This window comes from Gelidibacter salicanalis, from assembly GCF_016469035.1.
GTDB lineage: Bacteria > Bacteroidota > Bacteroidia > Flavobacteriales > Flavobacteriaceae > Gelidibacter > Gelidibacter salicanalis_A.
In genome coordinates, this window is the sequence record NZ_JAEHJZ010000047.1 from 1 (window position 1) to 115,343 (window position 115,343).

The following is a 115,343-nucleotide window of genomic DNA, read 5'->3' on the forward strand; positions in this document are numbered from 1 at the left end:
ATCTGGTTCGAGAACTTAAAAATGAAACCTTATTTTTGAAACCAATTTCACTTAGAGTGATTGGGCAAATTTAATTTAGAATAACCACTGTTTATCAGTCAGTTACAATCAAGTCTTTGTTCTTTTCCCGATAGTTATCGGGACTATAAGCGCAGCGATCTTAATTCTTTATCGGACAATAATCCAAAAAATAATTATAATGAATCCCTTTTAGGAATTGCAAAAAAAATGCTTACGAACTATGACCAATGTCATATAGCATTGTCCTTGTTTTACTGAATGAAATTATTATTTTTGTTAAAATATATAGTTGTGTAATCAAATGACAAAAAAAGCAACCAACAAAGGCATCTACATTGCCACTACAGAACCTAATATAGGTAAATCCATTATCTCACTCGGCTTGATGCAGTCCTTACTCGGAAAAGCTGCCAAAGTAGGCTATTTCAGGCCTATCATAGACAACTTTACCCCAGGAGAAATTGATAACCATATCAATACTGTCTCAACATATTTTAATTTGGACATCAAGTTTGAAGACGCTTATGCCTTTACAAGAAGTCAGGTGATCAAGAAAATAAATGAGAACAAAGACGATGAGGTTATCGGAAAGATTATTGAAAAATACAAAGCTCTTGAAGACCGATTTGATTTTGTCTTGGTAGAAGGGTCCAGTTTTATTGGCGAAGGCTCTATTATGGAGTTTGACATGAACGTTTTAATTGCTAAAAACTTGGGTGTCCCAGCCATGATTATTGGTGGTGGCGTAGGCAAGACTTTAGACGAATTGGTAGGTAACTTACAAATGGCTTTTGATTCTTTTAGAGATAAAGGTGTTGAAGTATTGGCTGTTATTGCCAATAAAATAGAACCTAAAAACTTAACGCTGGTTACTACAGAGTTGGAAAAATATTTGCCTAAAGAGGTTATTGTTAACGCAATTCCGTTAAATGACAGTCTGGCAAACCCGTCTATTAAAGAAATTGTGGATACCTTAGATGCAAAGGTCCTTTTTGGTGAAGAATTCATTAATAATCAAGCGGGTAATTTTAGTGTGGGGGCAATGCAACTACGCAATTACCTTATTCATCTAAAAGAAAACGCTTTAGTGATTACACCGGGCGATAGGGCTGATATTATTTTGGGTGCGCTGCAAGCAAACATCTCGCACAATTATCCATCTATATCTGGTATTGTATTGACTGGCGGATTAATGCCGGAAGAACCTATACTCAAACTCATTGAAGGACTTTCAGAGGTGGTGCCGATTATTTTGGTAGAAGGAGGAACGTTCTCAGTCACCAATCGTCTTGGCAATATCAAATCGCAGATTTACGCTGAAAACACTGAGAAAATAAGAACTTCCATCAAGGAGTTTGAAAAGTACGTTACCGTAGAGCCACTGATAGAGCGCCTCATTACATTTAAAACAAACGGGCTCACGCCTAGAATGTTTCAGTACAATTTATTTCAAAGAGCAAAAACAAACAAAAAACATATTGTTTTACCGGAAGGGGAGGACGAGCGTATTTTAAGAGCCACAAAAAGACTTGTTGACCTTGATGTCGTGACTATAACCCTGCTGGGCGATAGAAAACAGATAGACGAAAAAATCACCACACTCGATATTGGATTGGATTTACACAAGGTGAACATTATTAACCCGATTGAATCTGAATATTTTGAATCGTATGCAGAAACCTTATTTGAACTGCGTAAACATAAGAATGTCAATCTACCAATGGCTAAAGATTTAATGGAAGACGTCTCCTATTTTGGCACTATGATGGTATACAAAGGGGATGCAGACGGGATGGTTTCTGGCGCTGCGCACACCACGCAACACACCATTCTTCCCGCGCTTCAATTTATTAAAACAAAACCTGAAGCACCTATTGTATCTTCTGTATTTTTCATGTGTTTGGACGATCGTGTTTCAGTGTATGGCGATTGTGCCATTAATCCTAACCCAACCGCAATTCAGTTGGCTGACATTGCCATTTCTTCTGCAGCCACCAGTACGATCTTTGGAATCGATCCAAAAATTGCAATGCTTTCTTATTCTTCTGGTACTTCAGGGGTAGGAGCAGATGTAGAACGTGTGCGTGAAGCCACTAAAATTGTAAAGGATAAAAGGCCTGACCTAAAAGTTGAAGGCCCAATTCAATATGATGCCGCGGTAGACGCTAAGGTGGGTAAATTAAAACTCCCAGATTCTGAAGTCGCAGGTCAAGCCAATGTGTTTATTTTTCCCGATCTTAACACCGGAAACAACACTTATAAAGCAGTGCAACGTGAAACAAAAGCCTTAGCCATCGGCCCTATAATTCAAGGTTTGAATAAACCAGTTAACGATTTAAGCCGGGGTTGTACTGTTGACGATATTTATAATACGGTAATTGTTACTGCAATTCAGGCACAAGGCATTTAAAAATATAATATAATGAAAATATTAATAATCAATTCAGGAAGTTCTTCTATCAAATTTCAACTAATTGAGATGCCTTCCGAAACTTTAATATGTAGCGGACTAGTAGAGCGGATTGGCTATGATGATGCTATTATAAACTATAAAACCAAAGGCGATAGCCTTAATCAGACTCACAATATCAAGACACATAGGGAAGGACTGAATAAAATTGTAGAATTATTACTTGATGCTGAAAAAGGAGTTATTGCGAACACTAACGAAATCAATATAGTTGGCCATCGGGTTGTACACGGCGGAAATTCATTTTCAAATACCACATTAATCACTTCCGAAGTTAAAGAGAAAATTCAAGAATACGCTGCTTTGGCTCCTTTGCATAATCCTGGTAATCTTGAAGGCATCTTTGTTTCTGAAGAAATTTTTCCAATGGCCAAGCAAGTCGCTATTTTCGATACGGCTTTTCACCAAACCATTCCGGAAAAGGTTAAAAAATATGCCATTCCCAATGAGCTTTATGAAAACCACGGCATCCAGGTGTATGGTTTTCACGGCACGAGTCACCAATATGTGTCTAATAAGGCCATTGCATATCTGGGTTTAGAAACTTCTAAAATCATCACCATCCATTTGGGTAATGGATGTAGTATGACTGCCGTTAAAGACGGCAAAAGCATAGACACAAGCTTAGGGTTTACACCGTCCAATGGTTTGGTAATGGGCTCGCGAAGTGGCGATATTGATCATGCCATTATCTTCCATTTGGTAAATAATTTAAAATATACACTGAATGAAGTCAAAACACTACTCACCAATAAAAGTGGTATGTTGGGACTTACGGGGCATATGGACCTGAGAGACATTGTGGAAGAAGCTGAAAATGGTAATGCCGAATGCCAACTCGCTTTAGCAATAAGCACCTACCGCATTAAAAAATATATTGGTGCTTATATAGCAGCGATGAACGGAGTAGACGCCATTGTTTTTACCGCTGGAATTGGAGAAAACTCACCTACTATTCGAAAACTGTCGTGTGAAGATTTGGAAGTATTTGGGATTGATTTAGACGACGCTAAGAACAAATCAGGATCAAGAGACCTAAGAGAAATCAACACTGCCAAATCTAAAGTGAAATTATTGGTCATCCCGACCAATGAAGAACTAGAGATTGCAAAACAAGCGTATGAGTTGGTGAATTAATTTTTTCCACCGTACTGTATATAAAAGGGTAGTATCAGTAATGGTACTACTTTTTTTATTTAGCATTAATTCATAACTAAGCTATCATCATTATAAATTGATATCTTTAATCAACACATAACCTTTTAAAAGGAAATGGCCAATGAATCTTGAAGCACATTATTCTAAACTTTATAAAACATCCATTGATAAGATTGCTTCAGAGAGGTATGAGATTGATCATATGATCCATTCTGATCAAGACAATAGGTTTGGATTGTCGCTGGTTATAAGACCCTCATACGCGGTCAAAAATGAGATACAGAAATTCCTCAACAAACTTAAAAGCGTTGCACCAGATCAGTATTACTATCCCGATTCAGACCTCCATATTACGGTGATCTCCATAATTTCTTGTTACGACGGATTTGATATGGCAATGATTAATGTGCCCGCCTATAGTAATCTAATAAAACAAAGTCTTCAGAAGACGCCAGAGATAAGTATAAGTTGTAGAGGCATTACGGCATCACCATCCTGCATCATGGTTCAAGGATTTCTCAATGATGCAAGTTTGAACAATTTACGAGACAACCTTAGAGCGGCCTTTAAAAACTCAGATCTGCAACAAAGTATGGATGAAAGATATGTTATACACACAGCCCACGCTACCGTATTTCGGTTTAGCCAACCTTTACAAGAAACAAAGAAGTTCCTGAAAATGGTAGAAAAGTATAGCGATTACAATTTTGGAACATTTAAAGTAAACGCACTTGAACTGGTACATAACGATTGGTACCACCGGGAGAAATTGTCAACAAAATTGCATGAATTTGACTTGGACAGCAGTGCTACAAATTCAAAACAGGGGTAACGTTAAAGTGATTTCATGAGATATTATAAAATATAATTCAAAGACACTGAGCGAGACTGGGGCACTTAACTAATTAGTAATTAAGTCATTTCTGCCAGTATTTTTTCAGGACCAAAAAACATATCATTTAATCCTTATTTTTTTTACTTTTTATTTATAATGTTTTAATAGAAATTGTATATTTGCCGACCGTAAGACAAATGAAATATATTTTTATTGTCGTACCATTTCAGAACATTAGTTCTTGAATGGGCTCGTAGCTCAGTTGGATAGAGCACCTCCCTTCTAAGGAGGCGGTCATAGGTTCGAATCCTATCGGGCTCACTTAACTCAAAACTTCCATCAGCCAACAGGCTGGTGGATTTTTTTGTTTAAGATTCCTGTTGCAATTTGTCATTCCTACCTAAGGAGGAATTGCATAACGATAAGCCTCGGTAAGACTTCGGGTATGTGATGTCTCATTGAATTCGACATGACAAACTGTTTCATTGATCCTTCCGTCGATTTTGTAAGTTCTATTTTCATTCCTGTTGCAATCTGTCATTCCTACCTAAGGAGGAATCGCATAACAATAAGCCTCGGTAAGACTTCGGGTATGTGATGTCTCATTGAATTCGACATGACAAACTGTTTCATTGATCCTTCCGTCGATTTTGTAAGTTCTATTTTCATTCCTGTTGCAATTTGTCATCCCGACCTAAGGGGAAATCGCATAACGATAAGCCTCGGTAAGACTGCGGGTATGTGATGTCTCATTGAATTCGACATGACAAACTGTTTCATTGATCCTTCCGTCGATTTTGTAAGTTCTATTTTCATTCCTGTTGCAATTTGTCATTCCTACCTAAGGAGGAATCGCATAACAATAAGCCTCGTTAAGACTGCGGGTATGTGATGTCTCATTGAATTCGACATGACAAACTGTTTTATTGATCCTCCCGGGATCAAGATCAACTATGCCCTGTTATTCCTGTTGCAATTTGTCATTCCGACCTAAGGAAGGAATCGCATAACGATAAGCCTCGTTAAGACTTCGGGTATGCGATGTCTCATTGAATTCGACATGACAAACTGTTTCATTGATCCTTCCGTCGATTTTGTAAGTTCTATTTTCATTCCTGTTGCAATCTGTCATTCCTACCTAAGGAGGAATCGCATAACAATAAGCCTCGGTACGACTGCGGGTATGCGATGTCTCATTGAATTCGACATGACAAACTGTTTCATTGATCCTCCCGGGATCAAGACCAACTATGCCTCTGTCATTCCTGTTGCAATTTGTCATTCCGACCTAAGGAGGAATCGCATAACGATAAGCCTCGTTAAGACTTCGGGTATGTGATGTCTCATTGAATTCGACATGACAAACTGTTTCATTGATCCTTCCGTCGATTTTGTAAGTTCTATTTTCATTCCTGTTGCAATCTGTCATTCCGACCTAAGGAGGAATCGCATAACGATAAGCCTCGGTACGACTGCGGGTATGTGATGTCTCATTGAATTCGACATGACAAACTGTTTTATTGATCCTTCCGTCGATTTTGTAAGTTCTATTTTCATTCCTGTTGCAATCTGTCATTCCTACCTAAGGAGGAATCGCATAACGATAAGCCTCGGTAAGACTTCGGGTATGTGATGTCTCATTGAATTCGACATGACAAACTGTTTCATTGATCCTTCCGGGATCAAGACCAACTATGCCTCTGTCATACCTGTTGCAATTTGTCATTCCGACCTAAGGAGGAATCGCATAACAATAAGCCTCGTTAAGACTTCGGGTATGTGATGTCTCATTGAATTCGACATGACAAACTGTTTCATTGATCCTTCCGGGATCAAGATCAACTATGCCCTGTCATACCTGTGGCAATTTGTCATTCCGACCTAAGGGGGAATCGCATAACAATAGGCCTTGGTCAGACTTCGGGTATGTGATGTCTCATTGAATTCGACATGACAAACTGTTTCATTGATCCTTCCGTCGATTTTGTAAGTTCTATTTTCATTCCTGTTGCAATTTGTCATTCCGACCTAAGGAGGAATCGCATAACAATAAGCCTCGGTAAGACTGCGGGTATGTGATGTCTCATTGAATTCGACATGACAAACTGTTTATTGATACTTCCGTCATGATTTTGGAAGAATTCCACGTTCCTGACACCTTAACCGCTTGGTTTTCAAGAATTTTTTGTTTTTAAAGAGATTATTATATACAAATTAATCTTCACAACAAATTATCATAAAATATCATCTCTATATTTCATTTGATGAGTAGTTATTGACACTCAACTCTTATGACTCTTAACATGAGTTGTATACGGAGTTTCGGAAATTTAAATTCTTTTAACACTGGCAATTGTAAAAAGAATCTCTAATTTTGCAAATTAATATTTTTAGAAAAGGTTGCCTATTTACGTAGGCATTAAAAGGGAATCTGGTGAGAATCCAGAACTGTCCCGCAGCTGTAAGCTTTTTGTTGAAGCCCAATTATGGTCACTTTCTTTTGAGATGGGAAGGCCGGGTGGATGAAGCAAGTCAGAACACCTGCCATTTCTTATAATTCTTTAAGGCTCTCGGGGATTGGAGCTTGGATTAGTGAAACAAACACGGCTTATACATAGCTGTTTGTCTTCCTTGTTCTTCCTCGTGTGCATAAAATGATCATGAGGAACTGTTTAAATTTCATTTGTATTCTATTTTTCGGCCTGGCGTGCTGCCCTCCTGTTCTTTTTGCCCAAGAGCGGGATACTTTGGTGCCTATTGAATTAAAGGAAGTACTCTTAAGTCACGACAAAAATCGGCACGAAGCACACCATTCGCCAGCTCCGGTACAATCGGTCTCAGGAGAAAAACTCAAAAAACTCAACAGTTTATCAGTTGCCGATGCCCTAAGATATTTTAGTGGCATTCAACTCAAGGATTATGGCGGTATTGGCGGCATAAAAACGGTTAATGTCCGAAGTATGGGCTCGCAACATACCGGCGTTTTTTATGATGGCATTCAGTTAGGAAATACCCAAAACGGCCAAGTGGATCTGGGCAAATTCTCTCTAGAAAATATGGAACAAGTTAGCCTCTATCAAGGCCAACGCACAGATATGGATCAATCTGCAAAATCATATGCTTCAGCCAATACTATTTATCTCAAAACCAAAACACCTAAATTCACCAAAGGTCAAAAGTATCAGTTAGCAGCCGGGTTCCGCACAGGATCTTTCGGACTGGTCAATCCTTCATTGAGCCTCAACTATAAACTTAGCGAATCGGTTTCTACCCGTTTGAGCACAGAGCTGGTGAACGCACATGGCAAGTATAAATTTCAATATTCCAATGGCGTTTATGACACCATTGCCCACAGAAACAATGCTGACATCACCTCCTATCGTCTGGAAGCTTCGCTACATGGCCAACATCAAAAAGACACTTGGAATCTGAAGTATTACCATTATGATTCTGAAAGAGGACTGCCAGGGGCGATAGTGGCCAATCGGTTTAAGCGTCCGCAACGCTTGTGGGACAGAACAAATTTTTTGCAGGCCGATTATAAACATCAATTTGGACGCAATTATGCGCTTACCATTCGGGGTAAATACGCTGACAATTATTCCAGGTATTTAGATCCTGAAATTGTAACGACAACCGGATTTCTTGACAATACCTACGAACAGCAGGAATATTACCTCTCTTTGGTTAATACCTACAACATCAAGCCGTTCTGGACCTTGAGTGTTGCGACGGATTTTCAGCACAATGTGATGCAGGCCAATTTGTACCGCTTTGCCTATCCAAAAAGAAGTTCTCTACTAAATGCCTTAGCGACGAATTTGAATTTTGAAAAATTTAATCTTCAGGCGAGCCTATTAAGTACCAGCGTCTTTGAATCTGTAAAATATTACGAGGCAGCCGATGATTTCCAGGAGTATTCGCCGTCTCTCCTTATTAATTTTCAACCGTTTGTTTCCCCTGGCTTCAGGGTGCGCGCATTTTATAAGACCATTTTTAGGATGCCCACCTTCAACGATCTGTATTACACTTTTGTGGGCAATACGTTTTTGGATCCCGAATATTCTGAACAGATTAATTTAGGATTTTCCTGGCAGAAAAACCTTGGAACTACGGTTTTCAACATCAGCAGCGACCTCTATAAAATTTGGATTACCGATAAAATAGTGGCAGTTCCGGGTACGAATCTGTTTAGATGGACCATGTTCAATCTGGGGGAAGTAGAAACAAAGGGGATAGAAACGAAACTTACCAACTCCGGAAAGCTCGAGTCTAACATTAATTACACCGCTGTCCTCAACTATACGTTCCAGGAATCTGTAGATGTCACCCCCGGAGGCAGTAGCTATGGACAGCAAATCCCTTATACACCCAAGCATAGTGGCGGTTTAAGCGTGATGGTCGATTATAAAGAATTCGGTTTCAACTATAGTTTTATTTATACAGGAGAACGCTATAGCCAAAAAGCCAACATTGCCTCCAACTATCTACAACCGTGGTACACGCATGATCTGTCAATTCATTACGCCATCCCAATGCTATTGAAAAACCCATTAAAAATTGGACTGGAAGTAAACAATCTACTAGACCAGCAATATGCCGTGATAAAAAATTTCCCAATGCCCGGAAGGTCCTTTCGGTTAAGTCTTAATTATGAATTTTAATCTAAAAAAATGATGAAAAAACTGTGTTTATTAGTGATGATTTTCTTCACTGCGTATGCTTGCCAAACCGATGATCCGGTGGCAGATGATGGTATTCAAAATCCTGGAGAAGGTGGCATTGATCAACCCTCCGGTGCTGTTGATGGCTTCTATTTATTGAACGAAGGCAACATGTCCATGAATAAAGCATCGCTTGATTATATGGATTATGAGACAGGAACCTACAAGAGAAATGTATTTAGCCAAGCCAATCCAAACTTGGTAGGAGGACTAGGAGATGTCGGAAATGCAATGGGCATCTATGGCTCAAAATTATATGTCGTGGTGAATGCCTCCAACAAAATAGAAGTGCTTAATGCCAATACCGGCGTCCGCATCAAACAAATAGACTTAGCAAATGGTAGGTACGTCACCTTTTATAATGGAAAAGTGTATGTGAGTAGTTATTTAGGCACCATTGGAGATCCCAACGCGCCTAAAGGCATTGTGGCGGAAATTGACACCACGAGTTTGAACATAACGCGGCGGGTAGAAGTAGGGAGACAGCCTGAAGAACTAGTGGCTTACAATGACAAAATTTACGTGGCCAACTCTGGAGGTTACAGTCCGCCAGATTATGAATCTACCATTTCCGTGATTGACATTCCTAGCTTTACTGAAAGCAAACGTATAGAGGTGGCGGTAAACCTTCACCGCTTAAAAATAGATAGCGACGGGGATTTATATGTGACTTCTAGGGGCGATTATTATGAGATTCCGTCAAAGCTATTTGTGATCGACACCAAAACTGAAAAAGTCAAACAAAGTTTCGATGTCGGGGTGACCGATCTTACGATACATAATGATATTGCATATATGTACAGTACAGAGTTCAGTTATATTTCAGGCGATTATGATATTTCTTACCGAATGCTGGATACTCAAACAGAAACCTTTTTGGAAACCACGTTTATTTCTGACGCACACAAAGCGCTTATTGAAATGCCTTATGGTATAGCGGTTCATCCTGAAACAGGAGATGTGTTGATTACCGACGCCAAAGATTACGTGACGCCAGGAACACTTTATTGCTTTACTCCTGAAGGAGTATTGAAATGGTCGGTTGAAACAGGCGATATTCCCGCACATATGGCTTTTAAATTCAAATAATCTAAACTATAAATAATGAAAACAAATTACAACAAACTACTGGTGGCTTTTTTTGGAATAGCTTTTTTAATGACGTCCTGTTCTAACGATGACGATAATGGAATTTTAGCACCTGAAGTGGCTATGGCCATCCAAGAGCAAGTGCTTCAATATTACGTTGGGGACACTTCAACCTTCTCCGCAAGCAATCAAAATAATTCAGTGTATACGGAAACCTGGTCTTTGGGCGATAGTATTGTATCCAATACGGACACCTATACTTTTGAACCGAAAAACTCAGGAACTTATAGCCTTTCTTATGCTGCCGCTAATGCAGCAGGGACGTTTAACTATGAATATACGATAAAGGTTACTCCGAAATTAAGACCAATAACAGCCGCTAGTAAGGCTTTCGTAACTGATCTTTTAGACTATACACCAGCCCCAGGTCAGTTTATCAATAAAAAGCCAGGAAATCTAGAAAGTGCTGAAGGCATTATTGGAGGCCGTGGCTTAGTTAGTTTAGGAGGCTGGGGAGGTTCTGTAACGTATGCTTTTGATCATACGGTGCTTAATCATGAAGATAAAAATGACCTAATTGTCTATGGCAACGCCATGCCTACATTCTCTGAGCCAGGTGTTATTTATGTCATGCAAGATGATAATGCGAACGGATTGCCAGATGATATCTGGTACGAAATTAAAGGAAGCGGGCATGCTTTAGAAGGTATAGACCGCGCTTACAACATCACCTACTTTAGACCTGCAACGGCTGAAGACGACGTGCCATGGGAAGATAGCAAAGGGAACACTGGTGTTATCGCAAAAAATGCATTTCATAAACAAGCTTATTATCCAGAATGGATTACAGAAGACTCTTATACAATTGCTGGCACTTTGTTGTCCGATAGCAATATTGATATGAGTAATCCTTCTTACATCACCAGTAAATCATTTGAATACGGTTATGCAGACAATACTAGCGGTGGCGATCAAATAGATTTAGCTGATGCCATAGATGAAGAGGGTAACACCGTTAACTTAAGTGGGGTTGACTTTATCAAAATTCAGACAGGAGTGCAGGCCAATATGGGCTGGTTGGGCGAATTGTCTACTGAAGTAACTGGTATTGCTGATTTAAATATGATTGACTAATAATTACATAACTAAAAAAAAACAACATGAGACTTAATTTTACTTTTTTTAAACAACTATTCCTTCTCGCCTTTGCAGTGACCATAGTAGGCTGTAGTAATGATGATGCTATTCTTATCAATCCACCATCGGTAGAGGGTTCCCAACAACTGCAAGATACCATCACCATGGGGGAGAGCTTTTTACTGAGCCCAAAATTCAGTAATGCTGAAAATTCAATTTTTGAATGGATTGTAGATGGAGAAATAGTTGGCAACGATTCTACCTATGTTTTCATACCTCAAACCCGCGGAACGCATCAAGTGAGCGTACAGGCAAAAAATGAAGGAGGAGAAGCATCTCTGACTTACGACATCCACACTTGGGGGGCTTTTGAGAACGGTTTTTATTTGATTAACGAAGGCTGGTTCGGTCACGGCACCGGTACGGTTGGGTTTTATCGCTATGATACCCAAAAGATGGAAGACAGTGTGTTTGTAAAGACAAACCCCACTAAAGATTTATATCCGTTAAATTCAACCTTACAATTTGGAACAGTCTATAATGAAAAATTATATTTAGTGAGCAAGGCAGGAGGGCCAGTTGTGGTTTCAGATGCCTATTCATTAGTAGAAGAACAACGGATTCCATCCAATTCCGGAAACAATTGGCGCGCATTTGTAGGCGTTTCAGAGACGCAAGGTTTGTTGAGTTCCAGTAATGGCATTCACAAGGTCAATCTTGAAACCCTCGTAGTTGAAGGTGCTATACCTGGAATTTCAGGACAGATAGGAGATATGGTAAAAGTAGGAGAATATATTTTTGTATTATCTCAGCGGGAAGGTGTTATTATTTTAAATGCTGCCACCTATGAAGTTGAGAAACGTATTCCTGAAATGACTTTAGGTTTTGCAAAAACTGAAGACAACAATATTTGGGTAGCAGGTGGTACGACATTGGTTAAAATTAATCCTAGTACTTTAGAAACTGAAGCGATTGAACTCGGATTTAAAGCAAACAGTAGCTGGGGAGCTTGGCATCCTGGTTCTATAACCGCCAGTGCCAACACTGTTTTTATTGCTAAAAACGGATCTTTCGGAGGTGGAAATGAAATTTATAGCTATACAAATGACATCGCTTCATTGCAAAATCCATTTATCAAACTTCCGGAGGCAGAGGTGCTTTACGGTGCTGGACTTGCATTTAATCCTGATTCAGGCCAATTGGTTGTGCGGACAGTTCGCGATGGGTGGGGAGAAAACTTCAGTTATAACAAACTTCATTTTTACAATACGGCTTCTGGCGCTCTAGAAAACACCATAGGCTATGAGGGGTATTACTTTCCAGCATCTCCCGTGTTTCATTAATATCTAATATTAATCTAGGAGATCCTTTCTCCATATTTAATTATAAAGGCTCCAATGTAAACATTGGAGCCTTCTTTGTCTGCGTAATCCTTGCTTACCTTGCTTAGTTAAATACTATAATTGCTCCTAATATTTAGGATTATATAGGATACTATTCTCTAATAGCAAAAGTGTTTTATGTTTTATAGCGACTCACCAACAATACTTGGCAACACTGAAATAAAAGCGTCATGTACAACTTGTGGATCAGAAATATGACCTTTTTTCTGTTGGCTGGCTGCCAATAGATAGCCCTGTCTTGCTGCTTCTAAACGTTGGTTTGGAGTACCATGGTGACCTGGACTCGTAAAACCACAATCGCCAATATTATAAAATGACAACAGCACATCTTCAACTCTCTTCCAATTATAGGTACCACCACGTTTATGAGTTAAATAATAACCTGTAAGAAAATCCGCTTCTAACTCTGTCATACGCGTAGATTCTGGAGTTCCAATAAATGCTGGTACTGGGTAGTTCCATTTGCCATAATTTTGAAATTGTATTTGGTGTCCCCATTCATGTGCCAGTATACCGGACCAAACTACTTTTGGATCTAAACCAGTTTCTGACAACATAGATACAATGCCATCACCTATAACTATGAAACCACTAAAAGTTGCAAATCCATCTGCAGCGTAGAAAGGATTTTCTGGGATTTGGTCACTGGTTGTATTAAAGTGTTCTGCAATACTTATAAAATAATCAATCACCTCAGGCGAAGCATTAGAGTAATTTTCGTACACATAACGTATAAACGCTAAATCCTCTAAGGTGGAAGTATGTTGTCCTCTAACACTGATCAGATCAGGCATGTCCCAAAATTTTTCCAGACTTCTAACTCTATTCTGTACGTAATGGGTATACTCTCCATTAGCACCAAAGGTATCAGCATTTTTGTTTTCATTTAAGGCAGCAATTTGATTGATAACAAAATAATCTTCCAATATCACTCCAATGGCATCAGGATTACCATCCCAACTAGATATAAATCCATTAATAAGGGCATTATTGTAATATGAGGAAACTTCTCTAAATGGAGTATTGCCACACTCGCTCGGTTCAACTGCTTTAATAATTTTGTAGGAGAATTCATGTGCTTTAATTCCAGAAATATCCCATTGTATATTACCAGCAATGTTTTCCGGTAAAGCTGTTCTAGAATTCACTGTCATTTGGTCATTCATATCAACTGAAGCAGGATCTGCATTAGAAACCGCTTCATCTTTACTACAGGACGCTAAGGTGAGTCCTAATGTCAAAGCCACTAGAACATGTTTTGTAGTCATTTTTTTCATAATTATGATTTTATTTTAAATTAGTATCGTCAATTTAATAAAAATTAGACATTAATTTTAAGAATAATTCCATGAAATTAGGTTTATAATGAATATTTAACTTTTCTGGCTCTGCTTTTCCATATTTAGTCTTTATTTTTGAGGTACTTCCTTAACTCTTTTTTTTGAATTTATAGCAATGTTTTGTCCTATGGGAGCAAGACTTAATTATAAATAGGTTAAGGCCATTATCATCAATAGCAGCTGTAGACAAAAAATGCCCACTTCAAAAACCCTTGGGATTCTGAAAGTAGGCATTGACACCACTAAAGTTTGTAACTGTATCGAGTTGACTTTGTTTGCTTATCTAGCTTTACTCCGGTTTATCCATTGAAGCATCACGAGCCAACGGCACATCATCCGGTAATTCACCAATAAACTTGTCAAGGCTAAACAGAGATTCATTGGTTGCTTGATCTCCACCAGCAATTTTAAGTTTATCCAATAACTCCATTACTAATTTTTCCTCTTCTATTTGTTCTTTAACAAACCATTGTGCAAAATTGTAGGTTGCCCAATCACGTTGCTCATGCGCTAAATTTACAATTTCATAAATGGCAGTTGTATTATCAACCTCATGTTGAAAAGTCTTTTCAAAACAATCTTTTAAACTGGAAGGATTTGCTGGTGGTGCTTTAATAGCCGTAATCTTAACCGTGCCGCCACGCTCCAAGATATACTGCATCACTTTCATCATATGGTCGCGCTCTTCTGCCACGTGTCTAAAAAAGAAATTGGCAATTCCTCCGTACCCTTGGGCATCTGCCCAACAACCGTAACTCAGGAAAACCTGCGCTGCTTCAGCTTCTTTGGTAACTTGAGCATTTAAGATGTTTTGTATCTCTTTTGATAATCTGTTAGTATCCATAAATTCTAAATTTTATTGAACACTAAAATTACGTGTATAAATGCAAACTGTTTATCTCATTTACTAAAATAAAGTGTGAGAACGGTTATTTAGATGAAAAAACTCATTTCCAATAGCGCTATTATTTTATTGGATTGCACTATTGTTCTGTCTTTTTGTTTAGTAATTTTATCATTAAATTAAACAGAATAATTTATTAATTTAAAATATAGATCATTATGAGCAACGACAATTTATATAACGAAGACGCCAAAAAGAAAATTAAAGACATGGTTGAGGACATAGACTTTACCATGATGGCGACCAATTTAAAACAAGCCCCACTGCATATGGTCCCCATGAGCACGAAAAAAGTGGATGATCAGGGTAATATTTGGTTTTTAAGCAATAAAAACAGCACACACAATCAAAATATTATGAATGACGCGAACCTCCATCTCATTTATGCGAATAAAAGTGATATGCAGTTTTTAAATGTTTATGGGATGGCAACAATTACCACAGATCGATCAATGATTGATGAGTTGTACGGTAGTGGAGATGATGCCTGGTTTGAAGGTAAGGATGATCCAAACATTACGGCAATTTCTGTAAAACCTACAGAGGCCTTTTATTGGGATCCTAAAAACAACAAGTTGATTACTTTGATTAAAATGGGCGTTGGCGCTATCACCGGAAATCAACCTGACACAATGGATATTGGAAAATTGAAACCATAATCAAAACATATAAAAACACATCAACTCTTACATCATTCGGGTTGTTGTATTATTTTTATTGGTATAAAGGATTAGTACATCTTATTTGAAACTCATTAAATTCACCCAAAAAGGCATTTATTGCATCCCAGGAAAATTTTATTTAGATCCGTGGTTGCCGGTAGACTATGCCATAATCTCTCATGGTCATGCCGATCATGCACGGAGGGGCATGAAGCACTATTTGTGTCAAACAGATTCCAAAGCTATATTAAAGCATCGGTTGGGAGCTGATATTCAGGTTGAATCTTTAAATTATAATGAACCTAAACTAATCAATGGGGTGCAGGTGAGTTTTTTTCCTGCCGGCCATGTCATAGGATCCGCACAGATCAGATTGGAATATAAAGGTTTTGTAGTTGTTTTTACGGGCGATTATAAAGTTAAGAATGACTATTTGACTGTTCCGTTTGAGCCGATAAAATGTCATGAATTTATCACCGAAAGCACCTTTGGACTTCCCATTTACAATTGGTTAAGTGAAGCACAATTGCAGCAACAAATGCACGATTGGGTGCAAAAAAATCAAGCTCATAATAGAACGAGTGTGTTTTTGGGCTATTCTTTAGGTAAAGCGCAACGCATCATGAAACTTATGGAAGGGGTGGATAAAATGTACGTGCATTCCGCCATCCACAATTTAAATATCGCTATTCAAGGCTCAGGGATTTCACTGCCAGAAACAGAGTTATTAAGTTATGACTTTAAGAAAGAAGACGTTCAGAACAAAATCGTAATCCTTCCTCCGGGATTGTTGGGTTCAAAACTTATTAAGAAAATTCCAAATGCGGCAACGGCTATTTGTTCCGGATGGATGCAAATTCGCGGGAATAGAAGATGGCAAGCTGTAGATGCAGGATTTGCCGTAAGTGACCATGCCGATTGGAACGGACTTCTATCGGCAGTCAAAGCCACCGAAGCTGAAAAAGTATATGTGACTCACGGAAGTCAAGCGACGTTCTCTAAATATTTAAATGAAATAGGCATCCCCTCTGCGGAAGTGAAAACAGAATATGGAACAGAGGAAGAGGAGAAAGACGTTGTGTCAGAAAAAATAATCAGCCCATGAAACATTTTTCTGATCTTATTAGTGCTATTGAAATCACCAATAAAACGAACTCAAAAATAGATGCTTTAGTGGATTATCTGAAGATTGCTCCTGAAAAGGATAAACTTTGGCTAATTACGTTATTTACTGGTAAAAGACCACCACGACCTGTTAAAACTACGCTTATGCGCCAATGGTGCTTGGAGATTACAGGACTTCCTGAATGGTTATTTTTAGAAAGTTATAGTAATGTGGGCGATTTGGGTGAAACAATTGCATTAATGTTGCCAGACCCAGTCTATCATATCGATAAATCATTGAGTGATTGGATGACCGAACTGATTGCTTTAAAACCTAAATCAGATGCTGATAAGAAACAATATGTACTTCAGGCATGGTCAGGTTTACATATGCAGGAACGCTTAATTTTCAACAAACTTATTGGGGGTAGTTTCAGGATTGGAGTTTCCAAGAAAACGCTTGTAAACGCACTTGCCAAATATTCAGGAATTGATGCCAATCGACTTATGCATAGTATTATTGGTAATTGGGATATAAATAATATCAGTTTTGAAGATTTGCTGAATGGTGAACATATTAATTATGATAATTCTAAGCCGTATCCGTTTTGTTTGGCATATGCCTTAGAGAAAGAATTACCAAAATTGGGACAGCCGGAAGAATGGCAAGTAGAATATAAATGGGATGGTATTAGAGGCCAAATTGTAAAACGTAACGGCGAGATTTTCATTTGGTCTAGAGGTGAAGAATTAGTAACCAGTCAGTTCCCTGAACTCGTTGCCATTATGGAAAGCTTTAAGGAAGATTTTGTCATTGATGGTGAAATATTGGCGCTTAAGGATAATGCAGTGCTGCTTTTTAATGATTTACAAAAACGCCTTAACCGAAAAAATGTCAGCAAAAAAATGCTGGAAGACATTCCCGTCGGGTTTTATGTCTATGACCTTTTGGAATGGAATGGCAAAGATATTCGGACTAAACCTTTAAGCTACCGTCGTCAATTGTTGGAGCAGCTTTTGGATAGAGGCAAAGCACATGACACCCTTGTAATTTCAGAAATTATAGAGTTTCAAGATTGGAATGACCTTGACGGCATTCGCAATAAGGCTAGAGAATTCAATAGCGAAGGCTTGATGTTGAAGCAGAAAAACTCGCCTTACCATACCGGACGTAAAAAAGGGGATTGGTGGAAATGGAAAGTTGATCCGCTAACCATAGACGCCGTCATGATTTACGCCCAAAAGGGGAGTGGCAGGCGCAGTAGCAAATACACTGATTATACCTTTGCAGTAAAAAAGGACGACGGTTTGGTCACAGTAGCGAAAGCCTATTCTGGATTGACCGATAAAGAAATTACTGAAATTTCACGATTCGTTAATAAAAATGCCATTGAGAAATTTGGCCCAGTGCGTACCGTAAAACCCGAACTAGTTTTCGAAATTGCCTTTGAAGGGATTGCGTTAAGCAATCGTCATAAATCTGGTGTCGCTTTAAGATTTCCTCGGATATTGAGATGGCGTCGCGACAAATCTGTTGATGACATTGATACCATTGAACAAGTCAAACTTCTAATCACAAATCCAAATTGAAAAACGTTCAGGACTCAAAAGGCTACCAAATTATTGCGGATTGGATGCATGAAAAAGGGCAGAAGCCATTCGATTTTCAATTGCAAACTTGGAACCACTATTACAATGGGTATAGCGCCATGGTGGTTGCGCCAACTGGTTTCGGGAAAACGTTTTCCGTTTTTTTAGCTGTTGTTATTGACTATCTTAATCAACCAGAAGCATACAAAAAGGGCATGAAATTGCTTTGGATAAGTCCGTTGCGATCTTTAGCGAAAGATTTAGCAAAAGCGATGGCGATTGCTGTGGAAGAAATTGGTTTAGATTGGGAAGTAGAAGTGAGAAATGGCGATACACCACAAAAGGACCGCCGTCGACAAGAACGGCTTATGCCAGATGTCTTGTTAACCACTCCAGAAACACTTCACATTTTATTTTCCCAAAAAAATAACTCCCGATTTTTCAAAACCCTAAATTGTGTTGCGGTAGATGAGTGGCACGAGTTATTAGGTTCTAAACGTGGCGTACTTACAGAGTTAGCGGTTTCTAGATTACTGACCTTATCACCAAAATTGCAGATGTATGGGATTACGGCTACCATAGGTAATTTAGACGAAGCTCAAGCCGTGTTGATACCGTATAAACATATCAAAACCAAACGCATTGTAGCCAAGGAGAAAAAGAAAATTGAAATTGTTTCCGTGTTGCCAGATGAGATTGAAGTCTTGCCGTGGGCAGGACATATGGGGGTTAAAATGGCTACCAAAATAATTCCCATTATTTACGCCAATAATACCACGCTTATTTTTACCAATACCCGGAACCAATCGGAGATTTGGTACCAACAAATTTTAAAAATTGAACCGGATCTGGCGGGTCAAATTGCCATTCACCATGGCTCCATAGACGCTGAACTTCGTAATTGGATTGAAGACGCCATTTCTGACGGTCTTTTAAGAGCCGTTGTGTGTACGTCATCTTTAGATTTGGGCGTGGATTTTAAACCTGTGGATTGCGTTATTCAAATTGGGTCCCCAAAAGGGATTGCCAGATTTATGCAACGGGCCGGACGTAGTGGGCACTCGCCTTACGAAACGTCTAAGATTTATTTTGTGCCAACACATTCTTTAGAACTCATTGAAGCTGCTGCTTTAAAACAAGCGGTAAAAGATAAGCGTATAGAAGCCAGAGAACCAATGGTACTGACCTTTGATGTGCTCATACAATATATGGTATCATTAGCGGTGGGCGAAGGTTTTAATGAGAACGAATTATTTACCGCAATTCGGAAAGTGCACGCGTTTCATTATATGACTGAAGAGGACTGGCATTGGGCGCTGCATTTTATCACCGAAGGTGGCAATACTTTAAAATCTTATGAAGAATATCATAAAGTCATCATTGATGATGATGGCTTGTACAAAGTAAAAAGCCGACGGATAGCCATGTTGCACCGTATGAATATTGGTGCCATCGTCAGCGATGCCATGTTAAAAGTAAAGTATTTTTCTGGCGGTTATATTGGGATGGTGGAAGAGTATTTTATCTCAAAATTAAAACCCAATGATCATTTTATTTTAGCCGGAAGGGTTTTAGAAATTGTCACGATTAAAGATATGACGGTTTTAGTAAAACGTAGCAAGCGGAAATCGGCAGTTACACCCAGTTGGCTTGGCGGTCGGTTGCCATTGTCATCTTATTTGAGCCATTATTTACGCGAAAAGCTGTCAGAATCCTTACATCCCAGAACCACTGAGAAAGAGCTTAAATTTTTATACCCGCTCATTTCCCAACAGGAAAAGCATTCCCATATTCCTAAAAAAGATGAATTTTTAATCGAATTAATTGAGACTAAAGATGGACATCATGTGTTTATGTATCCATTTGAAGGGCGTTTGGTTCATGAAGTTATGGCTGCTTTAATCGCATATCGTTTGAGTTTAATTAAACCGCTGACCTTCACTATTGCCATGAACGATTATGGATTTGAATTGTTGAGCGATCAATCCATTCCTATTGATGAACACACTATCAAATCAATTCTATCAAAAGAAAATTTAATGGAAGATGTGATTGGTAGTATCAATGCGTCTGAAATGGCATCTCGAAAATTTCGGGACATCGCGGTTATTTCTGGCTTGGTTGTACAAAGTCAGCCAGGAAATCGTAAAAACAATAAAAGTTTACAATCATCTTCTGGACTTATTTTTAGAGTGTTGGAAGATCATGAACCTCAAAATTTATTATTACGGCAAGCCTATACCGAAGTATTTAATCAACAGTTGGAGGAAGTCCGTTTAAAAGAAGCTTTTGAACGCATTTCTAAAAGCAAACTTATTCTTAAATTTGCAAAATCATTCACACCTTTAAGTTTCCCTATAAAAGTGGATAGTTTACGCCAATCGCTCACCAGTGAAGATCTGGATGCACGTATCAGGCGTATTCGGGACGAGGTGATGAGGCAAACCCAACTATGACACTAATTACCAAAGAGATTACTGTTCAAAATAAAATTTTAACACTTACCAATCAGCGCGCACTGTATTGGAAAGCGGAAACCACTTTAATAGTGTCAGACCTACATATTGGTAAAACAGCACATTTTAGAAAGGCAGGGATTGCCATTCCGTCCGCAGTGCTGGATACGGACTTGAACCGTTTGCAACAGTTGATTGATCAGTTTAAAGTCAACACTATTTTGGTGGTGGGTGATCTATTTCATGCGGAAAATAATACTGATCTTGATCAATTTCAAACCTTCATACAACATAATAATGCCATAACTTTTGAACTCATTAAAGGCAATCACGACCGATTAAAAGATAGTTTTTACGACGCCATGGGTATTGTCGTTTATAAAACCCATAAAGATATTGAAGGACTAAAGTTTGTACATGATGAACAACATTGTGATGCTGCTACGTTTTGTGTGTCCGGACACACACATCCGGGTGTCACCATCAAAGGCCGAGGAAAGGTGTTTATAAAACTTCCTTGTTTTGAAGTCTCTGAACAACGTCTAATTCTTCCTGCGTTCAGCGAATTTACGGGATTGAATACCAAACGTACTGTGGAAGCAGCCGTTTGTTATGGTTTTACGGCAAAATCACTATTTGAGCTATAAATTCTATGTAATGCGCACATAACGAGTTAAAATTTAAACTACATTTAATCCTTAAAATTTACAAAGATGAAAAATATACTCAGAGCGCTTCTTGCAGGTTGGGGAGCAAAAAAAGTTGGTGGTGGCAAATGCGGATGTATTGGTACCGTGGTAGTGTTTATTATTATATATGTTCTACTCGGACCAGTCTTTAATTTATTTTAAGGCTAAGTATCTTAAAAAACATTTCGACAACTCTTTATATAATCAGCTGAATTGCCAATAATGTGGAAACACATGACTAGGGTAATTCAGCTCGATTCATTTTAAAGCACCTTGGTACAGCTTATTACAATTTTTTCATTGTCCAGATTGGTAGTGAAAAAAAGATATTGACTACCACCATCTTTAATTTTAAAGGTTTTACGAAGATTTTGAACCGTTTCTGGAAAGTTTCTTGTGGTAATATTTGCCTTTTCAATTGACAGGGCTTTAACTTGTTTTTTATTATAGGGCACAACTTTAAGTATTTCAAAAATCCTTCCCGGAAATTCCTCCAAAGTCTCACTAGTATATAAATGAGAGTGTTGCTGCAATTTTTTAACAGCAAATGCCGTGGTTAAAGAATTGAAACCTCCCGATTTAAGAATGGCCGAATTAGGTTCATAAAGATAGGCCAGTGGAGCACTATACTGAGCTACCACATTAGACTCCTCATTCATCAAAAAATTAAACTGTTCTGAATGCTGTGCTTTTAAATTTGTGGTTTTAATTTCAATGTCGCCATCAAAACTGTATTCTAAAATCCACAGTAATTCTTTTACCTCATTTTTAACGGCAATAATATGAATAGTCTTCACAAACTCTAACTCATTTAATCCCATCGTAAGATCTAATAATGGCGCCGTTTTGATCATGATATTTTTTGAATGCGACCAAAGTGCATTTAAATGTTCCGGGATATTTGGTAAACAATCTTTTAAAAAGAACACTTTCCCTTTACTGTCATGACGTCTTGATGGATCAACGTAAATCCAATCATATGTAATACTAGAGTTTTCAAGGTGTGTTAATCCGTCACTTGCTATACATTCAATATTTGTGATGTTGAGGGTTTTAAAATTATAGCGGACAACTGCACTTAAGATGGCATTCCATTCGCAGTGCGTCACGTGTTTAAACTGTTTCGAAAAGAAATACGCATCAATACCAAACCCACCTGTGAGATCAATCAGCGTGTTTCCTTCAATTAATGAGGCTTTATATTCCGCAGTTGTTTCAGAAGACGTCTGTTCAATATTTAATTTATTGGGATAGTAAATTCCGGGTTGTAGAAACCAGTGGGGTAGTTTTTTTTCGCATTTATTTTTTGCTTCTATCTGTTCTACTACCTCTTGTACAGACACATCCTGAAAAGGAACACCTTTTAAAATCAACGCAGTGGCAGCAATTTTAAGATGCGTGTTGATAAACTCTTGCACATGAGGCTCTAGAATAGCTGCATTCATTACTATCGGTTTATCGCGAAATTATTAAAAAGAAACTAGAGGTCCTTGGTTAAATGTTTTACAATTTTATATTCTGACAGAAACTCCTTTGAAATAACTTTAAGCGTGGTATACACTGGAACAGCCAATATCATTCCTGGAATACTAAATAATAACCCACCACAAATAATGACAATAAATACTTCTAAAGGATGAGAACGCACACTGTGACTAAAAATTATTGGTTGGGAAATGAGATTATCAATAAGCTGTGCAATACCAACTCCTATCATGACTTTTACAAGTAGCGGTAATAAATCTGATGAAAAATCGGCGCCTAAATTATTAGAAACCACTACTAAAATCATAACCACCCCGCCAAGAAGAGGCCCTAAATACGGTACAATGTTAAGGAACGCACAAATAATTGCGATGGCAAGTGCGTTTTTAACGTCTATATATATTAATAATAATAGATAGAAAATGGCTATGATTGTCGTTTGAACCATAAGACCAATAAAATATCGAGACAATAATTCCTTCACCTTATCTAAAACTCTTATAAAGCGACGTTCTTTTCCCTCTTCAGCAAATACGGCCACGGCATTGGAAATCATGCGTTCATCTTTCAATAGAAAGAATGAGATAAACAAGACGGAAAATAGGCCAACAATAAAAGAGGTGATGTTGTTTACAAATATATCAACAAAACTCTCCACGATTTCAGAATCAAAATCTCTTACATAGTCAGTGCGCTTAATGGCCTCAATGATGTTTATTTTGTCAACACCAAGATATTCGCTCGCCTGAATGTTCAATTCATTCAAATCTGTTTTGACCATCTCAAAATCAATTTCTGAAATGCTTTTACTTTGTTCTAATATAATTGGAACAAAAATCCACAAAATCAAAGCGAATAGACCTCCTATTAATAATAGCGTTATAATGGACGAGAGGGTTTTCCCAAGTCGTAGTCTATTCTTAAGAAAATAAACGACCGGTCTAAAAATAAGTGAAATAACGCCAGCTATAAATAAATAGAGAATGAGCGATTGAATCTGATAAAGAAAATAAATGAGTACTATAATGCCAAATACGATGGCTAGGGTTTTTAAAAGTCCTTTAGAGATGATGTTCGATTTCATGTTTTAAATATAACCCAAATATAGGTTGCGGTTGATATAAAATTTAACGGTTTTCAAAATATTTTGTATGCTATGTGCATAATCTCTATTCACCCTTCAGTTGCTTTGTAATCTCATACAGGGCTATGCTGGTTGCTTGTGTAACATTCATACTACTATTTTGTCCGAACATTTCAATATGAATAATAGCATCTGCCAGCTTTAAGCAGGCGTCAGAAATTCCAAAATTTTCATCCCCAATAAGTAAGGCAATAGGCTGATTGACTCCAAATTTAAAACTGTTAAGTGACCTACTGGTCTCGGTTATTTCTAGTGCCACAATTTGGTACCCTGATGTTTTGAGAGCTTTTAAAAGTGTAGACGCATTCTGGTGCATTTCATAGGGTACATACTTTTCAGTAGCGCGGGACGTTTTTGTCATTTTCCTTCCTAAGGGAATTGGGCTTCCACAGAAAAGGATTTTTTCTAACCCAAACGCATCAGCAGTTCTAAACAAACTTCCAATATTGGCTACGTTCGTCACGTTTTCACAAACTAATGTAATAGGAAACACTTTCTGGGTGAATTTGGAGGTATAATGGGTGAGTTGCATAGGGATTGATGATTGGTGATTGTTGATTGGTGATTGATGAATATTTGAAAAAGGATAGATTGTTGATTAAAATCAGTTATGGCATTATCTAAAAGACAGTTGCATTAGTTTTCAAAAACATATTTCAAAATGTTGGCACCCATTTTCAAAGCTTTTTCTCTTACCTCAATAGGGTCATTATGGACTTCTTCGTCTTCCCAGCCATTACCCAAATCACTTTCATAGGTAAATAATAATACCAACCTTTCATTTTCAAAAATCCCAAAAGCTTGCGGTCGTTTACCATCATGTTCATGAATTTTTGGAAGCCCTTCAGGGAAATTAAATACGGAACTAAAAATGGGATGTGTTTTTGGCAACTCCATCAATTCTTTATTTGGGAATACTTTTTTAAGCTCTTTAACAATGTAAGGTTCCATACCATAGTTGTCGTCAATATGTAAAAATCCGCCAGAAAGGAGATAGTTTCTAAGATTTTCAGTGTCATTTTCACTAAAAAACACATTACCATGACCTGTCATATGAATCCATGGAAATTGATAAATATCTGGACTGTCAGGCTCCACTGTTTGTGGATTAGGATTGATTTTTGTATTAATATTTGCATTACAATATGCAATCAAGTTTGGTAATGCAGTTGGATTTGCATACCAATCTCCACCTCCTTTATATTTTAAAACGGCAATGTCTTGCGCAAATAGTGGATTTGCAACACAGACACTAAAGATCAAACAAACCAAAATTTGTTTCGATAAGGTCACGCTAAATGTCATAGTCCAAAAATAGAAATAAAAACAATCAAAAGGTTATAAGTGTTTAATTAAAAGGAATAAACGCAGACATATAAAATCAGTTTGTATACAACAACAAGGAGTGATAACAGAGCATATTATCAAGAAATATAAATTTAAAATAAAATTAATAATCTACTATTAATAAAACGATTACACCTTCTTACTTACATTAATGGTTCATTTGAAAAAACAATGCTATGACAGGCTACCACGGCTGCTGTTTCTGTGCGCAAACGTGTACTTCCTAACATGACCGGTTCAAAACCTAAGGCTTTAGCCAGTGAAATCTCTTTAGTACTGAAATCGCCTTCCGGACCAATTAAAATAAGAACATCTTTCTGTAATTCTAAACTTGCCTTTAGAGATTTTCGATCGGTTTCTTCACAATGTGCAATAAATTTTTTCCCGTTAAATACTGTGGACACAAATTCATTAAACGGGATAGCCTCCTCAAGTGTTGGCAAATAATAATGCAGCGATTGCTTCATGGCCGATTGTAGAATTTTTTCGAATCGGTCATTCTTGATCACCTTGCGCTCACTGTGATCGCAAATAATGGGCGTGACGGTATCAATTCCAATTTCTGTAGCTTTTTCCAAAAACCATTCATAACGGTCGTTCATCTTAGTAGGGGCTACAGCCAAATGAATCTTATAGTCCCGCGGCGGCGAAAACGATTTGGAAAGAATAGTTGCCTGACAGTTTTTTATATCTGCAATGGTAATTTCAGCAATAAACAGCCAACCTTTTCCATTGGTGATTTGAAGTTTGTCGCCACCACTTTGACGAAGTACTTTTACAATATGTCTGCTTTCCTCTTTAGAAAAGGAGATCTGGGTTGTTTCTTCAGTAAGTATCGGGTTGTAAAAAAGCTGCATATTCTATTCTGCTAATATTTTAAATTTTGAGACGTGATGACGCCATCACATTTTGAGCTGCAAAATCACCTTCCAAATACTTTAAATACCCCACAATAGCAATCATGGCTGCGTTGTCTGTGGTAAATTCAAATTTAGGCACATAGGTAGTCCAACCAAATTTAGCTTCTCCGTTTTTCAACGCTTCCCTAATGCCAGTATTGGCAGACACTCCGCCACCAATTGCAATATGGGTGATGCCTGTTTGTTTGGTTGCCAGTTTCAGTTTATCAATCAGAATACCAATAATGGTATATTGAATGGAGGCACAAATATCATTTAAACGCTCCTCAATAAAATTGGGATTCGCCTTGACTTCTTTTTGAATAAAATACAGAATGGCTGTTTTTAATCCTGAAAAACTAAAATTGAGTCCGTCAACTCTGGGTTTCGTAAATTTAAAAGCTTTAGGGTTACCCAATTTTGCGCGTCGGTCAATTTCTGGTCCGGCAGGATAGCCCAATCCTAATATTTTTCCGCTTTTGTCAAAGGCTTCACCAACCGCATCATCAATGGTTTCGCCAATAACGTCCATATCAAAATAAGAATTCACTTGCACAATTTGGGTATGTCCGCCAGAGATGGTCATCGCCAAAAAGGGAAAAGGTGGTTTTTCAAATCCTTCTTCATCAATAAAATGCGCCAAAATATGCGCTTGCATATGATTGACATCAATCAAGGGGATGTGGAGTCCATAAGCCAACGATTTTGCAAACGAGGTACCCACCAATAGAGATCCCATGAGTCCCGGACCACGTGTAAAGGCAATGGCACTCAGTTGGCTTTTATCAACATTAGCCCTGCTTAAGGCCTGATCTACAACTGGTACAATGTTTTGCTGATGGGCTCGAGATGCCAGTTCTGGCACCACACCACCGTACGCTTCATGAATACTTTGACCCGCCACAACATTGCTCAGGATTTTGCCGTTAAGCATTACAGAAGCCGCCGTGTCATCACAGGAAGACTCAATAGCAAGAATATAAATATTTTGTGTAGGCATTAGTAAGAATTAGGCACAATAATTGTTAATTTTGACTCCAAAGTTATAACTTTTAAAACGTATCAAAAAACTTTTAAAAATAGCATCTAAAATTGTAGCAATAATCGTATTGCTATTCATCATTATGGTGCTGATTCTCTCTATTCCACCAGTTCAAACCTATCTCGGTAAAAAGGTCACACAACGCATCAATAACACTTACGGAACGCACATTTATATCAATAAAGTAGCGCTACAATTAAACGGCGATGTGGAACTTAAGGGTGTTTATATTGAAGATTATAAAAAAGACACCCTTATTGGCATTGATGAGTTGAATACTTCAATTAGAAGCTATAAAAATCTTATCAATGGTAAATTGGCTTTTGGAGATGTTGACATCCAGGGGCTCACCTTCAATGTCCGAACGTATTTGGGGGAAGCGGAAACAAATTTAGATGTATTTGTAAAACGGTTTGTTGAGGATAATCCGACTAAGAAAAGCGACTTTTTACTGTCGTCCAGTGATGTGTCGATTTATAGCAGTGTCTTCAGAATGATCAATGACAATAAGGAAACTCCTAAACTTTTAGAGTTTAACAATCTCAACCTTAACGCTACCAATTTCCTAATCAATGGGAGCAACGTGAGTGCCCGAATCAATACTCTAACTTTTAGGGATAGTAGAGGATTGACCATTCAAAATATGGTGACTGATTTTGAATACACTTTGGAGTATATGACCTTTGCAAATCTGTCCATAAAAACGCCCAACTCGTATTTAAACGGTGAATTGACCTTTAAGTATAACAGAGAAGATTTTATTGATTTTACCAATAAAGTTGAAGTTATTGCAAGTTTTAAGGATTCTGACGTCATGCTTAATGAGTTGAATACCTTTTACAATGAATTTAGTATTAAAGATCATGCCACTTTTAGTGTTAATTTAACGGGAACGTTGAATGATTTAGACATGAATAACCTCCGACTCAATACCAGCAGTCAGACCAAGATTTATGGTGATATCAATTTTAAGAACTTGTTCAATAGTGAGAATAACACATTTGCCATGGCCGGCGATTTTAGTAATCTCTCATCAAATTATTACGATTTAAAATCCTTAATGCCCAATGTTTTGGGAGCTTCCGTCCCTAGTGTGTTTTCAAAATTGGGAAGTTTTACGATTTACGGAAAAACTGAAATTACGGCTACAGACATTTATGCCGATTTAAAAATAAATACGGCACTTGGGCATATTGATGCGAATTTGGATTTATTGCGTTTTAATGATATTGACAATGCCAGTTATAAAGGGAATATTATTGTCGAAAATTTTGATGTAGGAGAGCTTTTAAATGATCCAAACATTGCAGAAACTAGTTTTGACCTCGATGTTGATGGGAAGGGTTTTACACTCGAGAATTTAAGAACCAACGTAAAAGGTCAGGTGTTCAGTATCAATTACAACAACTATAACTATCAAAACATTGATGTTTCAGGACAATTGGGAAACAAGGTATTCAACGGGAATTTGGTCTCCCACGATGAAAACTTTAAATTCAGATTTAGCGGTTTAGCAGACATGTCTAAGAATGTCCGCTCTATGGATTTTACGGCAAATGTGGAATATGCCAATTTAAAAGCCCTGAACTTTGCAAAAAAGGATAGCATGTCAGTATTTATGGGCAACATCTTTATGGATATGGACGGTTCCACAATTGACGATGCTTATGGCAAGTTGACCTTTCAAAACACGACCTATATAAATGAACAGGATTATTACTATTTTGAAGATTTTGAGATCACCTCCCGTTTTGATGGTGAAGAACGCATCATAGAAATCAATTCTCCTGATATTGTTCAAGGGACTGTCAGCGGTATTTTTAAATTTAAAGATATTGGTAAACTGGTTGAAAATTCAATTGGTAGCATCTACACAAACTATGTACCGCATAAAATTTTGACGGAGCAGTATTTAGATTTCAATTTTACCATTTACAACAAAATTGTGGAAGTTTTTTATCATGATTTAGAGCTCGGAAAAAACACCTTCCTGAAAGGACGTATTGAAAGCGATGAAAGGGGATTCGATTTATCATTCAATTCGCCCCAAATCAAATTGCTCGATTATTTTGCTAATGATATTCAGGTGACCATAGACAATAGCAATCCACTTTTCAACACCTTTATAGAAGTAGACTCCATCAACACCAACTTTTATAATATCTCCAAATTCAGTTTGATTAATGTGACAGTTAGGGATACCCTGTTTATCAAATCTGAATTTAGTGGCGGCAAGAGAAATAAAGACCAATTCAATTTAAGTTTGTTCTATACCATTGATGAGGAGAACAAATCTGTTGTTGGTTTTAAAAAATCTGATATTGTTATCAAAGACAATAAGTGGTTTATTAACGAAGACAAAGATCAACTAAACAAAGTCGCTTTTGATAGAGGGTTTCAAGAGTTTAATATCTCTGACGTGCTATTTAGTCATGAAGATGAAGAAATTCAAATAGCAGGAGCGTTTAGGGATTCGACGTATAAAGATCTTAAAATGAGCTTTAAGGATGTATATTTAGATAAGATTACACCAACGCTAGATAGCCTGTCATTTGGTGGTATTCTCAATGGTAATTTAGATGTGCTTCAACAAAACGGGGTATATGTCCCAAATTCAAATGTGACCATTGACAACTTTAAATTTAATGAGTACTTATTGGGCGATTTAAAGGCTGATATTGTGGGCAATCAGTCGCTCACCAATTATGAAGTCGATTTGTTTTTACGCAATGACAACCTAAAATCATTGGACGCTACAGGAAACATTGACGTTAGTGCCAACAATTCTAATATTGATCTGGACATTGACTTTGACGAATTCGATTTAGAGCCGCTAAACGTTTTTGGCGCTGATGTCATTAATAATATTAGAGGACTGGCGTCAGGGAACGTAAAAGTAACCGGAGATTTGAAAAAACCACAAATTGAAGGTAAGTTAGTATTGGACAATGCAGGCATGGCTATTCCATATTTAAATGTGGATTACGCCTTTGACTTTGATACGGAAGTCACTTTAAAAGAACAGCGTTTTATATTAAATGACGTGGTGCTTACAGATTCAGAATTCTTTTCTAAAGCCACCTTAAACGGTTACATGTCTCACCAAAATTTTTCTGATTGGAAGCTCGGATTGAACATTGACACCAACCGATTATTGGTCCTAAATACTGATGATGCTGAAGATGCCCTATACTACGGCACCGCATTTATGAATGGTACGGCCAGCATTTTCGGGCCAACGGATCAGTTGGTAATTACCGTTGACGGAAGTACTTCAGAAGGCACGGTATTTAAAATTCCGTTAAATGATGTTGAAAGTTTTGGAGACAACTCTTATATAAAATTTTTAAGTCCAGAAGAGAAGGCCGCACGCTTAAGAGGTGAGGTTATTACAGAAACACAAGTAAAAGGTCTAGAGTTGAAGTTTGACTTAGACGTGAATCAAAATGCAGACATTGAGATTGTAATTGATAGAAACTCAGGAAGTACCATTCAGGGCAATGGAGAAGGCAACCTCTTGTTTGAAATCAATACCAACGGGAAATTTAAAATGTGGGGTGATTTTTCGGTATTTAAAGGGATTTACAACTTCTCCTATGGGGGTCTGATTCAAAAAGACTTGGTTGTTGAGCCAGGCGGCAGCATAATTTGGGAAGGTGACGCCTTAAAAGCTCAAATCAATCTTAAAGCAATTTATAAAACCGAGGCCAATCCGTCAATTTTATTGGATAACCCCATCAATCGAAGTATTCCTGTAAATGTAGAAATCAGTTTAACGGGACAGTTGGAGCAGCCAACACCAGATTTTGCGGTAACCTTTCCAAACGCAAGTTCTACTGTAAAATCAGAATTGGAATACCGCCTCGAAACTAAAGAAAGCAGAGAGAATCAAGCACTATTTTTATTGGCAACAGGATCATTTGCCAGTGAGATCAGTTTAGGTCAGCAAGCGTATGGCACCATTGCAGACCGTGTGAACAGCCTCTTTAACGGCTTACTGTCCAGTGACGATGACAAGCTCAAATTCGGTGTGAATTTTCAGGCAGGAGAACAAACACCAGATTATAAAACAGATGACCGCTTAGGGCTGACCTTAAGTACCAAAATTAGCGATCGGGTACTTTTTAACGGTAAAGTAGGAGTGCCAATTGGCGGGGTCAATGAAACAGTAATTGCGGGAGATGCTGAAATAGAACTCTTATTGAACGAAGACGGAACCTTGTCTGCAAAATTTTTCAACAGAGAAAATAACATTCGGAATTTTGGCGAAGAAATTGGTTACACCCAAGGAGTGGGATTATCTTATAACGTAGAATTTGATACTTTTAGAGAGTTGTTAAGAATCATATTCGAAGGTAAGAACAGAAAGAAAGAGGCCGTTGTGGATGAGAAAAAAATAGTCGCCAGAGAAGATGAACCGCTTTCTGAATTCATTAAAATGAAAGCTCAAAAAGACGAAGAGGAGAATTGATGCCCGTTTTTTTTAAACAATTGTTATATAGTTATTAACGAAAACGTTTGAATTTTAATTTACTGCTTAAAATATGATAAATCCTACCATATTTATAATATATGTTTAGTAGTTTTACTTTTCTAACAAAAATATAAATGTCAAAAAGCATAAAAAAAATAGGGGTTATGACTTCTGGAGGTGATTCTCCAGGAATGAATGCAGCCATTCGTTCCGTTGTCAGAACCTGCGCTTATCATAATGTAGAATGTGTAGGGATCTATCGTGGCTATGAAGGTATGATGGAAGGAGATTTCAAACCTATGGATGCCCGTAGTGTAAAAGATATTATCAATAAGGGTGGAACGGTTTTAAAATCGGCACGTTCAAAAGAATTTAGAACACCTGAAGGGCGTAAAATTGCACATCAAAAACTTATGGATGTCAACATAGAGGCTTTGGTAGTTATTGGTGGAGATGGGACCTTTAATGGCGGATTGGTCTTTAATAAAGAATTTGACTTTCCAATTATTGGAATCCCAGGCACTATAGATAATGATATTTTTGGAACCACACATACCCTTGGTTTTGACACTGCTTTAAATACCGTGGTAGAGTGTATTGACAAAATTAGAGATACAGCAAGTTCACATAACCGCTTATTTTTTGTAGAGGTTATGGGGCGCGACGTTGGCCATATTGCATTAAACGCTGGTGTGGGCGCTGGTGCCGAAGAGATTTTGATTCCTGAAGAAAACCTAGGTCTTGAACGTCTTTTAGAGTCCTTACAACGCAGTAAACGCTCGGGAAAATCTTCCAGTATTGTAGTGGTGGCCGAAGGCGATAAGATTGGCAAAAACGTGTTTGAACTGAAAGACTATGTAGAAACCAATTTAGACGAATATGACGTTAGAGTTTCTGTGTTGGGCCACATGCAACGCGGCGGACCTCCATCTTGTTTTGACAGGGTATTGGCGAGTAGAATGGGTGTAAAAGCTGTAGAAAGTTTATTGGAAGGCAAGTCTAATTATATGGTGGGCCTTATCAACAACAAAATGACCTTGACACCTTTAGAACAGGCTGTTAAAGGTAAAACGCAAATAGACAGGGAATTGTTGCGCGTGTCTGAGATCATGTCCACGTAATAATCCTTAAAAATAAGAGTAAAGCGCATCAGAAGACACAATATGCACTACTCAAACATAAATAATAATAGTAATAAAAATAGAAAGAAGATGTCAAATTTAAAATTAGGAATTAACGGTTTTGGTAGAATTGGAAGAATCGTTTTTAGAGCAACATTAAACAAACCGAATGTAGATATCGTAGCAATTAACGATTTGTTAGAAGTAGAACATTTAGCATATTTATTAAAATACGATTCTGTACACGGTAGATTTGACGGTGAAATTGAAGTCAAAGACGGACATTTGGTAGTGGATGGAAAAACCATTCGTGTGACTGCAGAAAGAGATCCACGTAACCTTAAATGGGATGAAGTAGGAGCAGACGTTGTTGCAGATTGTACAGGAATTTTCACTACAATGGAATCTGCACATTACCATATTGAAGCAGGTGCTAAAAAAGTAGTCATTTCTGCACCTAGTAAAGATGCTCCAATGTTTGTTATGGGTGTTAACCATAAAGACGTTAAAACATCTGACATGATTGTCTCTAACGCATCATGTACAACCAACTGCTTAGCGCCAATGGCTAAAATAATGGATGATAATTTTGGTATTGAAGAAGCTTTAATGACCACAGTACACGCCACAACAGCAACGCAATTGACGGTTGATGGTCCATCTCAAAAAGATTACAGAGGTGGTAGAAGTGCGTTAATGAACATTATTCCTGCATCTACCGGTGCAGCCAAAGCTGTTGGTAAAGTAATCCCTAAATTAGACGGAAAATTGACTGGGATGGCATTCCGTGTTCCAACGGCCGATGTATCTGTAGTAGATTTAACGGTAAGAACAGTTAAAGAAACATCCTTAGAAGAAATCAAAAAAGCATTTAAAGATGCTTCTGAAGGCGACATGAAAGGTGTGGTTGGATATACTGAAGAATTGGTAGTGTCTCAAGATTTTGTCGGAGAAACAAATACATGTGTCTTTGATGCTGATGCTTCAATTGAATTGAACTCGAGATTCTTTAAAATTGTGGGATGGTATGACAATGAATTTGCATATTCTACAAAATTAGTTGAATTAGCACAACACATCCACTCAATATAAGTAACTCCATAAAATCCGTATAAGTTTTTGCTTTTTAAGTATCGCTTAACTTATACGGATTTTTTTATTCCATATACACATGAGATTAATAGTTGACAGCGGTTCTACAAAATGCGATTGGATTTCAGTAGACAATAATGGCAAACAACTTCAAGAAAAAATACGCACTAGCGGTTTAAATCCTGAAATTCTTAAGGAAAAGAAACTTTATAAGATTATCCGTAAGAGTGAAGAATTGATGAAGAACAAAGAAGATGTTACCCATATATTCTTCTATGGTGCAGGTTGTGGTACTGAAAATCCGAAATTACTTTTAAAACGTGTTTTGGAAGATATATTCGTCAATGCAGAAGTTGAAGTTACAGAAGACACCATGGCTGCTGTAAGAGCAACGCTTAATGATGATGATGAGGCTGCAATTGTCTGTATTTTGGGTACAGGTTCCAACTGTAGTTATTATAATGGTACAGATTTAGAGCAACGCGTTCAATCATTGGGATATACCTTAATGGATGATGCGTCAGGTAATTATTTTGGGAAGCAAATGGTACGTGATTATTATTTTAAGCACATGCCAGAAACCATTAGAGTTTCTTTTGCTGACAAACATAATATGGATGCTGATTATATCAAATACAACCTTTATAAACAGCCTAGCCCTAATGCATATCTAGCAAATTTTGCTGAATTCATGTTCTTGAATATTGATTCTACCTATATCCAGGATATGATTAAGGATGGCATCCGTCTGTTTGCAAAAAATATGATTTTTCAATATAAGGATGAAGTAGAAAAGGTGCCAGTACATTTTGCCGGCTCTATTGCGTTTTTTGCGAAACATCAAATCAAAGAGGTGGCAGAAGAAATGGGGTTTACAGCAGGAAACTTTATACGCCGGCCTATTGAAGGTTTGGTCGCCTACCATACAAAAAAATTGAGCTAAAACTTCAGTTTTTCTCTAATTTTACTAAAAAAGCAGTGTTCTTATTAAAGAGCACTGCTTTTTTTTTGTGGTTTGGACAACAATCCCATTAACCAACGTAAACGGAATGTCTTTATTTTACTGCAATCATACTGATCTCAACATTCACAAACTTTGGAAGGTTGGCTACTTCAACAGTTTCTCTGGCCGGCGCTGTTTCTGCGTCAAAATAGGTGCCATACACCTCGTTAATCTGTCCGAAGTTATTCATATCACTAATAAAAATTGACGCCTTAATAACGTTTTCAAACGTCATGTCGGCCGCCGTTAAAACAGCTTTAAGATTCTCCATCACTTGCTTTGTTTCGGCAACAATAGTATCCAAGACCAATTCGTTCGTCTTAGGATCAAATGCAATTTGACCTGAGGTATACAGTGTGTTTCCTGTTAAAATTGCTTGGTTATAAGGCCCTATAGGTGCAGGTGCATTAGGAGTGTTGATAATTTTTTTCATAATTGATAGCTTTTACTTACTAATTAGAGTGTTATAAAATTAAACTATAACCGTTGATCCGGTTCACGTTGTTTGTCGTATTTGATGTCTTTTAATAAACTCGATTTGATACCAATAAAGAAGTTCCAAGAACTACGCTCGCTAAATGGAATCCAACTAAAATTCATGCGCCAGCTCATCAAATCACGCTCAAACCGCAATTGTGTATACGTAAATCCTTGGTTTTTAAAATCGTATCCTGAAGACACGCCAACCGTCCATCGTGGCGAGAGATCAATATCTCCGGAGAACATCAAAGAATTTGAAGATATTTCACTTTGTCGTGCACTATTGGAGTAATTGACAGCATAGGCAATACGCAAACTCCACGGGATTGTGAAATTATAAAACTCAGAATCGACTTCTTTTTCCTTGTCACGATCTTCATCGCCCAATCGGTCATCAGCAAAGTTTTGGGGTTTTCCAAATAAGTCATCGGCACGACCACCACTTCTTACTGATTCATCAATGGCGCGTTGGTCAGGCTCTTTTTTTCCTGAAAAACTATCGCTGCTCAAACTGTAGCTTAAGTTCATACTTGCTGAAGTCAATCGGAATAAGCTTCCACCATTGGCAATATTATATTTGTCTACACGTCGGTTATTATTATCGAGCGCGTACGGATCTAAAGTCATCCCAAAATTGACACTCATTTGATTATCGAACAATTGGGTACCTCCTGAAACCCTCACCGGACTCCATTGTAAAGAGTCGCCCGCAAAATTATAAGAGGTTGAAAAATTAAGGTTATTCAATAAAATGATTTTTTTAGGTTCTGTTTTGGTCGAGTCTCTGTCTCTTACTTTAGCTTCAAAATTGTTCCCTAAACTCAGTCCTAAAGAACTGGAAAAGTTTTTATTTGGAGACCCGTATAGCGACTCTTCAAACCTGCTGTATTCTGCCCGCGTTAAATCGCCGTTAGCAGTGATATAATCAAAAGAATCATAATATTCATCAAATGCAGGGTTAATATTGTAACTGATAGAAGGCCTCATGATATGTCTAATAGCCTTAATCTTAGTGTCTTTTCCTTTCTTTTCAAGATTGAACATTCCATAAATAGTAGTACCCACACTAGTACTAAAATTATAGGTTCTAAAACTGTCAAAACCAGTGAGATCTTGGGTTAAAATTGTGTTTTCTCCTTCATCATAATATTTACGCACTGTATTCAGGGTCCAATTCTCTTCAAAATTGGTACTAGCACTCACACTAAAATATTTAAAGACCTTAAAATTTGTGGAAATGGGGATGCTTTGTTGCACGCCAACTCTGGCATCATCAAACATTTCCTTTTTAAAAAAAAGAGAATCTGTGGTGCTGATCCTATTTTGAGCATTGACGTTATATTGAAAATTGATATTATCAATAATCCCTTTTTTAGTGCCCACTTTTGGTGCAAATGGAAAAATCCTACTCACACTTCCCTGAAAGGTAGGCAAGGTCATGTCTATTTGCTGGGTCCTTGTGTTTTGTGAATGGGTAGCGGTAACGCTCATATTAACTTGTGGCTCCCCAGTAAATGACTTGGCATAGGACACAGAAGAGGATAAGGTGTTGTTCAAGAAATTGGACGCGTTAATCTGATTAACCGACTCTTGGTAATACTTACTGCTCCCTAAGTTGACGGAAGCCGAGAAACGCGAACTCGGATTCGCTTTTGAATCTTGAGAGTGAGACCATCTAAGGTTGTATATCGATGATTTTGAATAATCAGGAAAACCGCGTTCGCTATTGATTAAGTTCTCATACCTAAATCCAAAATTTCCTCTAAATTTATAACGTACGGCGTAACTACTCTCTGTACGTAGCCCATAACTACCGTTGGTGTAATAATCAGCATACACCGCTAAATCCACATAGTCACTAATTGCAAAATAGTAACCTCCATTTTGCAGGTTGTAACCACGCCTGCTATCCTGACCAAAAGTAGGGAAGAGGATCCCGGAAGTCTGCTTTTTTGTCAACGGAAAATAGGCAAACGGCAAGCCTATGGGGGTTGGCACATTATAGATGTACATATTGGTCAACCCTGTAACCACTTTTTTATTGGGCACAATTTTGGCCTTCCGCATTAAAAAATAAAACTCCGGATCTTCTTTATTCTCAGACGTGGTAAATTTTCCACGATTTATAAAATATACTGAATCATTCTCCTTTTTGGTGATATCGGCAATGATGTAACCCCCACTTTGCTCTGTTCTCGAATTAAAAATAAGGGCTTTTTTGGTTTCTGTATTAAAAATTATGGAATCCGGTTCCACTAAATTGGCACCTTGTTTAAAAGTAGGCGCCTGAGAATACACTCCAGCTGAATCTTTTAAACGTCCAGCATATACCAAGTTTTTATTATGATCAATCACAATAATACCGGACTTAATCTCCATATCCTGATAGTTTACTTCAGCTTGATCATATAAGGTAGTTTGCTTAAACTTTTGATTGAGGGAGACATAGCCTAATGCCTTATAATTAACTACATCAGTCAAAAATTCTTTCTTTTTAGGAAGGGTGTCTTGTAGTATGCTATCGGTTTCCTTAAGATTGGCGGTAGGCTTCAATAAACTATCCACATCAATAGTTACCCGCATAGAATCATTTTCTGTTTTTGGTAATATCGGTGTTTGCTTTTTAGGAATTTCTTGAGCGAACCCCAAAGTATTAACAAACACTGTAAAACTCAGAAAAAAAAGAATATGAAAGCTATTTGTATGCAATGCTTTTAAGTGTATTTTTGTAAAAGTATGGCTCGGTTTTTGAAAAGTCAAAATTACATATATTTTTTTGTGATTAATTATTATTCATTTAAAATTTGAAATTAAAATAAACCGAGTTTTTTATTCGTTTAAACCTTTATGAGAACGCACCTACATTACATTTTCGTATTACAGCTATTTTTATTCTCCAGTTTTATATCGTCTGCCCATGCCTTTCAGAAAAATAAAGGCAAATTTGTGGTAGTTTTAGATGCAGGCCATGGGGGCACGGACCCTGGTAATACTGGAAATGGTTATAAAGAAAAAGATATTGCACTTAATATTGTCCTTACTGTTGGTAAGGCATTAGAAAAACACCCTAACATTAAAGTTATTTACACCCGTACCACGGATGTATTTGTGCCTTTAAGGGGGCGTGCTAAAATAGCAAATGACGCCGATGCTGATTTATTTGTGTCTGTACATTGCAACGCACACAACTCAAGTGCTCATGGTACTGAGACCTTTGTTTTGGGTTTGCACGCCAACCAGCGCAACTTTGAAGTAGCCAAAAAGGAGAATGAGGTTATCTTTTTGGAGGAAGACTATAAATCACATTATGACGGGTTTGACCCCAATGCTCCAGAATCCTTTATTGGTTTGACCTTGATGCAGGAAGATTATTTGGACCAGAGTACCCAATTGGCACGATTGGTTCAGGATAACTTTACGAATAATTTGAAACGCACGGATCGAGGCGTAAAACAAGCTGGGTTTTGGGTGTTGCACAACACTTATATGCCGAGTATTTTAGTAGAAACGGGGTTTTTAACTTACAAGCCTGAAGGCGCTTACTTAAATTCTTCTAAAGGGCAAAATGAAATGTCCCTATCTATCTACAAAGGGGTTATGGATTACAAAATGATCCTTGACAGAAATGTTGGGCAAAACGTCTATAAGGATATCACGGACGTTGAAAGTATTAAAGAGGCTGTAACCGAAGAAATCAAACCTGATGAGACGTCAGCAGAGGTTTATGCAAACACGGTTTTTAAAGTCCAATTAGCAGCAAGCTCCAATAAAATAGAGCCAAAGTCTTTTAATTTTAAAGGCTTACAAAATATTTCAAGAGAAAAGGAGGGCAAATTATTTAAATATTACTATGGTTACTCTTCTGATTTTAATGAAGTTAAAAAACTCGCGGAAGTTGCAAAAGCCCAAGGATATCCTTCCTCATTTATTGTTGCCTACCAAAATGGCAAACGTATAGAGCTCTCTCAGGTTCTAAAATCTCCCTCAAATTAAAAAGATTCTTAATATATTTATACCTAATTTTGTGCAACTAAATCTCAAAGACTTTGAAAATAACAAGAGAAGTTAAAACTGCTATACTCGTAATACTAGGGATTCTCCTAATGATTTTTACGATCAATTACTTAAACGGCATCAACATCTTAAAGAAGCACAATCGTTATTATACACAGTTTGATTATAACGCCTTGAGTTCCTCTTCTTTAGTGACTATTAAAGGTAATAAAATAGGTAAAATTGAAGCAATCACATATGACGATAAAACGGGTAAAACCATTGTAGCTATTGTCATTACTGAGGATGTTAAGTTTTCAAAAAACAGTAAGATCCGGATGTATGAAACAGGCCTTATGGGCGGGAATGCCTTGGCAATTGTGCCAATGCCCGGACCAGAACTTGCAGAGGATGGCGATTTTATAGAATCAGAAATAGAAGAAGGACTTATCACCAGTTTAACCAAAAACTTTTCGGGAATCAGCAGCAATTTAGGGGTGACCTTACAAACCGCCGATTCTCTTATGTCCAACTTTAATAAGCTGATTATTAATGAGAATGAAGATGGTCTAAAAGCAGCCATTGCTGAATTGAACAGAACCATCGTTTCATTTCGAAGCGTATCTACGGCCATGAGTGCTTTGGTTGTTAAAAACGATGCATCCTTGACTTCAGCTATTGATAATTTTGATACAGTTTCTGGGAATCTTGCAGAAATTACTACAGAATTTAAACAAGTTGAAATCTCCAAAACCTTCGCAAGTCTCGATCAAACCCTTCAAGAAGTTAACGACTTATTGGCAAGTGTAAAAGATGGGAAAGGATCTCTTGGCAAAATGCTTAACGATGACCAACTTTATGTGAATCTTGAGTCTGCGTCCCTACAATTAGAACAATTATTACAAGACTTTAAGTTGAACCCGAAACGTTATGTGCATTTTTCTGTTTTCGGCAAGAAACCAAAGCGTTTTGACGCAGAAGGCAACATTATTGAAGATGAGAAGACACAACCAGAAGAGATTCGTATAGAATTAGAAAACAACTAACCAACTCCTGATGAATTACATTCCAAATATCCTTTTTGCCGTAGCACTGATTATAGGCATTGGTTATTTTGCAAAAAATGTAAAAAAGCTAATCCGTAATATTAAATTAGGTCACGATGTAGATGTGAGTGATAATATCTCGCAGCGATGGAAAAATATGGCAATGATCGCTTTAGGTCAGAGCAAAATGGTAAAACGACCAATCGCGGGCTTTCTACACATCATTGTCTATGTAGGTTTTATCATCATTAATATTGAAGTTTTAGAAATTATCATTGACGGTTTGGCGGGTACACATCGTATCTTTTCTTCCATAGGTCCACTTTATGGCGTACTTATTGGCGCTTTTGAGGTATTGGCACTTTTAGTCTTTGTTTCTGTAATCGTTTTTTGGATACGACGTAATATTGTAAAAATTAAAAGGTTTTGGGCTAAAGAAATGACAAGTTGGCCAAAAAATGATGCCAACTATATCCTCTATATTGAGATGGTGCTCATGCTATTGTTTTTAGTTATGAATGCCACAGATTTGCAATTCCAAGCCATGAACAATGGCAACGTCATCAGTCAGTTTATAGCTCCGTTGTTTAGCGGACTTTCAGAAAACGCGATTCATATTGTAGAGCGTACCGCTTGGTGGTTACATATTTTGGGTATTTTAGGATTCTTGAATTACCTATATTTCTCTAAACATTTACATATTCTTTTAGCATTCCCAAACACCTATTACGGAAAGGTAAAGCCGAAAGGAGAATTGGATAATTTAGAATCTGTGACCAATGAGGTCAAAATGATGATGGATCCGAATATTGATCCTTTTGCTGCACAACCAGAAAGTACAGAGGCGCCTGCAAAATTTGGAGCTAGTGATGTTCAGGATTTGAATTGGGTACAATTACTTAACGCCTATACCTGTACGGAATGTGGCCGCTGTACAAGTGAGTGTCCTGCAAACCAAACTGGAAAAAAACTGTCGCCTCGTAAAATCATGATGGACACGAGAGACCGTCTTGAAGAAGTGGGGAAAAACATTGATGCCAACAACGGAACCTTTAAAGAAGATGGCAAACAGCTATTGGACAATTATATCACACGAGAGGAGCTTTGGGCGTGTACCACATGTAATGCTTGTGTAGAAGCCTGTCCGGTAAGTATTGATCCGTTATCCATTATTATGGAAATGCGACGCTATTTGGTCATGGAGCAATCTGCAGCACCAATGGAATTGAATACTATGATGACCAATGTTGAAAATAATGGAGCACCATGGCCTTATAATCAAATGGACCGATTGAACTGGAAAAATGAAGCCTAAATTCCTGTGTAAATAGGAAATCGAAGATTCAACAAAGGCAATCCAATTATGGAGGTTAGCAGCATATAAGTTTAAAACCTAAACTCAAAAACTAACAAACTTATTAAAATGAGCAACACATTGAAAGTGCCAACAATGGCAGAATATATGGCCGAAGGGAAGCAACCAGAAGTACTCTTTTGGGTAGGTTGCATGGGGAGTTTTGATGATAGAGCAAAGAAAGTCACCAAAGCTTTTGTCAAATTGCTACATAAATCCAACGTTAATTTTGCAGTCCTGGGAACAGAAGAAAGTTGTACGGGAGACCCCGCAAAACGTGCCGGGAATGAATTTCTTTTTCAAATGCAGGCAGTGACCAATATTGAAGTGCTTAATGCTTATGAAATTAAGAAAATCGTTACGGCCTGTCCGCATTGTTTCAATACCCTAAAAAATGAATATCCAGGACTTGGTGGTAATTATGAAGTTATGCATCATACGCAGTTCCTAAAATCACTTTTAGATGAAGGGCGCCTGACCATTGAAGGCGGTCAATTTAAAGGTAAACGCATCACCTTTCATGACCCTTGTTATTTGGGTCGTGGCAATGATATCTATGAAGCGCCAAGAGAGTTGATCAGGAAGTTGGATGCTGAGTTGGTAGAAATGAAAAGCTGCAAATCCCGCGGATTATGTTGTGGTGCCGGCGGAGCTCAAATGTTTAAAGACGCAGAACCAGGTACTAAAGAAGTGAATGTTGCACGTACCGAACAAGCTATAGACGTCAAACCAGAAATTATTGCCGCAGGTTGCCCATTTTGTAATACCATGATGACTGATGGCGTAAAAGCCAAGGATAAAGAATCTGAAATTGCGGTTATGGATATTGCAGAGTTAATTGCAAATGCACAAGATCTATAATGACCCACGAGATATTTCTATTAAACATTTCAGGACAGGATAAACCTGGTTTAACATCAGGTTTAACTAATGTTTTAGCACACTATGGCGCTAAAGTTTTAGATATCGGACAAGCCAATATACACGACACGTTATCATTGGGCTTTTTGTTTGAAATTGAGTCAGGCCCTAAATCAGCAGCAGTATTAAAAGATCTATTATTTAAAGCTTATGAGCTAGGAGTTAAGGCCAAATTTACACCAATTTCATCTGAAAATTATGAAAAGTGGGTTGGCAATCAAGGCAAAGATCGGTACATCATTACCATCTTAGGAGAAAAATTAACTGCAGAGCAGATTTCTAAAGTCACTGAAGTTATTTCAGATAAAAACTTAAACATTGATTCTATAAAAAGACTTACCGGTCGTTTATCCCTAACTAAAAAAGAGGATTATCCAAGAGCCTCCATACAATTATCCATTAGAGGTAAAATTGATGATAAACGTGAATTTACAAAAAAATTCATGCAAATTTCGCATGATTTAGATGTAGACATCGCGTTTCAAGAAGATAATATTTATAGACGAAACAGAAGGTTAGTATGTTTTGATATGGATTCTACCTTAATTCAGGCTGAAGTGATTGATAAATTAGCTGAATTGGCAGGTGTTGGAGATGAAGTAAAAGCAATCACGGAAGCTGCTATGCAAGGTGAAATTGATTTTAACGAAAGTTTTATTCGCAGAATGAAACTTTTGGAAGGTTTAAGTGAAGATGTATTACATGATGTGGCTATCAATTTACCAATTACCAAAGGTGCCAGAAGACTCATTGATACCCTTAAAAAATATGGTTTTAAAACGGCTATATTATCGGGTGGATTCACCTATTTTGGAAACTATTTACAAAAGGAATTAGGTATTGATTATGTGTATGCAAATGAATTAGAAATTAAAAATGGTAAGCTCACAGGGAATTATATTGGTGCCATTGTTGATGGTGATAAAAAAGCAGAATACCTGCAAGATATAGCAAATAAAGAAGGTATTGATATCAATCAGACCATAGCTGTTGGCGACGGTGCAAATGATTTACCTATGCTTAGTTTAGCAGGATTGGGGATTGCTTTTCATGCCAAACCAAAAGTGAGAAACAATGCACAAAGTGCCATATCGAGTATAGGTCTAGATGGGGTATTATACTTATTAGGATACCATGATAGATATATTGATTTAATTGAATAAAAACAATAAAAATGCTAGTTGATTTTAATACCTTACCAGAAGAATCCAAAGTTTGGATCTATCAAGCCAACCGATCGTTTACCGATGATGAAATTGAAGAACTGGAATCTAAATTGGACACATTTATAACCAACTGGACAGCTCACGGAAGTGACTTAGAATCTGGTTATATTATTAAATATAAACGGTTTATCATTATTGCCTTAAATCAGAACCTAAATAAAGCAACAGGTTGTAGTATTGATGCGTCTGTTCATTTTATCCAACAATTGGAGAAAGATTACAATGTAGATCTTATGGACAAAATGAATGTGTCTTACAAACAAGGCGATTTTGTAGCCTATAAAACCCTATTGGATTTCAAAAAAATGGCTAAGGAAAAAGCGGTGTCAAAAAACACAATTGTCTTTAACAATTTGGTTCATAATATTGCGGAGTTTAATGAAAATTGGGAAGTTCCTGCCAGTGAAAGTTGGCACAGTCGTTTTCTTAAATAAAAATTTACGCGCTACTTGGCATTCATCGTAATTTCTATTCTTTTTAAACGCATTGAATGCCATTTTTAGGTATCGGATTGCGTTCTTAAAAGTAATACTATTTGATTGTTCCGTTCGTTATAAAACTATCTTAAAATTTCATCCACTTCCTTGAAAAGTGGTATTTTGCTACTTCATTACCCCTAACACCCAGCTTAAAAGACCTAATATTCTATGCGATTACTTGTTTCCCTCGTTTTATGTTTTTTTATTTTTAAAAGTTCTGCCCAGAACTCTAAAAATCCATTGGCAACAAAGGATGCAGTAGCACAACAAAAATGGGTAGATCATATTTATGACAACATGGATCTTCGTCAGCGCATTGGTCAGTTGTTTATGGCCAGGGCATTGTCTAACGGTAATAAATCCAATGAGGCTGAAGTTGCCAAGCTCATTAACGAGTATCACATTGGTGGTCTTATCTATTCCACAGGTGGCCCCGTAAAACAAGCCAAGCTAAACAACCGGTACCAAGCCATTTCCAAAGTACCGCTGTTGATTGGTATGGATGCAGAATGGGGGTTGAGCATGCGCTTAGATTCTACTTATGCATTTCCGTATAATATGACCCTTGGTGCCATTACTGATAATAATCTTATAGAGCAAATGGGCAAACAGCTTGGTGAGCATTGCAAACGTATTGGAGTCCATTTTAATTTTGCGCCTGACGTAGATATCAATACCAATCCTAAAAACCCGATTATTGGCAACCGCTCTTTTGGAGAGGATAGAGATAATGTAACTGCAAAGTCCTTGGCGTTTATGAAAGGAATCCAAGGCGCTGGTGTATTGGCCAATGCGAAACATTTTCCAGGGCATGGTGATACAGATACTGATAGTCACAAAACGCTCCCTACCATAAATTTTAATGAAAAACGCATTGACTCCATAGAGCTCTATCCTTATAAAAAACTGATCAATGAAGGCTTGTCCAGTGTTATGGTGGCTCATTTAAACGTGCCCAGTCTAGAACCCAAACTTGGTACACCATCTTCTTTATCTAAACGTATTATTACTGATCTTTTAAAGGAGCGCTTACAATTTGAAGGCTTAATTTTTACAGATGCTTTAGAAATGAAAGGGGTGTCTAACTTTAGTAAACCTGGAGATATTGATCTGGCTGCGTTTATGGCAGGAAATGATGTGCTATTAATTTCTGAAAACATTCCTGTAGCCATTGATAAAATGGTCGCAGCATATGAGTCTAAAGTATATACGGAAGAACGTTTGGCACATTCAGTTAAAAAGATTTTAATGGCCAAATACAAGGTAGGCCTTAATAAATATGTGCCCATAGGCACTAAAAATCTTGTAAAGGACCTTAACAGATTAAAAGACGATCTGCTCTACGAACAGCTCATGGAAAACGCCATTACCGTGGTGCGTAATCAAAAGCAAATCCTGCCTTTAAGACATTTGGAAACAAAAAAAATTGCTTATGTAGAAATGGGTGATGCGGTTGATAATTCGGCATATCTAGAGGAATTAAGAAAATACACTAAAGTGCACAACATCAAAGCTGATAAGTTAGATGAACTCTTGACCAAGCTTCAAAATTACAATACGGTTATTGTAGGCTTTCACAAATCGAACGTCAATCCATGGAAACCGTATCAGTTTTCAGAAAAGGAGCTGACTTGGCTTTATGAAATTGCACGCACCAACACCGTGGTGTTGGATGTTTTTGCGCGTCCGTATGCACTTATCGATTTACATTCTATAAAAAACATAGAAGGAATCGTGGTGAGTTATCAAAATAGTGAGATTTCCATGCGTAAATCGGCACAACTTATTTTTGGAGCCATTCCGGCAAAAGGAACCTTGCCAGTATCTACCGGAGAAAACTTTAAAGTTGGGAAGGGATTTATCTATAACAGTTTAGAATCCTTAAGCTATGGACTTCCCGAATCAGTTGGGATGAGTTCAGAAAAATTGAAAAAACTGGACTCTATGGCTAAAATTACTATTGCCCTTAAAGCGGCACCTGGATTGCAGTTATTGGTAGCCAGAAGAGGAAAAGTTATTTACAATAAAGCCTTTGGAAAACATACCTATGACGGTAATGAGATGGTCGATTTAGATGATATGTACGACGTTGCTTCGCTGACAAAAATTTTAGCAACCTTGCCATTACTGATGGAATTGGAAGAACAGGGTATGGTCTCTACGGAAACTAAACTGTCTCAAATTTTACCAGAGTATAGAGAATCCAATAAAAAGAACATCACCTTAAAACAGATGCTCTCTCATTATGCACGACTAAAGCCATGGATCCCCTTCTACACAGCTACTTTAGATGCTGCTAAGAAACCCGATCCCAAATACTATAGAAGAACGTCGAGCCCGATGTTTAACGTAAAGGTGGCCGAGGAGATGTATTTGAGACATGATTATCCTGACACCCTTCAAAAAATAATTAGAGACACAGATTTGCTACCAACATTACGTTACAGATATAGTGATTTCCCGTATTTTATTCTGAAAAAATATATTGAGCGCCATTATCAAAAAGGATTGGATGAGTTGGTCCAAGAGCATTTTTACCAGTCTTTGGGCGCTAACCACACCACTTATAATCCATCATCCAAATTTAGCAATACGCAATTAGTACCTTCTGAAGAAGATAATTATTACAGATATCAAACCATTCAAGGCTATGTGCATGACATGGGAGCAGCTATGCAAAATGGTGTTGGTGGCCATGCAGGTATTTTTAGCAATAGCAATGACATTGCAAAAATGATGCAGATGTACCTTCAAAAAGGGTTTTATGGAGGAAAACGATATTTAAATACTGAAACCATTGACAAATTTAACACCTGTTATTATTGCGAAACTGGAGTAAGAAGAGGGATTGGATTTGATAAACCTCAATTGGGGACGGCCGGACCAACCTGCGGATGTGTTTCATTATCTAGTTTTGGACATTCCGGATTTACAGGTACTTACGCTTGGGCTGATCCTGATCAGGAAATTGTTTATGTATTTTTGTCCAATAGAACTTATCCTTCCGCTGCTAACAACACCTTGATTAAGAAAGGGATTAGAACCGAAATCCAACGGCTGATCTATGAAGCAATCATTGATTAAAAAGCGTGTCAGTTGTAAGCACTTAAAGTTTGAAGCGACAATCTTTAGAGCTTACAAAAATTTAACTTTAAAATCTCTAACTTTGCCGCCAAAACCATAGGTGCATTTTGGTGCTCATCACTTAAAAATCAAAACATGAAAATAGGAATTGTATGTTACCCAACCTTTGGTGGTAGTGGTGTAGTGGCAACCGAGTTGGGTCTCGCCTTGTCAAAACGCGGTCATGAAATCCATTTTATCACGTATAGTCAACCTGTCAGACTGGATCTATTGGGCAGCCATGTGCACTATCATGAAGTTAATGTTCCTGAATATCCGCTGTTTTTATACCAACCCTATGAATTGGCACTGTCCAGTAAGTTAGTAGACATGGTGAAGTTGCACGGTATTGAAATCTTACATGTGCATTATGCAATTCCACATGCCTATGCCGCCTATATGGCAAAAATGATGCTGCAAGAAGAAGGCATCTACGTGCCTATTGTGACTACACTTCACGGTACAGATATTACATTGGTAGGCAGCCATCCGTTTTACAAACCGGCTGTCACCTTTAGCATCAACAAATCAGATGCGGTAACCTCTGTGTCTCAAAGTTTAAAAGATGAGACTATGCGTCTCTTTGATATTAAAAACGAGATTGACGTGGTGCCTAATTTTATAGATTTTAGCCGACATAAAACACATTTTTCAGATTGTCAGCGCCATATAATAGCTGATGCCAATGAAAGAATTATAACTCATATTAGTAACTTCCGCAAAGTAAAGCAGATTCCTGATGTCATTAAAATATTTTATAACATTCAAAAACAAATGCCTGCAAAGTTGCTGATGGTAGGTGAGGGGCCTGAAAAGTTGGAAGCAGAACGTCTTTGCGTAAAATTGGGAATTGAAGATAAAGTCGTTTTTTTTGGTAACAGTAATGAGATTGATAAGATTCTTTGCTTTAGTGATTTGTTTCTATTGCCTTCGCAAACAGAAAGTTTTGGTTTGGCAGCTTTAGAAGCCATGGCCTCGGGGGTCCCTGTAATTTCAAGTAATACCGGTGGCATTCCAGAAGTTAACATTGAGGGTGTCTCAGGTTTTTTAAGTAATGTGAATGATGTAGAAGATATGTCAAACAATGCCATTTATATTTTAAGTGATGATCAACGACTCGATACCTTTAAAGTGAATGCTGCAAAAGAAGCCGCAAAATTTGGTATCAGTAAGGTCGTACCACAATACGAAGCTATTTACGTTCGAACCCTAAAAGAAAGTCTGTTAGCAAAATAACGCTATCTTTACCCTCTTCCTTAAACTCGATTTACTGGAAGGCAAAATTTCAAAGTACATGGTTACGATTAAAGTTAATTCTTTGCCAGTAGATTTAGTCATTCTCGATTTGGCTGAAGCATTTCAAATACCCTACCAGCTCAATTGTAAGGAGTATCATTTAGAACTCACTGAAAAGGTTGGTAAAGGCTATATAAAAGCTATGATGCTCGAGTCTGGATTGGGCATCATTGAATACAATTGTCAATTTAACATGGATATAGAAATCCAGTTTGTTAAGGATTTTACGCATCCCTTAAAATTTCTCTACTGTACAAAGGGTCATTTTGACCATCGGTTTTCTAATGAAGAGCAACTTCATGACTTACAAGAATACCAGCAGGCAATTGTCGCGAGCAAAGATTACAATGGCCATGTCATTCGATTTCAGAAAGATCAGGAGATCAATCTGTACAGTCTAGAAATGGACAGAGAACGTTTTACGCTTCATGATGAATGCGCCTCCGAACTCATTAAAACAGATCTTGAAGCTATATTTGGAGATGTTTGGGCCACAAATAGCTTTTATCATGAAGGGTATTACAGTTTGGCGCTTGCCGAAGTATTTGAAGATATAAAAGCTTTTCAGGACAGCTTTTTCCTTAGATATATTTTTATGATTAGTTGTGGATATCAATTGCTGGGGAAACAAATTGTGCAGTACCAAGACGACTTAAACAATGAAGAAAACCGTCACGTCTTAAGACAATATGAAGTGTCTAAGGTAAAAGAAGCAGTCCAGGTTATTAAACAGAACATTGAAAAAACCTATACCATTAGCGACATTGGTAGAGAAGTTGGCCTGACCGATGCAAAATTACAAGAAGGTTTTAAAGTTCTATACAAAACCACGGTAAATAATTATATCAATGAAGTACGTTTAGACCTTGCCTCATCGTTGTTGAGGGATACAAATTTCAACATTTCAGAAGTGGTCTATAAAATCGGGTTAACGAGTCGTAGCTACTTTTCCAAAATTTTTAGGGAAGCCTACAATATGACACCTACCGAGTATCGGAATATGTATTTAAAAAAGTCATAAAAGAGAAAGTGTCTTATTAATTCTTAAACCATTCTGAGCTTTGCATATTTGAAGAGCACTCTAGGAGAGTCCCGAGAAGATACTATAAAAAAAGCCGTTTCAACTAGTGTTGAGACGGCTTCTTCTTTAGTATAAGCTTCACTACGGAAGCGGTGGATTATTAGATATTAGAATTGGTATCTGATCCCTAAGGCAATATCAAAATCTAAATCATCATTCCCAAAATAATCATCTCCAAAACCTAACTCTGGTCTAAAGTCTAATGATAGCATTAATGGAATGTCAAAATTATATTCAATTCCTACTTGACCTGCAATAAAAACAAAAGTTTCACTGTCATCTCTATTAGGCAGACGATAATCATCATCATAGCTGTAATTCGCAATACCTGCTCCAGGACCCGCATACCAATTAAAACCCCCATCAATGTTCCATACCCATTGGTAAATACCTGCTAGTTTAAAGCCATCATATTTATCTCCACTTCTAATTCCTAAATCCAATTCTAAACGATTGTCTGCGCCTAATGCACGTTGGTAAGAGACTTCAGCCCCAAAGCCGTCACTGTCTCCTAAACGTAACCCAATAGCATTTTCAGCAATATCCTGAGCGTTCATCATCATAGAGCCGCCAATAAAAGCAACCGCAATTAAAAATATTTTTTTCATAATTAAAGTTTTTAAGTTTAAACAAAAATACATTTTGAATTGTTATAATTAACAAAATAATCCGCCAACTTTCTGTTAAAATTCGTTAAATACCCCTAATTTTAGGGTATTCTTTTAACAACAAACAAGAATCTCACACATCCCAATGCTTAAAGACCTTAACACGCCATTCCAAGACCTTAAAAATGAACTGGAAGGCCAATTTTTTACAGACAATTTAATGAAAGCGCTCTATGCTACAGACGCGTCTGTTTATAGAAAATTACCCATTGCCGTTGCATATCCAAAGACTATAAAGGACATAAAATTGCTGATTAAGTTTGCAAAAATCCATAAAACCTCTTTAATTCCACGCACGGCAGGAACCTCTTTAGCGGGACAATGTGTAGGCGAAGGTATTGTGGTAGATGTTTCTAAACATTTTACAAAAATCCTCGACATCAATGAAAAGGCACAAACGGTTACAGTGCAACCAGGTGTTGTACGGGATGAACTTAATAATTACCTAAAACCATTCGGGTTGTTTTTCGGACCAAACACCTCAACGTCCAATCGGTGTATGATTGGCGGCATGGTGGGGAACAATTCTTCTGGCACCACTTCCATTCAATATGGTGTTACCAGAGATAAAGTGGTCCAAATGAAGACTATTTTAAGCGATGGAAGCGAGGCGGTCTTTAAGAACACGACTAAGGATGAATTTTTCGAAAAAACCAAAATGGATACCTTAGAAGGTCGTATCTATCAAAACATCTTTGAAGAACTACAACCAGAACAGGTACAACAACGCATTGAAGATAATTTTCCAAAACCTGAAATCCACAGAAGAAATACAGGGTACGCTATTGATGAGCTATTAAAGAGCGCCGTGTTTAACCCAAGCTCAGAGCAGTTCAATATGTGTAAACTCTTATCGGGAAGTGAAGGCACCTTAGCGTTTACCACAGAAATCACTTTAAAGTTAGATGCACTCCCACCAAGTGAAAGTATGATGGTGGCCGCGCATTTTCACACTATTGAAGCCTGTTTGCAAAGTGTCGAAATGACCATGCAGCACCATCTTTTTACCTGTGAAATGATGGATAAAACCATTTTAGACTGTACCAAACAAAATAAAACACAAGCAGAAAATAGAGCTTTTATCATTGATGATCCTCAAGCCATATTAATGTGTGAAGTACGCGCAACTACCTTCGAAGCTGTACAACAACAAACGGATGCCCTTGTAAAAGCAATTCAGGAATCGGGATTGAGTTACGCTGCTCCTGTTCTGATAGGAAACGAGATTGAAAAAGCGGTAGAGCTGCGAAAAGCAGGATTGGGACTTTTAGGCAATATGATAGGCGATAAAAAATCGGCGGCATGTATAGAGGATACTGCGGTAGCGTTACCGGATTTAGCCAATTATATTAGCGAGTTTACACAACTGATGAAAGGTCATAATCAAGAAGCCATTTATTATGCACACGCTGGTGCGGGAGAATTACATTTAAGACCCATTTTAAACCTTAAAAAGAGTGAAGATGTAACGCTCTTTAGACAAATTACGACGGACGTGGCGCATCTGGTCAAAAAATATCAGGGCTCGATGAGTGGCGAGCATGGCGATGGAATTGTTAGAGCTGAATTTATCCCGTTGATGATTGGGGACGAGAATTATCAGTTGTTAAAACGTATAAAAAGCCTCTTCGATCCGTACAATATTTTCAATCCAGGGAAAATTGTTGACGCCTATCCCATGGATGAAGACTTGCGGTACCAACCGGATAGAACCGAGCCGGAAATAGAAACCTTATTGGATTTTTCTGCCTCTTTAGGTATTTTAAGGGAAGCTGAAAAATGCAACGGCTCTGGCGACTGTAGAAAACTTCCTGAATTTGGCGGAACGATGTGCCCGAGCTACAGAGCCACCAGAAACGAAAAAGACACCACCCGTGCTAGAGCAAATGCCTTACGCGAGTTTTTGACCAATTCAAACAAAGCCAACAAATTTGACCATCACGAATTAAAAGAAGTATTTGATCTTTGCCTGAGTTGTAAAGCTTGTGCTAGTGAATGCCCCAGCAGTGTGGATGTGGCCAGTTTAAAGGCGGAATTTCAATACCAATACCAAAAGGCAAATGGCGTTTCATTAAGAACAAAACTGTTTGCTTATAACAATGATTTGAACAATTTGGCCAGCAAGGTTCCTCAGCTCACAAATTTCTTTTTCACTAACCCGTTAACCTCCTCAATTATAAAGAGCATCTTCAAAATAGCCAAAGAACGAACCTTACCATTAATTTCAATTAAAAGTTTAGATAACTATATTAAAAATTGTAAAAATCAAATAGTTGATAAAAAATTTATTAAGACAATTTATTTTTTTAATGATGAGTTTACCAACCATTTGGACGCGGCCATTGGAAGAGATGCAATCAACTTACTAAGGGGTTTGAATTATCAAATTAAGTTCGTTTCACACGCTGAATCTGGGCGTGCATTTTTATCTAAAGGATTATTGGAACAAGCTAAAAAAGTAGCCAATACCAATGTTGCTTTGTTTAAGGATTTGATTTCTGCAGAGACGCCATTAATCGGTATCGAACCCTCCGCAATCTTAACTTTTACTGATGAATACCCAAAACTCGCCGACAATAAACAAGCAGCCAAAAGCATTGCTAAGCACACCTTGTTGATCGAAGAATTCATTCAACAGGAAATACTGTTGAACAACATTACGGCTTCGCAATTTACAACAGAAGCTAAAACGATCAAATTCCATGGGCATTGCCATCAAAAGGCACTGCGAAACCAACTCTCGAGTTTTGCTGTTTTGAATCTGCCAGAAAATTATAAAGTCACCATAATTCCAAGTGGCTGCTGCGGTATGGCAGGGAGTTTTGGTTATGAAAAGGAACATTATGAGGTCAGCATGCAAGTAGGGGAGCAAACATTGTTCCCTGCGGTGAGATTAGCTTCAGAAGGCACGGTGATTTCAGCAAATGGAACCAGTTGCAGACATCAAATTAAAGATGGTACACAGAGGGAGGCCTTACATCCCATCACTATTCTGAGACGCGCACTAGTATAACACATTTGTAGAAATAGAAAAATAGGAGTCACTGATTGGTATAGTTACTAATAATATCCGACCAGTCGCAATTAATTAAAATACAATAAATTGATTTTGAACACCTTAACAAGTAGTGTTGGGATTTTATAAATTAAAAAACCTAAAAAGGTTTTAAAATCCTATTTTTGTTTCTCTCAGAATACAATTACATTAGCATAAAACAAATTATATGGCAGGGAATTCCTTCGGAAAATTGTTCAAACTCACCACTTTTGGCGAGTCTCATGGTGTCGCTATTGGCGGCGTAATTGATGGTTGCCCATCCGGCATAAAGTTAGATTTTGAAGCCATCCAATTAGAAATGGACCGTCGTAAACCGGGACAATCAGATATTGTAACCCAAAGAAAAGAGTCAGACAAAGTCGAATTTCTATCGGGGATTTTTGAAGGACAAACTACAGGAACGCCCATAGGTTTTATGATTAAAAACACCAATCAGAAGTCTAATGACTATTCCCATATAAAGGACGTATACCGCCCCAGTCATGCTGATTACACTTATGACCAGAAATATGGCGTACGTGATTATAGAGGTGGTGGCAGGAGCTCAGCCCGAGAAACTGCATGTCGCGTTGTTGCCGGTGCCATAGCCAAACAAATGCTCAAAGACGTGAAGATTTATGCGTACACGTCTTCTGTTGGCGATCTATTTTTAGAGAAACCTTACCAAGAATTAGAATTTTCAAAGATTGAAAGTAACACTGTACGTTGCCCTGATGAAACAATTGCAAATCAAATGATTGAGCGCATCAGAGAAATCAGGAAGCAAGGCGACACCATTGGTGGGACAGTGACCTGTGTGATTCAAAACTTACCGGTTGGACTTGGAGAACCTGTTTTTGATAAATTACATGCGGAACTCGGCAAGGCAATGCTTTCTATTAACGCCGTTAAAGGTTTTGAATACGGCAGCGGATTCTGCGGTGCTAAAATGAAGGGCAGTGATCATAACGATCAATTCAATGCAGACGGCACTACAAAAACCAATTTATCTGGAGGCATCCAAGGCGGCATCAGCAATGGTATGGATATTTATTTTAGGGTTGCATTTAAACCTGTAGCCACCCTTATTCAAAAACAAAACACACTCGATAATAAAGGTAATATTGTAGAAATGCAGGGTAAAGGTAGGCATGACCCATGTGTGGTGCCAAGAGCCATCCCTATTGTAGAGGCCATGGCAGCCTTGGTTTTAGCAGATTACCAACTTTTGCGCAAGCAGGAGTCTCATAACTAATATCGAGACAGACTCCGTTTCGAAATTATCTGTTTAGAAATGAAAAGATTCCCGCCTTCGCGGGAATAAAATTATATTTATTTACATGAAAAAATTAGCACTACACTGGAAAATCATCATCGGAATGGTCCTGGGTATTATATGGGCATTAGTATCCAGTACAATGGGCTGGAGCGCTTTTACCATTAATTGGATTGATCCGTTTGGCACTATTTTTATCAATTTATTAAAATTGATTGCCGTTCCATTGGTGTTATTTTCCATTATAAGTGGGGTTGCTAATATTGGCGATCCTAAAAGTTTAGGACGCATGGGCGGGAAGACCTTAGGGATGTATTTGGTAACCACAATTCTTGCAATTTCGTTAGGGTTACTGTTGGTAAATACCATAAAACCAGGTAAACTGATTGACAAACAGAGCCGCATAGACAACCGGATCAATTACGAAATTTGGGCCGATTCTCAAGGCTATCAGATTAAAGACGGAATTAACTATTTAAAAGATCCTGAATATTTTAAGCGCGCCCAAGAAATTTCTGATTTGACCAAGAAAGACTTGAGAGCAGTTTCAGTATCAGATAAGATTGAAACCGCTGGTAAGCAAAAAGAAACGACACCTTTACAGCCATTGGTTGACATTGTGCCAGACAACTTCTTTTATTCGCTATCCAATAACGGATTGATGTTACAGGTCATCTTTTTTGCTATTTTCTTCGGTGTTTCACTGTTGTTTATTCCCGACGAAAAATCGGCCCCCGTACTAAATTTGGTGGACGGTATTAATGAAGTGTTTCTCAAAATGGTAGACTTAGTGATGCAAGCCGCCCCGTTTTTTGTATTTGCCTTATTAGCCGGGGTGGTCAGTAAAATGGCAGGTGATGACATTGGAAAAGTAATTGAGATATTTAAAGGCTTGAGCTGGTATTCTTTAACCGTGTTATCCGGACTGCTCATAATGATATTTATTACCTATCCTTTAATATTGAAAGGCTTCGTAAAGAGAATTCCTTACTCTGGTTTCTTTAAAGCAATGAGTCCCGCACAAACCTTGGCATTCTCTACATCAAGTAGTGCTGCAACCCTTCCCGTAACCATGGAGTGCGTAGAACAGAACCTAGGTGTCAACAAAAAAATAAGCAGCTTTGTGCTCCCTATTGGTGCTACTGTCAATATGGATGGCACGAGTCTGTACCAAGCGGTGGCGGTGATTTTTCTAGCGCAGTTGCACATGATTGATTTAACCATAGGTCAGCAAATCACCGTTGTAATGACTACTACTTTGGCCTCAATTGGTTCAGCGGCGGTACCAAGTGCAGGTCTGGTAATGTTGATAATTGTATTGGACTCTGTAGGCCTTAACCCAGCCTGGATTGCTATTATTTTCCCTGTGGATCGTATTTTAGATATGTTTAGAACCGTGGTTAACGTAACGGGAGATGCTACTGTGTGCTCTATCATTGCCGACGGCGAAAATATGTTGGATTATAAAGACAAGAAAAGCCCAACGGAAACTTTTGATCTCGATTCTTAAAATCAAATGTGCGCGGCACGCCTTCTGTTAATCCTGTTTTTGATTGCTGAAAAGTTGAAAACAACTATAGAAATGACTATCAAGATATAACATATCGCTTCCAAAAGGCTGATCTCTTCACCAAAATAAAAGATGGCCAGCACGAAATTAATAAGCGGATTTAAATAAATAAACACCCCAACAACAGAAGAGTTTAAACCTCTTAGCGCATAGATATTAAGAAACATAGGAATGATGGTAAAAACCACAGCAATTAACGCTAACATGCCATAAAAGAACGGTGTTTTCTCGTTTGGAGAGTCATAGCTGATTATAAAAGGCAATAGAAAGACCACTGCAAAAAACACCTGACAGGTTAAAACTAAAAACCGGTCCAATTCCTGGTTCTTGCGCTGCAACACCAAATACAAGGCGTAGGAAAGGGCAATAATCATACTGTAAAACAAGTCGGTTAAATTTCCTAAAGAAAGGACCAAACATCCTACTAAACTCAATACCACAGCAACCCATTGCAGTTTAAAAAGCTTTTCCTTCAGTATCAAATACGCCAACACCATGGTTAAAATAGGACAGAGCAAATACGCCAATGAAGTAGCGCTAACACTGACGTTGTTCATGACATATATATAGATATACCAATTGAGCGCCAAAAACAAACCGCTTAAGATGTTGACAACAATAATCCGTCGTTTGTCAAGTTTCCCTAGCGTCTTAAACAAATTTAGATTGGTTTTCAAAGCTTTAGGCCGCAGTACTAAGGTCACAAAAAGCATGATCATTACAGAACCCAACGTACGATAACTCAAAATATCGAATGCTGTAAACGCGTCCAGCGATTTAAGCACCACACTAAAAAAGCCCCAAATACTAAAGGCGGTAATAACTGCAACATAATATTTAGAGTTCATCGCAATCCATTTAAAATAAGATTGCAAATGTATTCAAATACACACACGTATATTATTATAATCATAAGAAGTTTTTGATGATTAAACGGGTTGTGGGGTAATGAAATACTAATAAATTGTTAATACTGGCCTACAAAGCAGAAATCGATACAATTGTGAGGATATGAGTCCACCGGAAGGCTTTTAAAACCTTAACTTTCACTTTTAAATAATGTTAGAGATCTTATGCAAAAATTATCAATTGAAGACATCATCTTAAAAATAGAAGCTGAAGAATTGTTCCATGCAGTGTCTTCTGATTACGCCTTCACCATAAAAATTGACGATTACGTTCCGTATGTCTGTGCAGCAGTGCATAATGGCCATCAATTTAGAAAAGAATTATGGGCAAAATGCCTACATACGGCATACGACCGTTGGTATGAAGAGGATCCAGAGACTGAAAATATGGTAAAACATCATCCCATAGTCATTTCAGGCTTAGACTCCAGATTTGAATATGATTTGAATCGCGACCCAGACAATGCCATTTATGACGATGCTTGGGGCAAAAAGCTTTGGAAGGAACCATTAAGCGAAGATGAGAAATCGAGAAGTCTTGAAAAACACCAGAATTTCTATAAAATTGTTCATGCGCTCATTACAGCGTTAGAGCAAAAATTTGGATGCTGTATTGTTTACGATATGCATAGTTATAATTGGAAACGTTGGGATAGGGAAGTGCCCACATGGAATTTAGGGACCTCCAATATCGATAATGAACGTTATAAAAATTCAATCGAAGATTGGCGAAAAGACCTTTCTGAAATTAAATTACCTAAAGGCATCCCAACAACAGCCAAAGTCAATGATACCTTTCAGGGCAATGGTTATTTTTTAAAATTCATCACCACCAATTTTCCTCACACTTTGGTTTTAGCCACGGAAGTGGCCAAGATTTATTGTGATGAAGAAAGTCAGGTCATCTATCCAGAAGTAGTTTCCGCCATCAGAAAAGGACTTAGAACGCGATTGCCCGAACACGCCTCAAATTTTTATAATATTTACTCCAATTAAATGATTGAAGATTACCATATAGATGCTGAATTAGTTGAAACTATTTGCAAAAACATTACAGAAAATGTTCCTGTAAATGTGGAGCTGCCCAATAAGGGTGTCTTGCATATTGACAAACTTCTACCATTTATTTGTGTTTATAGATATAAAGAACGCGATGTGTATTTTGCAAGACTTTTAAAAACACAGGCGTCTTACGTTATTGTAGACGAAACTATTGACATTTCACATCTTCTCGAAGCCATCAGATTAATGACTTCTGAAAAATTTGACACCTTCTTGATTTTAGAATTGTGGCCAAATGCTGATACTTTAAAAAATCAGTTTCAAATTTACGGTCCTAAAAATAAATCATTAGAAACGTTGAATGCCTTGAGCGAGGGGTTTAGCGAAATAAAAAAAACCTTGGGAAATGTTGGGTCTCAGATCATTCAAACTGAATTTAGACATCCAAAGCACTTGTTACCTCTAGTGGACATCGACAAGTCTAAAAAACAGGGTACGCTTGTTATAGGCGTTTCGATACCTGTAGTATATAAAAACACCGCAACCGATCAATTGTTTTCTTTATTTTTCAGAAAGTTTTATACCATTTTTTCTGAAACAATCAAACGGGCGGTTTATGAATTTATAAGAGTGCAGACTACAGATGCATTTGAAAATTATTTGATGCTCGGTAAAACCCATATTGACGCGGTAACCTTGTCCTCAGACACCAAATTGGCAGAGATTAGCGAAGGTATGTCGTTTCTGCTAAGAGTAACACCTGTAAATAGTAATGAAGAATGGGACAAATTTGAGCAAAACAATTTTGAAACCGTTCCTTCATTTAAATACCGACTGCTTGCCATTGATCCAGAGCTTGAAAAACGTAAACTCTTTAACATCCCATTAGATCTCATAGAAGATCCAACCATCGCCTTTATTTTAAGGGGGAAGCGTCTTGAAATAGAGAAGCAATTGATGATGTTGGAAGAACGTGGTACAGATAATTTTCGATTTATAGGAGAAAGTCTTTATGGCGTGATTAGAGATGATATTTTAGAGGTCGCAAAAAACATCTTGCAAGTGTATCCCAAAGCAGAAACCATCACCAGTTCAGAACGTTATAACGGTGTTGAATTTGCAAAACACGCCCAAAGGGAACTAGATCATTACGCTCTGCAATTTCCAGACCTAGATCTCGGCATTGAAATTAGAGACGATGTTGCCGGTATCATGGTCTCAAAATCAAAATTGCTGATTAATGATGAAATGAATTTGGATGTCAATAGATGTGACGCCCTCATTCAACATGAAATTGGAACCCATATTTTAACCTATTGCAACGGTAAAAGTCAGCCGATAAAGCAAATGTACGAAGGGTTTGAAGGTTATGACCAATTGCAGGAAGGTTTGGCCGTAATTGCCGAATATTTGGTGGGTGGCTTAACCATAAATAGGCTCCGATTGTTGGCCGGAAGGGTTATTGCGGTACAATCTATGGTAGATAATGCCACTTTTATCCAAACTTTTAATCTGCTAAGAACAACCTACGCCTTCCCGGCCCATGTGGCATACTACATTAGCATGCGTGTATATAGAGGTGGCGGACTTACCAAAGACGCGGTTTATTTGGCAGGACTTATAGACTTGATGGCGTATTTGAAAAATGGCGGCAAACTTGAACCGCTTTATACAGGTAAGTTTAATGTGACGCATATTAAATTAATTGAAGAATTACTTTACCGTAAGGTACTAAAACAGCCAATTTTACCAAGATTTTTAGATCGTGACGATGTTAAGGTCCGATTACAAAAACTACGTGAAGGCATAAACATTGTTGAACTTGTAAATTAAATTAAATAACAAATGAAGATAGCATTTATAATAAATGACCATGCCACAGAAAAGTGGAATTACACAACACCTGCTTTAGGCTATGCAGCTTATAAAAGAGGCCATGAGGTCTATTTTATTGGGGTAGGCGAATTGTCTTATGCCTCTAAAGGACATCTCTCCGTGCGTTGTAAAACGATAAAAGAACGGACTTTTAAAAGCGAAGAAACGTATTTTAAAGCTGTTCAAAAGGAAGAGTTTACAACCTTATCATCGGAAGAATTAGACGTGCTTTTCTTAAGGAACAATCCTGCTGATGAAATTAATGAACGCGATTGGGCCTATAATGCGGCCTTTATTTTTGGAGAAATTGCCATGAGAAACGGTGTTATTGTACTGAACCACCCAAGTAGTTTGGCTGGAGCTGTCAATAAAATGTACTTTCAGCATTTTCCGGAAATACTTCGTCCAAAGACTATTATTACCAGAGATCACAATGAGATCAAGGAGTTTTTCAAGGAGCAGAAACAAAAGATGATTCTAAAACCTTTACAAGGATCTGGAGGCACAAACGTCTTTATGATGGATAAGAAAAATGAACATAATTTATCCCAAACCATTGATGCCATTTGTAGAGATGGCTTTGTAATTGCACAAGAATATCTTACGGAAGCTACGGGAGGTGATACCCGTTTATTTTTAATGAATGGTGAGCCATTGCAGGTCAATGGAGCATATGCGTTGATGCAAAGAGTCAATGCTTCAGGAGACATCAGAAGCAATATTCACGCAGGAGGGAAACCTCAAAAAGTAAAAATGACGGACCAAATTATGGAATTGGCAGATATTGTGAGACCTAAACTCGTTCAAGACGGTATGTTTTTGGTAGGCATTGATATTGTTGGTTCAAAATTGATGGAGATTAATGTTTTCAGTCCGGGTGGATTAAACGTCATGGGACAAATGTACGATGCAGATTTTGCAACTCCCGTGATCGAGTCCATTGAACGTAAAGTCTATTATAAGAGCATGTATAATGACTACCTTTACAATAGTAGATTGGCAACCTTATAACTAAAAGGTTCTAGCATAAGAGTATGTCTCAATACTTATACAACCTATCTGAGAGTTGAGTATTTGAGAACCATTCTCGGACAGCTATCCAAGAGAAAAACATAAGAAAAGCCGTTTCAATTAGTTATGAGACGGCTTCATCTATATTAAAACAAGTAAAAATAAAGCAAACCTGGCACGAGATCTTAAAAATGACCCCTTGCTTTTTGAACCTAATTTCAATTAGAGTGGTTGGACAAATTAATTTATAATAACGATTGTTTATCACTCAGTTATAATCAACTCTTTGCTCTTTTCCCGATGGCTATCGGGACTATAAGCGCAGCGGTCTTGATTCTTTATAGAACATGAATGATTTTAAAGTGTGATTTACAAAAACTTCGATTTAAGCTCCGGCGTGGGAATCATACATTCGTCCTTCTTGCCATACCATTTGTATCTGTTCTTAGCAATAAAATCATAAACCCAATTTCTGATAAATGGCGGGATAATAATGAAAATGACCATTATATTTCTTGGAAACCCCAATTGAGAAGCAATTTTTAAAGCTGCGGTCGATTTGTAGAAAATACCATTTTCTTCAGAATAGAGTAGGATGGAATCAGTTTTTGAGGTGTCTATCTTATAGTGTTCTAAAATTTCCTGGCCCACCTCACTTTGCAATGCTGTATATCTAAAAATATCCTGCTGATCGTGTTTAATGACGTATTGCACTGAAGAATTACAAAGATTGCAGACGCCATCAAAAAGGATGAGTTGTTTGTTCTTTTCTAAATTTATGGCCATGGATTTTCTTTCTCTAATAATAGTTTAATTTTATATTCGGTTGTCGGTTGTCGGTTGTCGGTTCTCAGTTTTCAGTTAGCAGTCTTCAGTTAGCAGTATTCAGTTAGTAGTTCTCACTATTTCCTAACTTCTACAATCTACAATCGTCAATCGTCAATCGTCAATCGTCATTCCTTAATCCCCTCTTCAGCCGTCCAGAAATACCAACTACTTCATCTTTTCCACCAACTCCAATTGGTCCATACTCACGCTGGTCGTAAATATTCCGTAATTGATAAAGGCCTTGTTTTTTTCAATTTTGTCAATGCTCCCTACAGCTCTACCATCTTGCAACCGGACGCGGTCTCCAACTTTAAAAAGTGGTTTCGGTTTTGGTGCTGCATCTACTTTTATTTTGGCGGCTTTCTTTTTTTGACGGATAACTTCAACCGTTTTTTCAGCCTCTTTAATGACTTTTTGTTCTTTAGATTTCTGGACCTTTTTTACTTTGGGAGAGGTTTTCTTTCGTTTCGAATTTTCAATCTGCACTAATTTGAACAACTCGTCCATCAGCTCTCGCTTTTTATTGTTGTCAAAATATTTTTCCGACAGATCATTTATCTTCTGACCCAAATAAATCAAACGTTGATTACTATCATACAATTCTTGATAGCTTTCCAGTTTCTTCTGAATTTTGAGGTTAGTCTCTTCTAGCTTTTCGGCCTCAGATTGTGTTTTTCTTTCGTTTAATTTTAAGGACTGTTCTGTTTTTTCGAGTTTGCTGCGTTCTTTCTGAAGTTTGGCTATGGTAGCGTCAAAACGCACTTTTCCGCGTTCTATTTTCTTTTTCGCCCGATTGACCAAACTGAACGGAATGCCGTTTTTTTGTGCCACTTCAAAAGTAAACGAGCTTCCCGCTTGGCCCAAAGCCAATTTAAAAATGGGCTCCAAGGTTTTTTCATCAAACATCATATTGGCGTTTTGCATAAAGGGCAACTCATTGGCCAATACTTTAAGGTTGGAGTAGTGGGTGGTAATTATCCCAAACGCTTCTCTATGGTAAAATTCTTCCAAGAAGGTTTCCGCTAAAGCACCTCCCAATTCTGGATCACTCCCGGTTCCAAATTCATCAATCAAAAAGAGCGTGTTTTTGTTGCACTTTTTCAAGAAATAATTCATCTGTTTTAAGCGGTAACTGTAGGTGCTCAGATGATTTTCTATCGATTGATTATCGCCAATATCAGTCAAAATCCGATCAAACAAACACACTTTACTGCGTTCATGAACAGGAATTAACAAGCCGCTTTGCAGCATGACCTGCAACAAGCCAACCGTTTTTAAAGTGATACTTTTACCGCCCGCATTAGGTCCTGAAATTACAATAATTCTGTTCTCAGGATGGAGCGCTATAGATTGCGAAAACGTTTTGACATTCTTCTTTTGATTCGATATATACAGCAACGGATGAATGGCGTCCCTTAAAACATAATCTTTATTATCAGTAATTTCTGGTAAAATGCCATGAATGGATGCCGCATATTTTGCTTTTGCATAGATCACATCCAATTCTGTCAAAAACAGCTGGTACGCCTTTAGCAAACTCTGAAAAGGCCTGATGTAATTAGTGAGCTGTTTTAATATTCTCGTCACTTCTTCCTGTTCATCAAACTCTAAATTATTGAGTTCCCGTGTGTATCTGAAGGTGGCTTCGGGTTCAATATAAACAATACTTCCTGTTTTGCTTCCACCTAAAATGGTGCCTTTTACTTTGCGCCTGTACATTGCTTTTACAGCCAAAACCCGTTTGTTTTCCACTACTGATTCCCTAATGTCATCTAAGTAGTCCATGCCACTGTAGGAGCTTAATGCAGATCCAAAACTTTGATTTATTTTCCCTCTGACAACATTAATATCTTGCCGGAGTCTAAAAAGTTCATCTGACGCGTTGTCCTTAACATCCCCAAAACGATCAATAACCGAATCAATCTGTGTGATGATATCTGTAGTAACCGTAATATGTGAAGCATATTCAAACAGGTTGGGATAGTACTCTTTAAACTTCTTTAAAAAGTTGATAATTTCATTGCTCACCAAAGAAATGGCTTTAATTTTTTTGAAACTGATGGTTTCCAAATACGAGTTTTCAATATTAAGAAGTTTAATCTCGTTGGTTATGGGCTCAAATCCATGCGTTGGAATGCGGTTATCGTTATCAAATGACGCTAAATAATCGTTTGTAAGTGATAACGCCGTCCACAAGGCTTCTTTTTTTGTAAACGGTGTCGTCAGTAGCGCTTTTTCTCTTCCTAAATGAGTGATGCAATGTGCCGCCATTTGCTCGAGGACGGTGTAAAATTCAATGTCTTTAAGTGTTTTCTCGTGAATGTGCATTCGCTTTTGATAGATCTTTTAATTATGTTCAAATTTAAGGAAATTTAAAGTTTTGGTATATAAATTTTACCACAACCCAAAATCACCTTATTTTTATTCCAAATGAATAGGTAAAAATGGACATCAACATACATCCCAGTTGGAAAAATCAATTACAGTCAGAGTTTGAAAAGCCTTATTTCAAAAATCTGACTGAGTTTGTAAAAGCAGAATATAACACTCATACCTGCTACCCAAAAGGAGACGCTATTTTTAATGCTTTTAATTGGTGTACGTTTGATGCCGTAAAAGTTGTTATTATAGGCCAAGATCCCTATCATGGGCCAGGACAAGCCAATGGCTTGTGTTTTTCTGTCAATGATGGTATTGCGCATCCGCCATCGCTCAGAAATATTTTTAAAGAATTGGAGTCTGATTTAGATAAGCCTTATCCTCTTTCCGGAAATTTGGAACCTTGGGCAAAACAAGGAGTATTATTGCTGAATGCAACATTAACCGTAAGAGCAGGAGCAGCAGGAAGTCATCAAAAAAAAGGATGGGAAATTTTTACGGATGCTGTGATTAAAACGGTGAGCGACCAAAAACAGGATGTTGTATTCTTATTGTGGGGCGGTTTTGCCAAACAAAAATCTAAACTTATTGACCCATCCAAACACAGCATCATTAGTTCAGGTCATCCGTCGCCATTGAGCGCCAACAGAGGGTATTGGTTTGGAAATAAAAGTTTCAGTAAAACTAACTCCCAGTTGGAGCGAGTTGATGCGCGTCCAATTGCGTGGTAATTAAAGCAGGTAATCGCTGAACCGGTTGTAATGGTTCAACAGCTATCTTCTTACTGATTTTATTACAGCTAAAAATTAGAAGTAAAAAATTTAAAGCAACTAATGCAGTTACAATTACAATAAAGATCATGAGTGTAGATTCAATTAATATCTATGATTGTACGAATTTGGTGACACAATTTATGAAATTTAGTTCTGATTGCCTCACTAAAACACAATAACTTAAAAAACATTCCCATTCAAACCTAAAAAATCATACATTCTTAACTATTTGGTGATAAGGACGTTGTTCAGAAAGAATATCCAACTTCATTAATTTCTGTTGCACTTTAGTCACCGTAGCTTCGTCCAAATGACGTTGGGACCATTCTGTTAAGGTTAACCACTCTTGTACATCCTCTAATTCTAGTGCATATCTGTTGGCAATCATACGGTCAATACTCGGGATTTCCTTAAAATCGATCGTCGTATTGTTGATGATCTCCAGAATAATCTTGACGACATTCTCATTAGCCTCCAAAAATTCATTCCTTACGGCAATTACAAAACATGGCCAAGGTGTTGGACAATTGGCTACACGTCTAAATACACCAGCGTCTACAATAGGTTTGGTCATAAACTTTTCCCACATAAAATAGTCGGCATCGCCATTACTTAAAGCTTTGACCGCACCGTCTAAATTATGTACGACTTCAAACTTAAGGTCCGTTTCTAAATTCCAACCCTTATTTTCAGCATTGATATACGCCATTAAATGGGAGCCTGAGCCATATCTACTGATTGCGCAACGCTTCCCTTTTAAATCTTCGACCGTTTTAAATTCAGAACCATCGGCAACGTGAATCCCCCATATAAGTGGTGTCTCTACAAAAACCTGTACAATTTTACTTGGGTTTCCTTCGGCAATATCCTTAACAATACCTTCCGTCAATATCACAGCCATATCAATATCGCCATTCCTCAGCGCTTCAGTCATGGCACCTGTACCGCTATGGTAATCTTGCCAACGCAAATTGATGTCTTCATCTTTGTATTCACCATCCTTAAGCGTTAAATACCACGCTAAGTTAAAATGTTCCGGTACGCCACCAATTTTTACTGTCTTCATTAAAAATGATCTGTTTTTAGCTTCCATTATAATGGTATATAAGAAAGTCTGTTGATTTTATGTATGTGTCAGCCCTGTTTTATCTACTACACCAATTTATCTAAGGTGTAGGTAATTAAATCATTGACAAGTGCTGAAGGATCTTGGCTAAATTCTCCTGTTGCTCTATTCGCAATAATGGCATTCATAGATAAGGCTTTATGACCCAAAAGCGCGGATAGTGCATATATGCCCGCTGTTTCCATTTCCATGTTTGTAATAGGCATGTTGTTGTAACTAAAGCTTGCCAATTTATCATTAAGTGCATCATCCTGCAAAGGAAGTCTTAACACCCTCCCTTGAGGTCCGTAAAACCCAACGTTAGTGGCGGTAAACCCCTTAACTGTTTTCTCAGAACTGAATTTATTAAATAGCGCCTCACTACATTTAACAATATAGGGTTTTGACTTTAAAGGACTCCAGTTGGTATGTTTAACGAGCGCTTCTGAAATAGCGTGATCCTGAATGTTGTCGTTGTGATAAAAATGCAATAAACTGTCAAAACCTGCGGCCTGATTACTGATCACAAATGTATCAATCGGAATTTCCTTTTGAATTGAACCGGAAGTGCCAATTCTTATGATTTCTAAACTAGTAAGCGTATCTTTTACTGTACGTTTTTCTAAATCGATATTGACCAAAGCATCCAATTCATTAAAGACAATATCAATATTATCGGTCCCAATTCCGGTAGAAATGACTGTGATGCGCTTGCCTTTATAAGTGCCGGTCTGCGTATGAAATTCTCTTTTTCGAGTTTGAAACTCTACCGTATCAAAATGCTCGGTAACACTATCTACACGATCCGGATCACCAACCGTTATGATGGTATTGGCCAAATGTTCTGGCCGCAAATTAAGATGATAGACACTGCCATCTGGATTTAAAATAAGTTCTGATGCTGCTATAGCCATTACGTTGTTTTTATAAGTTTATTTTCAGTCTTACTAAACTGAAAATCTAATTTTTTAACGCCTCCAAAAATCATTGGGCTCCTTAATTCTGACGAAAAATCGCGCGTTCCATCAATGGCCTGTATGCCTTTATCATTCAGCACGAGTCGCTCTTCCTGTTGATCATAGAACGGTTCAAGTAGATCAATCATACGGTTAATTTGCAAATCTCCAAAACCATAATAGCCTTGAAAATTGAGAATATAACCCAATAAATGGCGTTTAGATTTTATTTTATGATCTGAAATCATCTGTAGCGTATGCGTCTCTAAAGTAGAGAGACCCGTCTCTGAATCAGGGAAACGCTCTAAATGCGCCCTTAAACAGCTGCTCAAATAAGGAAAAGACGATTTTTGAACAATAAATGGTTTGAAAAGGTTGTGGTCCTTACCACAATACACCCGCCATAAAGAATTCATCAACTCTGTATCTTCTGCTGATAAGTTAATCCTGTCCTTAAAATGCTGCTGTAATTGATCCGGTTTTAACTCGCTCAATGCCTTTAGTTCCTTTTCTCCCTTTACGCGACCACTGCATACCAAATAGAATGGGAGCTGAATGTTTTTTTGCTTTAAAAGTGTGAGTATTGCAATGAGATTGATATGACAAAATAGATCATATTCAAACCATAAGACAATGTCTTGGAACTGCTCCGTATGGTTTAAAATATCCATTTCCCGAATGAGCTCCTCTTCATTGATCTCAATATCGTAACAGTCTTGCAAAAAGTCCTTTCTGAGGTTATAGAATTCTTGAGTGGCAATTTGCTCAGTAGTGGGGCCTTCGCAAAGCATCTCTTGCCAAGTCAAAAAATGACCTTCAAAGCGCTGCTCTTTTAAATAATCGGTCAGATTATTGCCATTGGTAATATGGAGTGTTTGAGATGCCATCATCCTCCAACACGTTTTACAGCAAACCCTTTTTCTTTTAATAATACCATAATTTTATCTCTATAATCTCCTTGAATAATAATTTTGTCATCCTTAAAACTTCCACCAACACTCAGTTTGGTTTTAAGTTCTTTAGCCAATAGTTTAAAATCTTCCGTAGCACCAGTATACCCTTCTAAAATAGTGATTGGTTTCCCTTTTCGCTTTTCATATTTGCAAAGGATGGGATCATCTTGCAACCAAATATTGGAGGTTGCTTCTTCTGGAGTTTCTTCAGCGGTATGTTCTGGGAACAACTTTTTGAGTTGGTCTTCTAAGTCCATAGGTTTTAGTCTTCAGTTTGGAATCTCTATGAATCTTAAATTCGAATCATAGCGATGGCCTGCTGGTTCTTATTTTTTGATTAATCCGAGTTCTATCAAACGTTCCGTTAAAAATTCGCCCGCCGTAATATCGTCAAACTGGTTTGGGTTATCTTCATCCACACAGCTTTCTAAAACGTCCAATTTCATTTCACTAATAGGATGCATAAAAAATGGAATCGAATAACGAGACGTTCCCCACAATTCCCGAGGCGGATTGACCACACGGTGAATAGTTGATTTCAGTTTGTTATTGGTATGTCTTGAGAGCATATCGCCAACATTAATCATCAATTCATCAGGTTCTGCAATAGCATCAAGCCATTCACCTTTATGATTTTGAACTTGCAAGCCACGACCTTGTGCGCCCATTAACAGCGTAATCAAATTAATATCGCCATGGGCTGCAGCACGAACGGCATCTTTAGGCTCTTCATGAATTGGCGGATAATGGATAGGTCTTAAAATGGAATTTCCATTATGGATGTAATTATCAAAGTACGTCTCTTCTAAATTTAAATGCAACGCTAACGCTCTAAGCACATATTTAGCAGTTTTTTCAAGCATGGCGTAGGCTTCCTTACCAACTTCATTAAATCTAGGCAATTCCGTAACATAAACATTTTCAGGATATTCTTTAGCACGCACAGGGTCATCATCAACATACTGTCCAAAATGCCAGAACTCTTTTAAATCGCCCTGCTTTTGACCTTTCGCACTTTCCTTTCCAAAAGACACATATCCACGCTGACCGCCAATACCGGGGATCTCATAGTTTTGTTTGACCTCTGTTGGCAATGAAAAGAAATTCTTAATCTCTCCATAGAGATCATCCACCAATGCATCGTCTAAAAAATGACCTTTAAGCGCTACAAAACCTATTTCTTCATAGGCCTTTCCAATCTCGTCAATAAACTTCTGTTTCCTTACGGGATCTCCGGAGACAAAATCCTGAAGGTTTACACTTGGTATCACATTCATTGCTATATATTTTTAGATTTAACTGCTTATCACAAAAGTAACGAAAATACTGTAAAAGGTAGTCGCTTTATTACGCTAAAAAAACAAGGGTTTAGAGTCATTCTCTTGATTTTTATTTACATTTGAGATTTAAAACGCTAACCTTATGTTGTCATCTACCAAAAGCGCGATTCATTACGATAAAAAGAATCTCGATAACGAAACATTGCTCGAGCTATACAAGCGTATGCTCAAGCCGAGATTGATAGAAGAAAAGATGTTGATTCTACTGCGTCAGGGCAAAGTTTCAAAATGGTTTTCAGGTATTGGCCAAGAAGCTATTTCAGTTGGGGTCACTATGGCGTTACAATCCAAAGAATATATCTTACCAATGCACCGCAATTTGGGCGTCTTCACCACACGTGACATACCGCTACACCGACTTTTCAGTCAGTGGCAAGGCAAAGCAAATGGGTTTACTAAAGGGCGGGATCGCTCGTTTCATTTTGGCACCCAAGAGTATCATATTGTGGGAATGATTTCACATTTAGGCCCGCAGTTGGGGGTAGCAGACGGTATTGCACTGGCGAGCAAACTTAAAAAAACAAATCAAGTCACCGCTGTATTTACAGGAGAAGGGGGCACTAGTGAAGGCGATTTCCACGAAGCTTTAAACGTGGCTGCTGTTTGGCAGTTACCAGTCATATTTTGTATTGAAAACAATGGCTACGGCTTATCAACACCTACAAGTGAGCAATATTTATGTAAAGATTTGGCCGACAAAGGAAAAGGCTATGGTATTGATTCTTTTATTTTAGATGGGAACAATATTCTTGAAGTTTATAGTAAAGTCTTAAAATTGGCTGAAAGCGTCAGGAACCGTCCGCGTCCTATTTTAATCGAATTTAAGACCTTTAGAATGCGCGGTCATGAAGAAGCCAGTGGCACCAAATATGTTCCGGAAGCATTGATGAAGGAATGGGAAGGTAAAGATCCTATCAATAACTTCAGAAATTACCTCCTTAATTTAGGTCTTTTAACTACTGCTCTAGACGACCAATTACAAAGCACCATCAAAGTTGAAATTGATGACGCCTTAAAAACGGCAGGAGCAGAGGAGTCCATAATAGCAGATGAAAGCGTTGAGTTAAATGACGTGTACGCCCCTTTTGAATATCAGCATATTGACTCACAATCAAAAGGAGAGGATATTCGTTTTATTGATGCCATTTCACAAGGCTTAAGACAAAGCATGCAACGCCATAAAGATCTCGTTATTATGGGGCAGGACATCGCAGAATACGGTGGTGCTTTTAAAATTACAGAAGGTTTTGTAGCCGAATTTGGCAAGGACCGCGTCCGTAATACCCCTATTTGTGAATCGGCCATTGTAGAGACAGCGATGGGACTTTCTATTGCCGGAACGAAAGCCGTTGTAGAAATGCAATTTGCTGATTTTGTGAGTTCAGGATTTAATCCGATTGTCAACTATTTGGCAAAATCCCATTACCGTTGGAATGAAAATGCTGATGTGGTGATTAGAATGCCGTGTGGCGCGGGTGTAGCTGCCGGACCTTTCCACTCGCAGACCAATGAGGCTTGGTTTACCAAAACGCCAGGACTGAAAGTGGTGTATCCTGCATTTCCTTATGATGCCAAAGGCTTATTGGCCACGGCCATCAACGACCCGAATCCGGTGTTGTTCTTTGAACATAAAGCGTTGTACAGAAGTATTCGTCAGGAAGTACCAGCCGACTATTTTACCATTCCATTTGGCAAAGCAGCGCTTTTAAAGGAAGGCAGTGCTGTTACTATTATTACTTATGGTGCGGCCGTACATTGGGCTTTGGATACTTTAGCTAAAAATGAAGATATTGAAGCAGACCTTATCGATTTAAGAACACTGCAACCTTTGGATACCGAAACCATATTCAGCTCCGTTAAGAAAACCGGACGTGCGATCATCCTTCAAGAAGACTCTATGTTTGGTGGCATTGCAAGTGATTTAAGCGCCATGATCATGGAAAACTGTTTTGAATATTTAGATGCCCCAGTCAAGCGTGTGGCCAGTATGGAAACCCCAATTCCGTTTATCAACCAACTGGAAGATCAATATTTGGCAAAAGGTAAATTTGAAAACGCATTGAGAGCCGTTTTGGCCTATTGATCTCAAACCTCATATAAATGATAGTGTGTTGACAACACTACTTTAAATTATGCCACTGTTCATGCCGTTGTTGGTGTTTTCCACCAACAACTCATTCTGTAACTCAATTATACCGCCGTTGATGTTTTTTCCGTGCCGCTGTTGATGTTTTTTCCGTGCCGCTGTTGGTGTTTTCCACCAACAGCTGGATGTAAATTAGATGAACTTCATAAACGGGAGGAAATCCTTATGCCGCCGTTGGTGTTTTCCACCAACGGCCCATCCTATAAACCAAATTAGCTTTACTCTCCATTTTTTTCCTTAACTTAGAAAGATTAATCTCACATTTAAAAACAAGACATATGAGCGACGTAAAAATATATTCTGGAAGTTCACAGGTAAGGATCATGGAAATTAAAAACATTTTGGAGAATGAAAACATTGACTATCAAGAATTGAACAAGTCAGATTCATCCTATCCTGGCATCTATGGAGACATAGAAATCTATGTAGCTGAAGCCGATGCTGAAAAAGCACAGCTAATTTTGGCCAGTAGCAAATCCTAACACAACATTGCTTATAAACGCAAAAAGTCCGCTATATGCGGACTTTTTTAATATCAATTATTGAGATTTAGCTTTGCTGAGTACTTTTAGCAAAGGCCTGTACCTCATCTAATACACGTAATAAGTTGCCACTCCAGAGCAATCCAATTTGTTCTTCAGTATAGCCGCGTTTTACAAGTTCCAAAGTCACATTAAATGTTTCTGACGCATCATTCCACCCGTCAATACCGCCACCGCCATCAAAATCGCTACTAATTCCCACGTGCTCAATTCCAATTTTATTCACCATATAATCAATATGATCTACGAAATCTGCAACACTAACGCCTTGTGGTGCCTTATTCATGCCCTTCATTTTAGCGTCTACTATTGGTCTTACTTTCTCTAAAACTGAATAGTATGCCTCACGTTCTTCTGCTGACAACTCTTTAAGATCACTGCGTTCCAAATAGGCGACATTCATAGAATCCATCACTTTTAAACCCACTTCTTTTTGAAATGCAGAATAAGCTTCAGCCTTTTCAGTATTTAAATAGGCCGCAAAGGCAACAGTTTGTACCACGCCACCATTTTCTTTTAACCACTCTAATTGTTCATCGTCTAAATTTCTGCTATGGTCACACAAGGCTCTTGCTGAGGAATGTGAAGCTATAATTGGAGCCTCCGACAGCTCAATCATGGCTTTCATCGCTTCCTTGCTTGGGTGGGACACATCTATCATCATCCCTAAACGGTTCATTTCTTTAATAACTTTCTTACCTAAATCGCTCAGCCCATTATGCAACCAGATGGAATCCGCTTCACCAGTATTACTATCACTCAACTGACTATGACCATTGTGCGACAACGACATGTAACGTCCGCCCAAATCATAAAATTTCTTCACATTTGAAATGTCTTTTCCTACAGGATAGCCATTTTCAATCCCGATCATTGCCACTTTTTTACCGGATTTGACAATACGTCTCACATCATCTGAAGTTACGGCCAACTCGATCTCTTCTGGCGCAATATCATCTACCAATTTATGGATGGCATTAAATTTCCCCATGGCCGTTTCGTGAGCCTTTTTAAAACCTGCATCCGTCAATTCTTCCTGTCCGGTATATACGATAAACCACGCAACGTCCAAGCCGCCTTGAGTCATTTTTGGCAACGTGACTTGCGAGTCCAAATCTTGGGTATAGTTGGTGTCGTCCGTAAAATTGGCAACGTTAAAGTCGCAGTGCGTGTCTAAAGTAATCACACGGTCATGGATGCCCTTTGCACGTTCTATAAGCGCGATAGAATCTTGTTTTGCGTCAGGTGCTGCATTTTTTTTATTGTTGTCTTTACAGCTCATAAAAAGCGTGATTAAACTTAAAGAAAGAATAGTTTTTTTCATGGATGTCTATAATATTTTTGTGATGTGACAAGTTACAAAAAGGAATTAATGTTTCTTTAAGTTGTATATTTATTTCATGCAAATACGTGTTTTAATGATATTCTTTATAGTGATGGGTTGTGCAAAAGCAAAAAAGGACCAGCCAGAAGAGATTTGGAATTCGGTTACCGTGGTGGCTAGCGCTTATAATTCGACACCCGCTCAAACCAGTAGTAATCCACAAATTACAGCTTTTGGCGACAGTTTAAAACCGGGTAAAAAATATATTGCCGTTTCGCGCGATTTGTTGCGCAAAGGTCTAAAGCACAATACGCCGGTAATTATTGAAGGATTTGAGGGTGTTTATCTGGTAAAGGATAAAATGCATCGGAAATGGCGCAATCATATTGATATTTATATGGGGAATGATCTTGAGGCAGCAAAACAATGGGGCAGACGAAAGGTTTGTATCGATTATAGGATATCAAATGTTGATAGTCAGTAGTTCCGGATTAATTGCTATAAACTCATCTTTCACCAAAAGCGAAGCGTCATTCAAAAGAAATAAATCGCAAAAAAACTGTCACTTTGTTCGTCTTTAGATGGTTACAATGTCAAAATGTCTGTTTTTTCTCCTACAATCTTTGTAATCCTTGTTAACATCACTTTGGTATCGATTTTGAACTACACTTGTCGAAAATGAAGTTTAACTTAAAATTTGATGAACCATGAGTAGTTTAGCAACAATGCCAAAAGACAGCAATGACGTTTCTACACAGAGAAACACCTCGCCAAGTTTTTCATCTTGGGTAGACAATTTATTGGAAAATGGAATGGGAACCGGTTTCTTATCCAATTTCAATGCAGGCATGACACTTCCGGCGGTAAATATTAAAGAAAATGCTGAGGAGTACTTTTTGGAAATCGCGGTTCCTGGAATGAAGAAATCCGATTTTAATATTGATGTCGACAATAAAGTCCTTTCCATTTCTTCAGAAAGCAAAGAAGAGAAGGAAGTGAAAGAAGAAAACTATACACGACGCGAGTTTGGCTATGCGTCATTTAAAAGAACCTTTACCTTGCCAGACACGGTTGAGTCTGATAAAATCAGTGCCACGTATAAAGAAGGTATTTTATCAGTGCATTTGCCGAAAAAAGAAGAGGCCAAAGAAAAACCTGCCAAACGCATCAGTGTTTCTTAACATTGACCGTAAAAATCAGAAAAGAGAAACTGAAAGGTTTCTCTTTTTTTTATGGCTTCAATGCCTTGCCATGCCAATGTTGCCCTTGATTATCTATCAGAAAGACACGCCACTAGCACAGCTCTATTTCAAAAATCTTTTCAACAATCATTCTCTATAACTCTTATAATGTCTTAATTTTGTGGAAATTTTCTCCGAAGGCCCTTTTTTATGTTACAAACGTCAGAGCATTTTAACGAAACCAAAACCAGGAAAAATCTTTACGATTATCAGCTTGCTGATCTCAATAAGATTTTCGAGGTGTTGGAAACGTCTGCAGACAATTTTAATTTATTGTACCAACTTCCAACAGGAGGAGGGAAGACGGTTATTTTCTCTGAAATTGTAAGACGCTATATCGCACATCACAATAAGAAAGTTGTCATTTTGACGCATCGGATTGAGCTTTGCAAGCAAACTTCTAAAATGTTGACCAATTTTGATGTTCATAATAAGATCATCAACAGCAAGGTCAAAGAGCTTCCAGATCAAGATCAGTACCAGTGTTTTGTGGCCATGGTAGAAACCCTAAACAACCGCCTTAACGACAAAAAATTGCGTTTGGAAGACATTGGGTTGGTCATTATTGATGAAGCACACTACAACTCCTTTCGAAAACTTTTTAAATTTTTTGAAAACTGTTTTATCCTGGGGGTCACGGCCACGCCTCTGAGTTCCAATATCAAATTGCCAATGAAGGATAACTACCAAAAACTGATTGTTGGTGATGACATTTCTACCTTAATAAAAAATGGGTTTTTGGCAAATGCAGAGCTGTACAATTTTGATGTAGAATTGAATACTTTAAAAATTGGAATCAATGGCGATTATACCGTGAAATCGTCAGAAGCGCTCTATACCAATTCGCACATGTTGAGCAAACTTATTTTTGCTTACGAAGAAATGTCTAAAGGAAAAAAAACGCTGATTTTCAACAATGGCATCCAGACCTCAAAAGAAGTGTGCTATTCTTTTCAGCGTGCGGGTTATAACGTTAGGCACTTAGACAATACCTGTAGCAAACAAGAGCGAAAAGACATATTAAAATGGTTCAAAAACACCCCGGATGGTATCCTGACCTCCGTTAGTATTTTAACCACCGGATTTGATGAGCCCACCGTAGAGTCCGTCATCTTAAATAGGGCAACCCGCTCATTGACCTTGTTTTTTCAAATGATTGGTCGTGGGTCTCGTATTCTTGCCGATAAAAAGTTGTTTACCGTGTTGGACTTAGGTAATAATGCTGTTCGTTTTGGCCCATGGGATCAAGCTGTAGATTGGCAACATATTTTTAAATATCCTGACCTTTATCTCGAAAACCTCCGGAATGATGAAGATATTGAACGCGATTTTGTATACGTCATGCCTGACTCAATTAGAGAACGTTTTAGCAATACTGAAAGCATAGAGTTTGACGTGAAGGACGCTTATGAAAAAGCTATTGCAGATGGTCAAAAATCCATTACCGCCATTGAACGTTCCATAGAACAACATTCCCAGATGATCATTGCCAATGTAGATACCATCTTTGATGCCCGCGATTTGATCAAGTATTTGCATGATGATATTTCTTACCGGATTAAACAATATTCCTATTGTATGATGAACAGTACCAAAAATTACAAAGATTGGCTGATGGAGGAATATATCAGAAAGCTAAGGTTAAGCTTTAATGGCAAGTTTTAACGTTTCCTTTAAAATTAGAGTCAGAATTAATCGTTAGTTTCGCTAATAGGTACAGTTATTGATTAGAGTATCTGAAACAGTTTTTAAACGTATGGCATCCTATAAATACAAGCTTTTAGGCATTTTATTTCTCGTTGCAATTGTTCAAGTGAAGGCTCAAGAATTCCCTATCAAGAGCATTCCTATTCCCGCCGTAGAAAAAAAGGACGAGAAAAAAGCACCGGCACCTACGCCAGTCAAAATTGAACCGGTTAAGAAGGAGGAAGCGGCTCCCGTAGAAACCCCACTCACCATCAAAAAACAAGAAAAGGAATTTTCAATGTTTGACGATAGCAACTTGAGAGATCCGGGCGAAATTTTTGATAAAAAATGGAATAGTATGGCTGTTGAACAAGGTTTTAGAATGGAAACCATGGAAGATCAGTTTTTGGGCAATTTCAGAATGACCGGAAAAAAGGCCAATATTAGATGTAGAGACCACGAGTATCCTGATGGAGACCGCGTTCGTGTGTTTGTTAACGGCATTGTTTTTATACCCAATCTTTTGCTGACAGGCAGTTACAAGAGTTTTGATGTGCCTTTGGTAGAAGGCATCAATAAAATTGAATTTGTGGCACTTAATCAGGGGGAGTCTGGTCCTAACACAGCAGAATTTCAGGTCTACGATGACAATGGGGTGGAAGTTTCTTCCAAAAAATGGAATCTTCTCACGGGGGTCACCGCCAGTATTATTCTCATTAAAGAAGACTAGTAATGAACAACGTCGACCCAAGGGTACGAGGTANNAAGGATCCCGCTAAAAAGCGGGATTAGTTCAACTAACAATTTTTAATTCATTGCTTCGCAACTTTTAAAAATTGAGTTTCACTAATTTAAAATAACGGAAAGAATGGCGCTTTAGCAATGATGTGAAACCCTAAGGCTTTTGCTTTATTCTGTAACTCCGTAACGTGTACCACCTGATCCGTATGTACGGTAAAATCGAAAGGAGAATCATCTTCAAAAATAACTTTAGTAACCCCATCAATTTCCATAATAGCGGCTTCTAAACGAGATTTTTCAGAGGGGTCATCAGCATCAGATGTAAATTTCTTACCGTAATTGCCTGGTATTATATTTTCAGTGATAAAAGTCATTTTAGTGGAATTATTTTATAAGTTCAATAATTAAATTTAGATAAATAATTACACTTCACCTAACAAGATGTGTTGTTTATAAATGCTCAAATGCACATTTAAGTCTAACCTCTTAATTTAAAGAATTTTGCAAGTATTATAAAAAATTTCATCAGTGTCCGGTAAAACAGGTGAAAAGTTTGCAAACCCCCTTAAAGCATGATCTGGTTCGAGAACTTANNTGACACCTTGTTTTTGAAACCGATTTCACTTAGAATGATTGGGCAAATTTGATTTATAATAACGACTGTTTATCAGTTAGTTACACTCCTTTAGCTGTCGCTGTGGATCAGGGTTTTTAACATATGTAATTCAAAAGGCACCGCGTGAATAGTAAACGGAGATTGTATGAAAAGATAAATGCATATTTGCGAATTGGCATGTGACTTCTGTTCACTGACTAATCTGATTTTTGAGACTAAAATCGGTTCGTCCAAATTGTGCTAAGACCTTAAGAGATACAATTGCACCCTACAAACACAAAGAATAACCCCATTACAGATGGTATTTGAAATCAAAATCTTATATTTGTAAGGTATATAGATATTTAGAGACTTATAACTCTAATTTATTTACATACTTTGTAATCACTAGATCACTCTTTAGACATTCAATTTCCAAAAATTGCCTTTCCTACAGTATTGATTGGTATTATAAGCATAACCCTTAAAACATATTTAAAAAAAAGAATGGCTAAGTCGCAACAGACCTTTAACAAAATTGAAAAAGAAAAAGCACGTGCTAAAAAACGTGAAGATAAAAGAAAGAAAAAAGAAGCCCGTAAAGCGGAAGGTGGAACTGATGGTATCCAATTTGCTTACGTAGATGCTCACGGCAATTTAACAGATACGCCCCCAAATCCTGCAGACAAGATTAAAGTGGAAGCTGAGGATATTGTCTTAGGTGTCCCTAAAAAAGAAGAAGGCGAAGAAGAAGATCCAATAAGACAAGGAAAAGTGTCTTTCTACGACAGTTCTAAGGGCTTCGGATTTATCATTGACCTCGAAAATAACGAAAAGTATTTCTGTCACGTTAGCGGACTCTTAGATGATATCGCTGAGAATGATAAAGTAACTTTTGAATTGGAACGCGGAATGAAAGGGATGAACGCTGTTAGAGTAAAGCGCGTTTAATCTACTTTCAATTCATCCAATTTAATAACCTCACCTGGTGCCATTCTGTTTAAATGAATGGTACCTATACGTATACGCACCAATCTCAGGGTAGGAAAACCAACTGCAGAAGTCATTTTGCGCACTTGTCTAAATTTTCCTTCGTTTATTGTAATCGATAGCCATGAGGTTGGGCCATGACGTGCATCCCTTATTTTTTTAGACCGTTCTGAAAAATCGGGCGGAGTCTCCAATTGGAACACTTTACAGGGTTTTGTATCATATTTGATGCCTTTAAATCCGATGTTGACACTCCCTTGAAGTTCTGCAATAGCTGCCGCCGTAATGGCGCCATCTACCTGCACATAATACTCCTTTTCTATGTGAGTACTGCAAATTTCATTGCTCAAAAATCCATCCGTGGTGAGTAGAAGCAGACCCTCTGAATTTTTATCCAAACGACCTATAGGCATTACGCCTGGTTGAAAATCATGTAGAGTACCCAAGAACTTTTTATTACGTTCATGTTTGGCATTACTCATAAACTGACTCAGGTATCCAAAAGGTTTATGGAGTATATAATGTACGTGTTCTTTTGGTTTAGACAGATCCATTTAAAATACTATATACCAATTCTTTACTCATTGTTTTGCCTTCTGATTTCTTTCTGACATCGTCAAAAGTAAACCTGAAATCGCAACCCGATTTATAAGCGCTACAGCCATAAGCGGTCTTTCCTTTTATCACCGTTCCTTTTTTGCATTTAGGACAGGTAAGCGTATCTGGAAGCTCTTTTTTAACCGATTTTTTGGGTTCTAATACTAATTGAAAGTGTTCATCAAATCGGACAAGCCCTTCCAATTCTCCGGTCTCGGTTTTAAATCCTTTTAAGTTGACGGTGGAGCCCTTTTGAAGTAATCTGATGTATTGTTTTTCTGAAATCTTTTTGTCCTTAAACTTAAAAGGCAACACAAAACGACAGCCATTTTTAAAATCGCTACACCCGTAAGCCGATTTTCCTGTAATTAAATAGCCTTGTTTACATTTCGGGCAGCGCTCTGAAGTGATGCCTGCCTTCTTTTTTACTTCCTTTTTGGCAATTGCTTTTTGGGCGACTTTGGTATGGGAAATATTCGCACGATTGGTTTCGCTGCGCACTTCATACACCAAGGCATCGACCATTTTTTTCATATTGGCAATAAACTGGGCCGCACTATAGGTGCCTTTTTCAATGTCCTTTAACTGTTTTTCCCACATACCGGTCAATTCGGCCGATTTCAACAATTCATTTTGAATGGTGTCAATCAATTGAATGCCAATTTGGGTGGGCAATACTTGTTTTTTGTTCCGCTCAATATACTTGCGCTTAAAGAGCGTTTCTATAATATTGGCACGTGTTGATGGACGGCCAATCCCGTTCTCCTTCATCAGTTCGCGCATTTCATCATCATCTACCTGTTTTCCAGCGGTTTCCATAGCCCGTAGGAGGGAAGCCTCTGTAAATTGATTGGGCGGTTTGGTCTGTTTTTCTAAGAATGAAGGCTCGTGTGAGCCTTTTTCACCTTTCACAAAACTCGGTAAAAGATTTTCTTTAGAGCTGCCACTGTTTGAACCAGAAGCACTTTCAAAAACAACACGCCAGCCTTTGCTTAAAATCTCTTTTCCGGTAGCTTTAAAATTAACGTCTGCCGCTTTGCCAATGACAGTGGTGTTAGACACGGTAGAATCATCATAAAATACAGCGATAAACCGTCTGGTAATAATGTCGTACACTTGCTGTTGATTGTATTGCAAATGACTTTCAACACCCGTGGGAATGATGGCATGGTGATCTGTAACTTTTTTGTCGTTAAATACTTTGGGTGACTTTTTAATCTTTGCCCCCAAAAGTGGTACTGTCAACGGGGCATATTTAGAAAGGTTTTTTAATATTCCAGGAACTTTAGGATAAATATCGTTGGGTAAAAACGTAGTATCAACCCTTGGATAGGTAACGACTTTTTGTTCATATAATTTTTGAACAATCTTTAAGGTTTCATCGGCCGAAAAGCCAAATTTAGTATTGCAATACACCTGTAATCCGGTAAGATCAAACAGTTTTGGTGCGTAATCCTTACCTTTTTTCTTGGTAATAGACACAATCTCAAATTCATGTTCTTTTACTTTGTTCGCCAGTATTTCACCATCTTCCATTTTGGTAAACCGACCTTCTTCATAACTGAATAATGTATTGCGATATAAAGTTTGCAACTCCCAATAGGGTTGTGGCACAAAATTTTCAATCTCCTTAAACCGATTGACTACCATGGCCAACGTAGGTGTTTGCACACGGCCAACAGACAATACTTGCTTGTACCCACCGTGTTTTAAGGTGTATAAACGCGTAGCGTTCATCCCCAATAACCAGTCGCCGATAGCTCTCGAAAAGCCTGCATAAAAGAGATTGTCATACTGTTCAGAGGGTTTCAAATTCTCAAAGCCTTCTTTAATGGCTTCTGAAGTCAACGACGAAATCCACAAACGCTGCACCTTGCCTTTATAATTGGCCTGGTCCAACACCCAACGCTGAATCAGTTCTCCTTCTTGGCCCGCATCCCCACAATTAATCACCACATCAGCACTGTCAAACAATTTTTTGACAATTTTAAATTGCTTCTGAATGCCCGAATTAGAAACCACTTTGGTTTTAAACTTTTCGGGCAGCATGGGTAAATTATTCAAATCCCAACTTTTCCAATGCGGTTTGTAATCATTGGGTTCCATCAAGGTACATAAATGTCCAAACGTATAAGTTACTGCATACCCATTACCCTCATAGTAACCATCATGTTTACTATTGGCTCCTAAAATAGCGGCAATTTCTCGTGCTACACTTGGTTTTTCGGCAATACAGACTTTCAAAATAGGGGTTTCATGTTTAATTAATGGTGCTGAATTTTAGGGCTGAAAAACACGTAAACAAAGCTGACCAACTGCAATTCTAAATAGGCATACGTCATATAATTCCAGGTCTAAAATTGTGTGTGCAAAGTAAAACTTTTTGAGGACATCTGCCAAGTAATATGATGAAACCACAATGTATTTGGAGATGAAACGGTTACAGAAATCACCACCAGACCACAAAGAATTTTTTAAGGGTGGTTCCAACTTTTAACCAGCATAAAGGTGACCGTTCTTCATCGAGCCAACGCGTAACTTTACCGTTAAACCCGTCATAATTCATCCATTCTACAGTGTCATCAGCTGCCATGATCCAATCCCGTTTTTCAGGGATGTAAAATTGTGCAGCTTTAAATTGGTGGAGGTCATCTCGCTTTACATAAAATCCTTCCACACATGCCGCGTTCAATTGATCAAATGCTTGTCCGGTAAAGTTTAAAGGCAAAAACAACTGCGCCTTAAATAACACCTGCTGCTTTATGTTGGCCACGGTAATGCCTAAATGTTTCAGCACCGGTTGGGTTTTTGGATGATAGAGCAGGGGCAACTGCTTTTCTTTGAGCTTGGTTAATTTTTGCAGCAAGGTGTCCTTTCTATTCGGGCCGATCCAAGGGGTGAGTTCCGTGGCAGCTTCATGGGGATCATACAGATAAAATTTATAGATAATTTCCAAATGAACCGGACCAGCTTCGGTCAAAAGAAGCGCGTCCATTTCGCCTATCGTCAATTTGCCATCCTGTATTTGAATATTTTCTGCTAAAATAGTACACGATGGATCTGCTGCCAATTGATGGGACACAAAGCGCTCTATCATTTTTCCTAGTCTGAGATGCGCAACAGAGGTATCTGTAAAGTGTTGAAAAGATAGTGTTTTAAGCGTATAGGGTTCTAAACCGAATACCACATCATTCCATAATGTTGATGTGCTCAAATACCCTTCAAAATTCCGTTGTAAATTGTCTATATCCATGATTATCTGTCGCAAAATACAAATATCTTTTTGACTAAAAATTGCAATACCCCTCTAATACACTTACCTTTGTATCTTCTCATTAATCCAAACGCCTAAGCAACATCACGAATGTCTGTAAAAACCCTTTCAGAAAATTTAGAACGTCAAACCGGAAAAGATTTATATAATTACCAGAAAAAAGCCATAGACAAGGTTTTTAAAGCTTTTGATGAAGCTCCTGAAGATTATCATTTACTTTACCAATTGCCAACTGGGGGTGGAAAAACGGTCATTTTTTCTGAATTTGTAAGACAGTACCTGAAAAATCACGATAAAAAAGTAGTGATTTTAACCCACCGTATTGAGTTGCTGAAACAGACCTCAAGAATGTTGACGGAATTTAATGTCAGCAACAAAGTTGTGGACAGTAAGGCCAATCTGGATGATCAGGCAAACTATAGCTGTTTTGTAGCGATGGTGGAAACTTTGAACAACAGGCTCCAAGAAGAGATGTTGGACATTTCAGATGTTGGGTTGGTCATTATTGATGAGGCACATTACAACTCCTTCACCAAGCTCTTTAAATACTTCGAAAAATCTTTTATTCTTGGTGTGACGGCCACTCCGTTGAGTTCTAATAAGGATTTGCCAATGAAGGATAATTATAATGAATTGATTACGGGTGAAACCATTGAAGCCTTGATTGAAAATCAGTTCCTATCGCCAGCAGAAACCTACCAATATAATGTGGGATTGACTTCTTTGGAAGTTGGATCTAACGGCGATTACACCGTAAAGTCTTCTGAAGATCTCTATACCAATACAGACATGTTAAGAAAAGTGGTGTATGCTTATGAGCAACATTCCTTAAATAAGAAAACATTGATTTTCAACAATGGGATCAACACCTCCCTGCACGTCTATGATACCTTTAAAAGAGCGGGCTATACCATTGCACATTTAGACAATACCGCCACCAAAAAAGAACGTAAAGCCATTTTAAAGTGGTTTAAGGAGACTCCGAATGCCATTTTATCTTCAGTAAGTATTTTAACTACCGGTTTTGATGAGCCTTCTGTAGATACAATTATTCTGAACAGGGCGACGAAATCTTTAGCCTTATACTATCAAATGGTAGGACGTGGATCTCGGATTTATGAAGATAAAGAGGTGTTTAAGATTATCGATTTAGGTAATAATATGCACCGTTTTGGACCTTGGGGTGCTGATATTGATTGGCAGAGAATTTTCGGATCTCCCAACTATTATTTGGACAGTATTATCAATGATGATGACCTTGAGTCCAATTTTAGATATGAAATGCCCGACGCCATCCGGAAAGAATTCGCCAATTCTGAGGAGGTGTATTTTGATATCAAACAAGCCTATATTGATTCCGTTAATAATGGCGATTCGTCAAAAGTTCTGTTAGAGCAATCTATTGCCCACCACACTAAAATATGTGTTGAAAATAGTGAAGATGTTTATGATGCTTTGGCGCTCATGAAATTGTTGGAAGACGACATCAATCACCGGTTGGAACGGTACACCCAATGCATCAGTAAGAGTACCTTCAATTTTGTAAAATGGCTGAATGATGATTACCGTATGAAATTACGTGCCTACATCAGAGAAAATTTTGATACTGTTTTTGAAGACATACACGGACACCCGCCAGAAGAATAAGCTACTAATTCCTCTTAAATTTTAATACTTTACATTTTCCTTTATCCAAGTCAGAATTGGATCGGGTCAACATTCTATGCAATTCGGCAAAGGCGCTCCGCAAGATCGCTTTACCTTAGAAGTATCGCTCTTGAACTTCAAGACGGCTATTGCCAATTGGCAATACAATGATACTAACAATTAAAGATTAGACAGATGAAAATAGGAGTTATAGGAAGTGGAAATATTGGTGGAAATCTAGGAAAACATTGGGCAAAAGCAGGGCATGAAGTCCTTTTTAGTTCCCGTCATCCGGAAGAATTAAATGATTTGGTAAGAGATAGTGGCGGTAATGCCACGGCGGTAAGCGTTGAGAAAGCGTTTGAGGCCAATGCTGATGTCTACCTTTTAGCAGTACCTTTTAAAGCCATTGACGAATTGGCAGAATTATATGCCGGCGAATACGGCAACCGTGTCATCATTGATGCCACAAACCCATATCCTGAACGCGATGGAGCCATAGCCCAGGAAGTAAGGGATAGCAATAGAAATGCTTCAGAATATACCGCCATGAAATTTGGTACGGCAAGAACGGCCAAAGCTTTTAACACCATTAAGGCGGAGCACCTAAAAACGAAAGCATGGCGTGATCAGGACAGGATGGCTGTTCCTTTTGCGGCCCAAGATGAAGATAGCAAGCGCGTGACCCAACAACTCATTGAAGACATTGGTTTTGATGCGGTGTATGTTGGCGATTTGAGCAAAACCAAAATCATGGATCCCGAACAGAAAATTTATGGAAAATCTGTGAATCGGGCAGAACTCGAATCGATGATGTAAGCGCCATTACAATACATGAAAAGGACCCTAATTCGTAACCGGATGGGGTCTTTTTTGGTTTTATAAAGATGTTTTCGCTGAGCATAAGCTCAGTTTAAAACTTATCTCTATATTTATAAAACCTTAACACATATAACAGCAATGAAGAAATTATGTCTTTTGGCTCTTCTCTTTGGAGGCCTACTACATCCGCTAAACACACATGCCCAATCTACTAAAAACAAGAAAAAATCAAAAAATCAGGTAGCTGCACCCGCACCCGAAAAAAAGAAAGAGGAGGCTATAAAACCTTATGATAAGGTCATTACCAAAGATGCAATTACTGATGAAGGCCTATTTAAAATCCACAAAATAAAAGACAGCTATTACTTTGAGATTCAGGACAGCTTGCTCAATAAGGATATGTTGTTGGTCAGCCGCATGGCAAAATTGCCCTCAAATCTGGGAGGTGGTTACGTCAATGCCGGTTCGAAGGCCAATGAGCAATTGATCAGTTGGGAGCGGTTTCAGGACAAAATCTTGATCAAAGTAAAATCCTATAATGCGGTGGCAAACGATAGTCTGCCGATTAACATTTCAGTAAAGGCCAATAACTATGAACCCACCTTATACGCTTTTGATATTGCAGCGTTTAGCAAAGATTCTTCTGCAGTGGTTATTGATGTGACCAAATTTTACAGCACCGATGTGAAAGCCATTAGTGGTCTGTCAGCCAGCTTACGTGAAACCTATAAGGTGCGTAACTTAGACGATTCCAGAAGTTTTATCACCTCGGCAAAAAGTTTTCCGTTGAATATTGAAATCGTTCAGGACTTTAGCTATAATGCTTCAAAACCGCCAATGCTTCCTGAAACGGAGACCATCAGCCTACAGATGAACCAATCCATGGTATTGCTCCCAACTACCCCAATGCAACCCCGTCTTGCCGATCCGCGGGTAGGATTTTTTACAGTGAGCCAATATGATTATAGCAGTGAAGCTTTAAAATCTGATGAAAAAACATTTATCCGTCGCTGGCGATTGGAACCTAAAGATCGTGCCGCATATAATAGGGGAGAGTTGGTAGAGCCTATCAAACCAATTATATACTATCTAGATCCTGCCACACCTGAAAAACTCCGTAAATACATTAAACAGGGTATTGAAGAATGGCAAAAACCATTTGAAACCGCAGGCTTTAAAAATGCCATTATTGCGAAAGATCCGCCAACTTATGAGGAAGATCCGGAATTTAGCGCTGAAGATATCCGATATTCCGTAGTGCGTTATGTAGCTAGTACTACAAGGAATGCTGTAGGACCAAGTGTGTCTGATCCGCGTACCGGAGAAATTATTGAAAGTGATATTATTTGGTACCACAATCATTTGCGGTCCTATAGAAATCGTTACATGTTGGAGACTGGAGCCGCCAATCCGTCCGCACGTACTTTAGATACCAGCGATGAAGAAATAGGCAAAATGATGCGTATGGTCATTGCCCATGAAGTGGGTCACGCCTTAGGGTTTCCTCATAATATGGCTGCCAGTCATGCCTATGATGTGGAGAGTTATCGAAATGGCGCATTTACCCAAGAGCATGGCATTGCCGCAAGTTTAATGGATTATGCCCGTTATAATTACATTGCACAACCGGGAGATCAGAATGTGCGCTTTATCCGTCAGATGGGACCTTATGATCATTATGTGACCAATTGGGGCTACCGTTTTGTTCCAGGAGCAACTACAGAAGGGGAGGTGCCGACATTGAATCAGTGGATTTTAGACAAGGCAGACGATCCAAGATTTAAATACGGGAAACAAAGCAGTCGTTTTGACCCGTCATCACAAACGGAAGATATTGGCAATAATTCTATCAAAGCCAGCACCTACGGACTCAAAAACTTAAAATATGTGGCAGAGCAATTGCCACAGTGGACCAGCGATCAAACCAATGATTATGACGATTTGAAAGAATTACAAGGGGAGTTGTTAGGGGTTTGGAACCGTTATATTGGTCATGTTACAACCCATATTGGTGGGGTTTATGAAAATACGAAACGACCAAATCAGGGTGGGGTAATTTATACCGCTGCTCCAAAGACTGATCAGAAGGCAGCCATGTCATGGTTGCACGAAAATGCGTTTGCCACACCAACCTGGATGATCAATTTTAAGATTCTCCAAAATATCGATCATACGGGATATACAGAAACCTTTAGAAGCGCACAGGCGCGACACTTGAATAGCATTCTAGATTTTGAGGTGATGGGCAGATTGATTGACGGCGCCGCAATTAGTACCGAAAATTATTCGGCATTGGAACTGTTACAAGATTTGCGCAAAGGCATTTGGAAAGAACTCAGCGGCAACCAACCGGTAGATGTGTACCGTCGGAATCTACAACGTGCCTACATTGACCGTATGGCGTTCTTAATGACGGAAGAATTGAAACCGAGCCGTTGGGGTGCGTATTACAACGTGAACCAATCTGACGTTAGGGCTTTGGTGAGAGGCGAATTGAACACGCTCAAAAACCAATTGAATAGTCGTAAAAATTTAGTAGCGCAAACTGAGACAAAATACCATTATCAAGATGCCATTAAACGCATTGAGTTGATCTTAGATCCAAGATAGAATAAGAATTTTTAGGATGATCTTTCCTTTTTTTTGACACGAATTACACGAATGACACGAATGTTGTCTTATTTCTCTTCTATTTTCTACAAGAGTTGTTACACAGAGATCCACAGAGGTTTCACGGAGTTCCACGGAGAATAAATTAGTGCCAATTCGTGAAATTCGTGTCTCTTTTTCTGACACGAATTTCACGAATGGACACGAATAGTGCGGAATTGTTACGAAATTTTGAAGTTATTACACAGAGATCCACGGAGGTTCACAGAGATATAAAGAGAATAAATTTGTGATAATTTGTGATAATTTGTGAAATTTGTGTCTCTTTTTCTCTTCTCTCTTCTCTCTATTCTCTTTTCTATTATCTACAAAAGTTGTTGCACAGAGTTCCACGGAGGTTTCACAGAGTTCCACAAAGAAAAAATTTGTGCTAATTCGTGAAATTCGTGTCCCATTTTCTCTTCTCTCTTCTCTCTTTTCTATTATCTACAAGAGTTGTTACACAGAGATCCACAGAGGTTTCACAGAGTTCCACAAAGAAAAAATTAGTGCCAATTCGTGAAATTCGTGTCCCATTTTTTTCTCTTCTCTATTCTCTTTTCTATTATCTCTATTCTCGTGATAAACTTTTAAAAATAATTTCTCCAATCAACCCATACAACTCTAAACCAAAATCCGTAAATTAGTAATTATGAAAAACTTACTCGTCTATAGTGCGTTATGTTTAATGATCCTAAGCTGTGGTTCTTCAAAGGAATTTACAGCCCAGGAAGATCAAGCCTATGAGAATTTAAAGGATTTGGTGGCGTCACGCTCTTTAGAGATCATCTCCAATAGTGCGTCGCCGTTTGCTTCGGCAGCATTTAGTAGAGTGGCTAATTCAAATATTTTAGGGCCGGGAAACAGCGCCAATCATATCGATATTACTACAAATGCCAACAAATTAACCATTAAAGGCGATAGTATTAGCGGGTATTTACCATTTTTTGGAGAACAGAATTTTGGCGGTGGTTATAACAACAACAAGAATAGTATAGAATTTAATGAAGTGCCTAAAGATTACAAGGTAACGCATGATGATCAAAAACATGCTGTAGAGATTAGTTTTAAGATTGACGATAAATATCGCAACAGTGAACATTACGATATGATGATTATCTTATATCCAAATTTAAGAAGCACCATCAGAGTGCAGTCTACAACCAGAAGTTCTATAGAATATTCAGGACGGGTGAGTCCATTGGAAGAGGCTAAGGAATAGTGGGTTTCTTTATCCTATAAAATTCTATTTTACATAATATAAATTATAGAACAAATTATAACAATTAGCGTAATAGCGCTTTTGGGCGATATTTGACATAATTGCAGATATAATGTCTTTAGACTTATATCGATAGTAATTATGTCAAGCTAATTGTGGCATTGAAACTTAAAGGATTATTTGATAGCTATAAAAGTTTACGAGATTCTCATGGATTGCCACAAGACCTTAAATTTTAAGAAATCGCTTTTTAGGCGATTCACGGACACATTTAAAGTTTTATGGAATTAAGAAATACGTGAGTAAAATAAAATTTTATACACTAATTATACGTAGAACTTTAATTACATTTTTTGTGTTTTCATGATATTTTCATCAATATCTATATCGTGAGACGCAGCATAGCCAATGGCCTTCTTTACAAAATCATTTAAAGAAATTCCTTTTTGATTGGCAATCATTGCTACTCTCTTATGCAATTCCTTGCTTAACCTCACATTAAAACTTCCCTTAAATGTCTTATTTGGTTCTTTATTTAACGCTTTACATGTCTCCAAATAATCATCTAAAGATTCCTTAAAAGATTCTTTTAATTCTTTTACAGACGATCCTTCAAAATTTATTAAATCACTAATTCCAAAAATCTTTCCATAAAATATTTCATCATCTGAATTAAAATTTACAGTTCCAAAATATCCTTTGTATGTCAGATAGTCACTCATAATTATAAATTTAAATATTCTATTATCTGTTTAATTGCATAGGATTTTACTATTTTACTTGGATGTGGTTCATGTTTTAGGTTTCCTTCTCAGAGTTTTTTTTAGTTGATGAATTTACATTTCAAATTTTAGAATTCTCGAAGAATTAGACATTTTTAGCTATAATATCGAGCTCACATATAAATTTCACTTCTAGATATTTAATTTCTACATCCCCATAATTCTTTTGGCCAGTCCAAACTTATTTTTTCTGGCATATTTTTAAATACATTTAAGTTTTCGCCGTCAAAGTTTAATTTTAACATTTCTTGACCTCTATACAGTAAAAGTTCATTAGTGCTTTCAATAAAAAGAGCGGCATCAATATTACCTTTCCCCCATTTAAAAGACCAATTCAAAATTAATTCAGAAATTCCTTTAGGGCTTTCGGCTATTTGAATCTTGTTTTTTTTATACTGTAATTGAACATATTGATCTCCTTTAAAAAAATAAATCTGCTTTGTTTTTGGATGAAAAAAAGCAGCATCTACATGTCCTTTTTGCCAATAATTGGATAGATTGGAAAATAAGTTAGATAACGATTTAGGATAACCCTTTTTTATTCTCGATGAGCCAGGTTTTATAGCTATAAATTGATCGTCTTTAAATAAGTAAATTAAATTTTCAAATTTATTGTAAAATGACGCATTAATGTTTGATTTCCATAATCTTGGTAATTGAGGAAGCTCTATTGATATTACGCTATACACGTTATTAGAATCCTGACTTTTAATTATAAGATCTCTAATAAATAAATTGCGTGCTTCTTGATCATATTTCTCATGAAAACTCTTCATACTATATGCAGCATCAACTTTGGGCCAAAGAACAGATTTACAGTAATTTGAATTATTCATGCAATTTTCATAAATAGCAACGTAATCAGTTTTATCATCTTTTTTGGGAATAATACTTCCCTCTATAACATATTTAGAATTAATTAAGTCTTTATCGTTAAAACATCCGGAAACGGACATAGCATGCCAGTGATTAGAAACTACAAAAAGAGTATCACCCTCATTAATTATTCTTGCTCCATCTGGATTTACTAGCTCTCGACTATAACAATAATTCTGAGCTGTACTTTTAGACTTTTCTTCTTTAAAAATGATATTTTCAGAAACTCCTTTTTCAATTAATAAATCGGCCATTACAGTTGCTTCACAAATACTAGAACTATGTGCACCACAACCACCCGATACCACAACATAATCAAAATTTATTTCTGAGGTATATAAATTAAACCCTATTTCCACACGTGATATAGTAGTATTTAAATCAGCAGAACCAAGTATAAGTAGTACTGTTTTTGGAGTGTCTTTTTTAATAGATTGACAGAAGCCTGATAAAGAAAGTAAAATTACTAATAATCCTACTTTATTAATTATAAATCTCATCAATGGATAAAGTATTTTATATTAATTTAGTTGTTTTATTCACTTCGAAACAAAAGCACCCATGATTTTTAAGCCATCTCTGCTCTTTTTTAGAAGGTCATAAGCGATGATTGCTTGCGGAATTATAGGGTCTTGACTTAATCCAATTTCTATTAATTTTTGTGATGCCATTCCTAGATCAATGGCCGGATTATCTGTACCAATAGGAATAACAACAAATGAAGAAGGACTTTGAAGCATACTATTATAATTAAAGACAGCATCTGTTTCTATAACACCATTTTCATTGTAAGTGGTGCTTCCAGTTACAGAGGCTTTAATAACTGTATCAATAGCATCTGATTCATATACATCGACATCTGGACCGTCATCTTTTTGTGTATTCCCGGAAATTATAGAGTTTAGAATAGTTACCGTATTTACATTAGATCTTCTATATATCCCCCCGCCTGGCCCAGCAATTGTATTATCAGTGATTGTTGAGCTTATAATTGTAACATCGTTATTATCATACATCATTACACCACCACCTCCGTTTGTGGAAGTACTGCTATTACCTGAAATAAGAGAGTTAACCAATACGCCTTTAGAACCATCTCTGATATAAAATGCGGCACCAAAAGATCTTCCCTTATTATTAGCAATTACAGAATTATACATATATATTTCGGCATTTGGATAACCATGAACTCCCGGAGCTGTTCCAGGGCTCTCGTTAGCGATTACTTGAGAATCATAAATATACAATTTAGATGTGTTTACCCAAATACCAGCAGCATTACTTGTCGATATGTTATTATTAATCTTTGAATTTTTTATCGTAACGACAGATTGGTCAAAAATATAAAGACCAGCAACAAATCTTTCTGATTGATTTTCAATTATATTCGTATCAATAATATCAACCACAGAATTACCTATTGTCATGCCCCCACCATAATCACGTCTGAAATCTACGCCTTTGATATCTATATTACTAGTTTTACTAAAAGCATTTCCTTTCGTAATCGTTAGTCCATTAAAGGCAACTTTCTGTCCTTCTGTTTTACCTGCAGTAACTGTTACAACATGGTAAGAGGTGCCGTTTCCAGAAAGTATTGTTGAATATAAAGAGGCATCTGCAATAGCTCCCTTTGTTGCGTTGGCAGCATAGCCCCCTTTTAAGGTAATATTTTTAGAGACCTCAAAGGTTTTATCGCCATCGCTGGACGGATCGCCTCCTGATACGGTCACATCAGAAATATAAATACCTTCCGCAATGTGTATTGTATTACCACTAACAGCAATCTGTAAAGCGTTATCTAAATTCGTAGCCTCGTCCCAAGAGTAACCTTCCCCCGTTCCATTTAAAACTACATAAATATCATCTCTATTTCCAGCTTCTTGAACAACCATTATCTCTTTAACGGTATCATCTCCAATCATAACAGTAATGGTACCATTTCTCTTGTCATCCTCGTTTTCTATTACAGAAAAGATTAAATCGAAACGACCTTTGTCTCCGCTTGATTTTTCAAAAGTAATCCAATCAACGTTTGATGTTGCACTCCAAGGTTTATTGGTTAAAACATCTGTTTTTTGTTGACTATTACCATTTGAAACTTCGAATGTATCATTACTAACAAATAATGATAATTCTATAACATCAACTTCTTTATCGCAGCTTATTGAAGTCGTTAAAACTAAGGCTAATAAAATTAATTTTATTAGTTGACCATAATGTGTAGTTATTTTCATTGTTTATCTATTTTAAAATATTATGTACTGATTCAATTAAATTATCGGCCATTCTCATATGCCCAATATCATTAAAGTGTGTGCCATCTATGGTAGCTTCATTATCCTTTCCTATCAAGTTATGATGGTTTAAATAAAATAGGTTTACATCATTAAGCTCTTTTAATTTCAGATAGATGTTTTTAAAGGCTTGGTTTTGTCCCAACACCTTTTTCCCTTTTTCTATATCCCAATGTCCATCTTCCCTAAATAGGCTCTCAACCATTAAAACAGGAATATTCGGGTTATCTTTTCTTAAGGCTTCAATGAACGGCATCGTTCGTGTGTTTATTTGTTCCATTGAGGCATTAGGCACACAATCTAAAATAAATAAATCTGGCTTTAATTTACTGAGAACCAAAGCTACTTCTATTTCCATTTTGCCTGCTCCACTGAAACCAAAATTATATACATCTGCATTTAAGTTCCGACCGATTATAGCAGAAAAAGTCATGCCAGGTCGGGAGGCAGACGCTCCTTGGGTTATGCTTGATCCATAGATGACGATTTTTTTATGAGGTAAAAAAGACTTATTAATTCGTTCAATTTTCTTATCAGCGTCAATACCTATTTTCACCTTTTTAACCCCTGTATATAAAGGAAAATACAATCTAAAATGGTGCATTCTCCCATCTAAATTTTTTACTATAGCAACTTCATTGTTAATACTCGATGGTTTTGCAGCTGCTACGAATTGCCATTTATTTTCATTCCAACCATATAAATCAAATCCATTAATCGCAATTGGTGTCATATTTGCAAACGTTTTGTATTCTCTTAACTGCCATTTTAAACTTAAAGAAGTTGAATTGGTTTGGAAAACAACATTAAAACCAGATGTGTTTTTAGCTAGTTCTTTAACTTTTTCAGGAAAATCCTTAACTAAAGTCTCTTTAATTCTATAAAACTTTAATGAATCAGATAAAGTTGATTTTCCAATTATTTGAAATTTATCAACATCATAATATTTAATACTGTCCAATTGCTTTGCAACACTATATAGTGGTAAACAGATAAATATTAAAAGGAAAACAAGATATTTTTGCATAAAACTAATAGTCAAAAGGTTAATTCATAAAGAAACTCTTAAGCTGTTACTTGTTTTTAGTTTTTATATAATTTTTATGTAATAAAGTGTAGCATTTTAATAAATCCTTCTCATCATCATAAGCACTTTCAAACAAAAAGGGACCTTGAAAATTAACTTCATCCAAAGCATCCAAAATTAGAGACCAATTATTAGCTCCCTTTCCTGAACAAGGAAAGTAATGGTTCTCTGCTTCTCCTGAACCGTCGGCTATATGAACAGATTTTAAACGACTACCCATTGCCAAAATTAATTTTTCAGGTTTTTTTATATGATTCATATCAAGAGCAGAACCTATAGATTTTGGGAGTCTATTCATTACATCAACAACTTCTTCCACATTTCTTAATAAAGGCCTTTCTTGATTTAAATCTTTTAATAACTCGGGTCCAAGCATGTTTTCAATTACCATAACAGCGTTAATAGCTTTTACCTTATCGTTTAGCGTATTAGCGGATTTTATTAATTGCGTAATTCGAAGTTCACGTTCATTTAAACCTAAGTAATAACTTGGATGAAATAAGATGATTTTTGGTTGAAGAATTGAAAGAAGCTCTATTAATTTCCCCTGTTTATAAACAACATCCGTCCTATCGTTTTCGTCAATCAATGACAAATCAATATTTTTTCCAAATGGCATATGTATCGACCATATCTCTATGCCTGCTTCATCGGCATTTTTTTTAGCCCATTTTAATTTTTGGGTAATTTCAGTATCGGTCATTTTAAAGTTTCTATTACTATCTAAAAATAATCCAATTCCTGAAACCTCTACATAATCCACCCCTACAGATTTAGCATATTTTAAACTTTCTAAGCTAAATTTTTCTCCTTCTATAGAGATACTATACCCTACTTTTAGGGGGGGTAATTCTACTTGAGGCAGATCTGCTGTCTGTTTATCCGAACTACAACCTTGAGAGAAAGCTGTAATCAAAGCCATTAATAAAAATTTATATATCATAATTTACCAATTAGGGTTTTGAACTAGGTTATTATTTAAGGCAAGGTCTTCTAAAGGAAGTGGATAATAATAATCTTTGCTCTCATCGAAAGAACCTCCGTTACTAAAAGGGTTTAGGTTCCCTGAATTTCCATTAGTTAAGGTTCTTTGATCTACGTTAATTAATGTAGATACAGAACCGGGTGCTCCAGATGCCGACCCACTATATAAAAATACATCTGGGATTGAATCATTATTAAAATCGTGAGACCCGAGCCTTGAAAAATAAATCCCCACCATAGGTTGCTCTATTTTGTTTCCCGCTTTCCATCTCATTAAATCATCCCATCTAAATCCTTCATTAAACAATTCTATTCTTCTTTCACGTCGTATTTCAAGAATAATTCCTTTATTGGAACTTTGATCTATATTAGGATACATGTTCTCTATATATGGATCTGGATTTGCGTTCGCAACCGCGAGATTAATTCGGGGCATACTAACTCTATCCCTAAGTAAGTTAATACTAGTATTTAAATCTTCTTGCGTTATAGTTCCAAGTTCTGCTTTGGCCTCTGCATAAATCAATAGGGCTTCTGCATACCTAAAAAGTATGATGTCAAAAAAGGAAGCACTCCATTGGTCTCTAGACGGCAGCGCTTTAATTACTCTGTAACCAGTTGTAGTTCCTGCCAAAATAACTGGGGCTGGAGAACTCTCTCCATTAATCGTGAAATTTGGACCCGCAGTGGTTTGTGTTAGCCTTGGATCTCTATTTTGCATCTCTTCATAAAACTCTTTAGTATCGTAATTTGGCAAATCTGTAAAACGCGTTCCATCTTTGTTCAAATAACTATTTATCATATCTTTTGGTATACCCCAAGCACCCTGTGTTGGTGATGTCATTAAATATCCTAAGTTATGGATTTCCAATTCACGGCTATAATCTCTTGCCAATATGGTTTCTGTTTTATCTTGATTGTCTTTTGAAAACAGATTTCTATAAGCTGAATTTGGCCCACCTTGCGTGAATAAGGTATAAGCTTGAGAGTTTATTAATTCTTCCGAAGCTAACACTGCTTGATTTAAGAAAGATTCGTATCCAGCAATTCCATGATATTTTCTGAAAGTTCCTTCATTCAGGGCGATTCTTGCTTTAAGAAGAAGTGCTGTGTATTTTGTTATGCGATTTAACTCTTTATCTTTTGGAATATTATTTACGGCATAATTTATATCTGCCATAACCGAATCCATAACCAGCTGCCTTGAGTCTCTAGGTTTATATAAATCTTGATCTCCAGCTTCTAAAACTTTGTTATACCAAGGTACATCTCCAAAATTTTTGACTTTTTCAAAATAAAAATAAGCCCTGAAAAAACGTGCAATTCCGCCGTAGGTTTTCTTTGCCTCTTCATCATCAACCTTTTGATAATTTTCCAGAAAGAAGTTAATATCCCGTAATCTTCCCCAAGACCAGCCCCCGCTACCTCTATTGGTAGGCACAATTCGGGCACCTCGCACGCGTGTTGAAGCTATTAAAGGTACAATATTATCTGAGGCAGAATCATCTGTATAATTAGTACTCCCTGGTAGCATCGTATAAAAATCATTTGTAGCCACCTCCAAATCTTTTGCTGTATTAAAGAAATATTCAGCATCCACCTGATCTTTTGGTGATCTTTCTAAATAATCTTCATTGCAACTAAATAACAGCAATAATATAACGCCAAAACCTAAATATGATGTTTTCATCTCTATAGTATTAAAATTTATTAGAATAATTACAAGCTTAAATTAACCCCAAAAGAAACCGTTTTTCCCATAGGATAAGACCGTAAATCTGCTCTACCAACGGCATTCCCTGGATCAGAATAGTTTATTGCAGATCCAGCTTGCTCTGGATCCACATATTTGGTTAAGTCTCCAAACCTCCATGTAATTAAATTTTCACCACTGAAATACAAACGAAGTTTTTGAATACTGTATTTTGAAGTTAATTCACGAGGGATTGTAAAACCTAAAGTGAGATTTTTAACTCTTAAGTACCCGATATTTTTTAAATAATGATCGTTCATTTCGTAGAGTGATCTGCCACTACCCAGAGAGGCATATCCTCTTTCTATTTGAGGGTATTCCCCACCCTTCCCTGGCGTCCATGCTTGATTAACCAAATCCTTCCTTAAAAATGATAAATAAGGCCTTTGGTATGTACCCCAATATATATCTCCAGTGGGATACCAATTTTGTTTCGCAACTCCAGATCCTGCCAAAGAAAAATCGAAACCTTTCCAAGTGGCACTTACATTAAATCCAAAAGGGAATTTAGGCATCGCATTACCTATTGGGCGTAAATCACCTGGATCATCCAAAGTATAATTACCTCGATCTATACTCCCATCACCATCCGTATCAAGGTATTTAAGATCTCCTTCTCTTAACCTGCTCCACTCATTATTCTGGACTATATTTAGGATGTAATTATAGACGTTTCCTAAATTTGTAGTAGGACTTAGGAAAGAATTTTGGTAATCCAATGCATCTTGATCGCTTTTAAACTGGCCATCTGTACGATATCCATAAATTGTTCCTAACTCTTGCCCTTCCCAATAGGTACTCATTAAACCTTGAGGGTTTTCATATTTAGTTATTATACCCTTAAAGTTAGTGACATTTGCTGTAGCACTAAATGACAATGGAGACCCACCAACATTAAAAGTATTTCTATAGGTCATGCTTAATTCGATACCTCGATTTCTTAACGATGCTAAATTTTCTCTAGGCTCAGATGATCCAAAAACTGCGGGCAGCGGTGTTCCTGGCAAATACATACCGTCTGTGTTCTTTTCAAACCAATCAAAAGTTAAATTAACCTTATTTTTAAATAACCCTAGATCAACACCAAAGTCTAAACTTCTCGTTGTTTCCCAACTTACAACTCTAGGCAAAGGGCCAGGAGCACTAACATATACTAAACGCTGTTCATTGTCTAACCAGCTAGATTGTCCCATTCCCATTAATTGTTGGAATGTATTAACTCCAACACTTTGATTGCCAAGCTCTCCAAATGAAACTCTTAATTTTAGCGCGTTTACCACATTTCCAACAGGTTCCCAAAAGTTTTCTTTGTTTACCTGCCATCCCGCAGAAACGGATGGAAAAAAGCCCCATCTACTATTTTCAGGAAATCTTGATGACCCATCATATCGAGCATTTACCTCTAATAAATATTTGCTCTTATAATCGTAATTAAATCTTCCAAAATAACCTTGAACAGCCCAAGCTATAGCAGAACCATCTGCATTTAGTATTTCCGTGCCAAAAGCTAAATTTGATTTATCTCTTAATAGAAGCCCTCCTTGTTGTGCAAAAACATTGTCTCTTTCATAATCTTCTTGATTATAGCCTAGTAATAATTTAAAATTGTGGACATCTTTAATACTAACTTTATAAGATCCAAATAAGTTCAATGCATTGTAATAATTACGCCATCTGAACTCTCCTAATCTATTTATTCCACCCGTTTGCAGTTCAAGCCTGTCTGTCGTTAAATACTCAAACTCATTATAGCGATATGTATTAGCATTGGTTGTGATTTTATTACTATAATCAAAATTTACTTCTAAATTTTTTAAGGGAGTTAATTTTGCTCTAAATGTATTGGTAAACTCTTCTTCATTAAATTTGCGCCAGTTATTACCATCGGCCATGGCTGATGTACCACCTTGTCCACCACCACCACCCCTTCCTATCTCAGTAGGAATGCCGTTAATTTCCTTTGGATAGAAAGGCATTAAATCATACCATGTAGTAGTACTCCAGATACCTCCATAACCACTTCTATAGCCTCCGAAATCTTGATTTTTTTCACGATTGAACAAAATATTATTTGAAAGCTCCAACCATTTGGTTGGTTTAAAAGTAAGGGTTGATTTCAAATTATATCTTTGTAGTTTAGTATCCTGGATATTATTAATATTATCACGATCATAAAATCTACCTGAGAGATACCCTTTTAACTTATCACTTCCACCTGAAATGGATAAGTTATGGATTTTAGAGTATTGTACTTTTTTAAATAAATGGTTATACCAATCAGTTTTGTAAAAGAATTTATTGGCCCCATTTGCTTGCGGCTGATAAAAAGGCTCTATTTCACCATCAGCAACCATCCTAATTGTTTCCCAATCCATATCACTGGTATATCCGGTATAATTAGAACCATTATACCCGTTTAAAGCGGCATCTACCGTTTTTCCATAAACATAAGGATTTGTAATAAAATCTGTCCTTGTAGTCGGAGATGTTAAACCCAGATTATATGAGTAATCAACCCTCATATCTCCTGATTTTCCTGTTTTTGTTGTAATCAATATTACGCCAAAAGCTCCCCTTGCGCCATAAATTGCAGCCGATGCAGCATCCTTTAGTACTGTTACGTTTTGAATATCTTGGGGGTTAACACGGGTGATATCACCAACTATTCCGTCAATTAATACCAGGGGACCTCCTCCATTAATAGAGTTAAAACCACGAATGTTAATATCAGGTGTCGCAGAAGGGTCTCCATTATTTACTTGAATGTTTAATCCTGGTAACAAACCTTGTAATGAGGTAGACACATCCGATACAGGACGTAAGGCTATATCATCCGCATTAATTTGACTTATTGCTCCAGTTAAATTTTCCTTTTTTTGAGTTCCATAACCTACAACAATCACCTCATCTAGACTCGCTACGTCGACATCTAATATCACTTTTATAGAGTTTGATGTACCCAATTCCACCTCCTTAGTCACATATCCAACAAAAGAAAACACAAGTGTCATATTAGGTTGGTTGGATACAACACTCAAATAAAAATTACCATCAAAATCTGAAGAAGTTCCTATGTTAGTACCCTTTAAGACAACCGTTACCCCAGGTAGAGGAACACCATTCGAATCTGTGATTGTTCCAGTAATATCGCGTGTTACAACTCCAGTTTCCACAGCATTTTTCTTTATTTGTGGGAGGGTTTTAACCGATATACTGTTATTGATCTGTTTAAAACCTAAATGATTTTCTTTTGAAAGAATCTCCAATACCGTCAGAAGAGAAATAAGTTTATAATTAAAGTTTATTTTATCTATTTTGTCGCTTACCGAATTATCATAAACAAAGCTAAAGTCTGTTTGATTTTCAATAATTTTAAATACTTGGATTACAGTTGCGTTTTCTAAAGAAAATGATACCTTTGTTTTCTCTAAGGATTGACCAGAAATGGTGGTTGCCAGTATAGAGTTTGCCAGTAAAAGAACAAACGCATATATGGACATTCTTGAGATCATTTTAATAATAGGAATTTTAAAAAATTTCATAAATAAATGTTTAGTGGTTACTTAATTAGTTGCTGTTAAACTTCCAGCAGTCTGTGGTTACTCGGCAAAAGTTTACTTAACAGACTGCTTTTCTATGGGTGTTTCTTTATATCATATATTTCTAAATATTTTAATTAGTGCATCTTCCTTTTAAAATTATGTTTCTTTCTGAGATAAATTCATAGTCAATATTTTGTTTCACATAGGCTATATGCTCCAGAATGGTTTGTAATCTTTCGTTTTTGAATATCCCTGTAAAAGTACATTCCATGAGGTTTGTGTTTTCAAACACAATGGTTATATTATACCATTTCTCTAATTTTTTTGCTGCTGCACCAAGTGTTTCATTTTCGAAGCGCAGGATCTCATCTTTCCATTCCAAATATCTTTGGACATCTACTTTTTGAACTGCTACTTTTTTATTGATCTTATTAAAGATGAATTGATCGGAAGGTAACAAAATTGAATTTTTGCCCTCGGCATCAATATTTACTTTTCCCGTTGCCAATGTTATCTTAATGTTCTGCTCATCAGAATATGCTTCCACATTAAACGAGGTACCTAAAACGGTTGTGGTAACATGGCTGGAGGTTATTACAAATGGTTTATCTCTATTTTTCGCAACCTCAAAAAAAGCTTCGCCTTCCAATGTCACAGTCCTTATACTATCAGTAAATTTTTCTGGAAATGTAATTTTGCTTCCTGAGTTCAATTTAACAACAGATCCGTCTGAAAGTGTAATGGTTGCTTTTTGCCCCCATTGAGTTTCTTTAGTAATAAAAGTTATTAATGGTGCTTCATGGCGATCGGAAGTTGTTAAGAAATAACTAACGCTTATGGAAACCAATATCACAATTGAAGCCGCAATTGCATATAACATTTGGCCTGCTGGTTTATTTTGGATACTCTTTTGAATATTTTCAGAAATAGCATTTCTTACTTTGTTCTTTTCTCTCTCACTGTCAAAAACCCTGTTGCTGATTTTATTTTCAGAAAATTGTTCAAATTTTTCTAAAAGGTTTAATTCCTCCGGGGTAGCTTTACCGCTAAGGTATTTTTTTATGATAAAGTGTAATTCTTTCCGTGTCAAAATAAGAGTTTATACTATTATATAACATGAAGTGATAAACACACGTAAAAAAAATTCATAAAAACTCGTGAAGGATTCTTATTGATATCGTGAGGATAAGCGCTGTGTGCTTTCTTAGCACTTTTAATGCATTCGAAATATGTGTTTCCACCGTTCTCTGTGAAATATTGAGTTTTTTGGCTATTTCATGGTTTTTCATGCCATCAAACCGACTTAATTCAAATACCTCTTTACATCTTGTTGGAAGGGACATTACTGAACTACGGATTTTTTTTTCAGTATGTTTTAATTGAAAATCTTGATCAATGCTATTAGCTTCTATTGGGAGATTGTAGTTCCGTACAAATTCTTCAATAAGCATATTCCTATATTTGGAGTTCCTGAATTCATTATATACTTTATACCTTACGGCTCTGAATAAATAGCCTTCTATATTTTCATTAGCAATCGTGGCTTTTCGCTCCCAAACACTAATCCAAATATCCTGAACAATATCTTTAGCTAAATTTTTATCACCAGTAATAGAATAAGCTTTGACATACATAGGTTCCCATAACCTATTATATAAAATACCAAAAGATACTTTATCAGAACACTTTATGCGCTCCATCAATATTTTGCTTGATATTTTTTGATTATCAACCATTCAACAAACTTAAGATATTTTTATAAAATTAATAAAAATTTTGTTCAAATTTGTTAACTAACTGATACAAATTTGTTAACTAACTGATACAAATAATGTGGCCATTGCCAATAATACCGTGGCCATCATCATTTCGGGCGCCATCGCAAAATCCATCAATGATGATTATGCGCTAGACAATAAACAAACCGCTTCCACTCTAGATGTGTTTGCCTGTATCAGTCAAGGCCTTTTGCCCTATGGCGCCCAAGTATTGATGATCTTAAGTTTCGCCGACGGGAACATGAGTTACATTGATTTGGTAACCAATTCCTGGTATTTGATATTGCTTTTTATCTCTGCGTCCCTGTTTATTGTGTTTAAGCGCGAGGTGAAGGCTTCGTAAAGTGTTCAATAAATTCACCTATAACATCGGCTAAAGTAGCTAAAACAGTAGCTTCGTCGGCAACCCGTTTCAGTAAGTGACTGAACCGGATGCGCACTCTTACCCAAACCTTTGTTAAAAAAAAGAATGAACGTTCATTTTTATTGTATATTTGTACCAGATTTAAAATTAACATGGCACAACTTCAAAAAAGTATCGACAAACGCAACGCCCTTATAAAGGCCACTATTGAGCTGGTCAACAACAATGGCTTTCACGCAACACCTATGAGTAAGATTGCGAAAATGGCCAACGTTTCTCCTGCGACTATTTATTTGTATTTTGAAAATAAGCAGGACCTGGTCAACAAAACCTATATCGACGTCAAAACCCAATATACTCATTACGCCTTTGACACTTATACTGACACTATGAGCGTAGAACAGGGCTTTGAAGTGATTTGGAAGCGCATTGCCGATTTTAAACTGAACGAATCAGAAAACGCGATGTTTCTGGCACAATGCGATAACACCCCCATTATAGACGAACCTAGTTTGCAGGAAGGGATTAAACATTTACAACCCCTACTCGACCTGTGGGAACGTGGTAAACAAGAAGGACTTATTAAAGATATGTCCAACTACTTGTTGTACGCCTACGCTATCAATCCATTGTCGTTTTTAATGATGGCCCAGAAACGCGGCGCATTTCAATTGGATCGCACACAAATAGAAGACGCCTACCAATCTGCTTGGAACAGCATCAAAAGCAAATAAACCACTATGGATTTGAAATCCAAAGTTTTAAAGAAAAGAATGAANNGTTCCTCGCTCTGTCGAAATGACAAAATATCCTTAAAAATTTATAGAAACTAAAGTAACTGCAATGAATCCCGATAGCTATCGGGAGCAGGGTTTTTACCTTTAACTAGATAATAAACACTAAAATTAACTACACATACATATATGGAATTATTAGATAAATTAAACTGGCGTTATGCCGCAAAAGCAATGAACGGCAAGACTGTTTCAGAAGATAAAATTGAACGTATTTTGGAAGCGGCACGTTTAGCGCCAACCTCAAGCGGCTTACAACCATTTGAGATTATGGTGATTAAGAATCAAGCATTAAAGGAACAAATCAGACCCGTAGCTTGGAACCAACCGGTAATTACCGACTGTTCCCACCTGCTCGTTTTCGCGGCCTGGGACACTTATACTGAAGATCGCATCAACTATATGTTCGATTTGACCAACGAGATTCGCGGATTTAAAAACGATGGCTGGGAAAATTACCGTCAGATGTTGCTCGGTTCCTATCCCCAAAAAGATGCCGAAGAAAATTATCATCATGCTGCAAAGCAAGCCTACATTGCCTTTTCGCAAGCCATTTCAGCAGCTGCTTTTGAAAGTGTAGATGCGACGCCTATAGAAGGTTTTGATGCAGATGCCGTGGATGCCATTTTAGGACTTCGTGAAAAAGGCTTACGCAGTGCCGTGCTATTACCCTTAGGCTATAGAAAAGAAGAAGAAGATTGGTTGGTAAACTTAGTTAAGGTGAGAAAACCTATGTCCGATTTAGTAACTGTTATAAACTAAAAAAAAGAATCATGACAAAGACTATTGTATTAAAAAACAGACCCAAAGGAACCCCTAAACTATCGGATTTCGAATTTGTGACTGAAGAAAGAACCCCCACCCTTACAAATGGCGAGATGCGTTTAGAAACGGTATATGTTTCTGTAGACCCTTATTTAAGAGGCCGCATGAGCGATGCAAAATCTTATGTGCCACCTTTTGAACTCAACAAACCGATTCATTCTGGCGTGATTGCAAAAGTGATCGCCTCTAAAAATGACCAATTTAAAGAAGGCGATTTTGTATCGGGCATGTTGGATTGGAAAACAACCCAAGTCTCCAATGGCGACGGACTTTTAAAAGTTGACAAAGCGAAAGCGCCCCTAAGTGCCTATTTAGGAATTTTAGGTATGACCGGGTTGACCGCTTATTTAGGATTGACCCAAATAGGGAAACCTGTGGCGGGAGAAACCCTGGTGGTTTCTGGAGCTGCGGGAGCCGTGGGGTCAGTGGTAGGACAGATTGGGAAAATCCTCGGATTACGAGTGATCGGCATTGCGGGTACCGATGAAAAAATTGAGATGCTAAAAACTAAATTCGGTTTTGATGCCGGCATCAATTACAATACCACTAAAGATATGAAGGCGGCTATTGCCGAAGTGGCGCCAAACGGTGTGGATATCTATTTTGACAATGTGGGTGGACCAATTTCGGACGCCGTGTTGTTTAGCATCAACAAATTCGCCAGAATGGTCATCTGTGGTGCCATTTCGTTGTATAATGCTACTGAACTACCTAAGAGCTTAAGTGTACAGCCATTTTTAGTAAAGAACAGTGCGCTCATGCAAGGATTTATCGTTTCAAACTATGCTGAAAAATTCCCGGAAGCCATGACCCAATTATCGGAATGGTTAGCCGAAGACAAACTTACCTACACTGAGACTGTTGTAGAAGGTTTTGACAAGATTCCAACGGCTTTTATCGACTTATTTGAAGGTAAGAATAAAGGGAAAATGATTGTTAAGATATAATTACAATAGTGTCCGGGAAAAGAATCAAGACCGCTTCACTGTTAGAATCAAGACCGCTTCGCTGTTAGAAGCAAGAACCAAGATTTCAACCGTTAAGCACTGAAAACATAGGAATTTAGATTTATAATTATCAGGAATTATAGTGTTTGTTAACATTTTCAACGAAAATAAAAAATGAGGACATTAACGAACAAAACATTGAAAAACCCTTATTAGTCTATATTCTTAGAAGGTGGATGACATTTTAATCGGACAACAATAATATAATTAAAAAAACATTAAATAATGAACAATTTTGAATTTAAAAACCCGACCAAAATCATTTTTGGAAAGGATACCATAGCAAAGCTAGAAAACGAAATCCCTAAAGACGCCAAGGTATTAGTACTTTATGGTGGCGGCAGTATTAAGAAAAACAGCATTTATGATCAAGTAACAGCTGCTTTAAAAAATATAGAAGTAGTTGAATTTGGCGGTATTCCTGCAAATCCGGAATACGCCGTTTTGATGGACGCTCTAAAAATTATCAAAGACGAAAAAATCACCTATCTACTCGCTGTTGGTGGTGGATCAGTGATTGATGGTACAAAATTTTTATCGGCTGCTGCCCTATTTGAAGGCGACACCCCTTGGGACATTTTAAGCAAAAACATTAAAACAGAAAAAGGCATGCCTTTTGGCACGGTATTGACGCTTCCTGCAACAGGTTCTGAAATGAATTCAGGTGCGGTGATCACCAGAAAGGAAACCAAGGAAAAGCGTACCATGGGCGGACCAGGATTATTTCCGGTGTTCTCCATATTGGACCCACAAGTGATCAGCTCAATTCCTGAACGTCAGTTGGCCAACGGATTGACCGATGCGTTTACCCACGTGTTGGAACAGTATATGACTTATCCTAACGGTGCCCTTTTACAGGATCGTTTTGCGGAAAGCATTTTACAGACCATCATTGAGGTAGCTCCAAAGGTGATAAAAGACCCTACCGATTACAAAGCGGCTTCAGATTTTATGTGGAGCTGTACAATGGCCTTAAACGGACTCATCCAAAAAGGTGTCCCAACAGATTGGGCAGTACATGCTATCGGCCATGAGTTAACCGCGTTGTTTGGCATTGACCATGCGCGTACCTTAGCGGTGATTGCACCAAGCCATTACAAATATAATTTTGAAGCTAAAAAAGAAAAATTAGCCCAATATGGCGAGCGTGTTTGGAATATTACTGAAGGTAGCACAGACGATAAAGCCTATGCCGCCATTGAGAAAACGGTCGCATTTTTCCATCAATTGGGCATTGATACCAAACTTTCGGATTATACCAAAGATTACGAAGGCACCGCTGAAACCATTGCCAAACGTTTTACAGAGCGTGAATGGTTAGGATTGGGTGAACACCAGGACCTAACTCCAGATAAGGTGGAGAAGATTGTAAAAATGGCCTACTAATTATGAAGCTATTACAATCGTTAACAGTTATGTTGACCGTCATTACAGCGTCAAGTTGTAACAACGTTAAAAACAAATCTTCTGAAATGGTTTCAGAAGCACAAACAGACATTAAAAAAGAAAAACACATGAACATATTATTTGTATTGACATCTCACGATAAATTAGGAGATACAGGAAAGAAAACAGGTTTTTGGGTTGAAGAATTTGCCAACCCCTATTACACCTTATTAGACAAAGGCGCTACCATTACCATTGCCACACCAAAAGGCGGTGCTGCACCAATTGATCCCACCAGTGACGCACCAGATGCTGCTACTGAGGCAACGAAACGTTTTGATAAAGATGCTGAAGCGCAAAAACGAATTGCAAACACCAAAGTATTGGCAGATATCAATCCGGACGATTTTGATGCCGTGTTTTATCCAGGGGGGCACGGTCCTTTATGGGATTTAGCAACCGATAAAACCTCAATTGCTTTAATCGAAAAATTCAACAGTCAAAAGAAACCTATTGCTTTTGTGTGCCATGCACCCGCAGCTTTAAAAGAGGTTAAAGGTGTTGACGGAAACGCTTTGGTTAAAGGTAAAAAAGTAACCGGCTTTACAAATACGGAAGAAGCGGCGGTGCAATTAACTGATATCGTTCCGTTCTTGGTGGAAGATATGTTGACCAAAAATGGGGGCATCTATTCTAAAAAAGAAGATTGGGCGCCGTATGCCATTCAAGATGGGAATTTGATTACTGGTCAAAATCCAGCATCGTCTGAATTGGTAGCGGATAAATTGTTAGAAAGTTTGAAATAGAATCATCACTTTTTAAACATGAAAAAAGGTTGTCTTTAATAAGGACAGCCTTTTTTTAATTCCTATAATTTGAGAGAGGTACACATAGCAGCAATAAACATCTGATCATCAAGAAACGCTGTGCAGTAGTATCGCTCACAGTGTCTAAAAGTTGAGTTGCACTTTTTTAGAAACATTCCCTTTTTTTAATTCTACGTCATAAACAAAGTTTGGCGTTTCATTTAAAGCATAATCTATGGTGTAATGGATTTTATGAAATTCCCAACCTGGGTAATCTTTAGCCAATTCGCTGCTAATACTGTAAGGCATTCTCACATTATTGTAAAACTCTTCACATTTAATGATGGTACCTTCATGATCATAAATTGCCTTAATATAATTTTCAGCTGATTTAAAAACCACCGTATAAGTTAAAGTTTTTTTAGCACTATAAATAGACAGTGCAGTAATGTCATAGTTGGCCGCTAAGGATTGTAATTTCGTAACCCGTACTGCTTCTGGTTGTACTGCCATATACGATAAATATTGACTGTTTTTATTAACGGGTTTGTCAGTTGTAACGCTGTGGTTATAATCTGGTGTCACCATTGCAAAATCATTTTGTGCGGGCATCAGGTTGGTCATTCCTAAAAATACTAAACCAAGAATACGAGTTTTCATGAGTGTAAGATTTTTTAAAATTATACGTATGTGTCATGCTATTAACACTTCAGAAATTTGAAGTTGTAACTGTGATTTTAGGACAGCACTAAATTAAAAAAGATTGGATTAAAACCCATAAAACAGGTATAGACAGCTGATACACAACCAATAGACATTTAATAGACTACTCACGGTATAAACCTTTATACTGCTGGTTTTTGTGTTTTATAAATTTTGGATGAAGGTATCTAAATTGACGTTCTCAGAAAGATCAAGTTTTTTTCTCAGACGATAACGGCTTGTATTGAGAGAGGCCATTGTAATATTTTGAAGGGTAGCGATACTTCTGCTTTCAATCTTTAACCGGATTAAAGAACATAATCTAATTTCATTCTTACTCAAGTTAGGATAACTCGTGGTAAGTTTACTGTAAAACGCATCACTTAATTTGTCTAAGCGCTCAAAAAATTCCTGTGTATCACTGTCAAAACTTACTTTATTGGAAATATCTTGATCTAGCGACTCTAATAACCCTTCGCGGTCTTCAGGACGGGCTAATTTAATCGCTTCCAACTGATCAGCAAGGTGTTTGGTCCAACCTTGATTTTGTGTTAAGTTAATTGCAAAATCTGATAAATCCCGTTCTTTCGATTTAATCTCAGAATGCAGCTGTTTAACCTTTAGCGCTGCATTTTCCAACTTTTGTTCTGCCAATAATTGTTTGTTTTTGGCATTGACCAAATGGTGGTGTCTGCTTAAGAACAAAATCAATAAGAGTAAAATAAAAACAGAGGAGACCAATCCAACAAATCTTAATTTTCCTCTTTGACTTTTAATTTTGTTTTCCTTTTCCAGCTGATCAATCTTAAAATTGAGCGCAATCCTATCTATAGTCACATCATTAAACTCCTCTTGCCAACGTTTATCTGTAATCGCAGCAACTTTATGCATACTATCTGCATACTGATTGATGTGTTTTGCAATGGCATAAGCTGCATCAAGGTTATTTTGTTTTTTCAAAAGGCACTCCTTTGCTAGCAGATATTCCATGCGTGATTCAGAATTTATCAAATTTAAATTTTCCTGACTGGTAACAATTGTTTCTAAGGCTTCAAACGCTTGTTGTGCTTCAACTAGCTTGTTTAAATATACATTGCTCGTCACCAATTGCGAACCCGCACTAACGAGTCTTGGAATATCTTTTTGTAACGTTCTTTCATTAATAGCCTCTTTGTAAAACTCGAAATTAAGGTCATATAACGGTCGGGCTTCTTCATAACTCCCGTACTCTACATAAATGTCTGCAATATTATCGCGAATACTTCCAATTAAAGTATGCGTTGGAAATTTTGACTGCGTGAGCTGATAGGCTTTCTTAAAATAAAGAAGCGCTGAATCCAATTCTTTTTTATGCCAATATAATAGCAGTCCGTAATTATTAAGGGCTGACGGGTAATAGATATTATCAAGGTTTTTCGTGAAGGCCATATTCATGTGATGCTGTTCTATAGCGCTGTCTAACATCCCAAGATTCGCATAATTTTCAGCAAGAATACCATGTGCAAAGAACCGCATGACATTGAAGCCTTTTTGATCAGCTTGTGATAGTTCTTGTTCATAACGTTTATAGTATCGAAAGAAATTTTTATAGGACTTAATGGATTCCTTAGGAAAACCAATTTCCTTAAACCAATTGCCAGAATGTAAGTAACTATTCAAAATAAAGACGTGATGCCCTTTAATTTGAGACAATAGATCCATACGCTTAAAATGCATGGAGAGATAATTTTGTAGCTGGGTTTCATTAAAGGAAGTACGCCTAAAGGTTTTAATATCATCTTCAGGAAATGAAATCGCCATAGAGTCACTTATGGCTTTATATTGATTGTACGCATCAGTACTTGATAGTGCCTCATTTTGAGAACATAATTCGGCAGTAATACTACTGAAAAACAACAAAACCGATAAATAATAGTGTTTCAATTTTGGTTACGAGGAATGATTAGTTAGTCTAAAGATAAATATTTATAAAGACTAAAACATTGATAATCAACAATTTTATAACTGACTCCGATGAATCAGTTGATGGGATTTTGCTTTTGGCACCCAGCACACTACTATCAAACTGCAAAAAACTACAGCTTCATCATACTTTAATATTTTGATTGACCCTAAATAAATTATCCGGATCATAAGCCCTTTTAATGTTAACCAACCGCTCATAATTGTGTTTGTAACTGGCCTTTACACGATCCGGGCCTTCCTCCATCATAAAATTGGAATAGGCACCCCCGGCGGAATACGGATGTAAGGCATTATAATAGTCTTTGCACCAATCGGTAATTTTACTCGCATTATCAGGCTCAGGGTCTACACCTACATAAACGCCAGCATACTTGGCATCTCTATAAGCCCAAGGTGTTTCTTCGGCTCCTACTCTACTCGCGGCTCCTGTAATAGGGTACAAATGCATCTGGGATAATGGGGTTGGAATTTTTGATCCAAACTTTAAATGTTGGGCTGTGACTTCTGGAGTTAATTCATTAAAAAAATCAGCTCTCCAATACCATTGCAGACCCTTTGGCAATAAACCGTCAAACAAGGTTTGTATCGCCGGATAGGGCATTTCACCTACGTGAGCAAATATGGGGTTGAGATCTAAGACAGGTTTGAAGAGTTGTTCAAATTTATCAGGATCTCCCACATAGCACCATACAATGCCGCAGAACATCTTATTGTGCAGATGCTCTGGGAACGGCGATTCTGGAATGATCATCGTGGCAATAAAGCCGTTCAAATCCTCTGGTGCTTTTTGAATAAACTTGTCGTACCAGGCCATGATGGCTTCAACCTTTTCAATTGGCCATAAAGTTGGACCTCCAATAATCATTTTTACTGGATGGGCTTGAAAGGTAAAGGATGTAACCACACCAAAATTGCCACCCCCACCACGGATGGCCCAAAACAAATCGGTATTCTCATTGGCATTAACGGTAACAAATGTGCCATCAGCCAAAACCATGTCTGCCTCCAATAAATTATCAATGGTGAGTCCGTATCTCCTGGTTAAATATCCAATACCGCCGCCAAGTGTAAGACCACCAACTCCGGTGGTAGAAATCATTCCCGAAGGAATAGCCAAACCGTATTGATGGGTTACCTGATCCACTTCATTCCAAATGTTGCCACCCCCAACTTTTACTGTATTGTTTGAAGTATCGACGTCAACATGCTTTATTCCTGACAAATCAATTACCAGTCCGTCATCACAAATTCCCAAACCAGCGCCATTATGGCCACCACCTCTGATGGCCACCAATAGGTTATGATCTCTTCCAAAATTTACGGCGGCTTTAACATCATCGGCGTTTTGACACATTGCAAAGAGCCCAGGACGTTTATCTATCATGGCGTTATACACTTCTCGTGTAGTATTATAATCTTCATCTGATGGCAAAATGATTCGGCCATTTAGTTGTGCCGCGAAGGCTTTTATTATTTGAGGAGCCATCTCCTTTACTGAATTTTTCATCTTTATAAGGTTTTAAAATTATCCTGTCCACTAATTTGATAATGGCGAATGGTGTTCATGAACCATTTTCCACCCCGTAGCAGTGTTCACAAATAAGAGTGTAATTTGGTCATTAACAACCACTAAATCTTCGCCAAATTTTAGATGGAAATCAGAATGGAACGTGAGATTGGCTACCTCCCCGTAAACAGCAATTTGTAAATCATTGGCTTCAAACTTTACCACTTCAGTTACGGCGCCAAAAACTTCACGTTCATAAGCTTCATTTGCCGCGGCGCCATTTCGCGGAGCTCCATTTTTAAATTCTGTAAACTTAGCACTATAGCCGTGAAAGGCTATTAATTTATCCATATCACCATCCTTAATACTCTGGGCAATAGCACCAAAGGTTTCCATCACCTCTTGTTTGGCCTCTGGAAACTCCGTATTTATCAAATCTATTTTAGGGGCTTTTACATCGAGATCATCATCATCGCATCCTATGATCACCATCCCGAACATCATAATGCTAACTAAGATTATTTTGGTCTTCATAACTTTTTATTTATAAGGTTCTTAACAAATGTAGAATAGAATAATTCTCTGGAATTCTACATTTAGACCAAATAAAAAGACTTTTAGACCATGAAGACATAAGTATCACTGAAACGTAGGAGATGCAGTTATAGGGTTAATGCGACGATTAAAAAAAAAGTGCTCCAAGTATTTATGGAAAGTTTCTTATGATGCACCAAGACGGCAACCCACTACAAAAGACTACATATAGGTACTATTGACATACCTATGAGCGTTTATACCTTTTTGTCCTTTCCCACATCAATTCCCATCACCAATTTGATAATTGCAATGGCTATCAACAGCCCCAGAGCGTAATTCCATACCTGCGTAAGGTCATAAATTACACCAACAATAAAGGGTCCGGTTGCCGCAATTAAATAGCCTATAGATTGTACAATCCCAGAGAGTTCGGCAGCTGTTTCGGCGTCTTTAGAACGTAGAACAATCAGCAATAACGCCAACCCAAATGTGCCGCCCAGGACCATTCCAATGAGTCCCACCCAAAGTTCCACCATTCCAATTCCTGGGATCATTAAGCCTAGCAACGCCAACACTTCAACAATGATTAAAGAAACAATAATTAGACGTTGATCTTTTCGTGAGCCCGCCCAAATAGGAATGACAATGGCCCCGATAATTCCGGTGGCTTGTGATAAAGATAGCATCCATCCTGCATAGGAAGCTTCAAACCCTCGGTCAATCAGGATGGCGGGTAACCAGGCTAAAATAACATAAAACGCCCAAGATTGAAGTCCCATATAAAGCGCCATTTTCCAAACCAACAAAGAGCCACTCAATTTTTTCATGGCATCTTTAAAACTTCTACTTGGCACAGAACGGTCAAGACGTTTGAGGTTAGGAATCCAAATAATTAAGGCTATTGCTGCCAACACCGCCCAAACACTTAACGACCCACGCCAACCTAAATTAAATTCTACAGCTAATGGAAAACTTAATCCTGCGGCAACAGCGGCCCCAAGAGACATAATTCCTGAGTATAAACTCGTCACAAATCCTGCTTTATGCGGGAAATTCCTCTTTATCAATGCAGGAATCAACACATTTCCAAAAGCAATGGCTATTCCCAATAAAATAGTGCCTAAATACAATTCAAAAACACCCCCAACGGAACGAACTATAATTCCTAAAGTCAGTAAAATTAGGGCACCCAAAAGGGTGTTTCCAATGCCAAAACGCTTGGTAAACAACGGTGTGATTGTGGAAACGATCCCGAATGCTATCAAGGGCAAGGTGGTGAGCAATCCCAACAAGGTGTCAGAAAGCCCAACATCATTACGAATCATGTCAACCAACGGACCAATGCTTGATAATGCTGGTCTTAAATTGATGGCTACGAATAAAACGCCTATAAGCAATAGCGTTCGTGATGCTTTGTTTAATCCGTTTGAATCTTGAGTTTCCATAACTTTTAAAAATAAAGGACAGTTAAATAGCCTAATGGGTTTTGATTAGCATTGATCGAAAATCATTTGGCCCCTTAATTTCCAAACCAATTTATAAAGAATATAGCACCAAAAGAAGCTGCTTTCTCTTTCTATTTTTAGGCTGGAATGCTAAAGGGAAATGCTATCAAAAAGACTGCAAAATTAGGCTTTTGTTTTTAGAAGATCTGATGGATTTTGTTTATTGTGATAATAACCCTGATATCATAGCGCCAATCTATGCGTATAAAAATAAACTGACCCACAGAGCACCTGAACAGGTAACCCGATTCTTGCAATACGTAGAAGTGTATCTAAATTAACTGTAAAAATTTGAGGGAAGAATTCCGTATTTTTTATGGAAACACTTAGAAAAATAAGCCGGACTGCTAAAACCCGTTTGATAAGCTATTTCGGAAATGTTGCCGCTTTGTTTTTCCAATAATTCTAATGCTTTATGCAAACGATACGCTCTTAAAAACATGTTGGGAGACTTGCCAACCACTTGTAATATGGTCCTATAAAGTTTGGATTTACTGTACCCAAGATGCTCTTCAAAGTCATTCACAGTGGTTGTAGAATAGGACCAAATAGATTCAGTATAGGCCATCAACTCAGTCATAAACTGTTCTTCTGAGCTTTTAAGAACCTGAATAAAATCACCCATGGGAAGGGCTTTATTTTGATTTTCACTTTGATAGAGATCGCTGATTGCGGTGGTAATTGAAAAATTGCCTTTAGCGATATCACTCAAATAATCAGAAATTTTTATGGTATCTTCAAAGAAACCTTCCTTTTCGGTTACGGGAATTCCAGCACTAATACCGATTTTAAATTCCAAATCGGGAGTTAGGACAGCATTGTACAATTTGTAAATTTCAACACCACAGTTGATAGCATCCGTAACGGATTCAAAAGATAATAAAAAGAAATTTTGGGTATGCTTTACAACTCGGCCATGAGTGTTGGAAGTTACCGCTTTTATAGCAGTACCATATTCTCTGACGGCTGCTTTTAGAATGGTTTTATCAGTAACTTTTAGTGTTCGACGTTTTAATTTCAAGATCATAATGGTCCTAAAAGCCGGCTCATTAATGATATTTAAATTTAATTTTTTCGATTTTTCAGGATCTTCAATCCGCCCTAAAAAAGACTCAACGATGGTATCATTTACTTCTATAATGCGTGTGGGAACGGCACCGTGGGCATTTTCATGTAAGTCAATAAGCGCTTGTTTATTTGGTGCGTCAATCAAACAAAATGCTGTTTTTCTTTTTTCATCACACCAATAAGTTAACCCGCGACAATTGTAGTGGTGCTCAAGGTCCAAATCCGCTTGGTGCATCTCTGCCACGTGTTGTGCGGAGATGCCTTCTGGGAGTTCGTGTAAATCCAAATATAATGGCATCGTATTGATTATGAATACCTAAGGTACGTTTTTATTTTAAAACATTCATCTTAAAGGGGTTACTCCCGATGTAGCTTTCTGGCTTTTTAAGGAACTCAAGTACCATTAGCTATCCATAAATGATATCTTAAATTT

At 37.5% G+C, this 115,343-nt stretch carries 89 protein-coding genes, 1 tRNA gene and 1 riboswitch; of the genes, 51 read left to right on the top strand and 39 right to left on the bottom strand.

Translation table 11 applies throughout. The annotated features are described in order from the left end of the window. Positions 1-322 precede the first annotated feature (322 nt). The 8 genes from pta (at position 323) to JEM65_RS17420 (ending at position 12,777) form a co-directional block, all read left to right on the top strand. Positions 323-2,431, top strand: coding sequence for a phosphate acetyltransferase (pta, locus tag JEM65_RS17385; protein WP_199602399.1), 2,109 nt, complete (start codon positions 323-325; stop codon positions 2,429-2,431). Between the two features lie 12 nt (positions 2,432-2,443). Beyond that, positions 2,444-3,628 carry an acetate/propionate family kinase gene (locus JEM65_RS17390; RefSeq protein WP_233530715.1) on the top strand — a complete coding sequence of 395 codons (1,185 nt, stop codon included), beginning with the start codon at positions 2,444-2,446 and terminating at the stop codon, positions 3,626-3,628. Between the two features lie 142 nt (positions 3,629-3,770). After that, positions 3,771-4,481, top strand: coding sequence for a 2'-5' RNA ligase family protein (locus JEM65_RS17395; protein WP_199602401.1), 711 nt, complete (start codon positions 3,771-3,773; stop codon positions 4,479-4,481). Positions 4,482-4,731: 250 nt separating this feature from the next. Further along, positions 4,732-4,805 (top strand) — tRNA-Arg (locus JEM65_RS17400). A 2,059-nt stretch (positions 4,806-6,864) separates the two neighbouring features. Next, positions 6,865-7,047, top strand: a riboswitch (cobalamin riboswitch). Between the two features lie 97 nt (positions 7,048-7,144). Next, positions 7,145-9,148 carry a TonB-dependent receptor plug domain-containing protein gene (locus tag JEM65_RS17405; protein ID WP_199602411.1) on the top strand — a complete coding sequence of 668 codons (2,004 nt, stop codon included), beginning with the start codon at positions 7,145-7,147 and terminating at the stop codon, positions 9,146-9,148. 9 nt (positions 9,149-9,157) lie between these two features. Further along, positions 9,158-10,297 carry a YncE family protein gene (locus JEM65_RS17410; protein ID WP_233530716.1) on the top strand — a complete coding sequence of 380 codons (1,140 nt, stop codon included), beginning with the start codon at positions 9,158-9,160 and terminating at the stop codon, positions 10,295-10,297. Positions 10,298-10,312: 15 nt separating this feature from the next. Next, entirely contained in the window at positions 10,313-11,431 is a 1,119-nt protein-coding gene (locus JEM65_RS17415; protein ID WP_199602413.1) for a PKD domain-containing protein, read from the top strand. Positions 11,432-11,457: 26 nt separating this feature from the next. After that, a complete protein-coding gene (locus tag JEM65_RS17420) occupies positions 11,458-12,777 on the top strand; it encodes a DUF5074 domain-containing protein (protein WP_199602420.1) in 1,320 nt (439 codons plus the stop codon). 182 nt (positions 12,778-12,959) lie between these two features. On the opposite strand, the gene JEM65_RS17425 is transcribed toward JEM65_RS17420, so the two are convergent. Continuing rightward, positions 12,960-14,114, bottom strand: coding sequence for a hypothetical protein (locus tag JEM65_RS17425; protein WP_199602422.1), 1,155 nt, complete (start codon positions 14,112-14,114; stop codon positions 12,960-12,962). Positions 14,115-14,466: 352 nt separating this feature from the next. Next, positions 14,467-15,021 carry a ferritin gene (locus JEM65_RS17430; RefSeq protein ID WP_199602424.1) on the bottom strand — a complete coding sequence of 185 codons (555 nt, stop codon included), beginning with the start codon at positions 15,019-15,021 and terminating at the stop codon, positions 14,467-14,469. 218 nt (positions 15,022-15,239) lie between these two features. Between JEM65_RS17430 and JEM65_RS17435 the strand changes: the two genes are divergently transcribed. The 6 genes from JEM65_RS17435 to JEM65_RS17460 all read left to right on the top strand — a co-directional run bounded on the left by JEM65_RS17435 (position 15,240) and on the right by JEM65_RS17460 (position 21,744). After that, the gene (locus tag JEM65_RS17435) at positions 15,240-15,740 is read left to right on the top strand and encodes a pyridoxamine 5'-phosphate oxidase family protein (RefSeq protein WP_199602426.1); all 501 of its coding nucleotides are present in this window, start codon (positions 15,240-15,242) and stop codon (positions 15,738-15,740) included. Positions 15,741-15,825: 85 nt separating this feature from the next. Next, positions 15,826-16,848, top strand: coding sequence for a ligase-associated DNA damage response exonuclease (locus JEM65_RS17440; RefSeq protein ID WP_199602428.1), 1,023 nt, complete (start codon positions 15,826-15,828; stop codon positions 16,846-16,848). Beyond that, on the top strand, positions 16,845-18,437 hold the full coding sequence (locus JEM65_RS17445; protein ID WP_199602430.1) for an ATP-dependent DNA ligase: 1,593 nt from the start codon (positions 16,845-16,847) through the stop codon (positions 18,435-18,437). Before JEM65_RS17440 ends, JEM65_RS17445 begins: the two co-directional genes overlap by 4 nt. Further along, positions 18,434-20,893 carry a ligase-associated DNA damage response DEXH box helicase gene (locus JEM65_RS17450; RefSeq protein ID WP_262895262.1) on the top strand — a complete coding sequence of 820 codons (2,460 nt, stop codon included), beginning with the start codon at positions 18,434-18,436 and terminating at the stop codon, positions 20,891-20,893. Before JEM65_RS17445 ends, JEM65_RS17450 begins: the two co-directional genes overlap by 4 nt. Next, the gene (gene pdeM / locus JEM65_RS17455) at positions 20,890-21,540 is read left to right on the top strand and encodes a ligase-associated DNA damage response endonuclease PdeM (RefSeq protein WP_199602432.1); all 651 of its coding nucleotides are present in this window, start codon (positions 20,890-20,892) and stop codon (positions 21,538-21,540) included. Before JEM65_RS17450 ends, pdeM begins: the two co-directional genes overlap by 4 nt. Before the next feature lie 66 nt (positions 21,541-21,606). After that, positions 21,607-21,744: a hypothetical protein gene (locus JEM65_RS17460; RefSeq protein ID WP_199602434.1), complete on the top strand. Its 138-nt coding sequence runs from the start codon at positions 21,607-21,609 to the stop codon at positions 21,742-21,744. A 101-nt stretch (positions 21,745-21,845) separates the two neighbouring features. On the opposite strand, the gene JEM65_RS17465 is transcribed toward JEM65_RS17460, so the two are convergent. From JEM65_RS17465 to tsaD, 6 genes are all read right to left on the bottom strand, one after another. Then, on the bottom strand, positions 21,846-23,027 hold the full coding sequence (locus tag JEM65_RS17465; protein ID WP_199602436.1) for a THUMP-like domain-containing protein: 1,182 nt from the start codon (positions 23,025-23,027) through the stop codon (positions 21,846-21,848). A 35-nt stretch (positions 23,028-23,062) separates the two neighbouring features. Then, the gene (locus JEM65_RS17470; protein ID WP_199602438.1) at positions 23,063-24,151 is read right to left on the bottom strand and encodes an AI-2E family transporter; all 1,089 of its coding nucleotides are present in this window, start codon (positions 24,149-24,151) and stop codon (positions 23,063-23,065) included. An 85-nt stretch (positions 24,152-24,236) separates the two neighbouring features. Next, positions 24,237-24,743: a TrmH family RNA methyltransferase gene (locus tag JEM65_RS17475; protein ID WP_199602440.1), complete on the bottom strand. Its 507-nt coding sequence runs from the start codon at positions 24,741-24,743 to the stop codon at positions 24,237-24,239. Between the two features lie 104 nt (positions 24,744-24,847). Continuing rightward, entirely contained in the window at positions 24,848-25,516 is a 669-nt protein-coding gene (locus JEM65_RS17480) for a DUF4159 domain-containing protein (RefSeq protein ID WP_199602442.1), read from the bottom strand. A 185-nt stretch (positions 25,517-25,701) separates the two neighbouring features. Next, positions 25,702-26,415 carry a 16S rRNA (uracil(1498)-N(3))-methyltransferase gene (locus JEM65_RS17485; RefSeq protein WP_199602444.1) on the bottom strand — a complete coding sequence of 238 codons (714 nt, stop codon included), beginning with the start codon at positions 26,413-26,415 and terminating at the stop codon, positions 25,702-25,704. Positions 26,416-26,434: 19 nt separating this feature from the next. Beyond that, entirely contained in the window at positions 26,435-27,457 is a 1,023-nt protein-coding gene (gene tsaD, locus JEM65_RS17490) for a tRNA (adenosine(37)-N6)-threonylcarbamoyltransferase complex transferase subunit TsaD (RefSeq protein ID WP_199602448.1), read from the bottom strand. Between the two features lie 124 nt (positions 27,458-27,581). Here tsaD and JEM65_RS17495 point away from each other — a divergent pair, with 124 nt between their 5' ends. The 4 genes from JEM65_RS17495 (at position 27,582) to JEM65_RS17510 (ending at position 35,129) form a co-directional block, all read left to right on the top strand. Further along, positions 27,582-31,970: a translocation/assembly module TamB domain-containing protein gene (locus JEM65_RS17495; RefSeq protein WP_233530717.1), complete on the top strand. Its 4,389-nt coding sequence runs from the start codon at positions 27,582-27,584 to the stop codon at positions 31,968-31,970. A gap of 137 nt (positions 31,971-32,107) precedes the next feature. Continuing rightward, entirely contained in the window at positions 32,108-33,094 is a 987-nt protein-coding gene (gene pfkA, locus JEM65_RS17500) for a 6-phosphofructokinase (protein WP_199602453.1), read from the top strand. Positions 33,095-33,184: 90 nt separating this feature from the next. Continuing rightward, on the top strand, positions 33,185-34,186 hold the full coding sequence (gap, locus tag JEM65_RS17505; RefSeq protein WP_199602462.1) for a type I glyceraldehyde-3-phosphate dehydrogenase: 1,002 nt from the start codon (positions 33,185-33,187) through the stop codon (positions 34,184-34,186). A 79-nt stretch (positions 34,187-34,265) separates the two neighbouring features. Then, positions 34,266-35,129, top strand: a complete 864-nt coding sequence (locus JEM65_RS17510) for an N-acetylglucosamine kinase (RefSeq protein WP_199602463.1) — start codon at positions 34,266-34,268, stop codon at positions 35,127-35,129. A gap of 112 nt (positions 35,130-35,241) precedes the next feature. Here the strand turns inward: JEM65_RS17510 and JEM65_RS17515 are convergent, their stop codons facing one another. Together JEM65_RS17515 and JEM65_RS17520 are read right to left on the bottom strand one after the other, a co-directional pair. After that, positions 35,242-35,622 (bottom strand): Rid family detoxifying hydrolase, encoded by a 381-nt coding sequence (locus tag JEM65_RS17515; protein ID WP_199602464.1) that lies wholly within the window; start codon positions 35,620-35,622, stop codon positions 35,242-35,244. A gap of 44 nt (positions 35,623-35,666) precedes the next feature. Next, positions 35,667-38,429, bottom strand: a complete 2,763-nt coding sequence (locus tag JEM65_RS17520; protein ID WP_199602465.1) for a putative LPS assembly protein LptD — start codon at positions 38,427-38,429, stop codon at positions 35,667-35,669. Positions 38,430-38,516: 87 nt separating this feature from the next. Here JEM65_RS17520 and JEM65_RS17525 point away from each other — a divergent pair, with 87 nt between their 5' ends. From JEM65_RS17525 to JEM65_RS17565, 9 genes are all read left to right on the top strand, one after another. Next, entirely contained in the window at positions 38,517-39,662 is a 1,146-nt protein-coding gene (locus tag JEM65_RS17525) for an N-acetylmuramoyl-L-alanine amidase (RefSeq protein ID WP_199602466.1), read from the top strand. Between the two features lie 53 nt (positions 39,663-39,715). Then, entirely contained in the window at positions 39,716-40,708 is a 993-nt protein-coding gene (locus JEM65_RS17530) for an MlaD family protein (RefSeq protein WP_233530718.1), read from the top strand. Positions 40,709-40,718: 10 nt separating this feature from the next. Continuing rightward, entirely contained in the window at positions 40,719-42,023 is a 1,305-nt protein-coding gene (locus JEM65_RS17535; RefSeq protein ID WP_199602468.1) for a (Fe-S)-binding protein, read from the top strand. Between the two features lie 108 nt (positions 42,024-42,131). Beyond that, positions 42,132-42,923, top strand: a complete 792-nt coding sequence (locus tag JEM65_RS17540; protein WP_199602470.1) for a (Fe-S)-binding protein — start codon at positions 42,132-42,134, stop codon at positions 42,921-42,923. Then, a complete protein-coding gene (serB, locus tag JEM65_RS17545) occupies positions 42,923-44,146 on the top strand; it encodes a phosphoserine phosphatase SerB (RefSeq protein ID WP_199602472.1) in 1,224 nt (407 codons plus the stop codon). Before JEM65_RS17540 ends, serB begins: the two co-directional genes overlap by 1 nt. Before the next feature lie 11 nt (positions 44,147-44,157). Continuing rightward, positions 44,158-44,643, top strand: coding sequence for an ABC transporter ATPase (locus JEM65_RS17550; RefSeq protein ID WP_199602473.1), 486 nt, complete (start codon positions 44,158-44,160; stop codon positions 44,641-44,643). 213 nt (positions 44,644-44,856) lie between these two features. Then, positions 44,857-47,772, top strand: coding sequence for a glycoside hydrolase family 3 N-terminal domain-containing protein (locus tag JEM65_RS17555; protein WP_199602475.1), 2,916 nt, complete (start codon positions 44,857-44,859; stop codon positions 47,770-47,772). Between the two features lie 135 nt (positions 47,773-47,907). Next, positions 47,908-49,047: an N-acetyl-alpha-D-glucosaminyl L-malate synthase BshA gene (gene bshA, locus JEM65_RS17560; protein WP_199602477.1), complete on the top strand. Its 1,140-nt coding sequence runs from the start codon at positions 47,908-47,910 to the stop codon at positions 49,045-49,047. Between the two features lie 58 nt (positions 49,048-49,105). Further along, a complete protein-coding gene (locus JEM65_RS17565) occupies positions 49,106-50,128 on the top strand; it encodes a helix-turn-helix transcriptional regulator (protein WP_199602479.1) in 1,023 nt (340 codons plus the stop codon). A 167-nt stretch (positions 50,129-50,295) separates the two neighbouring features. Here JEM65_RS17565 and JEM65_RS17570 read toward each other — a convergent pair whose 3' ends face one another. Continuing rightward, complete coding sequence (locus JEM65_RS17570) at positions 50,296-50,796, bottom strand: hypothetical protein (protein WP_199602481.1); 501 nt, start codon at positions 50,794-50,796, stop codon at positions 50,296-50,298. 145 nt (positions 50,797-50,941) lie between these two features. Between JEM65_RS17570 and JEM65_RS17575 the strand changes: the two genes are divergently transcribed. The 3 genes from JEM65_RS17575 (at position 50,942) to JEM65_RS17585 (ending at position 56,679) form a co-directional block, all read left to right on the top strand. Continuing rightward, positions 50,942-53,869: an FAD-binding and (Fe-S)-binding domain-containing protein gene (locus tag JEM65_RS17575; protein ID WP_199602483.1), complete on the top strand. Its 2,928-nt coding sequence runs from the start codon at positions 50,942-50,944 to the stop codon at positions 53,867-53,869. A 211-nt stretch (positions 53,870-54,080) separates the two neighbouring features. Next, positions 54,081-55,148 (top strand): chorismate synthase, encoded by a 1,068-nt coding sequence (gene aroC / locus JEM65_RS17580; protein WP_199602488.1) that lies wholly within the window; start codon positions 54,081-54,083, stop codon positions 55,146-55,148. Positions 55,149-55,233: 85 nt separating this feature from the next. Next, the gene (locus tag JEM65_RS17585; protein WP_199602490.1) at positions 55,234-56,679 is read left to right on the top strand and encodes a dicarboxylate/amino acid:cation symporter; all 1,446 of its coding nucleotides are present in this window, start codon (positions 55,234-55,236) and stop codon (positions 56,677-56,679) included. Positions 56,680-56,681: 2 nt separating this feature from the next. On the opposite strand, the gene JEM65_RS17590 is transcribed toward JEM65_RS17585, so the two are convergent. After that, the gene (locus JEM65_RS17590; RefSeq protein WP_199602492.1) at positions 56,682-57,587 is read right to left on the bottom strand and encodes an EamA family transporter; all 906 of its coding nucleotides are present in this window, start codon (positions 57,585-57,587) and stop codon (positions 56,682-56,684) included. Between the two features lie 225 nt (positions 57,588-57,812). Between JEM65_RS17590 and JEM65_RS17595 the strand changes: the two genes are divergently transcribed. From JEM65_RS17595 to JEM65_RS17605, 3 genes are read left to right on the top strand one after another with little or no spacing between them, the layout of a single operon-like run. After that, a complete protein-coding gene (locus JEM65_RS17595; protein ID WP_199602493.1) occupies positions 57,813-58,643 on the top strand; it encodes an N-formylglutamate amidohydrolase in 831 nt (276 codons plus the stop codon). Continuing rightward, positions 58,644-60,482, top strand: coding sequence for a flavohemoglobin expression-modulating QEGLA motif protein (locus tag JEM65_RS17600; protein ID WP_199602494.1), 1,839 nt, complete (start codon positions 58,644-58,646; stop codon positions 60,480-60,482). It begins immediately after the preceding gene. A 12-nt stretch (positions 60,483-60,494) separates the two neighbouring features. After that, complete coding sequence (locus JEM65_RS17605; RefSeq protein ID WP_199602495.1) at positions 60,495-61,535, top strand: glutathione synthetase; 1,041 nt, start codon at positions 60,495-60,497, stop codon at positions 61,533-61,535. Between the two features lie 369 nt (positions 61,536-61,904). Here the strand turns inward: JEM65_RS17605 and JEM65_RS17610 are convergent, their stop codons facing one another. Further along, entirely contained in the window at positions 61,905-62,321 is a 417-nt protein-coding gene (locus JEM65_RS17610) for a thiol-disulfide oxidoreductase DCC family protein (RefSeq protein ID WP_199602496.1), read from the bottom strand. A gap of 207 nt (positions 62,322-62,528) precedes the next feature. Then, on the bottom strand, positions 62,529-64,691 hold the full coding sequence (locus tag JEM65_RS17615) for an endonuclease MutS2 (protein ID WP_199602497.1): 2,163 nt from the start codon (positions 64,689-64,691) through the stop codon (positions 62,529-62,531). Positions 64,692-64,807: 116 nt separating this feature from the next. Here JEM65_RS17615 and JEM65_RS17620 point away from each other — a divergent pair, with 116 nt between their 5' ends. Continuing rightward, entirely contained in the window at positions 64,808-65,473 is a 666-nt protein-coding gene (locus JEM65_RS17620; RefSeq protein WP_199602498.1) for a uracil-DNA glycosylase, read from the top strand. A 253-nt stretch (positions 65,474-65,726) separates the two neighbouring features. On the opposite strand, the gene JEM65_RS17625 is transcribed toward JEM65_RS17620, so the two are convergent. The 5 genes from JEM65_RS17625 to JEM65_RS17645 all read right to left on the bottom strand — a co-directional run bounded on the left by JEM65_RS17625 (position 65,727) and on the right by JEM65_RS17645 (position 69,806). Then, positions 65,727-66,581 (bottom strand): substrate-binding domain-containing protein, encoded by an 855-nt coding sequence (locus JEM65_RS17625; protein ID WP_199602500.1) that lies wholly within the window; start codon positions 66,579-66,581, stop codon positions 65,727-65,729. Between the two features lie 86 nt (positions 66,582-66,667). Beyond that, entirely contained in the window at positions 66,668-67,534 is an 867-nt protein-coding gene (locus tag JEM65_RS17630; RefSeq protein ID WP_199602502.1) for a nucleoside phosphorylase, read from the bottom strand. Next, positions 67,534-68,466 carry a DUF1835 domain-containing protein gene (locus tag JEM65_RS17635; protein ID WP_233530719.1) on the bottom strand — a complete coding sequence of 311 codons (933 nt, stop codon included), beginning with the start codon at positions 68,464-68,466 and terminating at the stop codon, positions 67,534-67,536. The genes JEM65_RS17630 and JEM65_RS17635 overlap by 1 nt, the downstream gene beginning before the upstream one ends. Further along, positions 68,463-68,786, bottom strand: a complete 324-nt coding sequence (locus JEM65_RS17640) for a translation initiation factor (protein WP_199602503.1) — start codon at positions 68,784-68,786, stop codon at positions 68,463-68,465. The genes JEM65_RS17635 and JEM65_RS17640 overlap by 4 nt, the downstream gene beginning before the upstream one ends. A gap of 69 nt (positions 68,787-68,855) precedes the next feature. Next, positions 68,856-69,806: an isopenicillin N synthase family dioxygenase gene (locus tag JEM65_RS17645; RefSeq protein WP_199602504.1), complete on the bottom strand. Its 951-nt coding sequence runs from the start codon at positions 69,804-69,806 to the stop codon at positions 68,856-68,858. 145 nt (positions 69,807-69,951) lie between these two features. Between JEM65_RS17645 and JEM65_RS17650 the strand changes: the two genes are divergently transcribed. After that, positions 69,952-71,952, top strand: a complete 2,001-nt coding sequence (locus JEM65_RS17650) for an alpha-ketoacid dehydrogenase subunit alpha/beta (RefSeq protein WP_199602506.1) — start codon at positions 69,952-69,954, stop codon at positions 71,950-71,952. A gap of 341 nt (positions 71,953-72,293) precedes the next feature. Next, on the top strand, positions 72,294-72,497 hold the full coding sequence (locus tag JEM65_RS17655) for a putative signal transducing protein (protein ID WP_199602508.1): 204 nt from the start codon (positions 72,294-72,296) through the stop codon (positions 72,495-72,497). A gap of 67 nt (positions 72,498-72,564) precedes the next feature. Here the strand turns inward: JEM65_RS17655 and JEM65_RS17660 are convergent, their stop codons facing one another. Continuing rightward, entirely contained in the window at positions 72,565-73,881 is a 1,317-nt protein-coding gene (locus JEM65_RS17660) for a dipeptidase (protein ID WP_199602509.1), read from the bottom strand. Positions 73,882-73,975: 94 nt separating this feature from the next. On the opposite strand from JEM65_RS17660, the gene JEM65_RS17665 reads away from it, so the two are divergent. The 4 genes from JEM65_RS17665 (at position 73,976) to JEM65_RS17680 (ending at position 77,538) form a co-directional block, all read left to right on the top strand. Beyond that, positions 73,976-74,365, top strand: a complete 390-nt coding sequence (locus JEM65_RS17665) for a 3D domain-containing protein (protein ID WP_233530720.1) — start codon at positions 73,976-73,978, stop codon at positions 74,363-74,365. A 223-nt stretch (positions 74,366-74,588) separates the two neighbouring features. Further along, positions 74,589-75,062: an Hsp20/alpha crystallin family protein gene (locus JEM65_RS17670; RefSeq protein WP_199602511.1), complete on the top strand. Its 474-nt coding sequence runs from the start codon at positions 74,589-74,591 to the stop codon at positions 75,060-75,062. 210 nt (positions 75,063-75,272) lie between these two features. Beyond that, positions 75,273-76,787 (top strand): DEAD/DEAH box helicase, encoded by a 1,515-nt coding sequence (locus tag JEM65_RS17675; RefSeq protein WP_199602513.1) that lies wholly within the window; start codon positions 75,273-75,275, stop codon positions 76,785-76,787. 91 nt (positions 76,788-76,878) lie between these two features. Beyond that, on the top strand, positions 76,879-77,538 hold the full coding sequence (locus JEM65_RS17680) for an SPOR domain-containing protein (RefSeq protein ID WP_199602515.1): 660 nt from the start codon (positions 76,879-76,881) through the stop codon (positions 77,536-77,538). Positions 77,539-77,659: 121 nt separating this feature from the next. On the opposite strand, the gene JEM65_RS17685 is transcribed toward JEM65_RS17680, so the two are convergent. Next, positions 77,660-77,923, bottom strand: a complete 264-nt coding sequence (locus tag JEM65_RS17685) for a heavy-metal-associated domain-containing protein (protein ID WP_199602517.1) — start codon at positions 77,921-77,923, stop codon at positions 77,660-77,662. Between the two features lie 728 nt (positions 77,924-78,651). On the opposite strand from JEM65_RS17685, the gene JEM65_RS17690 reads away from it, so the two are divergent. Further along, entirely contained in the window at positions 78,652-79,095 is a 444-nt protein-coding gene (locus JEM65_RS17690; RefSeq protein ID WP_066431290.1) for a cold-shock protein, read from the top strand. Here JEM65_RS17690 and JEM65_RS17695 read toward each other — a convergent pair. The 3 genes from JEM65_RS17695 to JEM65_RS17705 form a co-directional block, all read right to left on the bottom strand. After that, positions 79,092-79,688, bottom strand: coding sequence for a pseudouridine synthase (locus tag JEM65_RS17695; protein WP_199602519.1), 597 nt, complete (start codon positions 79,686-79,688; stop codon positions 79,092-79,094). The genes JEM65_RS17690 and JEM65_RS17695 overlap by 4 nt on opposite strands. After that, positions 79,675-81,975: a type IA DNA topoisomerase gene (locus JEM65_RS17700; RefSeq protein WP_199602521.1), complete on the bottom strand. Its 2,301-nt coding sequence runs from the start codon at positions 81,973-81,975 to the stop codon at positions 79,675-79,677. The genes JEM65_RS17695 and JEM65_RS17700 overlap by 14 nt, the downstream gene beginning before the upstream one ends. 205 nt (positions 81,976-82,180) lie before the next feature. Further along, the gene (locus JEM65_RS17705) at positions 82,181-82,984 is read right to left on the bottom strand and encodes a DUF1853 family protein (RefSeq protein ID WP_199602522.1); all 804 of its coding nucleotides are present in this window, start codon (positions 82,982-82,984) and stop codon (positions 82,181-82,183) included. A gap of 111 nt (positions 82,985-83,095) precedes the next feature. On the opposite strand from JEM65_RS17705, the gene JEM65_RS17710 reads away from it, so the two are divergent. From JEM65_RS17710 to JEM65_RS17725, 4 genes are all read left to right on the top strand, one after another. Next, positions 83,096-84,652 (top strand): DEAD/DEAH box helicase, encoded by a 1,557-nt coding sequence (locus JEM65_RS17710; RefSeq protein ID WP_199602523.1) that lies wholly within the window; start codon positions 83,096-83,098, stop codon positions 84,650-84,652. A gap of 195 nt (positions 84,653-84,847) precedes the next feature. Further along, positions 84,848-85,471, top strand: a complete 624-nt coding sequence (locus JEM65_RS17715; protein ID WP_199602524.1) for an NADPH-dependent F420 reductase — start codon at positions 84,848-84,850, stop codon at positions 85,469-85,471. 141 nt (positions 85,472-85,612) lie between these two features. After that, positions 85,613-88,084, top strand: coding sequence for a zinc-dependent metalloprotease (locus JEM65_RS17720; protein WP_199602527.1), 2,472 nt, complete (start codon positions 85,613-85,615; stop codon positions 88,082-88,084). Positions 88,085-88,775: 691 nt separating this feature from the next. Then, positions 88,776-89,345 carry a DUF4251 domain-containing protein gene (locus tag JEM65_RS17725; protein ID WP_199602529.1) on the top strand — a complete coding sequence of 190 codons (570 nt, stop codon included), beginning with the start codon at positions 88,776-88,778 and terminating at the stop codon, positions 89,343-89,345. A 344-nt stretch (positions 89,346-89,689) separates the two neighbouring features. Here the strand turns inward: JEM65_RS17725 and JEM65_RS17730 are convergent, their stop codons facing one another. The 9 genes from JEM65_RS17730 to JEM65_RS17770 form a co-directional block, all read right to left on the bottom strand. Next, a complete protein-coding gene (locus JEM65_RS17730) occupies positions 89,690-90,067 on the bottom strand; it encodes a type II toxin-antitoxin system HicB family antitoxin (protein ID WP_199602531.1) in 378 nt (125 codons plus the stop codon). Between the two features lie 200 nt (positions 90,068-90,267). Then, the gene (locus JEM65_RS17735) at positions 90,268-91,503 is read right to left on the bottom strand and encodes an ElyC/SanA/YdcF family protein (protein ID WP_199602533.1); all 1,236 of its coding nucleotides are present in this window, start codon (positions 91,501-91,503) and stop codon (positions 90,268-90,270) included. A gap of 39 nt (positions 91,504-91,542) precedes the next feature. After that, entirely contained in the window at positions 91,543-93,240 is a 1,698-nt protein-coding gene (locus tag JEM65_RS17740) for a right-handed parallel beta-helix repeat-containing protein (RefSeq protein ID WP_199602535.1), read from the bottom strand. Positions 93,241-93,247: 7 nt separating this feature from the next. Then, positions 93,248-94,327 (bottom strand): SGNH/GDSL hydrolase family protein, encoded by a 1,080-nt coding sequence (locus tag JEM65_RS17745; protein WP_199602537.1) that lies wholly within the window; start codon positions 94,325-94,327, stop codon positions 93,248-93,250. 46 nt (positions 94,328-94,373) lie between these two features. Next, positions 94,374-95,309 (bottom strand): sugar phosphate isomerase/epimerase family protein, encoded by a 936-nt coding sequence (locus tag JEM65_RS17750; RefSeq protein WP_199602539.1) that lies wholly within the window; start codon positions 95,307-95,309, stop codon positions 94,374-94,376. A 24-nt stretch (positions 95,310-95,333) separates the two neighbouring features. After that, entirely contained in the window at positions 95,334-97,061 is a 1,728-nt protein-coding gene (locus JEM65_RS17755) for a RagB/SusD family nutrient uptake outer membrane protein (protein WP_199602541.1), read from the bottom strand. A gap of 29 nt (positions 97,062-97,090) precedes the next feature. Then, positions 97,091-100,666: a SusC/RagA family TonB-linked outer membrane protein gene (locus JEM65_RS17760; protein ID WP_233530721.1), complete on the bottom strand. Its 3,576-nt coding sequence runs from the start codon at positions 100,664-100,666 to the stop codon at positions 97,091-97,093. 130 nt (positions 100,667-100,796) lie between these two features. Next, positions 100,797-101,756: a FecR family protein gene (locus tag JEM65_RS17765; protein WP_199602543.1), complete on the bottom strand. Its 960-nt coding sequence runs from the start codon at positions 101,754-101,756 to the stop codon at positions 100,797-100,799. A 55-nt stretch (positions 101,757-101,811) separates the two neighbouring features. Beyond that, positions 101,812-102,366 carry an RNA polymerase sigma factor gene (locus JEM65_RS17770; protein WP_199602546.1) on the bottom strand — a complete coding sequence of 185 codons (555 nt, stop codon included), beginning with the start codon at positions 102,364-102,366 and terminating at the stop codon, positions 101,812-101,814. Positions 102,367-102,499: 133 nt separating this feature from the next. Between JEM65_RS17770 and JEM65_RS17775 the strand changes: the two genes are divergently transcribed. The 6 genes from JEM65_RS17775 (at position 102,500) to JEM65_RS17800 (ending at position 107,626) form a co-directional block, all read left to right on the top strand. Then, a complete protein-coding gene (locus JEM65_RS17775) occupies positions 102,500-102,787 on the top strand; it encodes a Na+/H+ antiporter NhaC family protein (protein ID WP_306465096.1) in 288 nt (95 codons plus the stop codon). Between the two features lie 173 nt (positions 102,788-102,960). Then, positions 102,961-103,542 carry a TetR/AcrR family transcriptional regulator gene (locus JEM65_RS17780; protein ID WP_199602549.1) on the top strand — a complete coding sequence of 194 codons (582 nt, stop codon included), beginning with the start codon at positions 102,961-102,963 and terminating at the stop codon, positions 103,540-103,542. 189 nt (positions 103,543-103,731) lie between these two features. Beyond that, positions 103,732-104,364, top strand: a complete 633-nt coding sequence (locus JEM65_RS17785) for an NAD(P)H-dependent oxidoreductase (RefSeq protein ID WP_199602552.1) — start codon at positions 103,732-103,734, stop codon at positions 104,362-104,364. An 11-nt stretch (positions 104,365-104,375) separates the two neighbouring features. Next, positions 104,376-105,374 (top strand): NADP-dependent oxidoreductase, encoded by a 999-nt coding sequence (locus tag JEM65_RS17790; protein WP_199602555.1) that lies wholly within the window; start codon positions 104,376-104,378, stop codon positions 105,372-105,374. Positions 105,375-105,659: 285 nt separating this feature from the next. Next, positions 105,660-106,820 (top strand): iron-containing alcohol dehydrogenase, encoded by a 1,161-nt coding sequence (locus tag JEM65_RS17795; RefSeq protein ID WP_199602558.1) that lies wholly within the window; start codon positions 105,660-105,662, stop codon positions 106,818-106,820. Between the two features lie 2 nt (positions 106,821-106,822). After that, positions 106,823-107,626 (top strand): type 1 glutamine amidotransferase domain-containing protein, encoded by an 804-nt coding sequence (locus tag JEM65_RS17800; RefSeq protein WP_199602561.1) that lies wholly within the window; start codon positions 106,823-106,825, stop codon positions 107,624-107,626. A gap of 144 nt (positions 107,627-107,770) precedes the next feature. Here JEM65_RS17800 and JEM65_RS17805 read toward each other — a convergent pair whose 3' ends face one another. The 6 genes from JEM65_RS17805 to JEM65_RS17830 all read right to left on the bottom strand — a co-directional run bounded on the left by JEM65_RS17805 (position 107,771) and on the right by JEM65_RS17830 (position 115,208). Beyond that, positions 107,771-108,286, bottom strand: a complete 516-nt coding sequence (locus JEM65_RS17805; protein ID WP_199602564.1) for a hypothetical protein — start codon at positions 108,284-108,286, stop codon at positions 107,771-107,773. 207 nt (positions 108,287-108,493) lie between these two features. Next, entirely contained in the window at positions 108,494-110,251 is a 1,758-nt protein-coding gene (locus JEM65_RS17810; RefSeq protein WP_199602567.1) for a tetratricopeptide repeat protein, read from the bottom strand. A gap of 163 nt (positions 110,252-110,414) precedes the next feature. Next, positions 110,415-111,800 (bottom strand): FAD-binding oxidoreductase, encoded by a 1,386-nt coding sequence (locus JEM65_RS17815; protein WP_199602569.1) that lies wholly within the window; start codon positions 111,798-111,800, stop codon positions 110,415-110,417. Between the two features lie 30 nt (positions 111,801-111,830). Further along, positions 111,831-112,334 carry a YybH family protein gene (locus tag JEM65_RS17820; protein WP_199602572.1) on the bottom strand — a complete coding sequence of 168 codons (504 nt, stop codon included), beginning with the start codon at positions 112,332-112,334 and terminating at the stop codon, positions 111,831-111,833. Between the two features lie 257 nt (positions 112,335-112,591). Then, on the bottom strand, positions 112,592-113,782 hold the full coding sequence (locus JEM65_RS17825) for a CynX/NimT family MFS transporter (RefSeq protein WP_199602575.1): 1,191 nt from the start codon (positions 113,780-113,782) through the stop codon (positions 112,592-112,594). 337 nt (positions 113,783-114,119) lie between these two features. Continuing rightward, positions 114,120-115,208 (bottom strand): nickel-binding protein, encoded by a 1,089-nt coding sequence (locus JEM65_RS17830; RefSeq protein ID WP_199602578.1) that lies wholly within the window; start codon positions 115,206-115,208, stop codon positions 114,120-114,122. Between the last annotated feature and the right edge of the window lie 135 nt (positions 115,209-115,343).

What these genes read in the sequence shown, in the direction of transcription:
- JEM65_RS17685 (WP_199602517.1), bottom strand. Translation starts at nt 77,923, where the DNA reads ATGACTTTTATCACTGAAAATATAATACCAGGCAATTACGGTAAGAAA.
- JEM65_RS17745 (WP_199602537.1), bottom strand. Translation starts at nt 94,327, where the DNA reads ATGCAAAAATATCTTGTTTTCCTTTTAATATTTATCTGTTTACCACTA.
- JEM65_RS17565 (WP_199602479.1), top strand. Translation starts at nt 49,106, where the DNA reads ATGGTTACGATTAAAGTTAATTCTTTGCCAGTAGATTTAGTCATTCTC.
- JEM65_RS17690 (WP_066431290.1), top strand. Translation starts at nt 78,652, where the DNA reads ATGGCTAAGTCGCAACAGACCTTTAACAAAATTGAAAAAGAAAAAGCA.
- JEM65_RS17735 (WP_199602533.1), bottom strand. Translation starts at nt 91,503, where the DNA reads ATGAGATTTATAATTAATAAAGTAGGATTATTAGTAATTTTACTTTCT.
- JEM65_RS17540 (WP_199602470.1), top strand. Translation starts at nt 42,132, where the DNA reads ATGAGCAACACATTGAAAGTGCCAACAATGGCAGAATATATGGCCGAA.
- JEM65_RS17705 (WP_199602522.1), bottom strand. Translation starts at nt 82,984, where the DNA reads ATGGATATAGACAATTTACAACGGAATTTTGAAGGGTATTTGAGCACA.
- JEM65_RS17740 (WP_199602535.1), bottom strand. Translation starts at nt 93,240, where the DNA reads ATGAAAATAACTACACATTATGGTCAACTAATAAAATTAATTTTATTA.
- JEM65_RS17805 (WP_199602564.1), bottom strand. Translation starts at nt 108,286, where the DNA reads ATGAAAACTCGTATTCTTGGTTTAGTATTTTTAGGAATGACCAACCTG.
- JEM65_RS17495 (WP_233530717.1), top strand. Translation starts at nt 27,582, where the DNA reads ATGGTGCTGATTCTCTCTATTCCACCAGTTCAAACCTATCTCGGTAAA.
- tsaD (WP_199602448.1), bottom strand. Translation starts at nt 27,457, where the DNA reads ATGCCTACACAAAATATTTATATTCTTGCTATTGAGTCTTCCTGTGAT.
- JEM65_RS17595 (WP_199602493.1), top strand. Translation starts at nt 57,813, where the DNA reads ATGCAAAAATTATCAATTGAAGACATCATCTTAAAAATAGAAGCTGAA.
- JEM65_RS17665 (WP_233530720.1), top strand. Translation starts at nt 73,976, where the DNA reads ATGATATTCTTTATAGTGATGGGTTGTGCAAAAGCAAAAAAGGACCAG.
- JEM65_RS17815 (WP_199602569.1), bottom strand. Translation starts at nt 111,800, where the DNA reads ATGAAAAATTCAGTAAAGGAGATGGCTCCTCAAATAATAAAAGCCTTC.
- JEM65_RS17630 (WP_199602502.1), bottom strand. Translation starts at nt 67,534, where the DNA reads ATGGCTATAGCAGCATCAGAACTTATTTTAAATCCAGATGGCAGTGTC.
- JEM65_RS17415 (WP_199602413.1), top strand. Translation starts at nt 10,313, where the DNA reads ATGAAAACAAATTACAACAAACTACTGGTGGCTTTTTTTGGAATAGCT.
- JEM65_RS17475 (WP_199602440.1), bottom strand. Translation starts at nt 24,743, where the DNA reads ATGCAACTCACCCATTATACCTCCAAATTCACCCAGAAAGTGTTTCCT.
- JEM65_RS17820 (WP_199602572.1), bottom strand. Translation starts at nt 112,334, where the DNA reads ATGAAGACCAAAATAATCTTAGTTAGCATTATGATGTTCGGGATGGTG.
- JEM65_RS17635 (WP_233530719.1), bottom strand. Translation starts at nt 68,466, where the DNA reads ATGATGGCATCTCAAACACTCCATATTACCAATGGCAATAATCTGACC.
- JEM65_RS17535 (WP_199602468.1), top strand. Translation starts at nt 40,719, where the DNA reads ATGAATTACATTCCAAATATCCTTTTTGCCGTAGCACTGATTATAGGC.
- JEM65_RS17410 (WP_233530716.1), top strand. Translation starts at nt 9,158, where the DNA reads ATGATGAAAAAACTGTGTTTATTAGTGATGATTTTCTTCACTGCGTAT.
- JEM65_RS17555 (WP_199602475.1), top strand. Translation starts at nt 44,857, where the DNA reads ATGCGATTACTTGTTTCCCTCGTTTTATGTTTTTTTATTTTTAAAAGT.
- JEM65_RS17465 (WP_199602436.1), bottom strand. Translation starts at nt 23,027, where the DNA reads ATGAATGCAGCTATTCTAGAGCCTCATGTGCAAGAGTTTATCAACACG.
- JEM65_RS17525 (WP_199602466.1), top strand. Translation starts at nt 38,517, where the DNA reads ATGAGAACGCACCTACATTACATTTTCGTATTACAGCTATTTTTATTC.
- JEM65_RS17405 (WP_199602411.1), top strand. Translation starts at nt 7,145, where the DNA reads ATGAGGAACTGTTTAAATTTCATTTGTATTCTATTTTTCGGCCTGGCG.
- JEM65_RS17575 (WP_199602483.1), top strand. Translation starts at nt 50,942, where the DNA reads ATGCTTAAAGACCTTAACACGCCATTCCAAGACCTTAAAAATGAACTG.
- JEM65_RS17695 (WP_199602519.1), bottom strand. Translation starts at nt 79,688, where the DNA reads ATGGATCTGTCTAAACCAAAAGAACACGTACATTATATACTCCATAAA.
- JEM65_RS17710 (WP_199602523.1), top strand. Translation starts at nt 83,096, where the DNA reads ATGTCTGTAAAAACCCTTTCAGAAAATTTAGAACGTCAAACCGGAAAA.
- JEM65_RS17660 (WP_199602509.1), bottom strand. Translation starts at nt 73,881, where the DNA reads ATGAAAAAAACTATTCTTTCTTTAAGTTTAATCACGCTTTTTATGAGC.
- JEM65_RS17655 (WP_199602508.1), top strand. Translation starts at nt 72,294, where the DNA reads ATGAGCGACGTAAAAATATATTCTGGAAGTTCACAGGTAAGGATCATG.
- bshA (WP_199602477.1), top strand. Translation starts at nt 47,908, where the DNA reads ATGAAAATAGGAATTGTATGTTACCCAACCTTTGGTGGTAGTGGTGTA.
- JEM65_RS17615 (WP_199602497.1), bottom strand. Translation starts at nt 64,691, where the DNA reads ATGCACATTCACGAGAAAACACTTAAAGACATTGAATTTTACACCGTC.
- JEM65_RS17515 (WP_199602464.1), bottom strand. Translation starts at nt 35,622, where the DNA reads ATGAAAAAAATTATCAACACTCCTAATGCACCTGCACCTATAGGGCCT.
- JEM65_RS17510 (WP_199602463.1), top strand. Translation starts at nt 34,266, where the DNA reads ATGAGATTAATAGTTGACAGCGGTTCTACAAAATGCGATTGGATTTCA.
- JEM65_RS17550 (WP_199602473.1), top strand. Translation starts at nt 44,158, where the DNA reads ATGCTAGTTGATTTTAATACCTTACCAGAAGAATCCAAAGTTTGGATC.
- gap (WP_199602462.1), top strand. Translation starts at nt 33,185, where the DNA reads ATGTCAAATTTAAAATTAGGAATTAACGGTTTTGGTAGAATTGGAAGA.
- JEM65_RS17830 (WP_199602578.1), bottom strand. Translation starts at nt 115,208, where the DNA reads ATGCCATTATATTTGGATTTACACGAACTCCCAGAAGGCATCTCCGCA.
- aroC (WP_199602488.1), top strand. Translation starts at nt 54,081, where the DNA reads ATGGCAGGGAATTCCTTCGGAAAATTGTTCAAACTCACCACTTTTGGC.
- JEM65_RS17790 (WP_199602555.1), top strand. Translation starts at nt 104,376, where the DNA reads ATGACAAAGACTATTGTATTAAAAAACAGACCCAAAGGAACCCCTAAA.
- JEM65_RS17485 (WP_199602444.1), bottom strand. Translation starts at nt 26,415, where the DNA reads ATGCAGCTTTTTTACAACCCGATACTTACTGAAGAAACAACCCAGATC.
- JEM65_RS17425 (WP_199602422.1), bottom strand. Translation starts at nt 14,114, where the DNA reads ATGAAAAAAATGACTACAAAACATGTTCTAGTGGCTTTGACATTAGGA.
- pfkA (WP_199602453.1), top strand. Translation starts at nt 32,108, where the DNA reads ATGTCAAAAAGCATAAAAAAAATAGGGGTTATGACTTCTGGAGGTGAT.
- JEM65_RS17785 (WP_199602552.1), top strand. Translation starts at nt 103,732, where the DNA reads ATGGAATTATTAGATAAATTAAACTGGCGTTATGCCGCAAAAGCAATG.
- JEM65_RS17470 (WP_199602438.1), bottom strand. Translation starts at nt 24,151, where the DNA reads ATGAAATCGAACATCATCTCTAAAGGACTTTTAAAAACCCTAGCCATC.
- JEM65_RS17460 (WP_199602434.1), top strand. Translation starts at nt 21,607, where the DNA reads ATGAAAAATATACTCAGAGCGCTTCTTGCAGGTTGGGGAGCAAAAAAA.
- JEM65_RS17620 (WP_199602498.1), top strand. Translation starts at nt 64,808, where the DNA reads ATGGACATCAACATACATCCCAGTTGGAAAAATCAATTACAGTCAGAG.
- JEM65_RS17585 (WP_199602490.1), top strand. Translation starts at nt 55,234, where the DNA reads ATGAAAAAATTAGCACTACACTGGAAAATCATCATCGGAATGGTCCTG.
- JEM65_RS17625 (WP_199602500.1), bottom strand. Translation starts at nt 66,581, where the DNA reads ATGAAGACAGTAAAAATTGGTGGCGTACCGGAACATTTTAACTTAGCG.
- JEM65_RS17780 (WP_199602549.1), top strand. Translation starts at nt 102,961, where the DNA reads ATGGCACAACTTCAAAAAAGTATCGACAAACGCAACGCCCTTATAAAG.
- JEM65_RS17645 (WP_199602504.1), bottom strand. Translation starts at nt 69,806, where the DNA reads ATGAATGTGATACCAAGTGTAAACCTTCAGGATTTTGTCTCCGGAGAT.
- JEM65_RS17730 (WP_199602531.1), bottom strand. Translation starts at nt 90,067, where the DNA reads ATGAGTGACTATCTGACATACAAAGGATATTTTGGAACTGTAAATTTT.
- JEM65_RS17570 (WP_199602481.1), bottom strand. Translation starts at nt 50,796, where the DNA reads ATGAAAAAAATATTTTTAATTGCGGTTGCTTTTATTGGCGGCTCTATG.
- JEM65_RS17715 (WP_199602524.1), top strand. Translation starts at nt 84,848, where the DNA reads ATGAAAATAGGAGTTATAGGAAGTGGAAATATTGGTGGAAATCTAGGA.
- JEM65_RS17600 (WP_199602494.1), top strand. Translation starts at nt 58,644, where the DNA reads ATGATTGAAGATTACCATATAGATGCTGAATTAGTTGAAACTATTTGC.
- JEM65_RS17755 (WP_199602541.1), bottom strand. Translation starts at nt 97,061, where the DNA reads ATGAAAACATCATATTTAGGTTTTGGCGTTATATTATTGCTGTTATTT.
- JEM65_RS17825 (WP_199602575.1), bottom strand. Translation starts at nt 113,782, where the DNA reads ATGGAAACTCAAGATTCAAACGGATTAAACAAAGCATCACGAACGCTA.
- JEM65_RS17670 (WP_199602511.1), top strand. Translation starts at nt 74,589, where the DNA reads ATGAGTAGTTTAGCAACAATGCCAAAAGACAGCAATGACGTTTCTACA.
- JEM65_RS17605 (WP_199602495.1), top strand. Translation starts at nt 60,495, where the DNA reads ATGAAGATAGCATTTATAATAAATGACCATGCCACAGAAAAGTGGAAT.
- JEM65_RS17640 (WP_199602503.1), bottom strand. Translation starts at nt 68,786, where the DNA reads ATGGACTTAGAAGACCAACTCAAAAAGTTGTTCCCAGAACATACCGCT.
- JEM65_RS17435 (WP_199602426.1), top strand. Translation starts at nt 15,240, where the DNA reads ATGAGCAACGACAATTTATATAACGAAGACGCCAAAAAGAAAATTAAA.
- JEM65_RS17480 (WP_199602442.1), bottom strand. Translation starts at nt 25,516, where the DNA reads ATGACATTTAGCGTGACCTTATCGAAACAAATTTTGGTTTGTTTGATC.
- JEM65_RS17395 (WP_199602401.1), top strand. Translation starts at nt 3,771, where the DNA reads ATGAATCTTGAAGCACATTATTCTAAACTTTATAAAACATCCATTGAT.
- JEM65_RS17750 (WP_199602539.1), bottom strand. Translation starts at nt 95,309, where the DNA reads ATGGCTTTGATTACAGCTTTCTCTCAAGGTTGTAGTTCGGATAAACAG.
- JEM65_RS17760 (WP_233530721.1), bottom strand. Translation starts at nt 100,666, where the DNA reads ATGAAATTTTTTAAAATTCCTATTATTAAAATGATCTCAAGAATGTCC.
- JEM65_RS17390 (WP_233530715.1), top strand. Translation starts at nt 2,444, where the DNA reads ATGAAAATATTAATAATCAATTCAGGAAGTTCTTCTATCAAATTTCAA.
- JEM65_RS17650 (WP_199602506.1), top strand. Translation starts at nt 69,952, where the DNA reads ATGTTGTCATCTACCAAAAGCGCGATTCATTACGATAAAAAGAATCTC.
- JEM65_RS17590 (WP_199602492.1), bottom strand. Translation starts at nt 57,587, where the DNA reads ATGAACTCTAAATATTATGTTGCAGTTATTACCGCCTTTAGTATTTGG.
- pta (WP_199602399.1), top strand. Translation starts at nt 323, where the DNA reads ATGACAAAAAAAGCAACCAACAAAGGCATCTACATTGCCACTACAGAA.
- JEM65_RS17680 (WP_199602515.1), top strand. Translation starts at nt 76,879, where the DNA reads ATGGCATCCTATAAATACAAGCTTTTAGGCATTTTATTTCTCGTTGCA.
- JEM65_RS17795 (WP_199602558.1), top strand. Translation starts at nt 105,660, where the DNA reads ATGAACAATTTTGAATTTAAAAACCCGACCAAAATCATTTTTGGAAAG.
- JEM65_RS17420 (WP_199602420.1), top strand. Translation starts at nt 11,458, where the DNA reads ATGAGACTTAATTTTACTTTTTTTAAACAACTATTCCTTCTCGCCTTT.
- JEM65_RS17770 (WP_199602546.1), bottom strand. Translation starts at nt 102,366, where the DNA reads ATGGAGCGCATAAAGTGTTCTGATAAAGTATCTTTTGGTATTTTATAT.
- pdeM (WP_199602432.1), top strand. Translation starts at nt 20,890, where the DNA reads ATGACACTAATTACCAAAGAGATTACTGTTCAAAATAAAATTTTAACA.
- JEM65_RS17610 (WP_199602496.1), bottom strand. Translation starts at nt 62,321, where the DNA reads ATGGCCATAAATTTAGAAAAGAACAAACAACTCATCCTTTTTGATGGC.
- serB (WP_199602472.1), top strand. Translation starts at nt 42,923, where the DNA reads ATGACCCACGAGATATTTCTATTAAACATTTCAGGACAGGATAAACCT.
- JEM65_RS17725 (WP_199602529.1), top strand. Translation starts at nt 88,776, where the DNA reads ATGAAAAACTTACTCGTCTATAGTGCGTTATGTTTAATGATCCTAAGC.
- JEM65_RS17430 (WP_199602424.1), bottom strand. Translation starts at nt 15,021, where the DNA reads ATGGATACTAACAGATTATCAAAAGAGATACAAAACATCTTAAATGCT.
- JEM65_RS17720 (WP_199602527.1), top strand. Translation starts at nt 85,613, where the DNA reads ATGAAGAAATTATGTCTTTTGGCTCTTCTCTTTGGAGGCCTACTACAT.
- JEM65_RS17800 (WP_199602561.1), top strand. Translation starts at nt 106,823, where the DNA reads ATGAAGCTATTACAATCGTTAACAGTTATGTTGACCGTCATTACAGCG.
- JEM65_RS17675 (WP_199602513.1), top strand. Translation starts at nt 75,273, where the DNA reads ATGTTACAAACGTCAGAGCATTTTAACGAAACCAAAACCAGGAAAAAT.
- JEM65_RS17445 (WP_199602430.1), top strand. Translation starts at nt 16,845, where the DNA reads ATGAAACATTTTTCTGATCTTATTAGTGCTATTGAAATCACCAATAAA.